Here is a 115,343-nt window from a genome sequence, read left to right as displayed (position 1 = left end):
GTGGACGATGTACTTGGTCTTGTTGCAGGGCCAGGCCACGTCCTTCTGGCCGGCTTCCAGCGGTGCGCCGACGGTGTGGACGCAGGGCACGAAGTCGCCATCGACACCGAGCACGTCATAAACGGCACGGCCCATGCGGGTCATGATCTTCATGTTGACCGCGACGTAGGGGCTGTCGGAGAGTTCGATGCCGATGTGGGCGATGGGAGAACCCAGCGGGCCCATGCTGAAGGGCACGACGTACATGGTGCGGCCCTTCATGCAGCCGTCGAACAGGGGCTGCAGCGTCGCGCGCATCTCGGCTGGGGCCATCCAGTTGTTGGTGGGGCCGGCGTTTTCCTTCTTCTCCGAGCAGATGTAGGTGCGGTCCTCGACGCGCGCCACATCGCTCGGGTCGGACGAGGCGAGGTAGGAATTCGGCCGCTTGACCGGGTTGAGCTTCTTGAAGGTGCCGGCGTCCACCAGTTGCTGGCAGAGGCGGTCGTACTCTTCAGTGCTGCCGTCGCACCAGTAGACGCGCTCGGGTTTGCACAGCGCGGCCATGTCGGCCACCCAGGCGATCAGTTTCGCATTCTTGACATGGGCGGGTGCTTGAATGGTCAGGCCATTCATGACGGGTGCGTTCATCGGAAATCTCCTGGTCTTTGAAAATCGTCTTTTCGAACGGACCTGGGCGCACGTGTGCGCAAAGACCGTTGGAGAAAACGTTTTCTTCCGGAGCCCGGTATCGCATGGGAGGGGGGCGGGGGACAAGACCGGGGGCCACGAGGGAAGCCCGGCCGGGCCTGTGTCAGGCCATGAAGACGGCGATGGATGCCAGCAACAGCATCAGCACGCCACCCACGACCGGGAGGACGAGCGGCATCAGGTGAACGATCGATTCGACGGCGTCGTGTTCGACGACGGCGTCTTGGCCCGGCTGGACGGGGGTTGGCTTGGACATCAGGGATACCTCAGGTTCGCAAAACTGGCGCACATTCTAGGGGCAGGCTCGCGCCCATCATGTCAGGGTCGGCCCCCGGACAGTGTGCGACTTTTGGCCGATAGCCAAGGTGTCTGAAGCCCGGTGACGGGGCATTCCTTTGGGAATCGAATGCGTTTTGCAAGCTACCGTTGCTCTTCAGCCGCGAACCCGGCTGCATGCAGTGCATCGAGCACCGACGCCAGGTGCGTCCGCCCGCGGGTCTGCAGCACCAGTTCCACGTCCACGTTCTGCGCCGCCAGCATGGTGAAGGCGCGCTGGTGGTGGACTTCATCGATGTTAGCGCCCGCTTCCGCCACGGTGGCCGTGATGTGGGCCAGGGAGCCTGGCACGTCGCGCGCGCTGACCCGCACCCGGGCCAGCCGGCCGGCGCGCACCATGCCGCGCTCGATGATGGCGGCCAGCAGCAGCGGGTCGATGTTCCCGCCCGACAGCACCAGGCCCACCCGCTTGCCACGGAAGCGCTCGGGGTGGCGCAACAGGGCGCCGAGACCGGCCGCGCCGGCGCCTTCGACCAGCGTCTTCTCGATTTCCAGCAGCATCAGCACGGCCTGCTCGATGTCGCCCTCGTCGACCAGCAGCAGGTCGTCGACCTGCGCCTGGATGATTTCGCGCGTCAGCACGCCCGGCGTGCCCACCGCGATGCCCTCGGCGATGGTGCTGTTGCCCTGCGGATGCTGCGTGCCCTTGACGGCATTGACCATTGCGGGAAAGCGGGTCGTCTGCACGCCGACGATCTCGATGCCCGGCTTGATGGCCCGCGCCGCGATGGCCATGCCCGCGATGAGCCCGCCGCCGCCGACCGACACCACCAGCGTGTCGAGCTCGGGCACCGCGCCGAGCATCTCGATCGCCACCGTGCCCTGGCCGGCAATGATGGCCTCGTCGTCATAGGGATGCACGAAGGTCAGGCCTTCGCGCTCGGCCAGTTCGAAGGCGTGGGTGCGGGCGGCTTCCAACGTGTCGCCGTGCAGCACCACCTCCGCGCCAAAACCGCGCGTGCGCTCGATCTTCACGCCGGGCGTGAAGCGCGGCATCACGATCAGCGCACGCAGGCCGAGGCGCTGCGCGTGATAGGCCACACCTTGGGCGTGATTGCCGGCCGACATCGCGATCACGCCGCGCACGCCGCTTTCCGATAAATCCACCAGTTTGTTACAGGCCCCGCGCTCCTTGAAGGACGCCGTGAACTGCAAATTCTCGAACTTCAGGAAGACTTGCGCCCCCACGATTTCCGAGAGTGTTCGCGATTCCACGCAGGGGGTGTCGAGCAATTGCCCGCGCAGTCGGGCGGCCGCCTTGGCGATCTGATCAATTTCAACCATGTCGGGAATTGTGGACGGATTCGTAACATCAGGGTTTTTACTGTTCCCATTTCTTCCCGAACCTAAAACTCTGCGTTATGGTCGCGCTGAAGTCGGCTCTTGGAGAAGGGTAGTCCTGCATGGTCAAGCGTTCCGGTGTGGATGAGGTGGCGGCTGCATCGCGCAGCCAGGCCGTGCCTTCGCCTGGACTCAAGGGCGCGCCGGTGCTGGAACTCATGTGTTCGCACTTCGTGCTGACCCTCGCGGCCAAGCAGGGCCCGCGCTTCAATGTGCGGCGCGACCTCAACGGCCTGCTCTCGCTGACCGGGCGGCATCTGGTCTGGCCCGCGGCCGTGCTGCAGCGATTGCGCGAATTCCTCGGGCGGCGGTGTGCGGGCAACGAGATCTGGAAGGGCGTCGAGCTGCTCGACAGCCGCACGCTGCTGGAGCGCCACGGCGTCTGGCGCGGGCCGTATGAAGAAGGCACGCTGTTCTTCTACCTCGACGAATACGCGAAGGACCAGCCGAAGGACCTGCTTTCGGTGCTGTCGGCCACGCGCGACTGGCTCACGCATGCGCTGCGCAAGCAATCGACGCTGGTCGAGAAGAACATCGATGCGCTGGCCGGCCTTCTCCTGTTGAACAAGGCCGAGCGCGCGCTGCTGCTCTACGGCACGCTGGCGCGCTACCAGCGCGACCTGCGATCGCTGCTGGTGGAGTTCAAGGTCAACAACGCACCCGAGGCCTACGCCGCGATTGCGGAAGTCGCGGGCGTCAATGCCAGCGACGTGGGCGAAGCCTTGCGCGCGGGCTCGCGGCTGGAGCGCATCGGCCTGGTCGAGAACCTCATTTCCGAACACAACATCACCGACCTGGCCGACCTGATGAAGGTCAGCGAGAAGCTGCCGCCGGTGCTGATGCGCGAGTACCGCGACCAGAACGAATTGATGGCAGTGTTCACGCGCCCGTCCGCCAAAAGCGCTCTCGGCGTGGACGATTTTTCCTTTGTGTCGGACGAGGCGCAGATGCTCGTCACGCTGCTGCGCGCCGCGGTGACGCGCAAGGAGCCCGGCGTCAACGTGCTGCTTTATGGCCCGCCCGGCACCGGCAAGACCGAATTGGCCAAAGTCGTCGCACAGGCCGCCGGCCTCGAATTGTTCGAGGTCGAATATGCCGACCGCGACGGCAATTCGCTGAGCGGGCGCGACCGCTATCGCTCGCTGCAGATCGCGCAGGTGTTCCTGAAAGGCAGCGCGCAGGCCGCGTTGCTGTTCGATGAAGTCGAGGACGTGTTCCCGCCGATCAGCACCGAGGCGGCGCAATACATGGCGCGCGCCGAGCAGATCTCCGCACCGACTAGCGGCAGCGTCAGCGGCAAGGCCTGGGTCAACCAGATCCTCGAGTCGAATGCCGTGCCGACGCTGTGGGTGACCAACCGCATCGAGCAGATCGATCCGGCCTTCCGGCGCCGCTTCGCGTATCACCTGGAACTCAAGTCGCCGCCGCCCGGCGCGCGCGAGCAACTGGTGCGCAAGACGCTCGAAGGCATCGCCGTGTCCGAAGCCTTTACCGCCAAGCTGGCCGAGCGCAAGGGCCTGACGCCGGCCCAGATCCGCACGGCCGCGCGCTTCGCCGAACTCGCAAAGACCGACGAGATGAGTGTCGAATCGCTGATCGAGCGCCAGCTCAAGAATGCGGACATGGCGCTCGGCACCACCGAATCGGGCCATGGCGAACGCCGCAGCGTCACCACCTACGACCTCGACATGCTCAATGTCGAGACGCGCTTCGAGATCCCGCGCATCGTCGAGGCAGTGAAGGCGCGTGGCCATGGCACGCTGTGCTTCTATGGCGCGCCGGGCACCGGCAAGACCGCGCTGGCCGAGCACATGGCCCGGGCCATCGGCCGGCCGCTGATCATCAAGCAGGCCAGCGACCTGATGAGCAAGTACGTCGGCGAGACCGAGCAGAACATGGCCGCCATGTTCAAGGAAGCCGAGGCCGAGAAGGCCGTGCTTCTGCTTGACGAGGCCGACTCCTTCCTGCAGGACCGGCGCGGCGCGCAGCGAACCTACGAGGTGACGGAAGTCAACGAGATGCTGCAGGGCATGGAGCGCTTCAACGGCGTCTTCGTCTGCACCACCAACCTGCTGGACCGGCTCGACCAGGCCGCGCTGCGGCGCTTCACCTTCAAGATCAGGTTCATGCCGCTGACGGCGGCGCAGCGCGAGCGCATGTTCGTCGTGGAAGCGCTGTGCGGTGATGCGGCGCTCCTGACTGTGGAATTGCGCGCGCGGCTGGCGAAGCTCGACCAGTTGTGCCCTGGTGATTTCGCAGCGGTGAAGCGCCAGACCGACATCCTGGCAACCGAGTTCTCCGCCGCCGAGTTCCTCGATCAACTCGAGGCAGAACATCGGATTAAGCCGGAAGTGCGCGAATCGCGCGGCATGGGCTTCGTCCAATAGCTGCTGAAAAAAATATTTTCAAAATGAAACAGTTTCCGAGGCTGTTGAGCCCGAAAGCTAGTTCTTTTGAATCATTGCAAACTTTAGTTAATTGCTAGGCTGCTTCCCTGTTCTGGGAAGGACCTGGCATATGAAGCGGCAAGTTCGGTGGGGCGCAGTATTCTTGGGTGCGCTCATCTTGTGGGGATGCGGCGGTGGTGGCGGTGGCGGGGGCGGCGGATTGCCGATCGCGGCGCTCGCCACGACACCGACACCAACGGCGACGGGCTCCGAAGAGATCGTGGCGTCGTCCTCGATGGCGGGACGGTGCGCGGCGCCGCGCCAGGGCATCAATCCTGACACCGGCGTGGCCTTCCCCGACGTCCCCGGCACGACCAGCGACGAGAAGCGCTGGCTCCGGGGCTGGACCGACGAGACCTACCTTTGGTACGACGAGGTGCCCCGCGGGCTGGTGGCGGCCAACTATGTGACGCCCATCGACTACTTCGCCGTGCTGAAGACCTCCGCCATCACGCCCTCGGGCCGGCCCAAGGATCGATTCCATTTCACCTACGACACCGCCGCCTATCGCCAACTGGCCAGCACGGGCGAGGCGACCGCGAGCTACGGCATGGAGATGGCGTTCCTGAACGCCGTGCCGCCGCGTGACGTGCGGGTGGCCTTGGCGGATCCCGGCTCGGCGGTCGCTTCGGCCGGCATCGGGCGCGGCGCGAGAGTGCTTGAAGTCGACGGCGTGGATGTCGTCAACGGCAGCGATGTCGCCACGCTCAATGCCGCCTTGCAGCCTGTCGCGGCGGGCGAGCGGCACCTGTTCAAGGTCGCGCGGCCGGATGGCAGCACGGTCACCGCATCGCTTGTCGCGGCCGGCGCGCGCAGCATGCCCACCGTGCGCGCCCGCACGATCGAAGTCGGCGGAAGCAACGTGGGCTATCTTCTTTTCAACGATCACAACGAGGCGGCCGAAGCGCAACTGGTCGCGGCCTTCGACCAGTTCAAGGCCGACGCGGTCAGCGACCTGGTGGTCGACCTGCGCTACAACGGCGGCGGCCTTCTTTCCATCGCCAGCCAACTGGCCTATATGGTGGCCACGCCCGCGGCGACCCAGGACACGGCCTTCGAATTGCTGCAGTTCAATGTGAAGAACCCGTTCAAGCTCTCCGAGGATCAGATCCGCGTGCCCTTCTACGGCACCACGCGCGGCTACTCGACGACACCCGGCCAGCCGCTGCCGCAGTTGGGCCTCTCGCGCGTGACGATGCTGACCGGGCCGGACACCTGCTCGGCCAGCGAGTCGATCATCAACGCGCTACGCGGCGTGGGCGTCAGCGTCAACCTCGTCGGCGGCACCACCTGCGGCAAGCCTTACGGCTACTTTCCGCAGGACAACTGCGGCACCACCTATTTCACGGTCCAGTTCAAGGGCGTGAACCAGCAGGGCTTCGGCGACTACAGCGACGGCTTCGCGCCCCATTGCGCGGTGGCGGACGACTTCACGCGCGACCTCGGCGACCCGGCCGAAGGCCGCCTTGCCGCCGCGCTCACGATGCTGCAAGGCGGCGCTTGCCCAGTCGTGGCAAAGGCGGGCATCCAACTCGAAAAGCCAGGGAACGGCGCCATGCCAACCCTCTGGCGCGCGCCAATTCGCGAAAACCGTGTGATTGACACGCTGAAGAGATAGTCAAAACCGCGTCGACACTGTTAGTCTCTCCGCAAATTTGGGAGGACGAAACAGTGAGGCTGAATATGCGTTGGGGCGCCGGAATCGTCGCCGGCTTGGTGTTGACCGCCTGTGGCGGCGGCGGTGAGGGTCGTGGCGAAGGCATCGGCGATATCGCAACGTTGATGAGGATTCAAGCGCAGGCGGTGGCGTCGATGGGGCAGGAGCCCATCGTCGCGACATCCACGGTGGCCGGCCGATGCGCGACACCGCGCACCGGCACCGACCCTGAAACCGGCGCTCCCTACCGGGACCAGGCCGGCACGCTGGACGACGAAAAGCGCTGGGTTCGCGGGTGGATCGACGAGACCTACCTCTGGTTCGACGAGGTGCCGGGCGGGCTGCTTTCCAGTGCCTATCCCACGCCCGTCGCCTACTTCAACGTGCTGAAGACGCCGAAGAAGACCGTCAACGGGCGCGACAAGGACCGCTTCCACTTCACCGAGGACACGGCTGAATACCGCAACCTGTCGGCCGGCTTGTCGGTCGGCTACGGCATGGAACTGGCCTTTCTGCAACGCACTCCACCCCGCGATGTGCGCGTGGCCTACCTGGAGCCGGGCTCGCCCGCGGACCTGGCCGGCGTCACCCGGGGCATGAAATTGCTGGAGATCGACGGCGCCGACGTGGTGACTGGCAACGACGTGGGCAAGCTCAACGCGGGCCTTGCGCCGGCGGCTGCCAATGAGGCGCACACCTTCAAGGTGGGGCTGCTCGACGGCGGCACACGCACCGTCACGCTCACTTCCGCCAATGTCACGCTGTCGCCGGTGCAGAACGTGAAGACCTTCGACCTTGCGAAGGGCCGCGTCGGCTACTTCCAGTTCAACGACCACAACGAGCCGTCCGAGGCCCAGTTGATCAACGCCGTCAACACGCTCAAAGACGCCGGTGCCAAGGATCTGGTCGTGGACATGCGCTACAACAGTGGCGGCCTGCTGGGGGTGGCGAGCGAACTGGCCTACATGGTGGCCTCGCGCGAAGCCACGGTCGGCAAGACCTTCGAGCGGCTGGAGTTCAACAGCAAGAATCCGTTCAGCCTCACGCCTGCGCAGGCCACCGTCCCCTTCTACGAATACGCGCGGGGCTATTCCGCCCCGACGAACCAGATGCTGCCGCAACTGGGCCTGAACGAAGTGACGGTGCTCACGGGGCCCGACACCTGCTCGGCCAGCGAGTCGGTGGTGAACGGGCTCCGCGGCATTGGCGTGAAGGTCAACCTCATTGGCGGCGCGACCTGCGGCAAGCCCTATGCGTTCGTGCCAGCGGACAACTGCGGGACGACGTACTTTGCGATCCAGTTCCAGGGCGTGAACGCGCAAGGCTTTGGTGACTATGGCGATGGCTTCCAGCCCGACTGCGTCGTGGCCGACGACTTCAGCCACGCGCTGGGCGACCCCGCCGAGGCCCTGCTGGCGACCGCGCTCACCGGCCGATGCATCAACAACGGCGCGCCCAAATCCGAAGCCGCGCGGCAGAAGGCCGACGCGAAGGCCTGGGAGCCGCTGCTGAACCGGTCGCCCTCGCGCGGGAACCGGATCATCACGAACCGGGATATGTAGCGCCGTCGCCACGGCTCGTCTTCACGCGTTGACGGCCAGCCGGGCGGGCCGGCCGGTGCCGGGTCAAAAGGCTGCGCTGACCCTCAGCACGTCGGCACCATAGGCTTCCAGCTTCTTGGCGCCGATGCCGCTGATGCCTTGCAGGTCTTCCAGCGTGCCGGGTGCGCGCTGCGCGATGGCGGCAAGCGTGGCGTCGTGGAAGATGACGTAGGCGGGCAGGTTGTGCTCCCGGGCCACTTCGGCACGCCAGGCCTTGAGTGCGGCGAAGCGCGCCTGGCCGGTGGCGTCGAGCGCGGCGGCCGCGGCAGAGGGCGCGCCGCGCGCGGTCTTCTCGCGCTTGGCCTTGCGTGGGGTGGCCGAGGTCACCGACTCGCGCAAGGACACGCTGGCCTCGCCCTTGAGCACGGCGCGGGAGCCGTCGGTGAGCTTCAGCGTGTTGAAGGCCTCGGCGTCCACCGCCAGCGCGCCGATCGCGATCAGCTGTCGCAGCACGCCGCGCAACTGCGCTTCGCTGAACTCGCTGCCGATGCCGAAGGTGCTGATGCGCTCGTGGCCGAACTGCTTGACCTTCTCGGTCTGCTTGCCGCGCAGGATGTCCATGACGTGGCCGGCGCCGAAGCTGATGCCGCTCTGCTGCTGCACGCGGTAGACCGTGGAGAGCAGCTTGCGCGCGGCATCGGTGCCATCCCAGACTTCCGGTGGCGTGATGCAGTTGTCGCAGTTTCCGCAGGGCTTGCTGTGCTCGCCGAAATAGGCGAGCAGCCGCACGCGCCGGCAATCGCTGGCCTCGGCCAGTGACAGCAGCGCATCGAGCTTGCCGCGCATCACCTGCTTGAAGTCCTCGCCGGCCGGGCTCTCGTCGATCATGCGGCGCTGGTTCACCACGTCCTGCAGGCCGTAGACCATCCAGGCGTCGGCCGGCTCGCCATCGCGGCCGCCGCGGCCGGTCTCCTGGTAGTAGCCCTCGATGTTCTTTGGCATGTCCAGGTGGGCGACGAAGCGCACGTCGGGCTTGTCGATGCCCATGCCGAAGGCGATGGTCGCGACCATCACGATGCCGTCCTCGCGCAGGAAACGGTTCTGATGTTTCTGCCGGACCGAGGCGTCCAGGCCGGCGTGGTAGGGCAGCGCGTTGATGCCGGCGTCCTGCAGCGACAGCGCCACGTCTTCCACGCGCTTGCGCGACTGGCAATAGACCACGCCGGCATCGCCTTCGTGCTCGCGCTCGATGAAGCGCAGCAGTTGCGTGGTCGCGTCCTTCTTCTCGACGATGGTGTAGCGGATGTTGGGACGATCGAAGCTGGAGACGAACTGGCGCGCCTTTTCGAGTTGCAGGCGCTCGACGATGTCGGCGCGCGTGAGCGCATCGGCGGTGGCGGTGAGTGCGATGCGCGGCACGCCGGCATAGCGCTCGTGCAGCACGGTGAGCGCGCGGTATTCGGGGCGGAAGTCGTGGCCCCACTGGCTCACGCAATGCGCCTCGTCGATCGCGAAGAGGCTGAGCTTGTTGCGTGCGGCCAAGCCGTCGAGCAGTTCGAGGAAGCGCGGCGTGGTCACGCGCTCGGGTGCGGCATAGAGCAGGGTGATCTCGGCGCGGGCGAGGCGGCGCTCGACGTCCTGCGTCTCGGACCAGTCGAGCGTGGAGTTGAGGAAGGCGGCGTTCACGCCGGCCTCGTGCAGCGCGCCGACCTGGTCGTGCATCAGCGCGATCAGCGGCGACACGACGATGGCCACGCCCTGCCCGGCACGCTGCCGCGCGATGGCCGGCACCTGGTAGCAGAGCGACTTGCCGCCCCCCGTGGGCATCAGCACCAGCGCGTCGCCGCCGCCGACCACGTGGTCGACGATGGCCTCCTGCGGGCCGCGGAAGGCGGTGTAGCCGAAGACCTCGAGGAGGATCTCCAGCGGGTCGGTGGAGGCGGTGGTGGATGGCAAGGCGGACAAGGTTGCGGCTGGTTCGGTGGCGGCACGCGCCCGCGGCGCGTGTAGCGCTATTGTCTCAGCCTCGCCTCGCGCCGCTCGCGTGCAAGATTCAGCGGATCGCCACCGGATTGATCATCGACTGCACCGCGCCCTGGTACTTGTTCTGTCCGAGCACGAACATGAACTCGTAAGCCTTGTCCTTGGCAAGTTCCGCCGTGTTGATGTTTTCGAGGATGTAGGTGCCGCCCATGGGGATCAGGATCTGGTGCACGCCGAAGATGCCGCCGTCCTTGTCGCCGTCCTTCTCGAACGGGATGACCTCGACCGCCCATGTATCTGCGCCGACCGCGACGACTCCCTTGGAAACCAGGTGTCGCGCGCCTTCGCGACCGATGCCCGGTTCGACAGAACCGAAGCGCTTGGGGTCCTTTTCGATCAGGCTCAGCCAGCCGGTGTGGAAGATCACCACGTCACCCTGCTTGATCTCCACGCCCTGCTTCTTCGCAACGGCGTCGATCTCGGCCACGTTGAAGGCCGTGCCTTCCTTGACCACGTCGACGCCGTAGTGCGCAGCCATGTCGAGCAGCACGCCGCGCGCGACCATCGGGGGAATCTTGTCGGCGCCGAGTTTCTTGAGCCCGCTGATGTTGGCGAACTCGCCCCACTTCAGCCCGTTGTAGTAGCGGTCGCCCACGCCGATGTGGCCCAGTCCGTCCAGTTGGGTGCCGATGCCGGTCCAGCAGTTGAGGATGTCGTCGTTGTAGGTGGTGTGCGTGGGGCCCAGGCCCTCGGCGGAACCCGTCTGGCCTGGCTGCACGATGTAGATCGAGCAGGTGCGCGGGGGAAATGCCGGTGTGGTCGTGCTGACGGTGATGCCGAGCGAATAGACCTTGCCGGTCTTCACGAGCTTCGCGGCATTGAGAGCCACCGCTGGCGTGAGGTAGTTGGCCGCGCCGATCTCGTCGTTTGCGCCGAATTTGCTGGGGTACCAATTGGCCTGCGCCGCTGCGCCAAGGCTCAGGCACAGCGCCGCGGCACCGATCAAGCTTTTTCGAATTCTCTTCATGCGCTTCTCTCCTGTTGATTGATGGAACATCCCTTCACTCCTCGTGAAGCCCTTGGAAGCAGGAACTCAAATTCGTGCGCGCATCAGCCTTTTCATCAGCTTGCCGTTGGCATTGCGCGGCAGGGGCTCGGCGCTCCACGTGAAGCTTTCGGGCACCTTGTAGTCGGCCAGGCGTTCTTCGCAATGGCGGCGCAGCGCGGCCTCGGCAACCGCCACGTCGGCGGGCGGGCTGTTCGGGTAGATGAAGGCATGCACGCGCTCGCCGAGTACCGGGCAGGGCTTGCCGACCACGGCCGCCTCGACCATGCCTGCAAAGCCCATCAGCACGTTCTCGACCTCGACCGAGTAGACCTTGTAGCCGCCACGGTTGAGCATGTCCTTCTTGCGATCGAACACGCGCACGAACCCTTGTGCGTCGATGGAACCGAGGTCGCCGGAATGCCAGAAGCCGGCGGTGAAGGATGCGGCGGTGGCCTCCGGGTTGTTCCAGTAGCCGGGCACGACCATCGGGCCGCCGATCCAGATCTCGCCGGTTTCGCCGGGTGCGACTTCGCGGCCTTCGTCGTCCATCACGCGGACCTCGGCGGCGGGCAGCGGGACGCCGACGGAATCGGCATGGGCGCGCGTGAGGCCGGCGGGGATCATCGTGGTGGGGGAAGTCGTTTCGGTCGCGCCGTAGGTGTTGAGGAGCGTGAGTCCGGGCAGGCGCCCGGCGAGCGCGTCGATGGTTGCCACCGGCATCGGCGCGCCGCCGTAGCCGCCGATGCGCCAGCGCGACAAGTCCTCGCGTGCTAATTCGTCGGAGAGCAGGCACAGCTGGTACATGGCCGGCACCATCAGCGTGTGGGTCACGCGCTCTTGCGCCAACAGTTGCACGAAAGGCTCGGCCTTGAATTCGGGCACGACGATCACGGCGCCGCCCACGCGCCACATCGCCGCGATGATGGCCACCAGCCCGGTGACATGGCTGGCCGGCACTGCCAGCGCCGAGCGGTCTTCGGCTTGCAAACTCATGCAGGCCTGGAAGTGCATCGCGGAATGCACGATGGACAGGTGCGTGAGCAGCGCGCCCTTGGGGAAGCCCGTGGTGCCGGAGGTGTAGAGGATCACGGCCACGTCTGTTTCGACCGTGCTGGCGGGTGCAGGAAGCTCATGGGGCTCGGCGGCCAGCGCGGCGAGTTGCGACACCGTGATGCGCTGCCGCAACTCGGGCACTTCCCCGTTTTCGGGCACACGCTCGGTGAGCGCGTCGTCGTGCACGATGGCCTTCGCGCCGCACTGGTTTGCGATGTAGGCGAGGCCAGGGCATTGTTCGCGGATGCCGACCGGCACGGCGATGGCGCCGATGCGTTGCAGGGCCAGCAGCACGAAGAGGAACTCGGGGCGGTTGCCGACGAGCATCAGCACGCGGTCGCCTTTCGCGATGCCCCTGGCTGCGAACGCACCTGCCAGGCGGTCGCTTGCTTCACCGTTTAGCGCGTAGTTCCAGCGCCGGCCCTCGCAGACGATGGCGTCGTGCTGCGCGCGGGTGGCGCGCGCCTGCTCGAACATGGCGTACAGGCTCTTCGGCCGCTCCGCAAAACAGCGCACGATGCGATCGCCGTACAGCGCCTCGCATCGCATGGGTGGAACGGGAAATTCCTGCCAATGGCTCACGCCGCCGCCCTCATGGCGTTGGCGCCGCGTTCGATGACGACCTCGGCATCGACGATGCGGCGCGAGTGGTTGAGGTCGCTTTGCGCGATGAGCACCGACACCGCGCTGCCTTTCAGTCCGGCGATGACTTCACCGAGCCGCTTCGACAACACGGGAGCCACGCCTTCGAAGGGTTCGTCGAGCAGCAGCAGTCGCGTGCCCACCGCCAACGCACGCGCCAGCGCCACCAGTTTCTGCTGTCCACCCGACAGCAGCAGCGCACGGCGCGAACGCATCTCCTTCAGCTCCGGCAGCACGCTGTAGACCAGCGCCAGCCGCTCCGATTCCACCAGCGACTTGTTGACCCACACCGGCACGAGGATGTTCTCTTCCACCGTGAGTTCCGGCACCAGGCCGCGGTCTTCAGGCATGTAGCCAATGCCGAGCGACGCGCGTGCATGCGCGGGCAGCGCTGCAAGGTCCTGGCCGTCGAACACGATGCGGCCTTGCGATGGCTTCAACGCGCCCATCACCGCGCGCATCAGCGTCGTCTTGCCCGCGCCGTTGCGGCCTACCAGCCCGACCATCTGGCCGTCGCCTACGTCGAGTGACAGGCCGCGCAAGGCTTGCACCGACTGGATCGCCACATGCAGGTTCTCGATGTGCAGCATCGTCGTCTACTCCTGCAGCAGTTCGCCGGTGACGTAGCGGCGCACGTCGTCGGTCGCCAAGGCTTGTCCGGGCGGGCCGTCGGCAATGATGCGGCCGCTGTAGAAGGCGACGACGCGGCTGGCGTAGCGCTCCACGATGTCCATGTCGTGTTCGACGAAGAGGACCGTCATCGCCTCGTGGCCGAGCGCGGCCATGATGGTCTCCATCATCGGGAACTTCTCTTCGGCCGAGACGCCGCTGGTGGGCTCGTCGAGCAGCAGCAGCTTGGGCGCAGCCGTCAGCGCCATCGCGATGTCGAGCAGCTTGCGCACGCCGCCCGGCAACTCGGCGACGCGGCGCTCGCGGTGGTCGGCAAGCCGGAAGCGCTCCAGCAGAACGTCGGCACGGTCGATGGCCTCGCCCCGGTGCGCCGGTTGCCAGAAGCTCAGGCGCTGGTCGTGGCAGGCGTTGGCCACCAGCATGTTGTCGAGCACCGTGAGGTCGCCATAGAGCTGCGGGATCTGGAAGGAGCGCGCCACGCCGAGACGCGTGATCGCGCGCGGCGCCAGCGGCGTGATGTCGCGGCCGTTGAAATGGATGTGGCCTTCGTCGGGCTTCAGGTAGCCGGTGATCATGTTGACGAAGGTGGTCTTGCCGGCGCCGTTGCTGCCGATGAGGCTCACACGCTCGCCGGCCCCGATGGCGATGTCGATGTCGGCCGCGGCGACCACCGCGCCGAAGCGCTTGTTGACGCCGCGGGCTTCAAGCAGTGCGGTCATTTCTTCATCCACAACGAGCCGAGTCCGCGCGGCAGGAAGCGGATCACGAACAACAGGAACAGCCCCAGCGCGAGTTGCCAGGTGTTGGGAAAGTACGCGCTGGAGAACGAACGCACCACCTCCAGCACCGTGCTCGCCAGGAACACCGCCGCCACGCTCTGCCAGCCCGCCAGGATGGCCACGAAGACGAACTCGCCCGAGGTGGTCCAGAAGCTGAAGTTCGGCTCGATGTGCCCCAGCGCCATCACCGCCAGTGCGCCGCCGAGCCCGCCGCAAAAGGCCGCGAGGATGAAGTTGATCGTCATCGACTGCCGCACCGAGCCGCCGAGGTATTCCACGCGCAGTTCGTTCTCGCGCGCGGCCAGCGTCACGAGGCCGCGGGTGCTGTCGAAGTAGATGCGCGCCAGCAGCGCCATCACCGTCGCGATGCCGATGGTGATGACGTACATGATGTAGCCGGTGTGCGCATCCGGCAGCTTCTTGCCGAAGAGCGTGGGCCGCCCGAGGTTGAAGCCGTCGGAGCCGCCCAGTGCGTCCAGCTTCATCAACAGGCCGTAGGTCACCATCGACAAGGCCAGCGTGAGCATCGCGAAGAAGATGCCGCGGTAGCGCGACAGCAGTGGCGCGAAGGGCGCGGCGATCACCACCGCGGCGATGCCGCCGCACAGTGCCAACGCCAGTGCGTCCGTGAAGCCCAGCTTGTTGTAGATGAGCGCTGCCGCGTAGCCGCCTGCAGCAAACAACATGCCTTGCCCGAAGGGGACCACGCCACCGCGCATCAAGCAAACGATGCCCAGGGACACCAGCCCGTTGGCCGCGGCCATGGTCACGAGAAAGGTGAGCCAGCGTGGGCTGAACCAGCCGACGATCGCCAGCGCCGCGAAGGCCAGCAGGCCGAGCAAGGTGACGCGCCCGCGGCTCGCCGGCGCACGTCGGCGCGCGGGGATGGATGGCGTTTCGAGAACGGCGGCCATCGCGTCAGATCTTCCGCGTCTGCGTGCGCTGGAACAGGCCTTCGGGCCGGAACATCAGCACCACCGCCATCACGATGTAGATGGAGAACAGCTCCGCCACCGGCGCCACGTGCACCGCGAAGGACCGCGCCAGCCCCACGATCAACGCGCCGATGGCCGCACCCTCGATGCTCCCCAATCCACCGATGATCACCACCGCAAAGGACACGATGATCACCCCCACCGACACCCCCGGCTGCACCGAGATCATCGGCGCGGTGAACGCCCCGCCCAGCGCCGCCAGGAAGATGCCGACGGTGAACGCCAGCATGTAGACCCGCGACACGTTCACGCCCATGCTCGACGCAATCTCCGCGTTGTGGATCACCGCCAGCATGATCTTGCCCTGCCGCGTGCGGTTGAGTCCCCACCACACGATCCCGCCCACGATCACCGCCAGCGCGACCAGCGCGAAGTCGTACCCCACCCAGCTCTGCACGCCGATGTCGATGTTGCCGAACAGGCCATAGGGCTCCGACACGTAGTACGGATTGGCGCCCCACACCAGCTTGGTCACGTCCTCGAGGATGAGGAACATCGCGTAGGTCACGAGCACCAGCAGCACCTCGTCGCGCCCGTAGAAGAAGCGCAGCAAGCCGCGCTCGGTGAGCGGCGCCAGCACCACGGCCACCGCGATGGCCGCGAGCAGCATGCACACCAGCGACAAGCCCGGCGCCCACTTCATGCTCGCGCCCCAGCCGACGAAGCTCGCCGCCGCATACGCGCCCAGCGCATAGAAGCTGCCATGCGCGATGTTGAGGATCTTGAGCACGCCGAAGACCAGCGTGAGCCCGAGCGCGACGATGAACAGCCATGACGCATAGGTCAGGCCGTCGATCAGGATGGTGAAGGCCGTATGCACTTGGGGTCAGCGCCGCGCGTCAGGGACAGCCCTTGGCACCGGGGAAGCCGGCCTTGATCCACTCCTCCGACTTCATGTTCGGCGGCGGGTTCACGCAGTCCGCCGGAAAGCGCTGGATGTCGTCGAGCATCACCATCTTCTTGGCGGCGTCGTAGCGCGTCTTGCCGATCGCCGTTTCCTGCACGGCCTGGTGACCACCGCCGTTCGCCATGCGGATGCGGCCGGCGGGTGAATCCCATTCGGAATTGCGCAGCGCCTCGGCCAACTGCTCGTGCGTCGGCTTCTTGCCGCCGTTGGCCGCCATCGCCTTCTCGGCCGCGAGCTTCAGGCCCAGCAGCGACTGCGCCATGCGGTACGGCGCCTGCACCGGGTAGACGTTGTAGGCCTTCTGGTAAATCTCCCACCACCAGTCGTTGAGCGCCGACTTGGGCGACATCAGCCCGTACGCCCCGCGTGCACCGAGGATCACGCCATCGGGCATCTTGTCGCCCAGCCCCGGCAGCACGTGGTCGGCGGCCGACAGCACGAATTGCGAACGCTTGAAGAGTCCACGCGGCCCGGCCTGCAGGATGAAGGCCTGCAGATCGCCGCCCCACAGGCTGGAGTGCGTGACGTCGGCTGGCTTGGACATCAACGCCGAGATCTCGGTGCCGTACTGGCCCGCGCCGAACTTGGGCAGCTGGTCTTCACCCATCTTGGCGGCGGGGTAGAGCTTTTCCATCGACCAGATGAAGTCCTTGCGCGAGTCCTGCCCCCACGCATAGTCCTGGTTGATCATGTTGAAGGTGTCGGCCTTCACGTTGCGCGCCTTCATGTAGCGGGCCAGCGCCACGTTGTCCATGGTCGCGTGCGAGGCGGTGCGGAACACGTAGCTGTACTTGTTGTCCTCGAAGATGCGCGGCGTGCCGCAGTCGTAGAGCACGAGGAACTTCTTCATCTCCTCGGCAGCCGGCGCCACGGCGAGGCAGTCGCCCGAGCCCACATAGCCCACCACCGCATCGACCTTCTCGCGGTCGTAGAGGTTGCGCAGTTCCTGCACCTGCTTGGTGGCCCCGCCGTTCTCGTCGACGTACACCGCCTCGATCTTCATGCCGCCGAAGCCGACCTTGTTGTAGGGCGCCGGCGCGGCGCCTTTGTTGAAGGCGTCGACCAGCACCTTGGCGCCGTTGACGGCCGGGATGCCGAAGCTTTCCGCGGCCTGTCCCGACAGGAAGCTGACGATGCCGATCTTGAAGGTCTCCTGCGCCTGTGCACCGAAGGCGCAGAGCGCTGCGCACAAGCCGATGGCGGACATCGCCACCGCGCGATGCGGAACCCGCTTCACACCGCCATCCTGGAATCTCGTCTTCGTCATGCCATGTCTCCTGTCGTTGAAATTGAAGTCACTGCCGTTGCGAATCCGGCGCCGCGATCGGCGTGGCCATGTCCAGCCCTGCCAGCGCGAAGCCCCTCTGAAAATCGACCAGGTGCTTGTGCGTCCACTCGGCCGCGGCGTCGGCGTCGCGTCGCGCGAGCGCATCCACGATGTGGCGGTGCGCGGCCAGGTTGCGCGCCCGGGCCTGCGGCAGGCGCGCGAAGATCTGCAACAGCGTGGGGCTGTAGAGCAGACCGACAGGTTCGCGCGCCAGCATCAGCGCGCGGTTGTGGCTGGCCCGGCCGACAAGGGCGTGGAATTCGACGTCGAGGCGCACCTGGGCGGCATCGTCGGTGGTCTCGGCGGCAGTGTTGAGGTTGTCCTGCAACTGCTGCAGGTCCTGCGGTGTCGCGCGTTGCGCCGCGAGGCGTGCAGCCAGCGGTTCCAGCGACACGGCCAGTTCACACAGTTCCTGGAAGGTGGTCTGCTGCAGCATCAGCAGGCGGGTGGCGCGCGGTGCGAGGTCCTGCACGCCGGGCAGGTAGACGAACAGGCGGCGGCCTTCGCGGCGCTGCAGCAGGCCCTCCTGCTCGACGCGGCGGATGGCCTCGCGCACGGTGGAGCGGTGCACGCCGAAGCGCTCCGACAGATCCTGCTCGGTGGGCAACGCACTGCCGGGCGACAGGCTGCCGTCGAGGATGGCGCGCTCGATCTGCGCCGACACGGCCTTGTAGGCCGGTTCGGCATTCAGTCGATGAAACACGTCCGTGCTTGCGGGAGACTCGATCGCCAACGCGTCCTCCGTATTCGGGCAGGTGGGGCAGGGCGCGATCTTTGTCCGACAAACGGACCGGCGATAGCAGGTTTACCCGGAGGCGGCTGCGACTGGGGGCGCAAGGGGCTTCATGGCAGTCTCCGCCAAGCTATCGCGTGACCCGCGGCGCATGAAGCCAGCGCGAGCCATGCCTGGTCGTGGTCACCCGCGGCCTCACCGGCGCCGAAGCACTCGGGGTGGTTTCGATTTCAGTCGGCGTAGGCGCCTGCAGCCTTGATGACGGGACCAAAGCGCGCCACTTCCGCCTGCACGAACTTCTTGTGCTCGGCCGGCTCGACGCGCTTGTCGGTGACCACCACCGCACCGAGGCCTTCTTCCTTCTTGATGAAGTCCGGATCCTTCAGCGCGACCTTCAGCGCGTCATTGATCTTCTTCAGCACCGGCGCCGGCGTGCCCTTTGGCGCATAGAGGCCGTGCCAGATCGTGACCTGGAAGCCCTTCAGGCCCGACTCGTCCAGCGTCGGGATGTCCTTCAGTGCCGGCGTGGTCAGGCGCTTGAGCGTGGTCACGGCATAGGGATTGACCTTCTTGGCCTCGATCTGGCTGGTGGTGTTGGTGGTCTGGTCGCACAGGATGTCGATCTGGCCGCCGATCAGGTCGGCAATTGCCGGGGCGGTGCCCTTGTACGGCACTGGGGTCATGTCGGCCTTCAGCTCGTTCTGGAACAGCAGCCCGCACAGGTGCGATGCGGAGCCGATGCCGGCATTGCCCAGGTTGACCTTGCCGCCTTGCTTGCCGATCCAGTCGCGCAGTTCCTTGAAGTTCTTGGCTTCCAGCTGCGGCTTGCCGATGACGGTCATGGGCACGTCGTTGATCATGCCCAGGTACTCGAAGTCGGTCTCGTAGTTGTAGGGCAGCTTGCGGTAGAGCACGGGCGTGGTGGCCATGGCCACGTGCGTGAGCAGCAGTGTGTAGCCGTCGGCCTTGGCGCGGGCGGCCTTGGCGTTGCCGATGGTGCTGCCGGCGCCAGCGGTGTTGTCCACGATGATGCTGACGCCGCCGAGCGGCTTGCGCATGGCTTCGGCCATGTCGCGTGCGACGCGGTCGGTGGGGCCACCGGCGGCGAAGGGCACGATGATGGTGATGGGCTTGCCGTCGGGGAAGTTCTGGGCTTGGGCGCTGGCGGCCAGTGCCAGCCATCCCAGCGCAAGGCAGGTCGTTTTCAGTCTGGATGTCATGGGGTCGTCCTGATGTGAAGGTGGTGGGGGCGCCGCTCACTGCGGCCGGGTGCGCGCCGGCACGCGGGTCTCCAGGGCTGCCGGCGTGTACGTCGGGTCGAAGCTGCAGCCAGCGCCAAACCGGGCCTCGTTGGCAGGGCAGGCCGCGGCGATGCCGGCCGGAGTCGGCTTGGTGCCTTGTTCCACCCAGGCCAGCAGCGCGGTCACCAGGGTCGGGTAGGTCGGGCCGCTGATGTAGCTGTGCGTGCCGTTGGTGGTGAAGGTCTGCACCAGGCGATCACCGCTGCCGCCCTGGACCATCACCGACTTGAAATACGCGTCGAGTTCGACGAAGGCGGTGGGGTCGCTGATCCACTTGACCGAGAGCACCGGCACGGGGATCTTGCCGGTCGGGTCGGTGTCGGCGCCGAAGCGCTGGTAGGCCGTGGGGTCGGCGCTGTAGCGCGCGATGCCGGCGTTGAGCGCGGCATCGTCGGCCGAGCCGATGTAGTTCACCCCCATGTTGCCGAAGGGGCTGGCGCCGTTGCCGGTGCGCTTGCTGCTGATGTCCTGGTAGTGGAAGGTGCCCCAGTTGATGTGCGACTGGATCGCGCTGGCCGGGATCTTGATGACGTTCACGATGGTGTCCACGCGCGATTGCTGCTCCGGCGTGCGGTCGGCGGCGGCCTTGTTGAGGGCCAGGCATTCGTTGACGCGGGCGGTGAGGTTGGCCTGCGTCATGGTGGCACCGGCCGGCAGGCCCAGGTTCAGCGGGTACTGGGTCTCGGTCGGGCGCGGATGGTTGTTGCAGAGGTACTGGTAGAGCACGCGCAGGTCGGTGCGGAAGTCGTAGGAGCGCGTGCCGCCGGCCAGCACGCCGCTTGACAGCAGCACGCCGTCGTAGGGTGTCTCGCCGACCGTTTCCGCGGTGAACATCTCGGCGGCCTTGGCGGCCACGCCGGCGCCCCACGACTGCCCGTGCAGGATGGTGCGGGTGGGCTTGCCGACGTACTGGCGGAAGATGCCGCGCAGGCGTTCGGTGTCCTCGGCGGCGGCGCGCACCTCGACGCCGCCCTGGCGGAAGGTGGAGCCGGCCCAGGCATAGCCCGCGTCCACCATGACGGGCCAGCGCGTCAGGTCTTCCGTGGCCCGTTCTGCCGTGGGCGCGTCCAGGCTCGGGCCGCCGTGCGCATGCAGGACGAGCTTGCCGTTCCAGTCGGCCGGCTTGGCGATGAGGTAGTAGGCGCCCTTGGAGTCGACACCGGCGAGGCAACTGGCGGTGGTCGGCACCGCGGCCGGGCAGGGGGTGGGCTGGGGCGCTGTTTCGGTGACCACGGGCGCGGCGGGTGGCGGTGCGGGTGTGGGTGCGGGCGCAGGGGCCTGCGCGCGTGCCAAGGCATTGGCCAGTGCCACTTGTGCGACCGCGTCGCCGTTGCCGTTGGAACCGCCGCCGCAACCGCAGAGCGCCGCGATCGCCGCCAAAGCCAGGGTGGCCGAATGGAAAGGTGCCTTCATGTCTCGATGTCTCCTTGTAGGACAGCGATTGTGGAAAGGGCGACTGAATATTGCAAAGATGTCTAGAATCTCGAGTCCATACGATATGCATATCGAGATTCGTCACCTCCGTTATTTCATGGCCGTGGCGGAGACGGGGCACATCACGCGTGCCGCCGAGGCGCTCGGCATGCAGCAGCCGCCGCTGTCGCAACAGATTCGCGCGCTGGAAACGGAACTCGGCGCACCGCTCTTCCACCGGCATCCGAAGGGCGTCGAGTTGACCGAAGCCGGACGCGTACTGCAGGCAGAGGCGGGGCGTCTGCTGGCGGAGTTCGCGGCGATGCAGGGGCGTTTGCTGGACTTCGTGCAGGGCCGGCGCGGGCGAATTGCCGTGGGTTTCACCACCTCGGCGGCGGCGCATGCCTTCACCCCGGCCTCGCTGCGCCTGTGCCGCAGTCGCCATCCGGACATCCAGGTCGACGTGAGCGAATACAACGCCGCCGAACTCACCGATGCGGTGCGCGACGCGCGGCTCAACTGCGGCTTCCTGCGCGTGCCGGTGGCGCGACCGCCGGGCCTCGCGTTCGAGGAGGTGCTGCAGGAGGAATCGGTGCTCGCCATCCCGATCGACCACCGCCTGGCGTTGGAGGCCGCGGACCTGGCGCGGCCCGTGCGGCTGAAGGAACTGGAGGGCGAGCGCCTGATCCTGGTCCGGCGGCCCGGCGCGCCGGGGCTGTATGCAAACCTGCTGGCGGCTTGCGCGCGCAACAACGTGAACGTGGAGCAGGCGGTGGAGGTGGAGCGGATGATGACCAACCTCAACCTTGTCGCCGCTGGCGTGGGCCTGTCGCTGGTGCCGACGTCGATGCGGGGCGCGCACGCCGGCGCCGTGGTGTACCGGCCGCTGGAAGATGCGGCCAGCCTGCGCTCGCCGCTGACGCTGGTCTACCGCGAGGCCGACTGCGGCGGGCCGACCGGGATCTTCATCGACATGGTGCGCGAACTTGCCGCGGGGCGCCTTGACTGAGCCGGGCGTGGGCGGTCCCGGGGGGCGGTGGTTCTGTCGCCGCCGGGCGCTGGCGCTGGCGCCGCTGGCATGGATGCTGTCGCCGGGCGTTGAACTGCACGCCCGCGAAGCGGGTTCGCCGCCGCAGTACCCTGCGCCACCGGCATGGCCACAGCGGGCCGTGCAGATCCTGGTCGGCTATCCGCCGGGCGGCGTGAGCGACCAGATCGCGCGGGCCCTCGGCGATGTGATGGCCGGGCAACTGGGCGTGCCCTTCGTGGTCGAGAACAAGGCCGGGGCGAGCGGCACGCTGGCGCTGGAACTGCTGATGCGGCGTGAACCCGATGGCTACACCCTCTGCTTCGTCGCGGCCACCGCGATCGCGCTGCAGGCGCGGGCGGCGGCCGGGCGGGCGGACGGGGTGCGATCACCGGTGCCCGTCGCCGGTGTCATGCGCACGCCTGTGCTGATCGTGGGGACGCCCGGCCTGGGAGGCTTGGGAACGGGGGCGACGTTCGGCCGCATGCTGGAGATGGCCCGCGAGCAGCCGGGCGGCATCCGCTGGGCGACGACGGGCGAGGGCACGACCGGGCATGCGGTGCTGGAGCGCGTGCGCCGCGCGAGCGGGGCCGGGATCGTGCACATCCCCTACAAGGGCGGCGGGCAGCAACTCACCGATGCGCTGGCGGGGCACTTCGAGGTGCTGTCCACGAACGTCGCGGCGGCGCAGCTGGCGGACATCGCGGCGGGGCGCTTGACGGCGCTCGCCGTGGGTGCGCCCGGCCGGCTGAAGGTGCTGCCGGACACACCGACGCTGGCCGAGCTGGGTTTCGAAGACGCGAACCTGGATTCGCTGTTCGGCCTGTTCGCGCCGCCCGGCCTGTCGCCGGCGCTGGCGTCCCGGATCAACCGGGCGGTGGCTGCGGCGCTGGCCAACCCCGGCCTGCAGGCGCGGCTGCGCAGGACGAACAACACGCCTTTCGAGGGTGGCGCGGACGACTTCGCCCGGCAGGTGGCGCGCGAGGCGCGAAGGTAGGCGGCCCGCGCGGGCTTTGCTTCGCGGTTGCTGCGCTCCAGGTTGCGCGCGGCCCTCATCGCCGGCAGGCCGCCGCACCTCTGGCACAGCCTTTGCGGTGTGACATGCAACCGGTTGGCAGCAACTTGTATAGACAGCATAATGCTGAAGCTTCATCCGAAACCCGCACCGAAGGCGAATACAGGGTTCGCCCTGTATAGACAAGTTGGTGCATCCGGCCACAATCCGCACACCTTCCAGTCAGATTCCAGGAGTTTTCATGGTCCCCACGGTTTTCAAGCTCGCCACCCTTCTTGCTGCCGGCCTCTGTGCGGCGGGCGCCGCGCAGGCGCAGGGCGCCACCAAGATCGCGCTCGGCATGTCGGGCTGGACGGGCTTTGCGCCGCTCACGCTGGCCGACAAGGCCGGCATCTTCAAGAAGAACGGCCTGGACGTGGAACTCAAGATGATTCCGCAGAAGGACCGCCACCTGGCGCTGGCGTCCGACGCCATCCAGTGCGCCGCAACCACGGTGGAAACGCACGTGGCCTGGAATGCGAACGGCGTGCCGATCGTGCAGATCTTCCAGATGGACAAGTCCTACGGCGCCGACGGCTTGGCCGTGCGCAACGACGTGAAGACCTTTGCCGACCTGAAGGGCAAGGCGATCGGCGTCAGCGCCCCGGGCACCGCGCCGTACTTTGGCCTGGCCTGGATGCTGAACAAGAATGGCATGACGCTGAAGGACGTGAAGCTGGTCTCGCTGGAGCCGCAGCCCGCCGCGACCGCCTTCGTCGCCGGCCAGAACGACGCCGCGATGACCTACGAGCCGTACCTCTCGACGATCCGCGCCAACCCGGACGCCGGCAAGATCCTCGCGACCACGCTGGACTACCCGATGGTGATGGACACGGTGGGTTGCGCGCCGACCTGGCTCAAGGCCAACCCGAAGGCGGCGCAGGCGCTGACGAATTCGTACTTCGAGGCGCTGGAGATGATCAAGGCCGACCCGGCCAAGGCCAACGAGATCATGGGCTCGGCCGTCAAGCAGAGCGGCGAGCAGTTCGCGAAATCGTCGGCCTACCTGCGCTGGCAGGACAAGGCGGCCAACCAGAAGTTCTTTGCGGGTGAACTGACGGCTTTCATGAAGGATGCGGAGAAGATCCTGCTGGAGGCGGGGGTGATTCGCAAGGCGCCGGAGAACCTGCAGGCGACATTCGACGCAAGCTTCATCAAATAAGGAATCCGCGAGTCTTTCTGCTGCGGCCACCGATCTTGGGCGTCAGAAGGTGCGAATCTTTCTACTGCGGCCACCGATCTCGGGTCTGCGGTGTTGGCGTCGGCATGACAAGCGCTTCGCGCAGTTGTCAGCCTCTGCCGCAACTTCGTTGTCACCGCACGAGAGTGCGGTACCGCTCCTCAACCCGACTCGGCGCCCTCGCTACGAAATCTTCACGCCTTCTGCCGCATTCGCCATCGCTGCTGTTCATGACCTGAGTGCGGTCACCGCTCGCGAATCTTCCTCACGTCCATGCAAACCACCACAGCCATGAAGCCAACTGACCAGGCGTCTGCGCCTGCCGTCGCCGCGCGCCGGCGCCGGCCGATCGCGCCGCTGGAGCCCGTGAGCAACCGCGCGCGATGGGTGCTGGGCATCGGCTTCTTCGTGGTGTTCGTCGCGCTGTGGGCCGTGGCCACGCTGGGCGGGTTCGTCAAGCCGACCTTCCTCGCGAGCCCTGTGACGATGGTGAAGGAGGGCTGGCTGCTCTTCGCCGAATACAACTTCATCCACGACATCGGCATGACGGTGTGGCGAGTGTTCGGCGGCTTCGTGCTGGCGGCGATCATCGCGGTGCCGCTGGGTATCGCGATGGGGGCGTGGAAGCCGGTGGAAGCCTTCTTCGAACCCTTCGTGTCCTTCTGCCGCTACCTGCCGGCGTCGGCCTTCATCCCGTTGCTGATCCTGTGGGCGGGCATCGGCGAGACGCAGAAGTTGCTGGTCATCTTCATCGGCTCGGTGTTCCAGATCATCCTGATGGTGGCGGTGATCGTGGGTGGCGCGCGCAAGGACCTCGTGGAAGCGGCGTACACGCTGGGTGCGAACAGCAGCGGGATCGTCAAGCGCGTGCTGATTCCGGGTGCGGCGCCGGGCATCGCGGAGACGCTGCGGCTGGTGCTCGGCTGGGCCTGGACCTATGTGATCGTGGCGGAGCTGATCGGCTCGTCGTCGGGCATCGGGCACATGATCACGGACAGCCAGGCGCTGCTGAACACGGGGCAGATCATCTTCGGGATCATCGTGATCGGGGTGATCGGACTGGTGTCGGACTTTGCGTTCAAGGCGTTGAATCGGCGGCTGTTTGCGTGGAGCACGATATGAGCCAGAACCAACTCTCCATCCAGGGCGTCTCGCGCGTCTTCGAAGGCGCCAAGGGCCAACGCACGCAGGCCCTGCTGCCCATCGACTTCGAGGTCAGGGAGAACGACTTCGTCACCATCCTCGGCCCGTCGGGCTGCGGCAAGTCGACGCTGCTGCGCATCGTCGCCGGCCTCGACTTCCCGACCACCGGCCAGGTGCTGCTCGATGGCGAGCACATCGATGGCCCGGGCGCGGACCGCGGCGTAGTGTTCCAGAGCTACACGCTGTTTCCGTGGCGCACCGTCGCGCAGAACATCCGCTTCGGCCTGCGCGAACGCGGCATGTCCGAGGCCGAGCAGAAGGAGCGCAGCGATTTCTTCATCGCCAAGGTGGGCCTGCGCGGCTTCGAGAATCACTTCCCCAAGCAACTCTCCGGCGGCATGCAGCAACGCACCGCCATTGCGCGCGCTTTGGCCAACGACCCGAAGATGCTGCTGCTCGACGAGCCCTTCGGCGCGCTCGATAACCAGACGCGCGTGCTGATGCAGGAACTGCTGCTCGGCATCTGGGAGTCGGCGCAGAAGACGGTGCTGTTCGTCACGCACGACATCGACGAGGCCATCTTCATGGCCAACCGCGTGGCCGTGTTCAGCGCGCGGCCGGGCCGCATCAAGACGGAGATCGCGGTGGACTTTCCGCATCCGCGGCACTACACGATCAAGACCTCGCCGGAATTCATGGCGATCAAGGCGCGGCTGACGGAAGAGATCCGGGCGGAGTCGATGGCGGCGGAGGCCCATTGAGCACCACCCCTCGCAAGGCCCCCGAGCTCGCGCTCTACGCGCAGGTCAAGGACCACATCTCCCGCAAGATCCAGGACGGCACCTGGCCGGCCGGGCATCGGCTGCCTTCGGAGCATGAGCTGGTCGCGCAGTTTGGCATTTCGCGCATGACGGTCAATCGCGCGCTGCGCGAATTGGTCGAGCAGGGGCGCGTCACGCGCGTGGCCGGTGTCGGCAGCTTCGTGGCGGAACAGAAGCCGCAATCGACGCTGCTGCAGATCGCCAACATCGCCAGCGAGATCCGTGCGCGGGGCCACGACTACGGCTACCAGTTGATCGCGGCCGAGCGCATCGCGGCTTCGACCGACGTGGCAGCGTGGCTCGACGTGCGCGCCGGCGAGTCGGTGTTCCACGCCACCTGCATGCACCTCGAGGATGGCGTGCCGGTGCAACTCGAAGACCGCTACGTCAACCCGCGCGTGGTGCCCGAATTCATGGAGCAGGACCTGGCCACGCTGCCGCCCGGCGAGTACCTGCTGCGCAACGTACCGTTCGACCAGATCGAGCACCTGGTCGATGCCGTGCTGCCGACCGTCGAACAGGCCCTGCGCCTGGCGATGCCGGCCGCCGAACCTTGCCTCCTGCTCACGCGCCGCACATGGACGCGCACCGTGCCGGTGACCGTCGTGCGCTGCCTTCACCCCGCCTCCCGCTACCGGCTCGGCAGCCGCTTCCGCGCGGAAGGCAATCCTTCCCACTGAGGCCTCTTGTCCGCCCTGGATTCCGGCCCGAACCACTTGTATAGACAGGTATGAACATGAACACCGCAAGTTCCCCGACTTCCCCGAACACCCTGACCCTGATGCCGGGTCAGGTCGATCTGGCACTGCTGCGCCGCATCCATGCAGGCGGGCTGAAACTTTCGCTCGACCCTTCCGTGCAGCCCGGCATGCTGGCCGCGCGCGATGCCGTGCAGCACATCGTCGACAACGACGAGGTGGTCTACGGCATCAACACCGGCTTCGGCAAGCTCGCGAGCACGCGCATCGGCAACGACCACCTCGCGGAGTTGCAGCGCAACCTCGTGCTCTCGCACAGCGTTGGCACCGGTACGCCGTTGGACGCTGCTGTCGTACGACTGGTGCTGGCGACCAAGGCGGTGAGCCTGGCGCGCGGGCATTCGGGCGTGCGTCCTGAACTCGTCGAGGCGCTGCTGGCGCTGTTCAACGCGGGTGTCACGCCGAGCATTCCGTGCAAGGGCTCGGTGGGAGCATCGGGCGACCTCGCGCCGCTCGCGCACATGGCCTGCGTGCTGATCGGTGAAGGCGAAGCGATCACGGCGGAAGGCAAGACGGTGAGCGGTGCCGAGGCCATGCGGCTCGTGGGTCTCGATCCCTTCGTGCTCGGACCGAAAGAAGGGCTGGCGCTGCTCAACGGCACGCAGGTGTCGACGGCGCTCGCGCTTGCCGGCCTGTTCGGCGCGGAGAACGTGTTCGCGTCGGCGCTGATGTCCGGTGCGCTGTCTCTCGAAGCGGCGCAAGGTTCGATCAAGCCCTTCGACGCGCGCATCCATGCGGCGCGCGGACAGCCCGGCCAGATCGCGGTGGCTGGCGCCGTCCGCACCTTGCTCGACGGCAGTGAGATCGTTCCCTCGCATCCCGACTGTGGTCGTGTGCAGGACCCGTATTCGATCCGCTGCATTCCTCAGGTGATGGGCGCGTGCCTGGACAACCTGACGCATGCGGCGCGCGTGCTGGTGATCGAAGCGAACGCCGCCTCGGACAACCCGCTGGTCTTCACCGACACCGGCGACGTCATCTCCGGCGGCAACTTCCATGCGGAACCGGTGGCGTTTGCGGCGGACATCATTGCGCTGGCGATCTCGGAGATTGGCGCGATCTCGGAGCGTCGCCTCGCGTTGTTGCTGGACACGGGCCTGTCAGGCCTGCCGCCATTCCTCGTGCACGATGGCGGACTGAACTCCGGCTTCATGATCGCGCAGGTGACGGCCGCCGCGTTGGCATCCGAGAACAAGTCGCTCGCGCATCCGGGCAGCGTCGACAGCCTGCCCACGTCGGCCAATCAGGAGGACCATGTGTCGATGGCGACCTATGCGGCGCGCCGCCTCGGGGACATGGTGAACAACACGGCAGTGGTTGTCGGCATCGAAGCGATGGCTGCTGCGCAAGGCATCGAACTCAAGCGAGGTCTGAAGAGCTCGCCTCTCGTCGAAGCCGAATTCGCGACCATCCGCACCAAGGTCGATTACCTCGAACGCGACCGTTACCTCGCACCCGACATCGAAGCGATGCGCCTGTGGGCCTTGAAGGCCGACATGCCTGCGGTGTTGCTGGACATCTTGCCGAGCACGGCGCACTGACGCGGCGTACGCGCAGCCTGTTCGTGGGCACCCGCGGAACCGGCCTTGCCGGGCGGGGATGGTCAGAAACTCCCGGTGAACTGGTAGCGCGACGCCGGATGCCACAGCGCCGACACCGTCGCGACCTGCCCTTGCGACAAGGTCTTGCGGTGCAGCACCAAGCAGGGTTCCATGGCCGCCATGTGCAATTGCTCGGCCACCTCGGCCGGCGGCAGGCAGGCTTCGATCGAGAAGTGCACGCCTTGCAAAGGCGCCACGCGCATCAGATAGGCATTGGGCGTCTGGCTGGAAAAGTCCTGCGCCATGTAGTCCGCCGCCACGGCCGGGTTCACGTAGCGGTCTTCCAACTGGATCGGCACGTTGTTTTCGAAGTGAATCACCACCGAATGGAACAGCGCCGGATGCCCCTGCAACTCGAACTGGCGTGCCAGCGCCGCATCGGCCTTGCAGCGCTCCAGCCGTTGCAACTCCCCGCGATGCACGTGCCCACGCGCCGCGATCTCCTCCGCGATGTTGCGCAACTGGATCAGCGTCGCCTGGTACTTCTGCTGTGCCACGAAAGTGCCCGAACCCTGCACCCGCACCAGCGTCTGGTCGTCGCTCAACTCGCGCAGCGCCCGGTTCACCGTCATGCGCGACACGCCGAACTGCTTGCCCAGCATCGCCTCGCTGGGAATCGCCTGTCCCTCGACCCATTGCCCCGAATGGATCTGGTGCAGCACATGGTCCTTGATGCGCTGGAACGCGGGCACGCCGGTGTCGGCGTCGGGGGCGGAAGGCGTCGGGAGTGTGTTGTTCATAGGGTTTACCAGAGGATTCAGGGCAGGCAAACGTATTGACGTCTGCAAGAGTAAACCACACAATTGGTATATACAACTTAGACGAAGAAATCGCGAAGTTGTACAGTTTATTAACTGAGCGGAGCCAAGGAAAGCACCACATGCACATCGAAGCGGATTCACCCCTCGGCGGCGTCGAAACCCGGACCATCGACATGGTTCCCGAGACCGAACGCCACGGCTCGCCGCGCAGCCAGTTCACCCTCTGGTTCGGCGCCAACATGCAGATCACCGCCGTGGTCGATGGCGCGCTGGCGATCGTGTTCGGCGCCGAAGCGCTCACGGCCATCATCGGCTTGCTGATCGGCAACGTGATTGGCGGCATCGTGATGGCGCTGCATTCGGCGCAGGGTCCGCGCCTCGGACTGCCGCAGATGATTTCGAGCCGCGTGCAGTTCGGCGTGCGCGGCGCGGCGCTCCCGCTGGTGCTGGTCATCCTGATGTACCTGGGCTTCGCTGCGACAGGCACCGTGCTGTCGGGGCAGGCGATCAACCGCATCTTCGGCGTCAGCTCGCCGGAATTCGGCATCCTCGTGTTCGGCTCGCTCACGGCATTCGTGGCGGTGGTGGGCTACCGGTTGATCCACGTGGTCGGGCGCATCGCGACCGTGGTCGGCATCCTGGGCTTCGGCTACCTGGCGTTCCAGCTGTTCGCGCACCACGACGTCGCCAGCGCCTTCGGCCAGAAGCCTTTCTCGGTGGCGACGCTGCTGCTGACGATCGCGCTGTCCGCCGGGTGGCAGATGACCTTCGCGCCCTACGTGGCCGACTACTCGCGCTATCTGCCGACGCGCACCACGATCGCCTCGACCTTCTGGACGACGTTCTCCGGCAGCGTTATCGGCGCGCAACTGGCCATGACCTTCGGCGTGCTGGTCGCGGCACTCGGCGGCAACTTCCTGAAGAACCAGGTGGGCTTCATGGGCGACCTGGCCGGCGGCCCCGTCATCGCGGCGCTCATCTACATGGTGATCGTCACCGGCAAGCTCACGGTCAATTGCCTCAATGCCTACGGCGGCTTCATGACCATCCTGACGACGGTCAGCGGCTTCAACAACAAGACGCAGATTTCGTCGCGTGCCCGCATGCTGTACATCGTGGGCTTCGTGCTGGTCTCGATGGGCGTCGCGCTGCTGGCCAGTGCCGACTTCCTCAACAACTTCAAGAACTTCGTGCTCCTGCTGCTGGCGGTGTTCGTGCCGTGGAGCGCGGTGAACCTGGTCGACTACTACCTGGTCTCCAAGGAAAAGGTGGACATTCCTGCCCTGTACGACTGCAATGGCCGCTACGGCGCGTACAACCCGGTCGCGCTGGGCTGCTACGTGCTGGGGGTGGTGGTGCAGATTCCGTTCCTCAATCAAGCCATGTACAAGGGGCCGATCGCCACGATGCTGGGCGGCGCCGACCTGTCGTGGATCGTGAGCCTCGTCGTCACCTGCCTCGTGTACTACCCGCTGGCCAAGCGGACCATGAAGGTGCCGGCCACGATGATCTATCCCTCTGACGCGGCATCGCAAGGTGCTCCGACTTCCCGCGCGGCAATGCACGCCGTCGCGCCCGATGCCCGGCAACCCGCCTGACATCGCCACACACGCAATCGTTGCCACATCGACATCCAGACTTCTTCCAAGGACAACACCATGAACGCACCCGACAAGTTCCTCGCCAAGACCGCAGCGCTGAGCGACCCGCGCCATGACCCCACCCGCGTGATCCGCGCACCGCGCGGCAGCGAACTGAGCTGCAAGAGCTGGCTCACCGAAGCCGCCTTCCGCATGCTGCAGAACAACCTCGACCCCGAAGTGGCCGAGCGTCCGCAAGACCTCGTGGTTTACGGCGGCATCGGCCGTGCGGCGCGCGACTGGGAATGCTTCGACCAGATCCTCGCGTCGCTGAAGGAACTCAACGACGACGAGACGCTGCTGATCCAGTCGGGCAAGCCGGTTGGCGTGTTCAAGACGCATGCCAACGCCCCGCGCGTGCTGCTGGCCAATTCCAACCTCGTGCCCAAATGGGCCAACTGGGAGCACTTCAACGAGCTGGACCAGAAGGGCCTGTTCATGTATGGCCAGATGACGGCCGGCAGCTGGATCTACATCGGCAGCCAGGGCATCGTGCAGGGCACCTTCGAGACCTTCGTCGAAGCGGGTCGCCAGCACTACAACAACAGCCTCGCAGGCAAATGGATCCTGACGGCCGGCCTGGGTGGCATGGGCGGCGCGCAACCGTTGGCAGCCACGCTGGCCGGTGCCGTGTCCCTCAACATCGAATGCCAGCAGTCGAGCATCGACTTCCGCCTGCGCACCCGCTATGTCGACAAGCAGGCCCGCGACATCGATCACGCGCTGGAACTCATCGCGCAACACACGGCCGCGAAGGAAGCGGTGTCGATCGCGCTGCTGGGCAATGCCGCGGACATCCTGCCGGAGCTGGTGAAGCGCGCGAAGGCCGGCGGCATCAAGCCCGACCTCGTCACCGACCAGACCTCGGCGCATGACCTCATCAACGGCTACCTGCCCAGCGGCTGGACCGTGCCGCAATGGCAAGCCGCGATGAAGGACCCGTCGCAGCACGCCGCGCTGACCGCCGCAGCCGCCAAGTCCTGCGCCGTGCACGTGCAGGCCATGCTCGACTTCCAGTCCATGGGCATCCCGACTGTCGACTACGGCAACAACATCCGCCAGGTCGCGTTCGACGAAGGCGTGAAGAACGCCTTCGACTTCCCCGGCTTCGTGCCCGCGTACATCCGGCCCCTCTTCTGCGAAGGCAAGGGCCCGTTCCGCTGGGTGGCGTTGTCGGGTGATCCGGAAGACATCTACAAGACTGACCAGAAGATCAAGGAGCTGTTCCCCGAGAACAAGCACACGCACCGCTGGCTCGACATGGCGCGCGAACGTATCAGCTTCCAGGGCCTGCCGGCACGCATCTGCTGGCTCGGCCTGGGCGAGCGCGACAAGGCCGGCCTGGCCTTCAACGAGATGGTGAAGAACGGCGAGCTGAAGGGCCCGATCGTCATCGGTCGCGACCACCTGGACACCGGCTCCGTCGCCAGCCCGAACCGCGAAACGGAAAGCATGAAGGACGGCACCGACGCGGTGAGCGACTGGCCGCTGCTGAATGCGCTGCTCAACACTTCGGGTGGCGCGACGTGGGTGAGCCTGCACCACGGCGGTGGCGTGGGCATGGGCTACTCGCAGCACTCGGGCATGGTGATCGTGGCCGACGGCACCGATGCGGCGGCGGAGCGTCTGGCGCGTGTGCTGGTCAATGACTGTGGGTCGGGTGTGATGCGTCATGCCGATGCGGGCTACGACAAGGCCATCGAGACGGCAAAGAAGCAAGGTCTCAAGCTCCCGATGGTCAAGTGACTCTGCGTCTTTCCTCTCTCCCTCCGGGAGAGGGCAGGGTGAGGGCATGCGGCGGTGGAATATGCCGTGCCCTCGTCCAAGGCTGCGAGCCCTCACCCCAACCCTCTCCCAGTGGGAGAGGGAGTAAAGCCCAATGACCGCGCCGCATCGATTCACCCTCGCCAGCCTGCCCGCCAGCCCGTGGAAGAACGGCGGCGGCACCACGCGCGAGATCGCCTGCTGGCCGCCAGGCGCAGGCATCGAGCATTTCGAATGGCGCGTGAGCATCGCGACGATTGCCGCAAGCGGACCTTTCTCAGTCTTCGCGGGGGTGGATCGCACGATCATGTTGCTGGGGGGCGATGGCGTTCACCTGCAATCGAAAGAGGGCATCGACCATCGCCTCGACACACCGCGCGAGCCCTTCGTGTTCAGCGGTGACGCGGCAATCGATTGCACCTTGCTCGGCGGTGTGTCGAGCGACTTCAATGTCATGAGCCGGCGGGCAACATGCGCCGCCGATGTGCGAGTGATCCGTGGCCCGCAATCGCTCGACGCCGCCCGCGATGGTCTGCTGTTGTGCCTCGTCGGCCAATGGCGAGCGGGTGATGAGACGCTGCAGGAAGACGAAGGCCTGTGGTGGGCGCAGAGCCCTCTCGCATGGGTGCTCGAACCTGTGACGACCAACGCAAGACTCGTGGTGGTGCGCTGGTCGCACCTTTCGAACCAAAGCTGAATCCAATGAACAAACAGTTCGACTCGCTTCCCTCTGCCGACGGCCTGTGGACCTGCCTGCGCGACATGGCCGGCATCGACACTGCGATCGTGGTGGCGCAAGGCGTCATCCGCTGGATCGGCGAACGCGCCGCACTGCCTGCGGACTTCGCAGGCCTGCCAGTCCATGACGGCGGCCATGCCCTCGTCACAGCGGGCCTCGTCGACTGCCACACCCACCTCGTCTACGGCGGCCACCGCGCCAACGAATTCGCGATGCGCCTGGCCGGCGCGACCTACGAAGAAGTCGCCAAGGCCGGCGGCGGCATCGTCTCCAGCGTGCGCGCCACCCGCGAGGCCAGCGAGGACGAACTGTTCGCCAGCGCATCCGTTCGTCTTCGAAGCTTGCTGGCCGAAGGCGTCTGCGCCATCGAGATCAAGTCCGGCTACGGCCTCTCGCTCGAACACGAGCGCAAGCAGTTGCGCGTGGCCCGCCGACTCGGCGAGGCGCATGGTGTGACGGTGCGCACCACATTCCTCGGTGCCCACGCCTTGCCGCCGGAATACGCCGGCCGCAGCAGCGACTACATCGACTTGGTCTGCAACGAGATGCTGCCCGCGCTCGCGCAAGAAGGCCTGGTCGACGCCGTCGACGTGTTCTGCGAACGGATCGCCTTTTCCCTCGAAGAAACCGAGCGCGTCTTCAAGGCCGCGCAGGCGCTGGGCATCCCGGTCAAGCTGCACGCCGAACAACTCTCCGACATGGGCGGCGCCGCGCTCGCGGCGCGCTACGGAGCACTGTCGTGTGACCACATCGAACACCTCTCGCAAGAGGGCATCGACGCGATGCGCAAGTCCGGCACGGTCGCCGTGTTGCTGCCCGGCGCGTACTACACGCTGCGCGACACCAAGCTTCCACCCATCGAGGCCCTGCGCGCCGCTGGCGTGCCGATGGCGGTCTCGACCGATCACAACCCCGGCACCTCGCCCGCGCTGAGCCTGCTGTTGATGGCGAACATGGCGTGCACCCTGTTTCGCCTCACCGTGCCCGAAGCCATCGACGGCATCACCCGCCACGCCGCGCGTGCGCTGGGCCTGCAAGACACGCACGGCGAACTGGCGGTCGGCCGGCCCGCCAACTTCGTGCTGTGGAACCTGCGCGATGCCGCCGAACTGGCCTACTGGTTCGGTCAACGTCCGGTGCGTGCCGTCGTGCGCCAGGGCTGTATTGCCGAGGGCAGCCTGTGACCACACGCCAACTCTTCGCCAAGGACGTCTTGCTGCCAGCGGGCTGGCACGTGAACGTGCTGCTGCAATGGAATGAATCAGGCCAGCTCACGCACGTCCAGTCCGACGCAGATGCGCCGTCCGGCACACCTGTCGCCACGGGCCCCGTCATCCCCGGCATGCCCAACCTGCACTCGCATGCTTTTCAGCGCGCCATCGCGGGCCTCACGGAATTCCGCGGCGAAGCGCAAGACAGCTTCTGGAGCTGGCGCACGCTGATGTACCGCTTCGCCTCGCGCCTCGATCCCGCGCAACTCGAAGCCATCGCGTTGAGCCTGTACGTCGAGATGATCGAAGCGGGTTACACCTCGGTCTGCGAGTTCCACTACGTGCACCACGATGTCGACGGCCGTCCGTATGCCGACGACGCCACGCTCGCGCACGCGTTGCTGCGTGCCGCACAGCGTGCCGGAATCGGCCTGACCTTGCTGCCGGTGCTCTACCAGACCAGTGGCTTCGGCGGCCTGCCACCGAACGATGGACAGAAGCGCTTCATCCGTTCGACCGATTCGATGCTGCGCCTGCTTGAACGGCTCAAGCCCGCATGCGACGAACAGGGCGCGCGCCTTGGCCTCGCCCCGCATTCGCTGCGCGCCGTGCCGCCCGAAGGCCTGCGTGAAGCCCTCGCGGGCCTGAGCGCCATCGACGCTTCTGCGCCCATTCACATCCACATCGCCGAGCAGACGAAGGAGGTCGACGACTGCATCGCCTGGAGCGGCCAGCGCCCCGTCTCCTGGCTGCTCGACCATGCGGAAGTCGATGCCCGCTGGTGCCTCGTCCACGCCACGCACATGGACGCCGACGAATACCGCCGCGCCGCAGCCAGCGGCGCCATCGCCGGCCTCTGCCCCACCACCGAAGCCAACCTCGGCGACGGCATCTTCGACCTGCCGCGATGGCAAGGCGCCTGGGGCCTCGGCTCCGACAGCCACATCTGCGTGAATGCGGCCGAGGAGTTGCTGATGCTCGAATACAGCCAACGGCTGGGCACACGGCAACGCAACGTCGCAGCCACCGCAGCACACCCGCAGGTCGCCACCTCGATGACGCTGGCGGCCGTGCAGGGCGGTGCGCAAGCCTCAGGCCGCGCTGTCGCGGGCCTCGCAGTCGGCCAGCAGGCGGATTTCATCGCGCTCGACGCGAACCATCCCGCGCTCGCCGGACTCAGCGCCGGCGACATGCTGTCCTCACACGTCTTCGCCAGCCACCGCACCAGCGCCATCGACGCCGCATGGGTGGCCGGCGTGCAACGCGTGCAGTCGGGACGGCATATGCTCCACGACAGCGCCGCGGCGGGCTTCGTCGCCGCACGCAGCCAACTGCTATCGAACCACCCATGAGCCTGTTCACGACCACCGAGCCACCGTTCCGCTTCCGCCAGGGCACGCGCCCTTTGCTGATCTCGATGCCGCATGTCGGCACGCATGTCCCGCTGGCACTGGCCAGCCGTTTCACCGCCGAAGCGCGCCACGTGCCCGACACCGACTGGCACCTGGAGCGCCTCTACGACTTCGCCGACGAACTCGGCGCCTCGGTATTGGTCGCCACGCACTCGCGCTACGTCATCGACGTGAACCGCCCACCCGACGACCAGAACCTCTACCCCGGCCAGGACACCACCGGCCTGTGCCCCGTCGACACCTTCGACAAGACGCCGATCTATTCGGCCAGCGACCTGCCCGGCAAGATGGAGATCGCCGCGCGACGCGACGCGATCTGGCGCCCGTACCACACGCAGTTGCAGACCGAGCTGGCCCGCCTCAAGGCCGCGCACGGCACCATCGCGCTGTGGGATGCGCATTCGATCCGTTCCGTGCTGCCGCGCTTCTTCGACGGCAAGCTGCCCGACCTGAACCTCGGTACGGCGAACGGCGCCAGCTGCGATCCGTCATTGGCGCAGACGCTCCAAGGCATCGCGACATCGGCCCCCGGCTTCACCGGCGTACTCAACGGCCGCTTCAAGGGCGGCTACATCACGCGCCAATACGGCGACCCGTCGCGCGGCATCCACGCAGTGCAACTGGAGATGACGCAGTCGAGCTACATGCAGGAGCAATTGCCCTTCGACTACCTGCCGGAAGTGGCTGCGAAGGTGCAGCCGCATGTGCGGCGGATGGTGGAGGCGGTGTTGGGGTTTGTCGAGGGGCGCTGAGCGGCCGCTGCAAGCAGCGGCCAGTCGCCGCACAAAGCCCGCCTCAGTTCTCGCAATTCAGTATTCGGGTCCAAGCAACCAAAGGCCATCGGGTTGTTTGATAAAGGAGTAACCGCGAGTGGAACTTTCGCCGCTTGCATCCGAACTGTAAACAGCGCGAAAGTAGAACGCATTTTTCGCTTTCATGCGCCATCCATCTAGCCTAGTTACCGTCAGGCACTGACCCTTGGGGTGGTATTGCATACCGATGGCCGGCGCCACATGGTTCATGAGATTGGTCCCCGGGTCCGCCAACGAGTTGAGGTACCTGTTGGGCAATTCGCCCCGCGGTGAACAAGACATGATCCTGAGGACCTTCGAAATGTTGGGGGCGGCCTCTCTACGCGCTTCCGCAATACTTTTGTCGCTCATCGGCGCTGTCAAAGTTGCATCAATAGCTGCAAGCTGCGCCTGACTTGGCTGTGGTGAGCCAATCACAGGACCGCTGGATTGTTGAGGATTACTGGTGGAACCAAGCGTCTGATTGCCTTGCTTCACCTGTTGCGCACAGCCGCTCAAAAGCGCGACGGTTGCAAGCGTAGAAATGATTCCAATATTTCGCAAAATTTTCTCCCTGATGGCTTGTTGTGAGGCCGACGCCGCTGTTGGCTGTCTTGCCAAGCCGATTGTTGCGCAACTGATGTGTATCGATCGGTGCGGCTGAATGCCGGGCTGACGCTGCCCCTTTCGGTGTGAGAACTCTTCGACAAATGGACCTTGTTTACGCCGACCAAGGTCGGCTTTCTACAATCGACCCCCATGAAGCCCATCGCCTACACCCGCGCCCAGCAACTGCCCGCCATCCTCGCCCAGCGCATCGCCATCCTCGACGGCGCCATGGGCACGATGATCCAGCGCTTCAAGCTCACCGAGGCGCAGTACCGGGGCGAGCGCTTCAAGGACTTCGAGCGCGACGTGAAGGGCAACAACGAGCTGCTCTCCCTCACCCGCCCCGACGTGATCCGCGACATCCACGAGGGCTACCTCGCGGCCGGTGCCGACCTCATCGAGACCAACACCTTCGGCGCCACCACCATCGCGCAGGAGGACTACAAGATGGCCCACCTGGCACGCGAGATGAACCTCGAATCCGCCAAGCTCGCCCGCGCCGCCTGCGACAAGTTCAGCACGCCCGACAAGCCCCGCTTCGTCGCCGGCGCCCTCGGCCCGACGCCCAAGACCGCCAGCATCAGCCCCGACGTGAACGACCCCGGCGCGCGCAACGTCGACTTCGAATCACTGCGCGCCGCCTACTACGAGCAGACCGAAGCGCTGGTCGAAGGCGGCGCCGACGTGATCCTGGTCGAGACCATCTTCGACACACTCAATGCCAAGGCCGCGCTGTTCGCGGTCGACGAGTACTTCGACAGCTCGGGCCATCGCCTGCCGCTCATCATCAGCGGCACCGTCACCGATGCCTCGGGCCGCATCCTCAGCGGCCAGACCGTCACCGCCTTCTGGCACAGCGTGCGCCATGCGCAGCCGTTGGCCATCGGCCTGAACTGCGCACTCGGCGCGGCGCTGATGCGGCCCTACATCCAGGAGCTGTCGAAGGTCGCGGGCGACACCTTCATCAGCTGCTATCCCAACGCCGGCCTGCCCAATCCGATGAGCGACACCGGCTTCGACGAGACGCCGGCCGACACCTCGCGGCTGCTGCACGACTTCGCGGCCGAAGGGCTGGTCAACATCGTCGGCGGCTGTTGCGGCACCACGCCGGACCACATCGCGGCGATCGGCCGTGCGGTGTCGCCACAGAAGGCACGCGCACTGCACTTCTATCGCGAGCCTGCCGACGCCACGGCCTGAAGGCGCGCCCATCGCGCGTTGTTGTGAAGCAGGCGTAAAGCCGCATTGCTGCGTGTGAGCTTCGTGCACGCAGCCGACAGCCGGAGCGTTGTCGGGTCAAGGCGGGGTGCCGATTGACATTTGTTGATCGACGCCTACCCTGACCGAAAAAGGAACAGCACCCATGAGCTTCACGTTCGGCCAACGCTGGATCGGCATTGGCGCCCTCGCGTTGGCGCTGCCGATGGCGGCATCCGCCCAGCAGGCCTTCACTCGCGGATCGGTCAACCTCCGCGCCGGCCCGTCGTCCCAATACCCATCGATTGCGCGGCTGGCGCCGGGCCAGTCGGTGCAGGTCATGGGATGCACGGGCGGTTATGGCTGGTGCGACATCGTCCTGCCCGACGGCTTGCGCGGCTGGGCCGCGGCGACGCGGCTCGACTACCCCTACGGCGGCGGCTACGTGCCGCTGGCGGGCTACGGCGCGGTGATCGGCGTGCCGATCGTCGCCTTCAGCATCGGCAACTACTGGGGCAACTACTACCGCGACCGGCCCTGGTACAGCGAGCCACGCTGGTGGGGCGGTCGTCCGCCCCCGCCGCCCGTGCCCGGCTGGCGTCCGATGCCGCCTCCGCATGCGGGCTGGCAACCCCGGCCACCGGGGCCGGGCTTCGTGCCGCCGGTGCGTCCTCCCGGTCCGGGCTACGGGCCGCGGCCAGATTACCGTCCGCACCCGGGCCCAGGCTACGGGCCGCCACGCGACCCGGGCTACCGGCCGCCGCACCCGGGACCGGGCGGCGGTGGCGACCACCATCGTCCGCCGGGCCCGCGCCCGCCCGGCCCGGACCGCCCGCATGGCGGCCCGCCGGGGCATGGAGGGGGAGGCCATGGCGGTGGTCATGGTGGCAGTGGCGGCCACCACGGCGGCGGCCACGGGGGTGGCGGGCCAGGCGGCCCGCGCTGACACCACCTCGCGATCAAGCGCAGACAAGGCGGAGCGCCGCAGCCAGCGCGGTAGGAGGGCACGGCAATTTCAACGCCATTCGCTACAGGACGGCACGGCAATTCAACGCAGTTCCGCGTTGGATCGCAAAGTCGGATGCGGGCCACACCGGGGCGCTTGCACTGCCAGTCGCCTGAGCGCACTCGGCGGCGGAACCTCGGCCTTTCAGACCACCGGTGCCGCAGCGTCCTTGCCCGCCTTCTGGATCAGCGCGATGAAGCGCTGCGCCCCCAGCCCAAGCGGCCGTTCGCGCGACCACACCACGTCGACCCACAGGTCCAGCCCGTTCGACAGGTTGTCGAACACGATCTCGACGAGCGCGCCGGTCGCGACATGCGGCTGCGCGAAGGTGCGCGGCAGCCAGCCCCAGCCGAGCCCGGCCGTGATCAGGCTCAGCGCGGCCAGTGCGTTGTCGGTGCGCCAGGTGTGCCTCGCGAAGACGAAGCGCGGGTCGCGCGAGGCCAGGTCGCGGCCTGCCACCACCACCTGCCGCGTGTTGACCAGGTGCTGCTCGCCGAGCCGGCTGCCGGCTGCGACATAGACCGGGTGCGTCGGCGCGATCACCGCGACCAGGACTTCGCTCGCCACCTCCTGGAAGCCTTCGCGCCCGTCGATGCTCGGCCGCTCGAAGACCAGCGCAAGTTGCGCGCGGCCGAGGTGCAGCATCTCCAGCGCGTCGGCCTGCGGCGCGGCCAGCACCTCGACTTCGAGCAAGGGATGTTCCTGCGCCAGCGTCGCCAGCGCCGCGCTCCAGGGCGCGGACAGCAGTTCGGGTGCGATGGCCAGCGTCAGCCGGTTCTCCAGCCCTTGCGTGAGCCCCAGAGCCTGCACCTGCAGCGCCTTGAGTTGCGCCGCAAGCAATCGCGCCTGCGGCTCCAGCGAGCGTGCCGCCTCGGTCGGCTTGGGCTCCCGGCCGCTGCGGTCGAACAGCGGCAAATCAAGTTCGGCTTCCAGTTGGGCGACCGCCATGCTGACCGCCGACGGCACCCGCCCCAGCGCCCGGGCCGCCGCTGAGAACGAGCCCTTGTCGAGCACCGCCAGGAAGACTTCGACGCTCTCGCTGGTGAAGGCCATGATCTATCAATGAAATTGAAAGAAGATGACTTTTTATATCAGAAATACTCCAATAAAGTCGAGCCACTCCAATCAACCAAGCGGCAGTTTCATCATGCAAGGCATCCAGCGCAAAGTCGTCTATTTCAGTCTCTACGAGGGCTTGGCCATCGTGAGCTCGAGCATCGGGCTGAGCTGGATGTCCGGCGAGCACCTGGCCAGTTCCGGGCCGCTGGCGATGTCGATGTCGGCCGTGGCGCTGGCCTGGAACTTCTTCTTCACCCTGGGTTTCGAGCGCTGGGAGTCGCGCCAGACCACGTCCGGGCGCAGCATCAAGCGGCGCGTCGCGCATGCCATTGGCTTCGAAGGCGGCCTGATCGCGTTGCTGGCGCCCTTGGTGGCGTGGTGGCTCGGCGTGTCGCTGTGGGAGGCGTTCGTGATGGACCTGGTGCTGTCGGTCTACTTCCTGGTCTACACCTTCGCGTTCAACTGGGGCTTCGACCGCATCTTCGGCCTGCCGACCTCGGCGCTGGGTCGCCAGGCGCAAACCGCTTAAAATCGCGCGCTCCCAAGGAGCGTTGCAACAACCCTTGCGCCGAGTGCACCGCGTGCACCCCGCGCGCCGGGCTGTCAGGCTTGGGATTCCCCAGGTCTCATTCGCAACGACGCTCACCTGCTGACCCGATTCACACAGGTGAGTGCCATGTCCTCCACAGATCCAGTCCACGTTCCCCCCATGCTGCTGTCCGGCCTCGAGCCGGTGGCCATCGGCGAGGGCTCGCTCTTCGTCAACGTCGGCGAGCGCACCAACGTCACCGGCTCCAAGGCCTTCGCGCGGATGATCCTGAACGGCCAGTACGAGGACGCGCTGGCCGTCGCGCGGCAGCAGGTCGAGAACGGCGCGCAGGTCATCGACATCAACATGGACGAGGCCATGCTCGACAGCAAGGCCGCGATGGTGCGCTTCCTGAACCTGATCGCCAGCGAGCCCGACATCGCGCGCGTGCCGATCATGGTGGACAGCTCAAAGTGGGAAGTGATCGAGGCCGGCCTGCGCTGCATCCAGGGCAAGGGCATCGTCAACTCGATCTCGATGAAGGAGGGCGTGGAGCAGTTCAAGCACCATGCCAAGTTGCTGCGCCGCTATGGCGCCGCTGCCGTCGTGATGGCCTTTGACGAGAAGGGCCAGGCCGATACCTACGAGCGCAAGATCGAGATCTGCGAGCGGGCGTACCGCATCCTCGTGGACGAGATCGACTTCCCGCCCGAAGACATCATCTTCGACCCGAACATCTTCGCGGTGGCCACGGGCATCGAGGAGCACAACAACTACGCGGTCGACTTCATCGAGGCGACGCGCTGGATCAAGCAGAACCTGCCGGGCGCGAAGGTGTCGGGCGGGGTGTCGAACGTGAGCTTCAGCTTCCGCGGCAACGACCCGGTGCGCGAAGCGATCCACACGGTGTTCCTGTACCACGCGATCAAGGCGGGCATGGACATGGGCATCGTCAACGCGGGCATGGTCGGCGTGTACGACGACCTGGAGCCGACGTTGCGCGAGCGCGTGGAGGACGTGATCCTGAATCGTCGGCCCGATGCGGGCGAGCGCCTCGTCGAAGTGGCGGAGACTGCCAAGAGCGGCGCCAAGGACGAGAGCAAGAAGCTCGAATGGCGCGGCACGCCCGAGGCGCCGCAGACTGTCGGCCAAAGGCTCAGCCACGCGCTGGTGCACGGCATCACCGACTTCATCGTCGAGGACACCGAGGAGGCCTACCAGGCGATCGTCGCCAAGGGTGGCCGTCCGCTGCACGTCATCGAAGGCCCGCTGATGGACGGCATGAACATCGTGGGCGACCTGTTCGGCCAGGGCAAGATGTTCCTGCCGCAAGTGGTCAAGTCCGCCCGCGTGATGAAGCAGGCCGTGGCCCACCTCATCCCCTACATCGAGGAAGAAAAGAAGCGCGACGAAGCGGCCGGCCGCGACGTGCGCACCAAGGGCAAGATCATCATCGCCACGGTGAAGGGCGACGTGCACGACATCGGCAAGAACATCGTGACCGTCGTGCTCCAGTGCAACAACTTCGAGGTGGTGAACATGGGCGTGATGGTCCCGTGCCACGAGATCCTGGCGCGGGCCAAGGTCGAGGGCGCGGACATCGTGGGGCTCTCCGGCCTCATCACGCCATCGCTTGAAGAGATGCAATACGTCGCCGGCGAGATGCAGAAGGACGACCACTTCCGCATCAAGAAGATCCCGCTGATGATCGGCGGCGCCACCACCAGTCGCGTGCACACGGCCGTGAAGATCGCGCCGCACTACGAAGGCCCCGTGGTCTACGTGCCCGATGCCTCGCGCAGCGTGAGCGTGGCGCAGTCGCTGCTCAGCGAACAGGCCGACAAGTTCGTCGGCGAACTCAACGCCGACTACGACAAGGTCCGCCACCAGCATGCCAACAAGAAGCAGGTGCCCATGTGGTCCTTGCCCAAGGCGCGTGCCAACAAGACGCCGGTCGACTGGTCCGCGTTCACGCCGACCGTGCCCAAGTTCATCGGCCGCCGCGTGTTCAAGAACTTCGACCTGACCGAATTGGCCAAGTACATCGACTGGGGCCCCTTCTTCCAGACCTGGGACCTGGCCGGGCCCTTCCCCGCGATCCTCAAGGACGAAGTGGTCGGCACCGAGGCCGTGCGCGTCTACGCGGATGCCAAGCGCATGCTGCAACGCCTCATCGAAGGCCGATGGCTGTCGGCGAGCGGCGTGATCGGCTTTTGGCCGGCCAACACGGTGAACGACGACGACATCGTGCTCTACACGGACGAGTCGCGCACCGAAGTCGCGCTGACCTGGTACGGCATGCGCCAGCAGACCGAGAAGCAGATGATCGACGGCGTGATGCGCCCGAGCCGCTGCCTCGCCGACTTCGTCGCGCCCAAGGACAGCGGCATCAAGGACTACGTCGGCATGTTCGCGGTGACCGCCGGCCTGGGTGTCGAGAAGAAGGAGAAGTACTTCATCGACGACCTCGACGATTACTCCGCCATCATGTTGAAGGCGCTGGCCGATCGCCTGGCCGAAGCCTTCGCCGAAGCCATGCACCACCGCGTGCGCACCGACCTCTGGGGCTACGCAAGCGGCGAGGCGCTCAGCAACGACGACATGATCCGCGAGAAGTACCGCGGGATCCGCCCCGCACCCGGCTACCCGGCCTGCCCGGACCACAGCGTCAAGGCGCCGATGTTCGACCTGCTGCAATGCAACGATATCGGCATGAGCGTGACCGAGAGCCTGGCCATGCTGCCGGCGGCCAGCGTGAGCGGCTTTTATCTTGCGCATCCGGACGCGACGTATTTCAATGTCGGCAAGATCGGCCATGACCAGCTGGTGGACCAGGCGCAGCGGCGCCAGGCCAGCGAGGCCGAACTCGAGCGCCTGTTGGCGCCCAATCTCTGACGCCACACAAAACGGGGAGCTGATATCCAGAAGCTGATATTCGCGGCAACGCACTACGCTGCGTTGGCCGTCATCGTCGCGTCCTGCTGGGGCCTGGGCCAGGCCGTCCTGTCACGCGCAGCCGCGCCGGCGCGGCGTGATCGCTGGCTCGAATGGGGCATGGCCACTTCGCTCGGCCTCGGCCTCCTTGTCATGGCGATGCAGGCGCTGGGACTCGTGGGCGCATTGCAACGGGTCCCGGTGTTGTGCCTGCTCGCGGCCGGCGTGATCGCCGCGGCGCTGCAGTTCCCGGGCTGGCGCCGACAGGCCTTTACCGCGCCGCCCGTGCTCACGCTGGTCGACCGCTACGCGCTCGTCGGGCTCGTGCTGGCGCTGCTGCCCACGCTCTCGGCACCCCTCGCACCCCCGGTGACCTACGACGAAATCATGTACCACCTGCCGTACGCGCGGCAGGTCGCGGAAAGCGGGCGCCTGGGTGTGTACGAATGGCTGCGCTATCCCTGGTTTCCGTACAACTACGACCTGCTCTACGCGGCCGTGCTGCAGGTCTACGACGACGTGTTCCCGCACCTCGTGCATGCGCTGGCGGGCTGGCTCTCGGTGCTGGTGATCTACCGGCTCGGCCTCATGTACGCGAACCGGCTCGCGGCCTGCATGGGCGCGGCGATCTGGCTGTTCATGGGCCAATACGACAACGCCTACATCGACATGGCCGTGTCGCTGTTCGTGCTGGTGGCCTTCGTCGCGTTGTGGTGGTGGCGTGATGCGGAGGCGCCGGATCGCGGCGTGCGCTGGCTTGCGATGGCAGCCTTCTTCCTCGGGCTGGCGGCCGGCTCGAAGTACCAGTCGCTCACCTTCCTGCCGGTGGTCGGCCTGATCGTCATCGTGCGCGAGCGGCGACCACAGGTGTGGCTGCTGGCCATCGGCTGCTTCCTGCTGCCCTGCATCTACTGGTACGCGCGCAATGCGGTGATGACGGGCGACCCGTTCAACCCGCTGGGCGCGCACCTCTTCGGCTTCACCAACTGGAACCAGGCCGACTACCAGAACCAGCTTGTCGACGTGCAGGAGAATCATGCGAACCCGCCCAACGGCGTGTTGTGGGCCGTGTTGCTCGCGCCCTTCGGCGAGGTCGTGCGGCGATCGCGGGCCGCGCGTGGCGCCATGCTGTTCTGCGGCTGGTCGCTGCTGGTCTGGGTCGTGACCTCGCGCTATCCGCGCTACCTTGCGCCCGCGCTGCCGCTGATCGCATTGATGGCGGCGGTCGGCTGGCACCAGCTCGGCCTGTGGATTCGAGGCGCCTGGCGCAAGCGCAGCGCCGCAGGGGTGGACGTTGTGAGCGTGCCGGCTTCCCGGCTGGAGATCGGGCTCGGCAAGGCGGCCGGCGTCGTGGCCATCGTGCTGCTCGGCGCGGCCTGCGTGTACCACTCCGCACGCAACATCCGCGAGATCTCGCCGACCGCTGAAAGCCGCGAGGCCTTCTTCCGGCGCCACATCGCCGGATACGACGTGCTGCACTTCCTGCGCCAGCATCCCATCGAAGGCAAGACCTACCAGGTGATGCTCAACGATTCGCTCTACTTCGGGCCGGACCTGATGTATGGCGACGTGTTCGGCCCCTGGCGCTATGCCGACTTCATCATGCTGCCGCCGGACCAACTGGCCCGCAAACTGCGTGCGCAGGATTTCGGCACCATCGTCATCAAGACGGCGCTGGCCCCTTACATTCACACCCAACCCGATTTCGATCGCCACTTCCGCCTGCTCCTCGAAAAGGACGGCGTCAGGGCCTACCGCATCCTTCCCATCGCGCCATGACCGAGCCATTCGCCAGCACACATGAATTGCCAATTGCACTTCGCGTGGCCGCCGTCATCCCTTGCTACAACGAGGCGCTGGCGATCGGCCAGGTGGTGGCCGACTTCCGCGCGCTGCTGCCCGAAGCCGAGATCCACGTCTTCGACAACCACTCCAGCGACGACACGGCTGCCGTCGCCACCGCAGCGGGCGCGCATGTCACGCACGTGGCCCTGCGCGGCAAGGGCAACGTGGCGCGGCGCATGTTCGCGGACGTCGAGGCGGACATCTACGTGATGGTCGACGGCGACGCCACCTACGACATGAGCAACGTGCGGCAGATGGTCGACATGCTGGTGGCTGGCAACCTCGACATGGTCGTGGGCACGCGTGTCGAGGACCCGCAGGAAGGACAGACCTACCGGCGCGGCCATCGCTTTGGCAACCGGCTGCTGACCGGCTCGGTGGCCGGCCTGTTTGGCGGCGGATTCACCGACATGCTCTCGGGCTTTCGTGTGTTCTCGCGCCGCTATGCCAAGTCCTTCCCGGCGCTGGCCAAGGGCTTCGAGATCGAGACCGAACTCACCGTGCATGCGCTGGAGTTGCGCATGCCCTATGCCGAGGTGCCCTGCCGCTACCTGGCGCGACCGGAGGGCTCGGAAAGCAAGCTCTCCACCTACCGCGACGGCTGGCGCATCATGCGCACCATCACGCGGCTGTTCATCAGCGAGCGGCCGCTGGATTTCTTCTCCATCGTGGCCACGTCCCTGTTCCTTCTATCGCTGGTGCTGGTCCAGCCGTTGGTGCTCACCTACCTGGACACGGGTTTGGTGCCGAGGCTGCCGACCGCCGTGCTGGTGACCGGCATCATGCTGGGCGCGATGCTGTCGCTGGTGTGCGGCATCGTCCTGAACACCGTGACCGTGGGGCGGCAGGAGGCCAAGCGGCTGCGCTACCTGGCCATTCCCGGGGTGCTGGCGACCGCGCAAGGCCTGGCCCAAGCCAGGGCGCGGGATGGCCGCCGCCCATGAAGGGTGGCGCGCGCAGCTTCGCGTGGTTCGTTGTCGCGGGCGTGCTGGGGCTGGTGGTGGACATCGTCGTGCTGTACCTGCTGGCGCCGCTGTTCGGCTGGTATGCGGCGCGGGTGCTGTCCTTTCTTTCCGCGGCGACGGCGACGTGGCTGGTGAACCGCAACTACGCCTTCGCCGATGCCGCGCCGCATTCCTCACTGCTGCGCGAGTACTTGAGCTACCTGACCGCGATGCTGGGCGGCGCTGCCGTCAACTACACGGTGTATGTGCTGACCCTGCATTGGCTGGAGGGTGAGTGGGTGGCGGCACTGGGCGTGGCGCTGGGCAGCCTGTCGGGGCTGACGGTGAACTTCCTGTCGGCGCGGTATCTGGTGTTCAAGGCGCACCGGGGGCGCTGAATTTCAGGCCTGGCAGGCGGAAAGCGGGATCGGGAGCGGACCGCCGTACGCAGAGGACGCGAAGGCTGCGCGAAGGTCGCGAAAGGAATACCAAAGTAAGTTTTCTGGTCTTCTCCCTGTGTCTGCTTTCGCGTCCTTCGCGGAACCGTTGGGTCCTTCGCGTACGGCCAAGTCCGCTCCCGCATTCCGGTGAGCGCCTGAGACCACGACCACAACTTCCGCCACCTGCGTCCGGCAGCGTGGGTGCGTGAGGCAAGCGTCTTCAACCTTTTGTCCAACTTCCCCTGCGAGCCCACACAGGCACGCGGCGACCGCTGCAGGCGTGCTGAAGTTTGCGACTCACGGCGCCGGCGGATGCTGCAGTCGTTGCCAGCTGATCACTGGCCAATCGCTTCGGGCCTGGTCGGTTTCGCCGCCGTAGACGACGCTGCCGCCATCCAGCGCATCGGGGAAGGCCGCCGCGAAACCGCGAAGGCCGCGAAAGTAATCGGCGTTGACTGTGGCGCCAGCCTTGATTTCCACGGCGCGGAGCTTTCGTCCCGAGGGAATCAGCAGGTCGACTTCGTTGCCGGTGGCATCGCGGAAGAAGTACATCTCCGCCGACTCGCCCTGGTTGAACCGGGCCTTGAGGGCTTCGATGACCACCAGGTTCTCGAACAGGTTGCCGAACAGCGGGTCGCGCCCCACCTGCTCGGCGTTGCGCAAGCCGAGCAGCCAGCAGGCCAGGCCCACGTCGTGAAAGTACAGCTTGGGGCTCTTCACCAGCCGCTTCGACGTGTTGGTGAACCACGGCGGCAACACGTGCACGATGTAGCTGGTCTGGAGCAAATCAAGCCAGGCCCGGGCGGTGGCGTGCGAAACACCTGCGTCGTTGCCGAGACTCGTCAGGTTCACCAGCTGACCGATGCGCCCGGCGCACAGTCGTACGAAGCGGCCGAAACGCTGCAGGTCATGGACGGCTGTCAACTGGCGAAGGTCGCGCTCCACATACGTCGTGAAGTAATCGCCGAGCGCTTGCGAAGGGTCTAGGCCGCGGTCATGAATGCGCGGATAGAAGCCCGTGAGCATTGTTTGCGTCAGCGAGGGCACTGGATGCAGGCGCGCCACCTCGGCGAGGGAGAACGGCAGCAGGCGCAACACGGCCGTGCGGCCGGCCAGTGACTGACTCACCTGCGACATGAGTTCAAACTGCTGGCTGCCCGTCAGGATGAAACGCCCCGGGATCGGATTGGCATCGACCAATGCCTGAAGGTAGGAAGGTATCTGCGGCGCGCGCTGGATCTCGTCGATGATGGCGCCGCCTTCGATGCCCTTGAGGAAGCCGCGCGGATCTTCTTCGGCGAAACGCCGCGTGTCGGGGTCTTCCAGCGTGACGTAGGGCTTGTCGGGAAAGAGGCTGCGGCAGAGCGTGGTCTTGCCGCTCTGGCGCGGCCCCGTCAGGGTCACGACCGGGTACTGGCGCGCCAGATTGGCGGCAAGGGGGGCGACGTCACGGGAGATCATCGCGGGCATTTTAAGAGGTTCGTGCAAATTGAAGATTTAATCTTGCATTTGCACAGCGAAGTTTTCGCACGCGCCCGGCGTTCAAATGAATGACTTGGGGTTGATGTTGTGACGTGCGACGTACTCATCGATCAAAGCGAGGAGTTCAGGCACGTGGGTAAACATTCGCGGCGCGGCCGCTCGGTGATGATGTCGCGGAAGACCCTGCTCGTCGCGGGGAGAGGCGTCGCGTCGCACCCCCCAACTAACTTCCAATCGATGCAGCAGAGACCGAGCCAGATCGGACGTACACCCCGAGGTACGATGCGCGCCGGTACGAGGTACAGCTTCAATGCCTTGGGCTTACAAGAGGTCGACGATGATTTCCATTGACTCGCCGTTGAGGAGACTGCCCTTGGGATTGGATCAACGCCAGTTCTTGATTCTTGACGGAATCAGGCACGCGGCAGAGATTGCCGGCTTGGCGGACACTCGACTGAGGGAATCCCTCTGGGCAATTGCGCAAACGCATGAGGCGGGCCAAAACCCCGAATTTTCTGGGCAGGTCACCAGCGCCTATCTTGATGCTTGGGCAATCGTCGATGCCATTGATCGACTGCGCTCACTGGCAAAGCTAATGCCTCGCAATTCTGAGGGGACAACTCCCGGCGATCTTCTCGAAGATCTCAAACCTATTCGCGACCTACGAAACGTCTCGGACCACCTCGCGCAGCGGCTTGACTATGTCGTTGCAAAGAATGCGCCGGCACTGGGGAGGTTGTCATGGCTCGCTATGAACAATGATTCCCAAGGCAGTTACTGCGTTTTATTGCCCGGAACATTGCTCAAGACGCACAAGTTTCGTATTCCCGAATTCGGCGGCCTCAAGGTTCGTTTGCCCGTCGGACACATATCGCTCGGTGCCGGTGAGCATGAGTCCTCGCTTTGCGTTGCCTTGGAGAAGGCAAGTGCGGTCGTTGACAGCGTCGAGCGCGGGGTTAGACACGCGATGGAAAAACTGGGCTTGTCGTCGAGCCCGTTTCAGGCGGACGTGATGGTCAGCATGGAGGTGGATTTCGGCGCACATCTTCTGACTCAGGGCACTGGCTAGAAATCCGCCTGCTGTATCACCGCCGAAATCGCCGCAGCAGCCCAGCGGCGGGCCAGACTCACCGGCTCCGCATGGAAGTGCGCGCGCGCCAGCCGCACGGCCTCGACGTCCAGCGCGCCGTCACCCTCGACCAGCACGCGATACAGCGTTTCGCTCGGTCGCAACGCGGCCGGCGGCGCGCCGGGGCTGAGTGCGATGGGCCCGCCGTGGCTCTGCGCCAGCAGCAGGTGCGGCAGCTTCTGCGACGGATGGTTGTCGGCCGCCAGCACGGTGCCTTCCAACGGAACGCCGTTGCCCCCCTGGACATAGATGCTCGCGCGCTGGCCGGCGGACAGGCGCAGGGCGTCCTGTTCGCTCACCATCGCCTCGGCCCGCCAGCGGCGCGAATCGACCAGCCATGCGATCGGCGTCGTGGCGTTGACCCAGCTGCCGGGGCGCAGCGAGGGGTCCACGTCGCGCAGCACGCCATCGTGCTGCGCGACCAGTTGAAGCCGCGCCAGTTCGGCAACGCGCGCATCGCGTTCCGCCCCGTAGCGGCTGGCGAAGCGCTCGGCCACGACCTGTCGCGCGGCGCCGTCGCCGCCTTTGCCGGCCATGGCGCCCCGGGCGGTGCGATCGTAGGCAGCCTCCAGTGCTCGGGCCTTGTCCCGCTCGTTGGCCTGCATCGGCTCGTCGAGCACGGCGATCACCTCGCCGCGGCGAACCATGGCGCCATTGCCAAAGCGCAGTTCGCTCAGTTGCGCCGCGTAGGGCGTGTAGAGCGGCTGCTCGGCCCGCGCACGCAACACGGCGCTGCCCTCGACGGTGGACGACCACGGCACCAGCAGCACCGCCAGCACGGCCAGCACCACGGCGCCGAACACCAGCCGGCGGCGGCGCGGCACCGCCTGCCGGTGCGCCCACCAATGCCTCATCTCGCGCGCGACCGGCCGCACGATGAACACGCCAATCTCCACCAGGAACAGGAAGATGCCCAGCGCCTTGAATACCGCGTGGTAGACCAGCAAGGCGATGCCGAAGAACAGCACCAGCCGGTACACCCAAGTGGCCAGCGCGAAGCCGATCAGAAAGCGCCGGAAGCCTGTTGTCTGCGCCTCAGGCTCGGGTTCGCGCAGGCCCAGCAGCGCGCCGCGCACGAAGCGCCGGGCCCATTGCCCCGCGCGCTCGTGCATGCCGGGATAGTCGAGCAGGTCCGACAGCATGAAGTAGCCGTCGAAGCGCATGAAGGGGCTGGCGTTGACCGCCAGTGTCAGCACCCAGGCGGTGGTGGCCAGGAAGAAGAAGGCGTTGCGCAGCGTGCCGTCCGGCGCCAGCGCCCACAGCAGCGTGCACCAGGCGGCCAGCGCCAATTCGCTGGCGATGCCGGCCGATGCGATCCGGAATCGATGCCGCGAATCCACCAGCTTCCAGCTCTCGCCGGTGTCGGTATAGGGCATGGGCCACAGCACCAGGAAGGCCACCCCCACGTCAGCGCGCCGGCCAGGTTGGCGCGCACCACGTCCCACTGGCGCGAGGCCAGCACCAGGCCGACGACGCCCGCCAGCACCGTCAACGCGACGAAGCCCCAGCTGAAAAGCCAGCCCACCCACGGAAGCATGCGGCGCAGCAGCGGCGCGGGCCGCACCAGCGGAATGCGGATGAACAGGTAGTTGTCCAGCAGCCAGCGCCAGCCGCGGCGCGGTGCCCGGGGCGCCTGGCCGCGCTCGACCAGCAACTGGTGCTGCCGCAGGAACGCGGTGAACGACTCGACATCCTCTGCCTGCGCGGCGAGCGTGGTGTGGGCCGCGATGTCCTGCGCGATGGCGGCCGCACCCTGCAGGTGCCAGCGCTTGAGCATCTCGAACTCCAGCCAGCCGATGCGGAAGAACAGGTTGCGCACCGGATCGGCGACATGCCACGCGGGCGAGCCGTCGCGGTTGGTGCCAGCGGGGTGCAATTGCAGTTCTTGCCGCAGCGCAGGCCACGGTGGGGCCAGGCCGGCAGTGAGTCCCGGTACGGCGCCTTCGGGCGCGCCGTCGACGGCGGCGCCTAGCATCCGCACCACTCCCGGGCGGCGGCGATCGGGCGGCGCAGCAGCAGGTAGCCCAGCACGGTCCAGTCGCCGGCGATGCGGGCTGTGCCGCGCAGGCCGATGCGGGCGTGCGCGTTGTCGTCGCTGGCGGTGACGGTGCCGCGCAGAAGGTAGCTGGCCACGCCAGTCGGCGAGTCGACCACCTGGTAGCTCGCGTAGTCGATCCGGCCGGAGACGGGACTGAGCGGCGCCACGCGCAGGAACAGCGTGACCGGCGCACCCGGCTTGAGGTTGACCGCCTCGGCCACCGGCGCCCAGGCGTGCAGGCCCAGCACGCCTGGATCGGCCAGCAGGCCGACGCGCTCGCCGGTCTGCACCGGACGGCCCGCCCAGTCGTCCGGATCGGAATAGATGAACACGCCGGCTGCGGGGGCCTTGATCTGCAGGCGCTCCATCTCGCGCCCGAGCGACTCGACATCGACCTCGCGCTCCTTGAGCCGGCCTTCCGCCAGGCCGAGCTCGGCCTTGGCCTCCTGCGTCTCGATGGCGCGCTGCGAGGCCTGGTGCAACTCGGTGCGCGCCGTCGCCAGCGCGGCCCGCCCGACCGACAGGCGGTTGTACAGCGTGGTGTCGTCCAGCTCGGCGATGGTCTGGCCGGCGGTGACCGGCGTGTTGGGCTTGACCGTCATCTGGCGGATCACGCCGTCGCGCGGCGAGGCGATGACCTCGGTGCGATTGGAGACGACCTCCGCCGGCACCAGCGCGTACTCGCGCACCGGCACCAGCAGCAGCACGGCCAGGGCGACCAGCAGGCGGCGCGTGAGCTTCGCCCTGGGCAGGGCGGCCAGGCGCGCGCCCAGCGTGGGGCGGCGCCGGGCCATGGCCCACCACGCGTGGCCGAAGACCCCGGCGGCGCGCGCCAGCATGTAGCCGGGCGTACCGGGTCGAAGCTCGGTCGGCCACGGCTCGGCGCGTGCCAGCAGCAGCACCGCACAGAGTTTTTCATCGGGGCCGGCGAGGCCGAGCGCCAGCGCGTGCGCAGGCAACCAGTCGCCCCAGGCATCGCCCAGCGCCATCGGCAGCGCGTCGGCCGACAGCGCCAGCACGCGCGCGCCGGGTGGCAGTGCGGCCAGCGCATCGCGAAAGTGGCGAACCACCTGCACCAGCCACTGCGAATAGGGTGCGTCGGCGTCCACGTCGGCCAGGCCGGAATGGGCGACCACGCGCGCGGGCGTCGCGCCCCGGAGGTCGATCAGCGCGGCCTGCCGATAGGGCACCAGCGCCAGCGTGTCGTTGCAGATCACGAAGGCCAGTTCGGCCAACGTCTTCGCGACATGCGCCTTCGCGACGAGGGAGGGAAATAAGTCCGTGTTCACCACGCTGTCGCGTGACCCACGATGCATGAAGCGAGTGCAGGCAATGCCTGTTCGTGGGCACCCGCGGAACCGGCTTCGCCGGGCCGCTGGGTGCGCCCCCTTGAAGGGGGAGGCGCCGCAGGCGCTTCGGGGGTGGGCTTCATAGCGCGGGCAGCGCCTGGCCGCTCATGCCGGGAAGCACGTTCTCCGTCGCGCCGACGAAGGCCGCCTCGATCTCCACCGTCTGGCTGACCGCATCCGCGCGTCCCGATATGCGCGTGACCTGCAGCGGATATTGCGCGCCTGTCTCGGTCACGGTCGCGTCGAGCCGCGCACCGACCTTGAGCCAGGCCAGCCATGACGAAGGCACGTTCATGCGCGCCTTCAGCGGGCCGGCGCCGACGAGGTCCACCACCGGCGAACCGACGGAGACGCCTTGCCCCACCTTCACATGCACGCGCGCGACGCTGCCGGCAAAGGGCGCGACGAAAACGCACTGCGCCGATTGCGCTTCGAAGACGCGGATCTGGCTGCGTGCGCGGTCGACGTTGGCCGCGGCCAGTTCCACCTCGACCTCGGCGGCCGACTGCAGTCCCTGAAGCTTGATCTTGGCCTCGTGCTGCAGTCGCGCGGAGGTGAGTTCGGCGCGCGCCGCGTCGCGCCGCGCCTGGATCTCGCCGCAATCGAGCGTGGCCATCACCTGCCCTGCGCGCACGGTGTCGCCCAGCCCCACGGGCACCGTGGCGATGCGCCCGGGCGTGACGGAGGACAGGCTGCTCTCGTTGCTCGCGACCACCAGGAAGCGGACCTTGCCCGGCGCGCCCGCCGCCGGCGCGATCGCGGGCGCGATCGCGGGCGCTGTCGCAAGCGCGGGCGCTGTCGCAGGCGAGCGGGCGGGGGCGGAGGAGGAGGCGGGTGCAGGCGCTGCCGCCGTCGCAGGCGCGGAGGCGGCCGGTCGTGCGGCGGGTGTCGTCGTGCCCTGTGCCTGTGCATCGGTCATGAACGTCGCGCAGGCCGCACAGGCCAAGCCCAGCAGGACCCTCGCAGCGCCCTGCATCCAGGGCCTGCGCGTCCGCAACGCAGCCTTCATTTCCCGTTGTCCTCGCTGGCCGCCTTGCGCACATCCGTCAGCACCGACAGCGCCGCCGCCTCGGCGAACGCATTGATGGAGCGCTGCGGCGCATCGCCGGGCAGGAAGCTCACGTAGTCGCGTGACAGCACCGGCTTGTCGCCAGGCCCGGTCAACGCCATGCGCCACTGTGCGCGCGCCGTCGCCTTCGATTCCAGCCGGCCATAGCGCATCGTCAGCAGCAAGGGCGCGCCCGAGGGGAGTACCACGACGTCGTTGCGCGAGATCACGTTCTCGACCGCGCCGCGCACCGCACCGGCATCGATGCCCGCGGCCAGGTCCAGCACGCGCACGCTGACGGCCCGCGACCGCGCCTGCAGCACGGCCGGGATGAGGAAGGCATCGCGCTCGCCTGCCACCAGGCTGGCTTCGATGGCCTTGGCCAGCGTCGGGATGTCGCTGCTCTCGACTTCCTCGGGCAGCAGGTCGATGCCCACCGAGTTCATGATGCGGCCGTAGGCGGCCTGCGTGGAGGCATAGGCGGTGGCGAGCTGGAAGCGCGAGACCAGCGCGCGCGAGTCGGTGCGCAGCGACTCCAGTTCGCTCTCCAGCTTGTTGCTGCTGCCAGCGCGCGAGACGCTCGCCAAGCGCTGGTCCACGCGGCTCGACTCGGCCGCCAGCTCATAGTCCAGCACCGTGAGCTTGTAGCGCTCCACCGACACGCGCACCTGCGTGATGACGGCCATGGTCAGCGCCAGGCGGCGCGCCTGGTCGGTCTCGGCGCGGGCCTCGTTGGTGCTCTTGATGGTCGGGTAGGCCAGCAGGCGCACGAGATTGACCGACAGGTTCACGCCCGCGTCGGCCCAGTTGTTGTTGTAGAGGAACCGGTTCGAATCGTAGGAGGCACCCGCGTAGAGGTTCAGGCTGGGAAACAGCGCGGCGATCTGCTTGCGCGCCTCGTTCACGCCGATACGCGCCCGGTAGTCTTCCTCGGCGAGTTCGGGCCGGTTTTCCAGCGCGAGCTGTTCGAGTTCGCCCACGTTCACCGGCACGGCGGCGATGCGGTTGTCCGGCGTGTCGGCCAGGTCGAAATCGGTGCCGGGCGTCACGCTCATCAGCGCGGCCAGTTCGCGCTTGGCGAATTCCATCTCCTGGCGCTTGACGTTGACCAGCGTCATCGCGTCGAGCAGCGCCCGCTGGTAGGCCAGCGCCTGGCCGGGCGGCAGCACGCCGGCGCGCTCGGCTTCCTGCGACTTGCCGACGGCATCGCGGATGCGCAGCAGCAGCGCGTCCGCCTCGCCGAGCAACAGTTGCGCGCTCACGGCGCGCCAGTAGGCATTGCGCACGTCCTGCACGATGTTGTGAAGGATCTTGCGGCGACGTTCCTCGGCGATGTTGTATTCATCCGCGGCCTGCTTCGCGCGGAAGTAGCCGATGCCGAAGTCCAGCGCATTCCACGACAACGCGGCGCGCGCGGTGCTGTGCTGGCGCTCCTCGGACGTGGAAGCCCGCAAGCTGATCTGGCGGTCCTCGATGCCGATGCTGGTGCCGCCCGAATCGTTGTTGCGCGAGTAGTAGCCGGCGTCGACCACCACGCGCGGCAGCAGGTCGAGGTTGGACACGTCGAGCAGGCCGCGCGACAACGCGCTCTCCATCAGCTTGAGGCGGTAGTCCAGGTTGTACTTGAGCGCACGCGCCAGTGCCGTGGAAAAGGTCACCGGGCCGACCAGCGGCTCCTGCGCACGGTAGATGCGCTCCTGGTCGATGCGGGCGCGCAGGGCGACATCGCGCTCGGAAATCTTCTCCGGCTGGACGAAGCCGCAACCGGCCACGATCAGCGTGGCGGCGGCGTACAGGCCGATGGCCCGCAGGCGCGTGGGACGGGAAGCGGATGGGTGTGGTGTTTGCATTTTTTTATCCACCTGGAAGATCCGTCGGTCAACGATGGTTCGTCACGGCAGCCACCTTGATGGGCTGGGCCTTGTGCGCAAGGGCGGCGGTGCTGATGTCGATCACCGAACCCTGGCGCGCCGCCATCGCGGCCAGTTGCTCGGAGAAGGACAGCGCGCCGCGGGTCGGCAGGGTGCGCGGTGCGGTGTTCGGGGGCTCCGCCGCAACGGCGGCCGGCAAGCCGGCATCGCGCTCGGATGGCGGGCGGATGTCGATGGCATCGGCGGCGGTCTTGCTCGCCACTGCTTCGGCGGTGGTCTCGTCCGCCGCCGCGACCGGCGCTGCCGCGCCAGCCTGTTCCGCCACCGTGCCGGCCACGCCCTGTTCGCCCGTTGCGCCCTGCACGCCCGGCGCAAACGGCTCGAAGGACGAGAAGTCGTTGAACAGGCTTTCCGCGCCGACGACGAGGCCGTTCCCCGTCCCGCGCGCACGGCCCTGGCCTTCGAGCGCCACTTGCTGGGAAAAGGCCACGGCGTCGCGGCTCACGTATTGCAGGTTCGCCGTGTTCTGCACGGCGCGCAGCGACTCGCTCTGGATCTCCGCCCCGAAAGCCAGCCCCTGCCCGTCGCCGATCTGGCCGGACAGGGTCTGGATCAGCGCCGCCGATTCGCGCACCGCCGGCTGCACGTGCAGCGCCGGCACGTAGTCCTGCGTGAGCGTCATCAACGGGTTCTGGTCGTCGTAGAGGAAGTACTGGTCGCCCTTGGGAATGGCAACGGCGCCGCCGCGAACGACGATGGTCAGCGTCGCGGTGCTGCTGTCGCCATCGGAATCGGTGAGCGTGTAGGTGTAGACCTCGGTCAGCGTCTGGTCTTCGTTGAGCTGGACGACGAGCGGGTTGGCGACATCCACCGTGTAGCTGTAGCGGCCGTCGGCGTTGAGCGTGAGGAGCCCATAGAGGCCCCGCAGCGGCACGCCGATCTGGCCGGCCGGGCCACCGGGCTGGGCGCCCACGGACACGCCGCTGATCGGCGTCGCCGAGGCGTCCGCGCCCATCCGGTCGGGCACGTCGCCCGCACCTGCGCCGATCGGGCTGAAGACGTTGCCCGTGACGGTCGCCCGGTTGTCGGGGTCGGAGCCGGGCAAGGTGCTGAGGTCGTCGCGCGCCAGTGGCACGTCGTCGAGCACCTCGATCGACAGCGTGCCGGTGGCGCTGTCGCCGTCGCGGTCGAACACCGTCACGGCGATGTCGTCGACCACCGGGCCGGCCGCGTGCGACTGGTTGCGGTCGAGCGTGTAGCCGTAGACGAGCACGCCGGTGGCGGGGTCGTAGCCGGTCAGCGTGAGGGTGCCGATGCCGGTCGTGATGACCACCGGCGCATTGCCCAGGTTCTGCAACTGGTCGATGGGCACGGTGGTGCCGTTGATGACGATGCGGTCCACGCCGTCCGGCGCGCCGATCACCATGCTGCCGCCGCCGGTCTCGCCGGGATCGGCAGGGTTGCCCAGGCCGCGCTCGTCCACGGTGGCCTGGCCGGGGGCGCCGCCGTTGTTGTCGACGATCTGCAGGCTGACCGGGTCGGTGCTGCCGTCGATGGTGATGACGAGCTGCGCGGTGCTGCTGTCGCCGTCGTTGTCCGTGAGGGTGTAGCGGATGCTGTCCGTGAGCGTCTCGCCCGGCACCAGGCGCTGCACGGCGGGCAGGCTGTTGTCCAGCGTGTAGATGTAGCTGCCGTCGGCCTGGACGACGATGCTGCCGTACTGCGTGGCGAGCACGGTGCCTGGGGCGACCGTCTGGGCGCCGAAGCTGACGCTGGTCACGGGCACGCCGTTGGCCGCGTCGGCGCCGGGCGTGTCGTTGGCCTTGAGGCTTCCGCTGACCGAGGGCGCGCCGTCCTCGGCGATGCGGGCCGTGTCGTCGACGGCCTCGGGCACGTCGTCGACGATGCGCACGACCAGCGTGCCGGTGGCGCGCGTCGCGGCGGCGTCGGCCTGCGTGACGACGAGCGCGATCGGTTCGGTCGCCTCGGTGGCGCCGGGGGCGTTGACCACGGTCTGGGTCAGCGTGTAGTCGTAGTCGATGCGCCCGCCCGTGACGACATCCTGCGTGGTGACGGGCGTGAAGCCGGTGATGGCCAGCACGCCTTCGGGCGTCGGGATGAGGATCGGCGTGTCGGCCGCGCCGAGGAGTTCCGCGAGCGTGATCTCGCGTCCGCCGATCGTTACGCTGCCCAGGCCCAGGGGCGTGAGGATGTCGATCGCGCCGGTGGTGCGCTCGCTGCCGCTGGTGTCGACCAGGCCGCGCTCGCTCACCGTCGCCTGGCCAGTGGTGTCGGGGCCGTTGCCGTCCACCGGCGTGATCGTGGGTTCGCCCTCGGTGTGGCCCTGGATGGTGAGGGTCAGCGTGGCGGTGCTGGTGTCGCCGTCGTGGTCGGTGATGGTGTAGCTCACCGTCTCGGTCAGCGAGTCGCCTGTGTTGAGTGCGTTGACCGTGGGGTTGGTGTTGTCGAGCGTGTAGGTGTAGCTGCCGTCGGCGTTGATGACGATGCTGCCGAACTGGCCTGTGACGGCGGTGCCCGCGGTGGTGCTGGTGTTGCCATTGGCCGAGTAGCTTGTCACCGGGCCTGCCGCGATGGGGCCATCGCCGCCGATGCGGTCGTTGGCGAACACGTTGCCGCCGACGGTGTTGCTGAGCGCGTCCTCGGCGATGGTGTTGCTGTCCGGCCTGGCGTCGGGCGTGTCGTCCTGGATCAGCACGGTCAGCGCGCCAGTCACGGTGCTGCCGTCGCGGTCGGTCACCTTCACGGGGACCACGTCCGTGCGCTCTGCCGGGTCGACGTGGTCCAGCGGCTGGGTCAGCGTGTAGGTGTAAGTGACGGTGCCGGCCGTCACGAGCTCATCGCCATTGGGCGCTGTCGTGGTCGCGGTGGCAGTGAAGCCCGTGATGACGATCTGGCCGTGGTCGGTCTCGATGGTGATCGGGCTGGCAGGGGTGGCGGCCTGCAATTGCGCGAGGGTGATGACAGTGCCGTGGATATCGACGGAGGCGATGCCGTCAGGGGCGGTGATGGCCAGCGATCCGTCGGCGGTTTCGCTGGTGTCGGCGGGATCGTTCAGGCCACGCTCGCTCACCGTGAGCTGGCCGGTGGCGCCGCCGTTGGTGTCGGTCACTGTCAGCGTCGGGTCGTCGTTCGCGCCGCTGATCGTGATGGTCAGCGTGGAGGTGCTGGTGTCACCGTCGTGGTCGGTGAGGGTGTAGCTCACCGTCTCGGTCAGTGTCTCGCCGGGTAGCAATGCCTGCACGCGGGGGTCCGCATTGTTCAGCGTATAGGTGTAGCTGCCATCGGCGTTGATGACGATGCTGCCGAACTGGCCTGTGACAGCGGCGCCCGCGGTGGTGCTGGTGTTGCCGTTGGCTGAGTAGCTTGTCACCGGGCCAGCCACACCAGGACCATCGCCGCCGATGCGGTCGTTGGTGAACACGTTGCCGCCGACGCTGGTGGTGTCCTCAGGGATGGTGTTGGTGTCCGGCCTGGCGTCAGGCGTGTCGTCTCGGATCAGCACGGTCAGCGAGCCGGTCACGGTGCTGCCGTCGCGGTCGGTCACCTTCACGGGCACCACGTCCGTGCGCTCTGCCGGGTCGACGTGGTCCAGCGGCTGGGTCAGCGTGTAGGTGTAAGTGACGGTGCCGGCCGTCACGAGCGTGTCGCCATTGGGCGCCGTCGTGGTCGCGGTGCCGGTGAAGCCCGTGATGACGATCTGGCCGTGGTCGGTCTCGATGGTGATCGGGCTGGCAGGTGTTGCGGCCTGCAACTGCGTGAGCGTGATGACAGTGCCGTGGATGTCGACAGAGGCGATGCCGTCAGGGGCCGTGATGGTCAGCGAGCCGCTGGCGGTTTCACTGGAGTCGGCTGGATCGTCAAGGCCACGCTCGCTCACCGTGAGCTGGCCGGTGGCGCCGCCGTTGGTATCCGTCACTGTCACGGTCGGGTCGTCGTTCGCGCCGTTGATCGTGATGGTCAACGTGGCGGTGCTGGTGTCACTGTCATGGTCGGTGAGGGTGTAGCTGACCGACTCGGTCAGTGTCTCGCCGGGTACCAGCGCCTGCACGCGGGGGTCCGCATTGTTCAGCGTGTACGTATAGCTGCCATCGGCGTTGAGCGCGAGCTGGCCGTAGAGCGTGTCGAAGGCGGTGCCCACGGTCATGTCCGTGCCGTCGAAGGTGACGGCGGTGACCGGCACGCCGGTGGCCGCGTCGACGACATCGGCGCCCTGCGTGTCGTTGGTGCGGACGTTGCCGCTGACGGTGTTGGCGGGCGCGTCCTCGGTGATGGCGTCGGTGTCGTCGACGGCCTCGGGCACGTCGTCCACGATGCGCACGACCAGCGTGCCGCTGCCCGTGCCACCGTCTGCCTCGCTCACGCCGAGGGCAATGGAGTCGGTACTTTCGGTGGCGCCGGGCGCGTTGGTGATCGGCGCCTTGAGCGTGTAGGTATAGCTCAGCGTTGCGCCGGTGACGCTGCCTTGCGCCGGGGTGGCGCTGAAGCCGGTGAGCACCAGCGTGCCCTCCCCGGTGTCGATGGTCACGGTGCCGCCGGCACCGGCCTGGCCCAGGGCCTGCAGTTGCGCCAGCGACAGGCTGGTGCCGCCGACAGTCACGCCCGTCAGGCCGTCGCGTGCATCGATGGCGATGCTGCCGGTCGTCGTCTGCGAGCCCGATCCGTCGACCAGGCCGCGCTCGCTCACCGTCGCCTGGCCGGTGGTGTCGGGGCCGTTGCCGTCGACCGGCGTGATCGTGGGCTCGCCGTCGGTGTGGCCCTGGATGGTGATGGTCAGCGTGGCGGTGCTGGTGTCGCCGTCGTGGTCGGTGAGGGTGTAGCTCACCGTCTCGGTCAGCGAGTCGCCCGTGTTGAGCGCGTTGACGGCGGGGTTGGTGTTGTCCAGCGTGTAGGTGTAGCTGCCGTCGGCGTTGATGGCGATGCTGCCGAACTGGCCGGTGACAGCGGCGCCCACGGTGGCGCTGGTGTTGCCGTTGGCCGAGTAGCTCGTCACCGGGCCCGCCGCGACGGGCCCATCGCCGCCGATGCGGTCGTTGGTGAACACATTGCCGCCGACGCTGGCCACCGTGTCCTCGGCGATGGTGTTGGTGTCCGGCCTGGCGTCAGGCGTGTCGTCCTGGATCAGCACGGTCAGCGCGCCAGTCGCGGTGCTGCCGTCGCGGTCGGTCACCGTCACGGGCACCACGTCCGTGCGCTCTGCCGGGTCGACGTGGTCCAGCGGCCGGGTCAGGGTGTAGCTGTAGTCGACGGTGCCAGCCGTCACGAGCGCATCGCCATTGGGCGCCGTCGTGGTCGTGGTGGCGGTGAAGCCCGTGATGACGATCTGGCCGTGGTCGGTATCGATGGTGATCGGGCTGGCAGGTGTTGCGGCCTGCAACTGCGTGAGCGTGATGACGGTGCCGTGGATATCGACGGAGGCGATGCCGTCAGGGGCCGTGATGGTCAGCGAGCCGCTGGCGGTTTCACTGGAGTCGGCAGGATCGTCAAGGCCACGCTCGCTCACCGTGAGCTGGCCAGTGGCGCCGCCATTGGTGTCGGTCACTGTCAACGTCGGCTCGTCGTCCGCGCCACAGATCTTCACGCACAGCTGCGCCTTGTCGCTCAGCTTGCCGTCGGAAACCGTGTAGGTGAACACGTCCACCACGGTCTCGCCGGGTGCCAGCGCCTGCACGCGCGGGTCCGCATTGTTCAGCGTGTAGGTGTAGGAACCGTCGGCGTCCAGGTGCAGCGTGCCGTACTGGCCGACCAGGTCGGTGCCCACGGTGCCAGCCGTGCCGCTGCCCGCTTCCGGGCCCGTGCGCACCCGCGTCACCGTCAGCACGTCGCTGTCGCGGTCGATATCGGCCACGTCGCCGGGCGCGCCGTTGCGGACCACGTTGCCCGTGATGGCGTCGCCGTCTTCGTGGACGGTGCGCGCATCGTCCCGCGCCTTGGGCGCATCGTTGACCGGCTTGACGGTGACCGTGAAGACCTGGGTGGTGATCAGGTGGTTGCTCGTGCCGTCCTCGTAGCTGGCGGTGCCGCTGTCGGGCTGCGTGAGCGTGACGGGGCGCAGCCCGGTGTTGCCCATGTCGTCGTAGACCACCGTGACCTGGAAGCTGCCGTTCCAGTCGCTCGGGCGGGCCTCGCCGGCCGGGTCGGGCAAAGCGATGGTGAGCGCGTGCAGGCGCGAGTTGATCTGGCTCTCGGTGCCGACGAGGGTGACGGTCGTGGTGTCGATCCCGCTGACCGTTCCGCCCGCGCCGCCGACCGCGCTGAAGGTGAAGCCAGGGGGCAGCGTCACCGTCGCCTGCAGGTTGGCGGCGCCCTCGTCGTCCGGGTCGGCCACGGTGATGTTGCCGCGCGTGCCGTCGAGCACCAGGGTGGCGCTGCGTTCGTTCACCGTCACGGCCGTGACCGTGATGGCGGCCGGGTCGTTGTACTCGGCGGGTTCGTCGACCGGTGTGGGCACGAGGGTCCGGCAGGCAACGGCCACGTTGGCGCAAAGGTCGGGGGGAATCGCCGCGTAGGGCGTCACCTCGGTTGTCGGCACATCCCGCGTGCCGTGGCGGGCCGGGTCCTTGCCGCCGTTGGCAAGGCCGCTGCCGTCCAGTGCCGGGGCGCTGGTGTCCGTGGTGTCGCGCAGCCGGTCGTCCGCGATGACCTCGATCTTGTACGTCGCGTCGCTGTTGGCCAGCGTGCTGTCGAACGCGACCTGCAAGCCTGCCAGGTACGCGTTGACCTGGTCGCGCGTGCCGCGAACGACCAGCGCCGAGCCGACGCCGTCGTAGAGCGAATCCACGGTCGCCCCGGAAGCCTCGGCGGCCGACGAGCCGAGCGTCGCATGCGCATGCGAGACCGCGCCCGTGGCCGGCAGCGGTACGCCGAGCGAATCGGCGAGCCGCACCGTGACCTGCAGGAAATCCGTCTCGCCGGTGGCAATGCCGTGGCCGGTGATGTCGATGTCGTTCACCACGAAACCGGGCACGGCCGTGGTCCCGACGATTTCGATGGCGGCGCTCGGCACGGTGTCGAAGGTGGGCGCATCGTTGACCGGCACCAGCGTGATGGCCACGCACTGCGGGCTGTCCACGACATTGCTCTTGCCATCGCCGCCGAAGCGCGACCCCTGGTCGCTCAAGGTCACCGTCAGCGTCACGTCGCCGTCCTTGCCTGCGCCGTTGACGTCATGGTTGATGTCGTGTGCCGTGACGTAGGTCAGTGATCGCAGCAGCGCCGTGATGTCGATGGCCGTGCCGGTCAGCGTGATCGTGCGCGAACCGTTGCCCGCGATGTCGACGGTCGAACTCGCATCGACGCCGATCGTGCCGGCGTTGCCGCTGTCGGTCAGCGCCAAGGTCACCGTCACCGGCGTGCCGAAGGCCTCCGACTCCGGATCGCTTACGTCGATGTCCAGGTGCTTGCCGATGCGCGTGCCCTGGTCCTCGTACACCGACAGCGTGTCGCATGCGACCACCAGCGTCGCGGGCTCATTGCAGCTCGAGACGCCGATCATGACCCAGGCCGCACTGATGTTGCCGGCCAGCGGGTCGGTCGGCGGCGGCACCGTGGCGCAGCCCCAGTCCAGATCGGTGCCGGGCACGGTGGCGAGCGGGCCGGTGCCGGGGCCGCCGGGCGGCTCGTTCTTCTGGCCGCCATTGGCGCCCGCCTGCGTGCCGTCGGTGCGGGCATCCTGGTCGACCAGGTCGCCGAAGTCATCGCGCAGCCGGTCGTCCGCGATCACTTGCACCAGGAACAGCGCGTCGCGGTCGGAGTCGAAGCCCAGCGTGAGCGCGGCCAGCGCCGCGTTGACCTGCGCGAGCGTGCCCTGGACGGTGAGCCAGGTGTTGTTGCCATCGTGGCCGCCCACGCCGCCAAGCAATCCGCCCACGGCGATGGTGATGCCGGCGTAGCTCGCCAGCGGCGAGGCCGTCTCAGTGTCCAGCAGCCGCACCGTGACCTGCATGAAGTCGGTCTCGCCCTCGCTCAGGCGCAACAGGTCCGGGTCGGACACCGAGAAGAACGGCACGGCGTTGACCTTGTCGGTCAGGAATCGCAGGCCGCTCATCGAGGCGGTGACCACCGGCGCGTCGTTGGCGGGCGGGGTGGTGCGGGGGAGGACGTGGTCGCCGGATGTGCTGGCGCCTTTGTCGGTCGAAGCACCATGGTCCACCGCGACGCGCCGACCCTCCAGTACGGCGCTGCCGTCCGAGGCCCTGGCCAGCAGGTCGGTGCTGTAACCGCGGGCCGACTTGTCGGGGTCGTCGGGGTGGCGAGACTGCGACGCGGACAGCTTGCTGTCGAGCGTCGAATCGTCCCGGCCGAAGCTCGCACCGGGCTCCCAGCCCGTCGCGCCCGTGGTGCGGACGTGGGCGCCGGCCGCGGCGGCCGGAGTCGACGAGGCGGTGGGTGCGTCCCCCTTGGCGGCGTCGGACACCGTGGAACCTGAGGCTTTCGGCAGCGTGTCTTCGGCTGTCGTGCGGGTGCCGGCCACGCTGTCCGGGGGCATCGCCGTGGTCAGGAGGCCGGCGTAGCCCGGGACCGACAGCGCGGCGGTCTCGACCTTGCCGCGCGTGGCTTCGAGCGTCCAGTCGCCGCCGTGCACGGCCGCACCCGTGGCGCCGGTCGACGCCGCGACGTCGGCCCGGGTCAACTGCGCGAGGCGGTCGATGAAGCGGGTATCGCGCGCCGCCACGTCGCTGCCGTACAGGAGGATGTCGCCACCGGCCGTGAGCGCGGCGCCGATGCGCTGCAAGTCCCCCTGCGCCGAGCCGAGGCTGTCGGCAGCCAGCGTCTGGTTGCCCAGCACGATGCCCTCCGACGTGCCGTGGCCCAGGATGTGCAGCGCGCCAATGCCGTGCTTGCCCGCCAGCTCCTCGGCGATCTGCGCGGTGCCCGAACGGTCACTGTCGAGCAGGATGACCTGGCTGCCCGCGGGCAGCGCGGCGGCCAGGCTTTCCCAGTGCGAGACGCTCTTGTCGATGACATAGACCTCGATGGCGGGCGGTGCGACGGCCGATTCGGCGGTCGATGTGGCGGGCGTGCCAGGCGTGCCGGTCGCCGGCACGTCGACCGGCGGCGCTGCCGCAGGCGCCTTCGATTCGGCCGGCTGGGGCGGTGCGCCTTCGGCCGGGCGCGCATGGTGGTCGCGCGGTGTGTCGTGGGGCGCAGCGCTGCGGGCTGCATCGGGTGCGGGGTGGTGTGCCGACTGGCCATCGGCAGCGTGGTGGGAGGCCGCCGCTTCGACGAATGCGGCGCCGTCAAACAATTGCCGAGCTTCCAATGCAAAACGATGGCTGCGAGGACGCAAACGGCGCGTGGGAGCAGGTCGATGATTTGCCACGGTGCCCCTCTTGATGGGTTGAAAGCGCTGCGGAAACCCGTTATGAGAGGCCGAATCATCGAAGTTTACGATTGCCAAATTTGTGTTAATTAGAAACTTTGGCACCAGTCCGGTGCTGAAGAATCCGGGTGATTCGGGTGCCGATTCGCACCGGTGCCGAAGTGCGAAATCCCGGTTTCACCGTAGACGGCAAGACCGTGCGACGCGCCGACGCAACGCAAGGAGCCACGTTGCAGCCACGACTGCGCACAAATGTCAAAGTGTTTCAATTTCGACGTCGGTGCCCCAGCGGCTGCCTACCATTCGCAGGCATGAAAAGCGCACTTCCCTCCATCTCAAAGTGGGCCGGTGGCTTGGCAGGCATCGTCCTGGCAGCTTCGGCCGGTGCTCAGGTCGGCAACGTGCTCACGCCCGATCTCGAGGAAATCGCCAGGAACGGGCAGATCGTCATCGGCGTGCGCGAAGACGCGATGCCATTCGCCTTCGTCGACCAGGACGGGGTGCCCAAGGGCTATTCCGTCGAAATCTGCGATCGCATCGCCGCCAACCTCAAGCGCGTGCTCAATCGACCCAACCTGCGTGTGCGCTACAACACCATGACGGTGACCACGCGCGCCTTGCTGGTGCGCGAGAAGGTCGTCGACATGGAATGCGGTGCCACCTCCATCACGAGCGAGCGCATGAAGGAATTCGCCTTCTCGGTGGGCTTCGGCGTCGACCAGGCCTTGCTGATTTCACTGAAGACCAACCCGGCACAGTCGCTCGAGGACCTGCGCGCCAAGGGGCAGAAGCTGGTCGTGACCTACGACAGCAGCGGGGAGATCTGGCTGCGTTCGCGCAAGGAAGCGGGCCCGCTGGTCGAACCCGTGCGCAATTCCACGCGCGCCTACTTCGCGCTGGTCGACAAGAGCGCCACCGCCTACCTGGGATCGGGCCGCGTGTTCCTGGGCGAAGCCATGCGCCGGGGCGGCAAGCTGGAGGACCTGTACTACACCGAGGTCAAGGGCGCGAGCGACTTCGAGCCGATCGCGGTGATGATGAGACTGGGCCGCCCCGGCCTCAAGCAGGTCGCGGACGACACGATCCTCGCCATGGCCAAGGCCAACGAGTTGGCGCCGCTCTACAGCAAGTGGTTCGAATCGCCCGTTTCCACGCGCGGCCAGAACCTGAAGGTGCCGATCGGTCCGGCATGGCGCGCGATGATCACCAACCCCATCGATCGTCCGATCGACCAGTGATATCGGTGCGCATTGCCCTCGTTCGGGCTGGAATGCGGGATCGGGCGGCCGAACGCAGAAGTCGCAAAGGTTGTTTCGAAGAAGTCGCAGAAGGAAAACCGAAGAGATTTTTCTGGTTTTCTTCTTTTGACTTCTTCGGCGTCCTTCGCGGAACCTTCGCGTCCTCTGCGTCCGGATGTCCGTATTCAGTGAGCGCCTGACACCACGACAGGAATCTCCGTCGCAGGCGGCGTGTTGCGGCTGCGGCCACAGCGCACGATGCCGTCGATCATCACCATTCCGACGCCGGGAATGTCGCCCAGCTGCACGCTCTCCAGCAGGCCCGGCGCGGGTGAATGCTGCGCGCGGTCCATGAAGACGAAATCGGCATCGCGGCCGACTTCGATCAGGCCGCAGTTGAGCTTGCGAATGCGCGCCGTGTTGCCGGTCGCGAAGCAGAACACCAGCTCGGCCGGGATGTTCGCGATCGACGACAGCATCGACACCATGCGCAGGATGCCGAGCGGCTGAACACCGGAGCCTGCCGGCCCGTCGGTGCCCAGGATGACCCGGTGCGGGCACTTCAATTCCAGCGCCGCCTTGGCCGCCGCAATGGCCACCTTCTCGTTGCCGTTGTGCACGATCTCGATGGCGCGCGAGCTCTTCTCGCAGAGCTCGCACACATGCGCCTCCGGCAGCGAGGTATGGCCGCCGTTGATGTGGCCGATGATGTCGGCGTCAGCCTCCAGCACCACGTCCTTGTCGATCAGGCCCGAGCCGGGGATCGACGGGCCGCCCGTGTGGATCGTGCTCTGGATGCCGTACTTGCGCGCCCAGGCCACCATCTCCTTGGCCTCGTAACCAGCCTTCACCGAGCCCAGGCCGACCTCGCCGAGCAGCCCGACGCCCGCCTCGGCCAGTTCCTTGAAGTCGCTCTCGACCATGCCCTTCTCGATCACCGGCGCGCCGGCCAGCACCTTCACGCCACTGGGCCGGAAGTTGTCGAAGGCGCGCTGCGCAGTGATGGCCAGCGCCTTCAGCCCGACGATGTCCTTGGGCCGTCCGGGCAGGTGCACCTCGCCGGCCGAGATCATCGTGGTCACGCCGCCGTTCATCGTCGAATCGATCCAGCCGATCTGGCCCTGGCGCGGCGTCCAGTCGCCGAACACCGGGTGCACGTGGCTGTCGATGAGGCCCGGTGCGACGCAGGTCTTCTTGCAGTCGATGACGGTCCTGGCTCCCTCGACGTCGCAGTCCTTCAGCTTGCCGATGGCAACGATGATTCCGTCGTTCACCACGATGGTGTCGGCATCGAGGATCGGCTTGTCGATGTCGCCGGAGAGCAGCAGCCCGATGTTCTGGATGACGACCTTGCCGGATTTCGCGCCTGCGACTGCTTCTGCCATGGGACTGTCCTCGTGGGTTTGTGAATCTCGTAGTTTTCCAGTGTGCTGTCTCCCCAAGGGCTCGTGGGACAGCAACGCATCGCTATGCCGGCCGTCGCGCGAACAGCGCCCAGATACCCGCGGCGGACAGCAGCGACCCGCCCGCCAGGTTGAAGCGCCGTTGCGCCCGCGGCGACGACAGCAGCCTGCGCGCCGACGCCGCGAACACCGCATACAGGGTGGCGTTGAGCGTGGCCATCGCGACGAAGGTGATCGCCAGCACCCACATCTGCTGCCCCACAGGCCGCGTCGGGCTGATGAACTGCGGCAGGAAGGCGACGAAGAAGATGATGCCCTTCGGATTCAGCGCCGTGACCAGCCAGGTGTTCGCGAACAGCCGCCAGCGAGATTGCGGTGCGGCCGGCGCAGCCAGCTCGGTGGACGAGACGCCCGCGCGCAGCATCTTGATGCCGAGGTACACCAGGTACAGCCCGCCGGCCCACTTGATGATCGTGAACCAGAAGGCCGAGGCCGACAGCAGCGCGCCCAGGCCAAGCAAGGACAGCACCAGCGCCGTCGAATCGCCGAGTGCAACGGCCGCCACCAGCGGCACGTTGGCGCGGCGACCATGCGCCATCGAATAGCTGATGACCGTGAGGATCGTGGGACCGGGAATCACCAGCAACACTGCTGATGCGGCGACGAATGCGAGCCAGAGTTCGATGGGCATGGCGGGTCTCCGGTGAATGCGCCTACGACGCGGGTGAAGTGATGGTGGTCGTCGTGACCGGGGCCGTGCTGTCGGCGCTCACGGTCCGCAACACGGTCTCGACCGCGAAATCTTCCCAGCGCTTGACGGCTTCGGCAGTCTCCAGCGGCTCGCCGAGAAAGGCCGTCAGCGTGTGCCGGTTCGACATGTAGAAGTAGCCCGTCGACGCGATCAGCAGGTACACCTCGCGTGCCGCGACATCGCTGCGAAAGATGCCTTGCGCAATGCCACTGGCCAGCACTTCGCGGATCACCGCGATGGCATGCGAGGAGTATTCGCCCGCCCGCAGCGACTTCGCGATATGGCGCCCCTTGTGCAGGTTCTCGGTGTTCAGCAGCGTGACGAACTCGGGGTTCTTGCGGTAGTAGCCGTGCACGAAGCGGATGACGGCCGTGAGCGTCTCCACCGGCCGCTCGGCATCGAGCTGGATCTCGCTCTCCGCCTCGTCCATCCCACGGTAGATGCCTTCGAGCACCGCGATGAACAAGCCTTCCTTGCTGCCGAAGTAGTAGTAGATCATGCGGTCGTACGACTTGGCCGCCTTCGAGATCTTCTCGACGCTGCCCCCGTCATAGCCGTACTTCGCGAACACCTTGGTGGCAGCCTTCAGGATGGCCTTGCGCGTGGCCTGCGCCGCTGCGTCGCGCACGCCCGTGCCGCGACGCGGTGGGGTGCTGACGGAAGTGCTGGCTTTGGTCATCGTGAATGGAATGCGGGGACCGGACGCAGAGGACGCGAAGGTTTCGCGAAGGACGCAAAAAAGACAAAAAAATCCTGGAAGTCCCTTTGCGACCTTTGCGTAGTTCTTGTCTTCCTTCTGCGTTCGACGGTTCGCTCCCGAGTTTGGCTGTCCGCTCCGTATCCCTTACTTCTCGGCGAACGCGCGCTCCACGACGAAGTCGCCCGGCGTCGAGGTGTTGCCTTCCTTGAAGCCGCGCCTCTCCAGCATGTGCTTCAGGTCGGTCAGCATGCCGGGGCTGCCGCACAGCATCACGCGGTCTTCGGCGACGTTGATCGGGGGCAGGCCGAGGTCGTCGGTCATCTTGTTGCTCTCGATCAACTCGGTGATCCGACCCATGTTGCGGAAGTCCTCGCGCGTCACGGTCGGGTAGTAGAGCAACTGTTGCTTGATCAGGTCGCCGAGGAATTCGTGCTTGGGCAGGTGGTCGACCACGAGATCGTGGTACGCCAGTTCGTCCACCTCGCGCACGCCGTGCACCAGGATGACCTGCTCGAACTTCTCGTAGGTCTCCGGGTCGCGGATCACGCTCATGAACGGTGCCAGGCCGGTGCCGGTGCCCAGCAGGTACAGGCGCTTGGCCGGCAGGCAGTAGTCGATCAGCAGCGTGCCGGTGGGCTTGCGGCCGACGATGATCTTGTCGCCGGGCTGGATGTGCTGCAGCTTCGAGGTGAGCGGGCCTTCCTCGACCTTGATGCTGAGGAACTCCAGGTGCTCCTCGTAGTTGGCGCTGACGATGCTGTAGGCGCGCAGCAGCGGCTTGTTGTTGACGCGCAGGCCGATCATCGTGAAGTGGCCGTTCGAAAACCGCAGCGCCGGGTCGCGCGTGCAGGTGAACGTGAACAGGCGATCGGTCCAGTGATGGACGGAGAGGACGGTTTCTTCGCTGAAGGCACTCATGGCAGGCTTGAGGTTGGTTCGGTAAAAACGCCGTTGCGCGATGGCGTCGCGTTTGCTACATTGGTTTTGATGTAGCGTTCACAACATCAAATTGGAGTGAATGCTACACAAAGGACAAGACGATCACAAGCGCCGCCCATCGGGGTCGATGCAGGTGAAACCAGGCGATTTTCCACGATGACCGAACACACAAAGACCGACGGGCTTCCCGGCATGGACATGCCGGTGATCGGCGCCGGCATTCCCGAGCGAGCGCCCCTGCGCAACGACAAGATGAGCGCCGCCAAGGTCGAGTGCAACGCCTGCCCGGTGCTGTGCCAGATCTCCGAGGGCCGCACCGGCGCCTGCGACCGCTATGCCAACAGGGCCGGCACGCTGGTGCGGGTCGATCCGGTGGTGCTCCTGCGTCGCGCCGTGACCCAGGATTCCACCGCGCTGGTGCCGTTCTCGCGTCCCGCGGCGGAGGCGCAGGACGCAGCGCAAAGTCCCGACTGGAACGGCGACCTGCTGCTGGCCGACGAGGTGTTCGTCACCGGCGTCGGCTCCTCGACCACCTACCCGGACTACAAGCCCGCGCCCTTCATCGTCGGCTCGAAAGCCCGTGGCGTGGACATGGTGACGGTGGTGACCGAAGGCATCTTCAGCTACTGCAGTTTCAAGATCAAGATCGACACCGACCGCTTCCTCGGCGCCGAGCAGGCCAACGTCCGCTACAAGGGCGAGGTGGTGGGCCACGTCACCACCGCCGAATACGGCTCGCAGATGCTGTCCCTCGGCGGCGTGCACCACCTCACCGGCGGCAGCAAGAAAGAAGGCCGCATGACGGTAGAGCTGATGCAATTGCTGGGCAACAAGCAGCCGGTCAACATCACCATCGACGGCGGCGCCAGCCTGGTGGTGCAGGCCGGCAAGGCGCCCATCGTCAACGGCGTGGAAGAACAGCGCATGCGCGTGGGCTGCGGCTCGGCGGCGGTGGGCATCTTCGCGCGGCAGTTCGCGGGCGTGGCCGACGAGGTGGTGGTGGTCGACGACCACATCACCGGCGTGCTGACCGAACACCAGGCCGGTCGCTGCCTGGACATGCCGAAGTCGGGCATCGAGATGCGCGGGCGCAAGTCCACGCCGGGGCGCTACTTCCAGGTGGCGAATCCGGGAGACGGCTGGGGCGGCACCGACATTGCCGACCCGCTGTCGATCATCGAAGGCTGGGAGGCGGGCGTGGCCAAGCCCGGCCTGCGGCTGCTGATGACCTCGACCACCGGCGAGCATGCGCAGTGGTATGTGCTCGACGATGAACTCAAGCCCGTCGAGCAGCCGATGCCCGAGGAGGTGCGCCGCATCGTGCAGCGCATCGGCGAGAACTGCGAGCCCTCGCTGTGCACCGTGCTGTTCCTCGGCGGTGCCGGCGGCAGCCTGCGCGCGGGGGTCAGCGAGAACCCGGTGCTGCTGACCCGTGCCATCAAGAAAGCGCTGGTCAACGTGACCTGCGGCGGCGCGCCGGCCTATGTGTGGCCGGGCGGCGGCATCACGGTGATGGTGGACGTGATGCGCATGCCCGACAACAGCTTCGGCACGGTGCCGACGCCCGCCATCGTCGCGCCAATCGAGTTCAGCATGCGGCTGGATGACTATGCGGCGCTCGGCGGTCACACGGGGCATGTGTTTCCGCTGGAGCAGGCGCTGGCGCGAGGGGCGTGGCAGGACGACGGGGCGCCGCTGTCGCGCCAGTGGCTGGCCATCGATGAGGCCAACCCGTGGCCGCTGGGCCAGCCACCGATGCTGGGATAGGCCGGACATGCGCCCCATCACGGTCCGCCAAGGTGTGTCGTCCGACCTGGGCGCGCTCGCACTGCTGTTCGACCAGTACCGGCAGTTCCAGGGGCAGGGGCCCGATCTCGCCGCGGCCCGGAGATTTCTTCAGGCCCGGCTCGACCGTGGCGAGTCCGTCGTCTTCATCGCGCACGAGGAAGACACGCCCGTCGGATTCGCCCAGCTGTATCCGGGTTTCTCGTCGGTGGCGCTCGCACGCGTCTTCATCCTCAACGATCTCTTTGTTCAGGCCTTCGGGCGGCGCAAGGGTGTCGCCGCGCGCCTGCTGGCGGCGGTCGAGACGTATGCGTGGGCACAGGGCGCAGCGCGCGTGACCCTGAATGTCGACAAGGGCAATGCGCAAGGCCAGGCACTCTACGATGCGCAGGGCTGGAGCCGGGACGCGCAGTTCCAGATGTATCACCGCTACCCGGACAGTTGCCATGCGGCCTGAAGCCATCCAGCGCGAGTGCGGTTGCGATTGCGGGTGCGGGGGCGGCAATGGAATGCCCTCACCATGAGCGCGCAACGTACTGCCCTCGACGGCGGCCGCTGGCACTGGAACCACGGCCCGATCGACATCGTGGCCGAGGCATACGGCGACGCGCCTGCGGTGGCTGCGGCGCACGAGGCCGCGTGGGAGCGCTTTGGCGAGGTGTTGGGCGAGCTGGTCCGCGAACTTCGGTTGCTGCGCCAAGCAGTGGGCGCGGACTGCGCACTGCAAGGGCCTGTAGCGCGTCGCATGTGGAAGGCTTGCGCGCCGTTCCGCCCTGCATTCATCACGCCAATGGCCGCGGTGGCCGGCTCGGTGGCGCAGGAACTGATCGGCTTCTACCAGCGGCCCGGCATCGAGCGCGCGTGGCTCAACAACGGCGGCGATATCGCGCTGCATCTCGCGCCGGGCCAGTCAGCGCGCGTGGGCTTGTTTGCCGACATCTCGCGCTTTGACCTGCGCGACACGGGGCGCATCAACGTCGACGGCAGCTTCGACATCGACGCCGGCATGCCGGTACGCGGCGTCGCTACCAGCGGGTGGCGCGGACGCAGCTTTTCACTGGGCATTGCCGACAGCGTCACCGTGCTGGCCGCCACCGCCTCGCAGGCCGATGCGGCGGCCACCATCATCGCCAACGCGGTCGACGTGCAGGATGCCGGCATCCATCGCCGCCCGGCCAGCGAATGCAAGGACGACAGCGACCTCGGCGACATCCCGGTGACGGTGGGCGTGGACGCGCTGGCGCCCGTGCAGGTGCGCCGCGCACTCGACGCGGGCGCGGCGCGCGCGCAGGCCTTGCGGCACGCCGGCCTGATCCATTCCGCCGTGCTGGTTTGCCAGAACCAGTACCGGCTCGTCGAACCCTTATGCTCCATCGCTGCGGTGCCCCAAGCGGCGCCGGCGATGGCCGTTGGCTCCGTATTTGCTTGATCCCAACCACATGATCGAAATCCGCCGCGTCTTCACCCAGGTCGAGCAGATCCACCATGAGTTCGGCCCACGCGCCGAGACGCCGCTGGTGCGGGGCGCCATCGGCGCCGTGCTGACCAACCCTTTCGCAGGCCGCTACGAGCCCGACATCCTGCCGATGATGACCCTGCTCGATCCGGTGGGCGTCGAGATGGCGCACAAGCTGCTGGCTGCCATGGACGTCGGTGTCGAACAAATCGCGACCTACGGCAAGGGCGCGATCGTCGGCGCGGCTGGCGAGCTGGAGCACGGCGCGCTGTGGCATGTGCCGGGCGGCTATGCGATGCGCGAACTGCTCGGCTGGAAGGGCGACCGTGCGGCCTACCGCGCGGGCAAGGTCGAGGACGAGAAAAAGGGCCAGCCGGGCAACGGGCTGTCCATCGTGCCCTCGACCAAGAAGGTCGGCGCACCCGGCACCACGCTCGATGTGCCGCTCACCAACATCAACGCGAGCTATGTGCGCGGCCAGTTCGATGCCTTCGAGGTGCGGGTGCCGGGCGCGCCGGCGGCCGATGAGATCGTGTTCATCCTGGCGATGACGACCGGCTACCGGGTTCACGCACGCGTGGGCGGGCTGCTCGCCGAGAACATCAGCAAGTGGGATGGGCTGCGTTGAAAGCCGGATGCGGACTTGACGGGACGCAATGGACGCGAAGAAGCGCAAAGGTCGCGAAAGAAGACATTTGAAGCCAAGGAACACATAGACATGCCAGCCAACATTCGCAAGCTCGTCGTTCAGGTGGACGAGACCCGCATCGAGATGGGCCAGGCCATCGATCCGCCGACGCGCCGGGCCGTTGCCATTGCCGTGATCGACAACCCCTATGCCGGTCGCTACTCGGAGAACCTGGACGACCTGATCGCCATCGGCGAGGAACTCGGCGCCCTGCTGGGGCAGAAGTGCGTGAAGGCGCTGGGCATCGAGCCGGGCCAGGCGCAGAGCTACGGCAAGGCGGCGATCGTCGGCGAGGCGGGCGAGCTGGAGCATGCCGCGGCGATCCTGCATCCGAAGCTGGGCGCGCCGCTGCGCGTGGCGGTCGAGAAGGGCGCTGCGCTGGTGCCGTCGGCCAAGAAGCGTGGCACGTTGGGCACGGCCATCGACGTGCCGCTGGGCCACAAGGACGCGGCCTTCGTGCGCAGCCATTTCGATGCGGTCGAAGCACGCGTGTCCGACGCGCCACGCGCCAATGAGATCGTCGTCGCCGTGGCCGTCACCGACAGCGGCCGGCCGCTGCCGCGCATCGGCGGGCTGCAGGTGTCCGAGATCAAGGGCCAGGACGGCTTGCGCTGAGCCGTACCGGATTCAGAGTTTTTTCACTTCCCAAGGAGCTTCGTCATGAACCCCATGCGCCACACCTTCACCGCCGCGGCCCTCGCGGCGTTGACCACCACCGCGTTCGTGCCCGCTCATGCGCAGGGCGTCATCAAGATCGGCGAAGTCAACAGCTACAAGGCGCAGCCGGCCTTCCTCGAGCCCTACAAGAAGGGCATGGAACTGGCCGTCGAGGAGATCAATGCCAAGGGCGGGGTCAACGGCAAGAAGATCGAGCTGATCACGCGCGACGACAACGCCAACCCCGGTGACGCGGTGCGCGTGGCCGAGGAACTGGTGGCGCGCGAGAAGATCGACGTGCTGACCGGCACCTTCCTCTCCAACACCGGCCTGGCCGTGGCCGACTTCGCCAAGCAGAAGAAGTTCTTCTTCCTCGCCGGCGAACCGCTCACCGACAAGATGACTTGGCAAGGCGGCAATGAATACACCTGGCGCCTGCGCCCCGGCACCTACATGCAGGCCGCGATGCTGGTGCCCGAGGCTGCCAAGCTGAAGAAGAAGCGCTGGGCCATCGTGTACCCCAACTACGAATACGGCCAGTCCGCCGTGGCCGCATTCAAGACGCTGCTGAAGGCCGCGCAGCCGGACGTCGAGTTCGTCGCCGAACAGGCGCCGCCGCTCGGCAAGGTCGATGCGGGCGCGGTGGCGCAGGCGCTGGCCGATGCCAAGCCGGATGCGATCTTCAACGTGCTGTTCGGCGCCGACCTGTCGAAGTTCGTGCGCGAAGGCAACACGCGCGGCCTGTTCAAGGACCGCACCGTGGTCAGCGTGCTGACCGGCGAACCTGAATACCTCGACCCGCTGAAGGACGAAACGCCCAATGGCTGGATCGTCACCGGCTACCCCTGGTACGGCATCCAGACGCCGGAACACAAGGCCTTCTTCCTGGCCTACCACGAGAAGTACAAGGACTACCCGCGCCTCGGCTCGGTGGTCGGCTACAGCATGATCAAGTCGGTCGCGGCCGGCATTGCCAAGGCCAAGAGCAGCGAGACGCCGAAGCTGGTCGAAGCCTTCAAGGGCCTGCAGGTGGACACGCCCTTCGGCAAGATCACCTACCGCGCGGAAGACCACCAGTCGACCATGGGCGCCTTCGTCGGCAAGACCAAGAACGACAACGGCAAGGGTGTGATGGTGGACTACGTGTACCTCGACGGTGCCAAGTTCCAGCCGTCTGCTGCCGACATCAAGAAGTCACGCGCAGCGGACTGACCTGCATACGCCGACAGACGCCGCGCCAACACCATAAAAAAGGGGAGTCCTGATGGATCTGTCGTCGTTGCTGTTGCAGTTCCTGACCGGGCTGTCCTCGGCCTCATCGCTGTTCCTCGTGGGTGCGGGGCTGTCGTTGATCTTCGGCGTCACGCGCATCGTCAACTTCGCGCATGGCTCCTTCTTCATGGTCGGCATCTACGTGGCCTACACGCTGGTCGAGAGGCTGGGCGTTGGCCTCGGGTTCTGGCCTGCGCTGGTGATCGCGGCCATTGCGGTCGGCGTACTCGGCGCGCTGATCGAGATGGTGCTGCTGCGTCGCATCTACAAGTCGCCGGAGCTGTTCCAGTTGCTGGCGACCTTCGCGCTGGTGCTGGTCATCAAGGATGCGGTGCTGTACTTCTGGGGGCCTGATGAACTGCTAGGACCGCGCGCGCCGGGGCTCAAGGGCTCGGTCGAGATACTGGGGCGGCAGTTCCCGAGCTATGACCTGTTCCTGATCGTCGTCGGCCCTGTCGTGCTGGGCCTGTTGTGGCTGCTGCTCACGCGCACGCGCTGGGGCACGCTGGTGCGCGCCGCGACGCAGGACCGCGAGATGGTCAGCGCGCTGGGCGTGAACCAGGCCTGGCTGTTCACGGCGGTGTTCGCGTTGGGTGCGCTGCTTGCGGGGCTCGGCGGCGCACTGCAGCTGCCGCGCGAACCGGCCACGCTGGAGATGGACTTGAACACCATCGGCGCGGCCTTCGTGGTGGTGGTGGTCGGTGGCATGGGGTCGATTCCCGGCGCTTACGTGGCGGCGTTGTTGATCTCGGAGATCAAGGCCGTCTGCATCTGGCTCGGTGTGGTGGAGATCCTCGGCTTCACGGTGTCCTTCTCCAAGCTCACGCTGGTGGTCGAGTTCCTGGTGATGGCGGTGGTGCTGGTGTGGCGGCCCTGGGGGCTGTTCGGTCGGCCGCAGGCGCCAAGCCGCTATGTCGGCATGCCGGAAGAGCCGTTGCGCCGTGCGGGCAAGGGTTATGTGTGGATGGTGGCCGCGATCGGCTTCGTGCTGATGGCGATGCCGTTGCTGACGGCCGATTCGCCCTACACGACGGTGCTGCTGATCGACCTGTTGATCGCTGCGCTGTTCGCGGCCAGCCTGCACTTCATCATGGGGCCGGCGGGCATGCATTCGTTCGGGCATGCGGCGTACTTCGGGCTCGGCGCGTATGGGGCTGCGTTGCTGGTGAAGGCGAGTGGACTGCCAATGGAGTTGGCATTGATCGTCGCGCCGCTGGTTGCCGCTGTAGGCGCTTTCATCTTCGGCTGGTTCGCAGTGCGGTTGTCAGGCGTGTACCTCGCCATGCTCACGCTGGCTTTCGCGCAAATCACTTGGGCCATCACCTACCAGTGGGATTCCTTCACCGGCGGCAGCAACGGGCTCACCGGGGTCTGGCCGGCGGCTTGGCTCGCGGACAAGCGCGCTTACTACTGGCTCACGCTGGTGCTGGTCGGCGCGGGGCTTTACCTGCTGCGCCGCGTGCTGTTCTCGCCCTTCGGCTATGCGATGCGCGCCGGGCGCGACTCGGTGCTGCGCGCCGACGCGATCGGCATCGACGTCAAGCGCATGCAATGGACGGCCTTCATCATCGCGGGCGCGGTGGCCGGGCTGGCCGGTTCGCTCTTCGCGTTCTCCAAGGGCAGCATCTCGCCGGAAAGCCTCAGCGTGGGCAAGTCGGTCGATGGCCTGGTGATGGTGCTGCTGGGCGGCATCCAGACGCTGGCCGGGCCGGTGGTGGGCGCCTTCACCTTCAGCTGGCTGCACGACTCGGTCGCGCGCAACACCGACTACTGGCGCGCAATGCTGGGCGGCATCATCCTGCTGCTGGTGCTGCTGTTCCCGCAGGGCATCGCGGGGTACGCCAAGCAACTGGCGGACAAGCTGAGGCGCAAGCCTGAGGCGCCGGTCGCGGCGGAGGTGAAGGCATGAGCGAGCCATTGCTCAAGGTACAGAACCTCGGCAAGTCCTTCGGCGGCGTCAAGGCTGTCGACGGCATCAGCTTCGAACTGCCGGCCGGCGAGCTGCTCGCGCTGATCGGGCCCAATGGCGCGGGCAAGTCGACCACCTTCAACATGGTCAACGGGCAACTCAAGGCCGACCAGGGCTCGATCCTGTTCGACGGGCATGAGCTCGTCGGGCAGAAGCCGCGCGCGATCTGGCGCAGGGGCGTGGGGCGCACTTTTCAGATCGCAGAAACCTTCGCATCGCTGACCGTGGCGGAGAACGTGCAGATGGCGTTGCTGTCGCACGACGGCAGGCTGTATTCGATGTGGCGCCGCGCGTCGGACCACAAGCGTGACGAGGCGCTGGCGCTGCTCGACCAGGTTGGCATGAAGGCACAGGCGGACCGGCCTTGCAGCGAGCTCGCCTATGGCGACGTGAAGCGCGTCGAACTCGCGATCGCGATGGCCAACAGTCCGAAGCTGCTGCTGATGGACGAGCCCACCGCCGGCATGGCGCCGAAGGAACGCAACTCCTTGATGGCGCTGACCAAGGACCTCGTCATCCAGCGCGGCCTGGCCGTGCTGTTCACCGAGCACAGCATGGACGTGGTGTTCGCGTACGCCGACCGCATGATCGTGCTGGCGCGCGGCCGCCTCATCGCGCAAGGCAAGCCGTTGGAGATCCGCGACGATCCGAAGGTGCAGGAGGTGTACTTCGGGACGGGCAAGACCTTCGAGAAGGCGGAGGCCTCATGAGCATCCACGAAACACTGCTCACGGCCAAGTCCTTGTGCGCCTGGTACGGCGCGGCGCAGATCCTCTATGACGTGGACCTCGAGGTGCGGCGTGGCGAGGTAGTCGCGCTCATGGGGCGCAATGGCGCGGGCAAGTCGACCACGCTCAAGGCCATCATTGGCATGCTGCCGAAGCGGCGCGGGGCGGTGAGCTTCCTGGGACACGACATCTCGAAGCGCGAGCCGCATGTGGCTGCAAGACTTGGCCTGGGCTTCGTGCCGGAGGACCGGCGCGTGTTCACCGATCTCACGGTGATGGAGAACCTCGAAGTCGGCAAGCAGCCCGCGCGCACCTGGACCGACGGCACGACGGCGCCGGTGTGGACGCCGGAGCGGCTGTTCAAGCTGTTTCCCAACCTGGGCGAGATGCCGAACCGGCCCGGCGGGCGCATGAGCGGCGGCGAGCAGCAGATGCTCACGGTCGCGCGCACGCTGATGGGCAATCCGTACCTCGTGCTGCTCGACGAGCCCTCCGAAGGCGTGGCCCCGGTGATCGTCGAGCAGATGGCGCACATGATCCTGGAGCTCAAGGCGCAGGGCGTGAGCATCCTGCTGTCGGAACAGAACATGCACTTCGCGGAACTGGTGTCGGACCGGGCCTATGTGCTCGAGAAGGGCCAGATCCGCTACCAGGCGACCATGACCGAACTCGCGGCGAACGATGAGGTGCGCCGCGCCTACCTCAGCGTTTGATATTTCAATCCTCAACCCCTCGCAGGAGCGACACCCATGCAACGCAGAACCATCCTCCACGCCGGCGCCGCACTCGGACTCGTCGCGTTCGCGCCGCAACTCTTCGCCGCCGGCAAGGTCAAGCCCGCGGGCAATTCGGCCTTGATCGTGGTCGACGTGCAGAACTGTTTCCTGGACGGTGGCACGCTCGCGGTCAAGGGTGGCAACGAGGTGATCCCGGTCATCAACAAGCTGGCGCCCGCGTTCGAGAACATCGTCGTCACGCAGGACTGGCACACGGCCGGCCATGCGTCTTTTGCAAGCACCCACTCGGGCAAGAAGCCCTTCGAGACCACGCAACTGAAGTACGGCACGCAGGTGCTCTGGCCCGATCACTGCGTGCTGGGCACCGACGACGCCGGCCTCGCCAAGGACCTGGTGGTGCCGACGGCGCAGCTCATCATCCGCAAGGGCTTCCACAAGGACATGGACAGCTACTCGGCCTTCGAGGAAGCCGACCACAAGACGGCCACGGGCCTCGCAGGCTACCTCAAGGCGCGCCGCATCAAGACAGTGTTCATCACCGGCCTGGCCACCGACTTCTGCGTGGCCTGGACCGCGATGGATGCGCGCAAGGCCGGCTTCGAGGTGTATGTGATCGAGGATGCGACGCGCGGCATCGACTTGAATGGCTCGCTGGCCAAGGCCTGGAAGGACATGACGGCCAAGGGTGTGAAGCGCATCCAATCCACCGACATCGCCTGAAGACACGCCACACATGAGCAGGCTCGCATGGAACGTCAATGGACGCGATGTCGAGCCTGCGGGCATTTCGCGCGAGACCACGCTGCTGCAGTTGCTGCGCAATGACCTTGGGCTCAACGGGCCGAAGTACGGCTGTGGGCTGGGGCAGTGCGGTGCCTGCACGGTGTGGGTGGAAGGGGTTGCGGCGCGGGCTTGCGTGATCCCTGCGCAGGGGGTGGCGGGCCGCGCGATCACCACGCTGGAAGGGCTGGGTTCGCGTGGCGATTGGCATCCGGTGCAGCAGGCCTTTGAAGATGCGCAGGCGGCGCAATGCGGGTATTGCCTGAACGGCATGGTGATGCAGGCTGCGGCCTTGCTGGCGCGCGAGCCGCGGCCGAGTGAGCAGCGCATCCGGGCGGAGTTGTCGGGCAACCTGTGCAGGTGCGGAACGCATGTGGAGATCCTCGACGCGGTAAGGCGAGCGGCCATCCTGATGAGCGCAAAGTCATGAGGGGCGGGCTTCATTCCCTCTCCCCCCGGGAGAGGGCCAGGGTGAGGGCAGCGGCGGTCGAACGCGCACTGCCTTTGCCATCGCCCAGAGCCCTCACCCCAACCCTCTCCCAGAGGGAGAGGGAGCAATGACGCGCCGCGCCGATGCGCCGCGCACGCGCCGCGATTTCCTCGAAGCCGACGGCGCCCTCGTCATCGTTCGCGACACACCGCCGCCACCTGCACCCGCGCCTGGCCAGCCCCCAGGCGTCCCCGGCAACCCGGCAGAAGGCCCTGAAGTCCTGCTCGCCCTGTGGGACGACGGCAGCGCGACCGCGTTGAACGGCCACGTCGACCTCGGCACCGGCCTGCAGACCGCGCTCTCGCAGATCGTCTGCGAAGAACTCGACCTGCCCCTCACGCAACTGCGCATGGTCCTCGGCGACACCGCGCGCGTGCCGAACCAGGGCGCGACCATCGCCAGCGCCTCCATCCAGATCCACGCGGCGCCGCTGCGGCTGGCGGCGGCGCAGGCGCGGGCCTGGCTGATCGCGCAGGCCTCGGAGTGGCTCGGCATCCAGGAGACCGAACTCACGGTGACCGACGGCCGTGTGCATGCCCGCGCCGATGCCACCGTCGGCCGCTCCTTTGCCGAACTGCTGCAAGGCCAGCGCAGCGTGCAGATGCTGGAGGGCGGCATCGGGCTCAAGCATGCGGACGACTACCGGCTGGTTGGCCAATCCGTGCCGCGCGTCGACATCCCGGCCAAGCTGGCGGGCGACACCGTGTTCGTCCACGACATGCGCGTGCCCGGCATGCTGCACGGCCGTGTCGTGCGACCGCCCTATGCGGGCGCGGACCATGGCGACTTCATCGGCAACACGCTGGAGTCGGTCGATGAAGCGTCGATCGCGCACATCCCCGGCATCCGCGCCGTCGTCGTGATCCGCGATTTCGTCGGCATCGTGGCCGAACGCGAGGAGCATGCGGAACAGGCCCTGCGCGAACTGCGTGTGACCTGGAAGCCCTGGCCCGGCTTGCCCTCGCTCGATGACCTTGAAGGCGCCTTGCGAGCCAACCCGTCGACGCAGCGCCTGCTGGTCGACGAAGGCGATGTCGATACGGCTTTGGCCAATGCCACGCAGCCGATGCTGCGCACCTACGTGTGGCCCTACCAGATGCATGCGTCGATCGGGCCGTCCTGCGCGTTGGCGGACTGGCGTGGCGACGCGCGCGGCACGGCGCTGACCGTCTGGGCCGGCACGCAGAACCCGCACGTGCTGCGTGCCGACCTCGCGCGCCTCACCGGCCTGCCCGATGTGGCCATCGACGTGGTGCGCATGGAAGCGGCCGGCTGCTACGGTCGCAACGGTGCCGACGATGTCGCGGCGGATGCGGCGCTGCTCTCGCGCGCTGTCAACGCACCCGTGCGCGTGCAGCTCACACGCGAGCAGGAGCACCTCTGGGAGCCCAAGGGCGCCGCGCAACTGATGCAGGTCAACGGCGGCCTCGCGGCGGACGGCAGCGTGGCCGCCTATGACTTCGAGACCTCCTACCCGTCGAACGGCGCGCCGACGCTCGCGCTGCTGCTGACGCGCACCATCGAGCCGGTGGCGCAGGCCTTCGAGATGGGCGATCGCACCGCACGACCGCCGTACGCCTACGAGAACCTGCGCGTCAAGGTCAACGACATGGCGCCGATCGTGCGCGCCTCGTGGCTGCGCGGCGTGTCGGCGCTGCCGAGTTCGTTTGCGCACGAGTCGTACATCGACGAGTTGGCGACCGCGTCGGGCATCGACCCGGTCGAGTTCCGCCTGCGCCGCCTGCCCGACGAGCGCGCCGCCGAGTTGCTGCGCGCCACGGCGCAACGAGCCGGCTGGCGCATGCGCACCGGCCCGCAGGAGAACGCCGATGGCGGGCTTGGCCAAGGCGGCGACATCCTGTTCGGCCAGGGCGTGGCCTATGCGCGCTACGTCCACAGCAAGTGGCCGGGCTTCGGCGCCGCATGGGCCGCATGGGTGGCCGACGTGGAGGTGAACAAGAAGACTGGCGAGGTGCATGTGCGCCGCGTGGTCGTCGGGCATGACGCGGGGCTGGTGATCAATCCCGCGGGCGTCGAGCACCAGGTCCATGGCAACGTGATCCAGACCACGAGCCGGGCGCTGAAGGAGAAGGTGCAGTTCGCGCCGCAAGAAGGGCCCAACGCCGGCGTGGTGGCGAGCCGTGAGTGGGGCAGCTATCCGATCATCAACTTCCGCGAAGTGCCGGTGATCGACATCGTGCACATGCCGCGTCCGGGCGAGCCTTCTTTGGGTGCGGGCGAGTCCTCTTCGGTGCCGGGGACGGCGGCGATCGCCAATGCGATCTTCGATGCGACCGGCGTGCGTTTTCGTTCGCCGCCGTTCACGCCGGAGGTGGTGCTCGCGGCGCTCCAGCCGCTACCTCCGGCAGAGGACGCGCAGTCACCGGACTTGCTCCCTCGCCCTCTGGGAGAGGGCAGGGGTGAGGGCCAGCAGCGCTCAACGGCCGACGCAGCCGCGCCCCCATCCCAACCTCCGTGCAAGCAGCCAGAGGCTGCAGCGCTTCGGACTGTCCCGTTCCACGCAGGTGGAACGGGAGCCGCAGTCCTCAGCCCCAGCGGGCGAAGAAGCAAGACAGCCTGGGCAACGGCTTTTGTCCTGGGCAGCATCGGCGCGATCACCGGCCTGCTCGGCTGGCGCTCCCCGATTGCCCCCGTCAGCGTCAGTTCCCCCGTCTACACCCAGGACACCATCGAGCGCGGTCGCACACTCGCCGCCATCGGCGATTGCGCCGTCTGCCACACCGCGCCCGGCGGCCAGCCCAATGCCGGCGGTCGCGCCATGGAAACCCCCTTCGGCACCCTCTACACCACCAACCTCACACCCGACCCGCAGACCGGCATCGGCCAGTGGTCCTTCAGCGCCTTCCAGCGCGCGATGCGCGAAGGCATCTCCCGCGACGGCCATCGCCTGTACCCCGCCTTCCCCTACACCGCCTTCGCCAAGACCAGCGACGACGACCTCACCGCGCTCTACGCGTACTTCATGTCGCAGCCCGCAGTGCGCAATGAAACCCCGGCGTCCGAGCTCAAGTTCCCATACAACGTGCGCCCGCTCATGGGCTTCTGGAATGCCACGTTCCACGACCCCGCGCCGTACCAGCCGGTGGCCACGCAAAGCGCCGAGTGGAACCGTGGCGCCTACCTCGTCGAGGGCCTCGGCCACTGCGGCGCCTGCCACACGCCGCGCAACGCGCTGGGCGCGGAGCAGGGCGGCAGCGCGTACTTGTCCGGCGCCATGGTCGACGGCTGGGAAGCGCCCGCCCTCACCGCGCGCTCCTCATCCGCCGTGCCATGGAACGCCGACGCGCTCTACAGCTACCTGCGCAACGGCCACAGCCCGCGGCACGGCATCGCCGGCGGCCCGATGGCCGAGGTGGTGCGCGAACTCACCGCCGTACCGGATGCCGACATCCGCGCCATGGCCACGTACCTCGCCTCCTTCAACCCGACCCTGACCGAGCCCGAAGCCGACGCGAAGGCCAGGCAAGCCATCGACAGCGCCGCCAGCCGCCAAGGCCAGCTCCTCGGCCCCGCACAACGCATGTTCGACAGTGCCTGCGCCAGTTGCCACCACGACGGCAACGGCCCGACCCTGCTCGGCGTCAACACGCCGCTTGCGCTCAACAGCAACCTCACCAGCGCAACGCCCGACAACCTGCTGCGCACCATGCTCGACGGCGTGCGCGAACCCGCCACACGCGACATCGGCTTCATGCCCGCCTTCCGCGATGTGCTCGACGACCGGCAGATTGCCGAACTCGCCGGCTACATGCGCGCCCGCTTCGCGCCGCAGCAACCGGCGTGGACAGACCTCGCGTCGCAGGTCGCCCGCGTGCGCGCCACGCATCCACCGCCGTCGCATACGGTTGCACGTTGAGCAAGCGAAGGCCTGCCGTTGCGCGCCTGCGCACGCTGCCTGGGACTACGATGGGCCGCTCGGCACATCCGTGCTGACAGGAGGTTTCACCATGAACTTCTCGATGCAAGCCGCTGCCAGGGGCCGGCAACTGCTGGTCGCCGGCGCAGCGCTTGGATTCCTGGCGCTCGTGCCATCCAGCGCTTCGGCCGTGGCGTGCGCCAAGGGCGTCTATCGCGCTGGCTGCGCCGGGCCGAACGGCGCCGTCGTAGCCAAGAAGCCTGTGACCACGACATGCGCCAAGGGCGTCTATCGTGCAGGTTGCACCGGGCCGAACGGCACCGCGGTGATTCGCAAGTAGAGGTTTCGCGCGCGCGGGCGGCCGATCAAGGTTTCCACGCGCGAAGCTGCAACCGCAGCGATGCCAGGCATGGGCACTGCGCCGCCCGTTGTGCGTGCGCGGTCCACGCTTGCGTGGTTGAATCGGGGCCCTGCGCAACCAACGCCTCCGGAGACAACCCATGCCCACTGCCACCTTCACCTCCCAGCAAGCCTTGCCGAGCGACGCCGAGCGCGCAACCCTGGTCGGGCGCCTGTGGCAGCCGGACGTCGGCCCGGTGGTGGTGGCGGTGCACCAAGGGCAGCTGCATGACCTGTCTCGCATCGCGCCCACCGTCAGCCAGTTGCTCGAGCTCGACGTGCCTGTCGCCAAGATCCGGGCGGCGCTGAAGGACGGCTCCGCGCCGGCCATCACCGGCCTCGACGCCGTGCTGGCCAACAGCGACGAGACCCTGCGTGACACCGACAAGCCCTGGCTGCTCGCCCCCTGCGACCTGCAAGCCATCAAGGCCAGCGGCGTCACCTTCGTGGCGAGCCTGCTGGAGCGCGTCATCGAGGAGCAGGCACGCGGCGACGCGGCCAAGGCCGAGGCCATCCGCGCCGGCCTGAGCAGCGTGCTCGGTGACAACCTGGCCGGCATCGTGCCTGGCTCGCCGGAGGCCGCGAAGGTCAAGGAAGTGCTGATCAAGCAAGGCGTGTGGTCGCAGTACCTCGAGGTCGGCATCGGCCCCGACGCCGAGATCTTCACCAAGGCGCCCGTGCTGGCGGCCGTCGGCACTGGCGCGGACGTGGGCATCCACGAAGGCTCGGTCTGGAACAACCCCGAGCCCGAGGTGGTGCTGGCCGTCAACAGCCAGGGTCACACGCGCGGTGCGGCGCTGGGCAACGACGTCAACCTGCGCGACTTCGAAGGCCGCAGCGCCTTGCTGCTCGGCAAGGCCAAGGACAACAATGCCTCCTGTGCCATCGGCCCCTTCATCCGCCTGTTTGACGAGCACTTCCACATCGCGGACATCCGCCGCACCACGGTCGGCCTGCAGGTGACCGGGCCGGACGGCTTCGAGATGGAAGGTTCGAGCTCGCTGTCGAAGATCAGCCGCGACCCGCTCAACCTGGTGAGCCAGGCGATCGGCCGGCACCACGACTATCCGGATGGCCTGATGCTGTTCCTCGGCACCATGTTCGCGCCCACGCAGGACCGCCACGGCCCGGGCCAGGGCTTCACGCACATGGTGGGCGACTGGGTGACCGTGTCGGCACCCGAGCTGGGCGCGCTGACGAACCGCGTCGTGCATTCGCAGCAGGCCGAGCGCTGGACCTTCGGGATCGGGGCGTTGATGCGGAACCTGGCGAAGCGCGGGTTGCTGTAGGGCGCGCCTTCACGTGGCTCACCAAGGCTCACGCTTTCTTCAGTAGTTGCCAGGAGACTGAGGCCGTTGAGGTCTAGCCGGAAGGCAGCCGCCGCGCAGGAGCCGTCCTTTGCAAGGGCCTGCTTTCAGCGCACGAATCGATAGAACGAGACACCGATCGCGGCGCCGAGCAACTCGGCCACCACGAAGCCGGTCGCACTGGCAGGGGCGATCCCGGCAAAGCTGTCACTGAACATGCGCCCGAACACCGCCGCAGGGTTGGCAAAAGAGGTGCTGGACGTGAACCAGTAGGCTGCGCCAATGTAGGAGGCCACCAACTGCGCTGCCTTGCCTGCTGGCGCACCCAGGATCACCAGGACCAACCCCGAAGTGGCCACCAGTTCACCGAGCCATTGCCCCCAACCGCTGCGCATCTTCGTACTCCATTGCAAGACGCTCATGTCGAACATGACATTGGCAAGCCAGGCGCCCAGCATCGCGCCGATCAACTGGGCCACGATGTAGGCCGCCAGGCTCGCCGCCGGCAGTTCGCGGCGCAGCGCCATGACGACGCTGACCGCCGGATTGAAGTGCGCACCACTGAGCGGCCCGAAGACTTCGATCAGCACGTACAGCGCGAACACGGTAGCCAGCGTATTGGCCAGCAGTGCGATGGCCACGTTGCCTCCCGCCAGGCGCTCGCCCATGATCCCCGAGCCCAAGACCGCGCACAGCAAGCCGGCCGTGCCCAGCAGCTCGGCGAGCGCCTTGCGCCAGAGATTCATGACTTGCTGGCCAGCTCTCGTGCCTGCGACTGGAACATCAGCTTGTCCACGCTGGCCAGCGGCAGGTTCACCAACAGCTCAAGCCGCCGACGGATGGCGTGCAGCGTCTGGCGAAAGGCTTCCAGCTTCTGCTCGGGCGCCCCCTGCACCTCAGACGGATCGGCGTAGCCCCAGTGCGCCGTGGCCGGTTGCCCGGGCCAATACGGGCAGGCCTCGCCCGCAGCGTTGTCGCACACGGTGATGACGAGGTCCATGTGCGGGGCGTCGGCTTTGCCAAACTCATCCCAGCTCTTGCTGCGCAATCCTTCGATCGAGATGCCCGCCTTGCTCAGCACGTCCAGTGCCATCGGATTGGGTTGCTGATTCGAGCGCGGACTGCTACCGGCCGAGAAGGCGTGAAAACGCCCGCCGCCCATGTGGTTCAAGGCGGCTTCGGCCAGGATGCTGCGCGCCGAGTTGTGCGTACACAGAAACAGGACGTTGATCGGTCGGGTCTCGCTCATGCCGTGCCTCAGCAGCAGGTGCCTTCCGTCTTGACGGGTGCGTTCCCTGGCTTGTCCATTGCGCCTCCTGGCGTACAACACACGGCTTGGCCAGGCGATACCGCGACATCACGAAACGTGGGGATGCTGCCCAACGTCTGGAATTGCTCCCATGCGATGCCCTGCGGGTCGGTGATCCAATGCTTCTCGCTGCGCGCATAACAGCAGGTCGTGGCGCCTTCGTCCAGCAGGGAGCGATCCGCGGCAAGGGCGCGGCCCTTCAAGACGGCCAGCTCTTCTGCATCCTGAGCCTGAAAGCCCAGGTGATCGATACCCGGCACACCGCCGGTGGACAGTGCAAAGTTCACTGGCGGATCAGCCAGCATCCATTTCGCGTAGTCGCTTTCGACGCGCGTCGGCTCAGCCGCGAACAGCCTGGAATAGAAGGCGATGCTCGCCGGCAAGTCCTGCACCTTCAGGTGCACATGGAATCGTTTCATGGGATTTCCTTCAACACGAACAGGGGGTCGCCGCGTCCACGGCACATGCCTCGCCCTGGCAGCAGTTCTCGGTGAGATAGCCCAGGAGCGCATTCATGCGCTCGAACGAGGCCCTATAGATGAGATTGCGGCCTTGCCGCTCCTGGCTGACCAGGCCCGCGTTCATCAGTTCCTTGAGGTGGAAGGACAGCGTTGCGGGCGGAATGCCGGATCCCTCCGCCATGACGCCGGGCGTCATGCCTTGGTGGCCGGCGATCACCAGCGCACGGAATACGCGGAGGCGGGCCCCTTGAGCCAATGCAGCAAGCGATCGGACAACGTCATTTTCTTCCATATTTCCATCATAGTGGAAATATGAATCAATGCAAGGCGATTCGGTTGATCCCGGTGCCTGCGGCGTCCGCTTTCAGCGCTGCATCCAGTGCTGCAAATCCCGGCTTTGGGCCCGTCACTGCCATTCGCAAGACCTGGCTGAGATTCGCCGCATGGCTCAAGCGCTGAACGCTCCTCATCTCCGCCGCGTCCGGTCGCCGACGGTCGCATGGACTTGCGCGATCAGTTCGCTGCGCATGCGTTGGAGGCGCCACGTCCGCGCCCCCGCCGCGCCCGCGTTGCCGACGGCAGTTCCCCGAAGTGCTGCCGATACTCCGAAGCAAATCGCGACGGATGCCAGAACCCCCATCGCGCCGCGATATCCCCAACGGTCGCATGTGCTTGCGCGATCAATTCGCTGCGCACGCGGTTGAGCCGCATCACACGCAGGTAGGTCACGGGGCTCAACCGCAGTGTCTCCTCGAAGGCGTACTGCAGCGCACGGCGAGAGGCGCCCGTGGCCGCGCAGAGTTCGGGCACGGTGATCGGCTCGTCGACGTGGGCGCGCATGTACTCGCGCGCGCTGTGGAGGATGCGTCGGCGCGTCGCCGCGCTGGGCCGCACCGATGCCGAGCGCAGGCCGGGTGCGATGCAGTCGAGGGCCGCTTCGGTCAAGGTCTGCGCGAGCGAATGCTGCACGGCAGGTTGTTGCATCAGCGCGGGCTGCTGCCGCGCCATCGACAAGGCAGATGCGATCAGGGCTTTCAATCCGTCGCGGACCGGCGGCGGCATGTCGACCGCGCGGGGGCCAAGGCGTGAAGGCATCCCATCGTCGTCGCCATGAAGTTGCGCGGCCATGCGCCGCAGGTGCGCGGTGTCGATCGACACGCCCGAGATGCACATGCCCGCGCCCGCGATCAATTCGAACGCATGGTCCGACGAGACCGTGAGCAGGCGCTCCCCTTCGATCGCATGCCCGCAGAACCAGCCCGCCTCCGCGGCCGGCTGAACCAGGCCGAGCGTGTGCGTGCCGGCACGCGCGCTGCCGCACTGGAGCACCGCGCGATTGGCCGATTCATGGAAGAGCTGCACCGGGCCCACGCGCAGTTCCTCGGTACGGCCTTCGAAGTGGCCGGGAGAGAGCTGTTCGTACTGCTGGTCCCAGGCGCTCACGCTCGTCGCGTGCTCGTCGGCATCGCGCGTCGTCCGGGTGGCGAAAGAAACGTCATTCATCCGTTGCCCATGGTCCGGAATTTGCATCAACCGCGGGGAAACCATGAATTTGAATTGATTCATACCTAAATATCATTCCACATCACACGCCACCGTCCAAGAGCAACACGATGACGCACGCAACTTCCGTCACGGCGCCTACTGAAGTGGACCCCCGCAAGTGGGCCGCCGACGTCCGGCGCAATTTCTTTCCACTGGAACTCACGGTGGACCGCAGCCAGGCTTTCCAGGCGGCTGTGCTGCTTGGCAACTTCTCGCGCTGCAAGGTCGCGCAGGTGCGGGCCAGCGCGCATTCGGCCTCGATGAGTGGCGAGGATTGCCGGCACCTCGACGGCCGGCGCTACATCAAGGTGCTGTGGCAGGAGCGCGGCCACGGACAGCTGGACATGGGCCCGCGCGCCGTCGACCTGCCGGCGGGCCACTGGACGGTCTACGAGGCCAGCCGCTCCTATGCGCTGCGCATGGAGGGCGACACCACCTTCACCGCGATGGTTTGCGACACCGGCGGCCACGACGGCCTGGCCGCGCTGGCGCAGCGCGTCGCCGGTCGCGCAATGCCCACCGAGGGCGGCGCGGCGGTGGCGCTGGCCGCGCTGGTCGCGATGCGCGCGGAGGGCGGCCGCGTGGCGCCGCAGAGCCAGGGCGGCGTGGCCGACTTCGTCACCTCCTTGCTGAACCAGGAAATCCAGTACCTCGACAGCGGCAACGGCGCGGCCCGCAAGCGCGCGCAGGATGCGCTGCTGCGCGAGGCGCAGGACTATGTGCGCAAGAACCTCGACCGCCACGACCTCTCGCCCGACCAGATCGCCGGGGCCATCCACGTGTCGCGCCGCACGCTGTATCACGCGTTCGAACTGGCGGGCGAAACGCCGCAGGCAATGGTGCAGCGCCTGCGGTTGGAGCGCTGCCGCGATGTGCTTTCGCATGCGGGCGGACAGGGGCCGAGCATCACGCAACTGGCGCTGGAAGTCGGCTTCTCCGATCCGGCGTACTTCACGCGGGTGTTCAGGCAGCGCTTTGGCAGCACGCCGTCGAAGTACCGCGCACAAGCCCTCGCGCACTGAGCTTCAACGCGCAGTCTGCACGCGAGTCCCATAGGGCGTGCACGCCAGTGCAAGTGGCGGCGCATCGATCTTCCTAAGCTTCGGAAACGCAGGGGCCGGGCATCTACCGGCCTCGTACAACGCTCAATCCAAGACAGGAGACTTCGTGTCCGCCACCGCAGCCTATTCCACCCAGCACTTCATCGCCGGCCAGAAGCGTGACGCTTCCAACGGCGCCCGCTTCGACAAGTTCGAGCCCGCCAGCGGCCAGGTGCTCGCGCGCGTCGCGGCCGGCACGACCAGCGACGTCGATGCCGCCGTCGCCGCCGCACGCGCACAGTTCGATGGTGGCGCCTGGAGCAAGCTGCCCGGCGCGCAACGCGGCAAGTTGCTGAACAAGCTGGCCGACCTGCTGGAGCGCGACGCGGAGAAGATGGTCGAGGTGCTGGCCCGCGAGCAAGGCCGACCGCTGATGGAAATGCGCATGCTCGACTTGCCCGTGTCGATCGACACGCTGCGCTACTTCGCCGGCTGGGCCGACAAGCTCGAAGGCCGCCAGATCCCGACCGGCGGCTTCATGGGCCGCCCGACCCTCAACTACACCGTGCGCGAAGCGGTCGGCGTGGCCGCGTTGATCGTGCCGTGGAACGCGCCGCTGATGATCGCTTGCTGGAAGCTCGCGCCCGCGTTGGCCGCAGGCTGCACCGTGGTGCTCAAGCCTTCGGAAGATGCACCATTGGCGGTCGCCGCGCTCGTGGAACTGGCGCATGAAGCGGGCTTTCCGGACGGCGTGGTCAACCTCGTGCACGGCATCGGCGCCAGCGTCGGCAGTGCGCTGGTCAACCATCCCGGCGTGGACAAGGTCAGCTTCACCGGCAGCACCGAAGTCGGCCGCAGCATCGCGCGCGAAGCGGGTCCGAAGTTCAAGCGCCTCACGCTGGAACTCGGCGGCAAGGCGCCGCAGATCGTGCTGGAAGACGCGGACATCGGGAAGGCCATCGGCGGCGTGGCGATGGGCCTGTTCGTCGACCAGGGCCAGACCTGCGCGGCCGGCACGCGCGTGCTGGTGCATCGCTCGCGCTATGAGGAGTTCGTCGGCGCGATCGGTGGCGCGGCGCGTTCGATCCAGCTCGGCTGTCCCTTCGACGCGACGACGCAGATGGGCGCGCTGATCAGCGCCAAGCACCAGGCCCGCGTGAAGGCCCACATCGACAACGCGGTTCGCCAGGGTGCGCGCATGGTGGCCGGCGAAGAGGCGCTGCCGGAGAACGGCTTCTTCGTGCGCCCGACGATCTTTGCGGACGTGAATCCGTCGATGGCGATTGCACGCGACGAGGTGTTCGGCCCGGTCGGCACGATCATGCCCTTCGATACCGAGGAAGAAGCGATCGCCATGGCGAACGACACGGTCTATGGGTTGTCGGCTTCGCTGTGGACGCAGAACGTGGCCAAGGCGCACCAGATCGCGGGGCGGTTGCGCGTCGGTGCTGTGGCTGTCAACGGCTGGAGCCCGCTCGATGCGCGCCTGCCCTGGGGTGGGCGCGGCGACAGCGGCATCGGCCGCGACCTGTCGCAGAGCGCGCTGGATGGGTTCCTGGAAGAGAAGGTCGTGACTGTCGTGATGTGACGATGCGGGTCGCCTGACCAGCGGGCGACCCGTTCCGTGCGAAGCCGTCAAAGCGGAATGCGCGCGGCGCCGTCGAACTGCCGCATCAGTTCCGCCACTTGTGCCGTGCCGAGGCCCCCGTCGACCAGCGAAGCGTAGACCTGCCTGGCCGCCGTGGTCAGCGGCAGCGCCAGGCCGGCCGAGCGCGCGAGCGCCTGCACACCGTCCACGTCCTTCAGCACGAGGCTGAGGGCGCCGGTCGGCGGATAGTGGCGCGCCGCCATCTGCGGCGCGAACTCCTGCAAGATGTTGCTGTCGGCCCGGCCGCCGCGCAGGGCATCAGCCAACCTGCCGGCATCGACGCCGCCCATCTCGGCCAGGCGCACGGCTTCGGCCATGGCCTGGAAGCCCAGCGCGCACAGCACCTGGTTGACGAGCTTGGTGGTCTGGCCAGCGCCGCTGGGTCCCATGTGCGTGTAGTTGGCGCAAAGGTCCTGCATCAGCGCATGGGCATGGGCCACGGCGTCCGCGTCACCGCCCGCCATGACTGTGAGCTGGCCCTTCGCGGCCTTGGCCGCGCCGCCCGAGAGCGGCGCATCGACCCACGCGACTTTGCAGCGTCCGCGCAGTTCCTGTGCAAGCTGGCGCGTGGAAGCCGGGTCGATCGAGGACATGTCGATCAGCACGGCAGGCGGCGCGATGACCTCGGCCACGCCGCCCCCACCGAACACCACGCTGCGCACGATGTCGGCCGAATTCACGCAGGTGATGACGAAATCGCAACCGCGCGCTGCATCGGCCGGCGAGGCAGCGGCGCGGGCGCCCTGGTCGACCAGCGGGCGCAGCTTTTCAAGGCTGCGCGTGTGCAGGCTCAGTTGGTGGCCGCAATCGATGAAGCGCTGCGCAATGGCGGTGCCCATCATGCCGACGCCGATGACGGCGACACGGAAAGTCTGTCGATGAATTTCAGTGGAAGCCATCGCCGCGTGCCGCCTTTGGTCGATCCTAGTGACCGGCGCCTTGCAAAGGAATTGCACCTTGGGGCAATTGGCGGTGCGCCCAGTCGCAATGGGCGTTTGGGACAGGCTGCGGGTCGGGCGATGGCCACGCGCGTCGCATGCGCGCAGCCTCGGATGCCTCATTCCGGCTCAATCCCCGCAGCCCGAATGAAGCGACCCCAGGTGGCCGCTTCGCAAGTCTGATACGCCACCATCTCCTGAGGCGTCGAGGTTCTGACGGCCGTGCCGCTCGGGGCGGTGTGGGTGGTGGTACCGCACAACAGCAGCGTGTAGCCGTCCGGAGGCGCAGGGGCCACGCTCTGCACGGCGAGAAGCCCGGCGGCGCCTGTCTTGTTCTCCACCAGGCGCAACGCGCGCCGGCCTGAACTATTTCTCCGGATTCGCCGCGGCGCGCGCTGCATCCAGGTGCAGCTTGGCCCGCTCGGCCAGCGCCATCTCGCCGGGCGTGCCGGGCGCGAAAGGCCCCACCGGCAGCGGTCGTCCATGCGAATCGACCGAGACGAACACAATCAGGCATTCCGTGGTCTTGGTCAGGATGCCGCCCTTCATGTCCCCGCTGCGCACCTCCACCGAGATGTTCATGCTGGTCGTGCCCGTGTAGGCCAACCGCGCCTCCACTTCGACCAGGTCGCCAATCATGATGGGATGGTGGAAGCGGATGCCGCCGATGAAGGCCGTCACGCAATAGCGCTTGGCCCAGCTCGTGGCGCAGGCGTAGCCCGCTTCGTCGATCCACTTCATGACCGTGCCGCCATGGACCTTGCCGCCGAAATTGACGGTGTTGGGTTCGGCGAGAAAACGAAGCGTGATGGAAGACATGGAACCCTTTGCGTACGGCCAACGGTGGCGATGTTCCGGATTATCCAGAGGACACGCCGGCACGCTACTTCAACGCGCGCGCATTTCCGCCAGATGCGGCCTCATACGCGCAACTTGGCGGTCGCAAAAGGCCCAGCTTGCGCTATTTCTTGTCCGCCAACACGCATTCCGCTCGTCAGAACTGACGCGGCGCTGCAACAAGACGCGTCCTACAGATCCGATTGTTGCGCACTTGCAACGCGATAACTGCCTCAAACGTGACCAAAAATGCGTACTTTCGGCGCACTTTTATCGCTTGTAACCCCAATTTGTTTCTGAAACCCGGAAATGTGCCTGAAGCGGAACCAATGCCTCCGAGTGAAGGACCGCACCTTTATGAACGGATTGTGAATATGTAACTAACAATCGTTGCTGCAATGCAGCATACAGAAAACGTTTGCAAGAGAAGTTGCCTGGCCAGGGGGTGCTATGTACCAATAAGTAGTTACAAAGTAAGGCAATCGACTAAAACGTAATGAAGACGACAACACTTCCAGCTCTGCTTGTCCTGTCCAGCTTGGCCGCCTGTGGCGGCGGAAGCAGTGGCGGCGGCACCTCAATCCTGCCCAGCACCCTCGGCGCCATCGAAAAACCGACCGTCGCGGCTGCCGAGGAAAGCACCACCTCCAGCGTCGTTGCGCAGGATGCCAAGTCCAGCAGCACCCGCGAGAAGACCATCACCGCGCCCTTGGCACGGGAAGGCGAGCTCTTCAGCAAGACCGTGACGGCACGGGTGCGCTTTGGCAGCGGCAGCAATTGGCGCGAGCTCACCATTCCCGCCCACACCCCCGTGACCTGTGGCGCCGCCGCCTTTGGCGAGCCAGGCGCTGCGGCGCCCCGGATCTGCGAGACGATCGAAGAGGTGCCGACGGTGGAGACGGGAAAGATCATCACGCCGCTGGCCAACGAAGGACAACTCTTCAAGTTGTCCGTGGACACGCCGGTGCGTTTCGGCAGTGGCAACAACTGGCGCGAGATCCTCATGCCCGCCAATGTCTCGATCAATTGCCATGTCAACATCTTTGGTGACCCTGGCGTTCCGGCGCCCAGGGTCTGCGTGACGGCAGTCGATGGGGTGGCGCCTGCCCCGGCAGCACCGGCCCCAGCGCCGGCGCCGGCGACATCGCCGAAGGTCATTACCTCGCCCTTGGCCAAGGAAGGCCAGATGTTCCACAAGGAGGAGCCAACCCGCGTGCGCTTCGGCAGTGGCAACAACTGGCGCGAGGTGACCCTTGCCGCCAACCAGGTCGTGACCTGCGGCACCGGCGTGTTCGGAGACCCCGGTGTTCCCGCGCCCCGCGTGTGCGAGACGATCGTCAATGTCCCTGCGGTGGAAACCGGAAAGATCATCACGCCGCTCGTCAACGAAGGGCAGCTCTTCCAGTTGCCCAAGGCGACCCTCGTGCGTTTCGGCAGCGGCAACAACTGGCGCGAGATCGAGATGCCCGCCAACCTGTCGATCAATTGCCATGTCAACATCTTCGGCAATCCTGGTGTTGCGGCTCCCAGGACTTGCGTGACGGTCGTCGACGGCGTGGCGCCAGCGCCGGCCCCGGCCCCAGTGGCACCCGCACCTGCCGCCCCGGCGCCCTCACCCGCACCCGCACCGGCTGCTCCAGCCCCGGCGCCCTCAGGTTCGGGCCAGGCCGTGTCCGGCGACGTCGTGGACGCTTCCGGGAAGGTCGTCTCGTCGGCCTACAAGGCAGTGGCTGCGGCCATGAGCGGCCCGACCGGGATTACCTACCGCTACGGCTCGAATGCTGCGTCGTACGGCGCCAGCGGGGGTAGCCAGTTGTATGGCCCGCGCCCGAACAACCTGACGCCCAACTACCCGTACATGGCGGCAGCGTACCAAAACGTCTGGCAGGTCGGAACGCGCGGATCCAACCCTGGCCTGTACTCCAGCAACCAGGCCAACGTGACCTTCGTTGCAGATAACCCGGCCAACGTGGGCATCACCGACTTCCAGACCACCAATCACATCCTGGGCACCTTCGCCCAATTGCCGCAGCTGAGCTGGACCCTCTACGGCGGTGGCCTGGACAGCATCAACGTGAAGGCCTACAAGGCCGAAGGCATCGTGAACGGCGAGCCGATCGCGGTCGCCCGTTGCGGTGGCCGCGCAGGCGGCTGCATCTCCGGCGTGGCGGCGTTCCAGAACGGCGTGATCGCCTCCGTGGGCAACAACACCGCGCTCAACAGGGCGTCCGTCAAGCTGCCGGCCAACAAGGTGCCGACAGGCATCGCCATGACCAACGGCAGCGAGTTCGCGCTGGTCACGGTGTGGGACACCGACGCGCTCAAGGGCCAGGTGGCGGTGGTGTCGCTGGCCGGCCTGTGCGACAACTGCAACCCGTACAACCGCAACGCCAACGGCAACTACAAGGCCTGGTATGAATGGTGGGGAGGTTGGATGGGCGTGTATCCGGGGCTGCCGAGCATGGGCAACATCGCCTTCATGAAGATCCTGGGCTATGTCGACCTGGTCGCGCCGGATGGCTCCGCCATGAATGCGCCCACCGAGATTGCCGTGACCACTGGGCTGGACCCGTTCAACTCGATGGTGGGAGGCGTTGGCTTCATGGGCTATACCTATCCCTTGACCAACCAGGGCAACCGGCAGGCCTTCCTGGATGGCGGCCTCAACTACAAATACGCCAAGGGCGGCATGGCCGTGGTGATCTCCAAGTCGGAAAAGAAGGCCGCCTTCATCGACCTGAAGCCCCTGTTCAGCTACGCCAACAGCGTCTACTTCGGCGGCGACATCGGCACCTTCAACGCCCGCATGGCCAGCCTGGGCCAGGCCGACAACCAATGGCCGTACACCTTTGCCAACCAACCGCAGCAGAAGCCGACCACGGTCAGCATGCTTGCACTGGCCGACAAGCCGACCGCAGTCCGGACCACCGTCTGGGGCCCGAACCAGCGGGCCTGGATCGCGACGCACGACGGCATGTTGCGCGTCTACAGCCTGGGCAACTATGCGTCGGGCGAGAACGTGTCGACGGGCACGCCTGCTTCGATTGCGGAAATCAAGTCTTACGCGATCAATGTCGGCCGCAATCCGACATCGCTGGCCTGGTCGAAGGGCGAACCGGATATTCCCACGACCTACGCCGATCCCAACATGCAAGTGCTGGTGAATTCGCGCGGCGATCGCAAGATCTCGTGGGTTCGCTTCAGCGGCAATGGCACCAGCAGCATCCCGCGCACGTTCCAGGACCCGCGGATGGCGGACCCGATCGCGATCGAGGAGGCGGACAACTTCGCGAACTGGGCCCACGTGGTGACGGTCGCCGACTATGACGGCAGGGCGGTTCACAACTTCCGCTATGGCCCGGTCACGTTCATCGACGGGAGTGCCTGCAACGGCGGCTGCCAAGTGGTCGCGACCAACGGGACCCGGGTGGAATATGGCGGCAAGATGGACTTGCCAGGCCGGCCGTTCCAGGTCAGTGGCGCCAACGTGCCCTGACAAGAACCTGTCCAACTGCCCCGAAGACCCGCCTTGTGCGGGTCTTTTTTTTTGCGCTTGGCATGTGCCGGTTGGTGTGGGAGGGGTCCGGCCTTCGTTGACCGGACCTATCCCGATTGGCGCAATGGTTCCGCCACATGAGGTTCGTCCGATCGGCTCGAGGTCATGAGCCGCCGCTCTTATAACGCGCATGACGCATTCTGTTGGGTCAATCCAACGTCTATAGGCTCTCAACGTGTGAGAAAAGTGGATCACTTGTCCTCAATTCACGTATCTGAGCACCTGGCTTGTAACAGTGGCTCCGTGTCGTACCCTAGGAAGATCAACACGTTCATGGGACTCCGGCGTTCCATCCAGACTTTTTTCTTACAAGTTTGATGGCCGCGGCCGCGGGTCGTCCAGACGAAAACATTTGCAAGCGAAGTTGCTTTGCCAGAAATGCTATGTACAAATAAGTAGTTACAGGGAACGTAAATAAGTAAAAGCGTAATGAAGAAGTTAGCGACACTCGCGCTCGTCCTGTCCACCTTGACCGCGTGCGGTGGTGGATCCAGCGGCAGCCTCCCCTCATCTTCTGCCAGCACGATCGGCATCGGTGCACAGTCTTCTTACTCGGAAGCTGCCACCACCTCTGGTTCCAGCGCCAACGCCAAGGACAGGACCCGCCAGAAGACGACCACCGGGCCCTTGGTCAGGGAAGGCGAGCCCTTCGTTCTTTCCACGACATCCCAAGTGCGCTTTGGCAGCGGCAGCAACTGGCGCGAACGAACCATATTCGCGCAAGACCTCGTGACTTGCGACGTCGCTACCTTCGGCGACCCTGGCGTTCCGGCGCCCCGCGTCTGCGAAACCTTGGCCGAGCTGCCGGAGGTGGAGCCGGGGAAGACCCTCTCGCACTTGGCCAACGAAGGGGAATTCTTCAAGTTGACGGCGGCAACGCCGGTGCGTTTTGGCCGGGCTGACAAATGGCGCGAGATTGTCATGCCTGCTGGCATCGCGGTGAATTGCCACGCCTCTATTTTTGGCGACCCGGGTATTGCGGCGCCCAGGGAGTGCGTGTCGGTGGTCGATTCGGGGGCAACCCCCTCGCCGGGGACGGGGAAGACCATCACCGCGCCCCTGGAAAGGGAGGGTCAGATCTTCACCGTCTTCGAGACACGCCGCGTGCGATTTGGCAGCGGCAGCAACTGGCGCGAGGCGACCATTCCCGCCCACAAGGTCGTGACTTGCAGCGTCGCCACCTTTGGTGATCCTGGCGCTGCGGCCCCCCGAGTCTGCGAGACAGTGACCGAGGTGCCGGCAGTGGAAGCGGGGAAGACCATCACGCACCTTGTCAACGAAGGTCAGTTCTTCAATTTGCCAGTGGCGACGACGGTGCGCTTTGGCAGTGGCAACCATTGGCGCGAGTTCGTCATGCCGGCCAACCTCACGGTGAGCTGCCATGTCGATATCTTTGGTGGCCCGGGCGTCCCGGCTCCCCGGGTCTGCGTCACGGTCGTGGACGGGACGCCGCCTGCGCCGGGAACGGAGACCGGGAAGACCATCACTGCGCCCCTGGAAACGGAAGGCCGTATCTTCTCTTTGCAAGTTTCCACTCGGGTGCGGTTCGGCAGCGGCGGCAACTGGCGCGAGGCAACGATTGCCGCTCACAGCGTCGTGACTTGCGGCGTCGCCACCTTTGGCGACCCTGGCGTGCCGGCGCCCCGAGTCTGCGAGACGGTGGCCCAGGTGCCGGCGGTGGAGCCGGGGAAGACCATCTCGCGCCTGGTCAACGAAGGGGAATTCTTCAAGTTGACGGAGGCGACGGCGGTGCGCTTTGGCAGCGGCAACTACTGGCGCCAGGTCGTCATGCCCGCCGACACCCTGGTGAAGTGCCAAGTCAACTTCTTTGGCGAACCTGGTGTTCCGGCACCCCGGGAGTGCGTCACGGTGGTCGATTCGGGGACGACGTCGCCGACGGCAGGGAAGACAATCACTTCGCCGTTCATCGCAGAGGGCCTGCCCTTTGTCTTGCCCGAGTCGAGCCGCGTGCGATTTGGCCGCGGCAGCAACTGGACCGAGAGGAACGTTCCCTCCCACCGCCTCGTGACTTGCGATCTCGCGACCTTTGGCGACCCCGGCGTTCCGGCGCCGCGCGTCTGCGAGAAGGTGGCCGAGGTGCCAGCGGTGGAATGGGCAAAGATCCTGTCGCCTTTGGCAAACGAAGGTGAGTTCTTCAATTTGACGACCGCGACGGCTGTACGCTTTGGCAGCGGCAACTACTGGCGCGAGATCGTCATGCCCGCCAACACCTTGGTGAAGTGCCACGTCGCCATCTTTGGTGACCCTGGCGTTGCGGCGCCTCGGGCGTGCATCACGGCGGTGGCTGACCCGAATGCAAAGGCTCCCGACCCCTCGCTTTCTGATTCGGGAGGCAATCTGCCTGAGGACGTGGTGGATGCTTCCGGCAATATCGTTGCGTCCGACTACACCCGCATGGCAGCAGTGATGAGCAAGCCGGCCGGCATGAAGTACCGCTACGGTACGAATTCCGCGTCGTATGGCGCCAGTGGCGGCGTTCAGCTGTATGGGCCGCGTCCGGACAACCTGACGCCTGACTACAAGCCCATGCATGCAAACCATCAGAATCTCTGGCAGATTGGCATTCGCACTGTGGAGCCAGGGCTGTACTCCAGCAACCAGGCCAATGTGACCTTCGTGGCCGACAGCGCGGACAACGTGGGCATCGCCGACTTCCAGACTTCCAACCATATTCTTGGCACCTTCGCCCAGTTGCCGCAACTCAGCTGGACCCGCTATGGCGGCGGCATCGACAGCTTCAATGTGGTGGACTACAAGTTCGAGGGCATTGTCAGCGGTGATCCGATCGCGGTCGCGCGTTGCGGTGGTCGCGCAGGCGGCTGCATCTCCGGCGTGGCGGCATTCCAGAACGGCGTGATCGCCACCGTGGGCAACAACACGGCGATCAACAAGGCGTCGGTCAAGCTGCCAGCCAACAAGGTGCCTACTGGCATCGCCATGACCAATGGCAGCGAGTTCGCGCTGGTCACGGTGTGGGACACCGACGCCCTCAAGGGCCAGGTGGCAGTGGTGGCGCTGGCCGGCCTGTGCGACAACTGCAGCGCGTCCGATCGCAACGCCAACGGCACCCACAGCGCCTGGTATGAATGGTGGCAGGAGTGGATGGGCGTGTATCCGGGGCTGCCGAACATGGGCAACATTGCCTTCATGAAGATCCTGGGCTACGTCGACCTGGTCGCACCGGATGGCTCCGCGATGAAAGCACCGACCGAGATCGCAGTGACCACCGGCCACGATCCGTTCGACTCGATGATCGGCGGCATTGGCTTCATGGGCCACTCCCTTCCCTTGACCAGCCAGGCCAACCGGCAGGCCTTCCTGAACGGCGAACATTCCCACAGGTACGCCAAGGGCGGGATGGCGGTGGTGATCTCCAAGTCGGAGAAGAAGGCGGCCTTCATCGACCTGAAGCCCTTGTTCACCCAGCTCAACAGCGCCTACTTTGGTGGCGACCTCGGCACCTTCAACGCGCGCATGGCCAGCCTCGGCCAAGGCGACAACCAATGGCCGTACACCTTCGCCAGCCAGTCGCTGCAGAGGCCGACCGTGGTGAAGATGATTTCGTTGCCTGACAAGCCCACCGCCGTCAAGACCACCGTGTGGGGCCCGAACCAGCGGGCGTGGATCGCCACGCAAGAAGGCACCTTGCGCGTCTACAGCCTCGGCAACTACGCGCCAGGCCGTACGGCGATGCCAACGACGGCCTCCTCGATCGCCGAATTGCCGCAGTTCGCGATCGCCGTCGGGCGCAATCCGACATCGCTGGCGTGGTCCAAGGGCGAGCCGGATGACCTTGACTTTGCCAACGTCCACAATCAATACGCCGATCCCAACAAGCAGGTGATCGTGAATTCGCGGGGTGATCGCAAGGTCTCATGGGTGCGCTTCGGCGCCAATGGCAGCAGCATCGTGCGCGTGTTGCAGGACCCGCGCATGCAGGATCCGATCGCCATCGAAGATGCGGACAACTTCGCCAATTGGGGCTTTGTGCTGACCGTCGCAGACCATGACGGCAGGGCGGTCCACAACTTCCGCTATGGCCCGGTGACCTTCTCCGATCCGGGCTCCGCGTGCCAGATGGCCAGAGGTGGATGTCCGGTGGTGGCGACGGGGTCGACCAAGATCGAGTACGGCGGCAAGTTGGCCTTGCCGGGCAAGCCGTTCCAGGTGAGCGGCTCCAACGTGCCCTGAGGCCAGGCTGCCAATCTGAAAGACCCGCGGCGCGGGTCTTTTTTCCTGGCCGCCAACCGGCACGATGCAGTCACGGCAAACCGTTCCGTGTTTCAGGCCGGATCCGTCATGATCGAACACGCGAAGAAGTCGACTTGCCGCGCGAGGCGCCCAGTTGACGCACCGACGTCCTTCGATCTTGCGCAGGTGCGAAGAACGACGTGAGATCATGCCGCCCATGTCAATTTCCCGTCGAAACCTCCTGCTTGCGGCGACTGCCGCGCCCCTCACCAGCCATGCCCAAAGCGGCACATGGCCGACCCGGCCGGTGCATCTTGTCGTCGGCTTTCCGGGCGGCTCCACGCCCGACATCGCGGCGCGCGTGCTGGCCGAACCGCGGGCGCATGCGCTGGGCCAGCCGGTCATCGTGGACAACAAGCCGGGCGCCTCCGGCAACATCGCGGCCGACTTCGTGGCCAAGTCGACGGACGACCACACGCTGGGCATCGTGATCAACGGCAACCTGACCTCGTCGAAGCTTCTCTACCCGAGCCTGCCTTACGACCCGGAGCGCGACTTCACTGCCTTGTCGCTGCTGGTCACTGCCCCGCTGGTTCTGGTGGCCTTGCCCAATCTGCCTTCGGGCGCCGCGTTCTTCGATGCGGCCCGGACTGCGGGTGACAAGTGGAACTACGGCTCGGTCGGCATCGGCTCGGTCGGGCACCTCGGCATGGAACTGCTCAAGACGCGCGTGCGTGGACTGGCGCCGGTGCACGTGCCGTTCCAGGGCAATCCGCAGGTGGTCACCGCGATGCTGGGCGGGCAGGTCCAGATGGCGCTGATTCCACCCGGGATTGCGATGCCGCAGGTGCGCGCCGGCAAGCTCAAGGCCATCGGCCTGACCAGCGGTCGCAGTCCGCTCGTGCCCGATGTGGCGCCACTGGCCAATGAAGGCGTGCGCGACTTCGACCTGGAAGTGTGGGCTGCGCTGCTCGGGCCGGCGAGCCTGTCGAAGGCGGAGCAGCAACGCATCGCGCGCGAACTCGGCCCGATCATGAAGTCTGCCGAGGTGCGGCAGAAGCTGTTCGAGCAGGGCTGGCAGGCCGTGGGCACCTCGGCCGACGGCATGCGCGCTCGCGTCAGGAAAGAGGCGGCCATCATGGCGAGCATCATCAACGCCAAGGGCATCAAGCTTGAATAGTGGGGGCGCCATGCTGACGGAACCGGCGCGCAGCTTGCCGGTGTTCGGCGAGTACGACGTGGTTGTGATCGGGGGCGGTCCGGCCGGCTTGGCCGCGAGCGCCAGCGCGGCGCGTCACGGTGCGCGCACGCTGGTGGTGGAGCGCTACGGTTTCCTGGGCGGCATGGGCACTGCCGGCGGCGTGACCAACTTCGCCGGTCTCTACGGGCGGCGCGGCGGCGAGATGACGCAGGTGGTCCACGGCGTGGTCGACGAACTGCTGGCGCGCATCGATGCGCTCGGCGGCCTCAACAAGCCGCAGGATGGCATGCAGGGCCGCATCCGCGTGCGCTCCTACGATGTGTCGGCCTACAAGTGCGCGGCGGACCAGTTGTTGCTGGCGGCCGGCGTGGACGTGCTGTTCCACGCATGGGCCGCGGCTGTGCTGATGATGGACGCGGCGGAAGGTGCGAAGCGCATCGATGCCTTGGTGGTCGAGACCAAGTCGGGTCGGCAGGCCATTCGGGCCACGACGTTCATCGACTGCTCAGGCGACGCCGACGTGGCCGCCTTTGCCGGCGTGCCCTTCGAGGTAGGCGACGGGCAGGGCAGCAGCCTGTTTCCGACCACGATGTTCCGCATCGGCCATGTCGATCCGCAGCCCGCGCTCGCGGCCATCGGCGAGTTCAAGGCCATCAACGACCTCATGGAAGCCGCCCTGCGCGACGAGCCCGGCCGCTACAAGTTTCCGCGCGAGGGCGCCATCGTGCGCCCGCAGATGAACCCGACGGAATGGCGGGCCAACGTCACGCAGATCTGCAACGCGGAGGGCCGTGCGATGAGCGGTGTGGACGCGCGGCAGCTCAGCGCCGGTGAGACCGAGGGCCGGCGCCAGATCGTCGAGTACTTCCGCTTCATGCGCGGCAAGGTGCCTGGCTTTGCAGAGGCACAGATCGTCGACATCGCGCCGCAGGTCGGCATCCGCGAGACCCGGCGCATCGAGGGTGCCTATGCGCTGACCGGCGAGGACATCCTGTCGTCGGCCCGCTTCGACGACGCGATCGGCATCAACGCCTGGCCGATGGAATTGCACCGCGACGGCCGCATCGACTGGGGCTTTCCGCGCGATGCCGACAACGCCTGCAACGACCTGCCCTGGCGCATGCTGGTGCCCGCCAAGGTCGACAACCTGCTGGTGGCCGGCCGTTGTGCGTCGATGACGCACGAAGGTCAATCGGCTGCGCGGGCCAGCGGTGGCTGCTTCGTGATGGGGCAGGCCGCGGGGACCGCAGCGGCCCTGGCACGCGGTGCGGCGATGCGATCGGTCGACGTGGCGGCGTTGCAAGGGGCGCTGCAGGCGGATGGCGTGATTCTTTCGAAGGGGTAGTCAGCCCTCATGTCCGGCTCCATGCGTCGTTCCATTCTGGTGACCTCGCTCCTCGCGGGCACGCCGTTGCTCGCGTTGTCACAGAGCGGCTCGATTTCCATTCGTGCCAACGCGTCCAGTGCCTCCGATATCCAAGCCATCTCGAAAGTGCTTCAGGCTCGCGCGGATGAACTCCGGACCGCCTGGTTTGGATCGACCTCCGCGAAGGTCGAGGGCAACGTCGTGGTCTTGTCTTTCTCCGGCTGGGCGCCAAGGCCGAAGCTCGTCGAAGCCATTGCGGTATCCAGTCGAAGCCTGCGACTCGTCGTTGAGCCCTCAGCGACAGACGTCCTGCTGACAGAGGCGGATGTCGCCGATGCCCAGCCGGGAATGGGGAAGGAGCCTGAACTTGCCATTCGACTCAACGACTCAGGCGTGGCGAAGCTGCGCGCCCGTGGGAACGCACTCCTCGGGAGGGTCGTTTCCATCTACTGGGATGATCGACTGGTGTCTCGACCGAAGGTCAACGCAACCCTCGTACGGGACATTTCCATCACTGTGCCGAGCGCGGATGACGCCATGCTCATGGCGATCGTCTTGCGGTCCGGCCCCTTGCCCAAGGGCACTTCGCTGACCTTGGTCCGGTGACCCGCGGGGCTAGGCTCCACGCGATGACTCCCCCGTTCCTTCGTCCCCTGAACTCGCTTCGATGGATGGCATGCGGCTCGCAGTGCACGACAGCGCGCTGCCACCAAGGCGACCCTTCGCCCTCGTCCGCTCGCGCGATGCCGGCAAAATCAACCGCATGAGCCCCACCGCCGCCCACGCCGACCGCATCGTCAACGACCTCGTCACGCTGCTGCGGCTCGAGCAGCTCGGGCCTGACCGCTTTCGGGGCGCCAGCGAGGACATCGGCACGCGCAACGTGTTCGGCGGACAGGTGCTGGGCCAGTCCGTGATGGCGGCCTGCCGCACCGTCGATCTCGAGCGGCCGATCCATTCGCTGCATGCCTACTTCCTGCTGCCTGGCGACAAGCGCGAAGCCATCGACTACGAGGTCGATCGGGTGCGCGACGGCCGCAGCTTTGCCACGCGGCGCGTGTCGGCCTGGCAGAAGGGCCGCGTCATCTTCACGATGATGGCTTCGTTCCAGGCGCCGGAAGTGGGCGCCTTCGAGCACCAGCACCCCATGCCGCCGGCGCCCTCGCCGGACACGCTGGTGAGCGACGCCGCGTTGCGCCGCGCGCTGGGTGACCGCCTGCCTTCGACCATCGCCCGCGCCAAGTTCGACGCGGAGCGGCCCATCGAATACCGCACCGTCGACCCGACCGATCCGCTCGAACCCGAACCGCGCTCGTCCGACTACCAGCTCTGGCTGCGCTCGCTCAGCAAGCTCCCGGACGACCCGGTGCTGCATTGCGCGCTGCTGGCCTACGCGTCCGACCACGGCCTGCTGCGCGCCGCGCTGCTGCCGCATGGCCTGAGCTTCATGCAGCCCAACCTGATGGCTGCGAGCCTGGACCATGCGATGTGGTTCCACCGCGATTTCCGCCTCGACGACTGGCTGCTGTATGCGATCGATTCGCCCAACGGCGTGGGCTCGCGCGGGCTGTGCCGCGGCCAGATCTTTTCGCGTGACGGGCGGCTGGTGGCGTCGGTGGCGCAGGAGGGCGTCGTGCGCGTCCTCGATGACAGCGCGGGCTGATCAGCCCAGTTCGAAAGAGGTCACGCCGAAGACGCGTTCGATCTCGCAAGCCGGCGTCGCGCCGGCATACATGCGCGCCGTCTCGAACACGCGCTGCATGCCCAGCGAAGTGGCCAGCGTGGCCGCCTCTGCATTGCGCAGCGGCACGTCGAGGAACACCGTGTCGCCCACCGGCACGCTGCGGCACAGCGCTAGGTAGAGCGACTTGGCCACGTCGCGGCTGTCGGCCACGAGCGGGCCGATCTTGTGGCCTTCGCGGCAGCGGCGGATCATCCCCCAGCCGGCCAGGCGCTTGCGCTCCATCCAGGCCAGGCCGGTGGCGTCGGGCATGCCGATCCAGGCGCGCAGGAATTCGTCGCGCGCGGCCGGGAACACGCGGCGGTCGTCGCCGCGGATCAGCTTGAAGTCGACGCTGGACAGCGGCACGATCTGCCCCGCCACGGCCTGCCCCGCGGGACGTGCCACGCCGGCGAAGCGCGCGTTGTTCCAGGCCAGCGTGAAGCCGCTGCGTCGGTAGTTGTCCTGCTGCGCCGGCACGCCGTCCAGGCCGATCACGCGCCCTTCCAGCCGCGCCATCCCCGCCTGCCACAGCTTCAGCCCGAAGCCCTTGCCGCGCCACGGCGGAGCCACCACGTAGAAGCCGATGAAGCCGAAATGCGCCTCGTAGCGCACCGCGGCGATGCAGCCGACGGGCTTGCCCTCGTGCTCGCCGATCAGGAAGCCCTCCGGGTCGGCCGCATGAAAGCAGACGCCGTCGTGCAGGCCCGGATTCCAGCCCTCCAGCGCGGCGAAGTCGATGGCCAGGCGCATTTCATTCGGGCGCAAGGTGCGGATGTGCAGGTCCATGGACCCGATTGGACGACAAACACGGGGCCATGTCTGCGTTCTGGCTTGCGCTGCATCAACCCCGGAACGGATTCGAGGTCGCGAACCAGAGCCCGATGCCGGTGGCGATGATGAAGGCGCCATCGGTCACGCCCGCGATCAGGAAGAACTTGGTCTGCAGCGTGTCGACCAGTTCCGGCTGCCGCGCGGTGCCTTCGAGGAACTTCGAGCCGACGATGCCGATGCCGATGCAGGAGCCGAAGGCGGCGATGCCGATGAGCAGCGAGACGCCGAGGGGGAGGATGTCGAAGCCGTTCATGGCTGGAGTTCCTTTGTGGGAGTTGTGAGTCGTGGCTTCACTGTCGCGGCGTGGCGTCGTGGCGTCGATGACGCTGCAGGTCATGTCGGGAGAGTTGGTCAGCGCCTCCCTGGCGGTGTAAGGTCGCGCCACCGCTTGGATACTTCTTGCAATGAATTCAATGCTGCCGACCCATTCGCTCCCAACGCGCCGGATGTTCTCTGCGCGCCTTGCGCTCAGCGCTGCCGCGCTCGGTTGCGTCGCCAGCGGCTGGGCGCGGGGGCCTACAGCGCCTCCCGCAACGCCCACGATCGAATTCATCTACGAAGGCGCGCTGGGCACCGATGCGATCGGCATGACGCTGGTGCCGGTCAAGGGTGCAGAGGGCCAGCTGACGGGGCACTACTTCCTCGGCAAGGCGCTCGCGGACATCCCGTTGACCGGCAGCCAGCAAGCCGGGCGCCTGCTGCTTCTGGAGGCGGGCGGCGGCGTGTTCGACCTGGAGCTTGTCGGCGCGGGCAACGGCAGCGGCCCGCCACCGGAACTGGGCAACAGCATCGGCGCGACCGGGACGTGGACGCAGGGTAAGCGTCGGCTCGACGTGACCTTGGGCAATACCGGCAAGCGCGAAAGCAGCGCCCGCCGATACGAGAAGGTGACCAGCGAGACCGACGCGGCCTTCGAGGCGCGCGTGCAGGACTTCCACAAGGCCGTGCTGGCCAGCGAGCGCGCCGAGGCCGCGCGCTTCGTCGACTATCCGCTGAAGGTCAAGCAGGGCGGCAAGACGCGCCAGATCGCGACCGCCGAGCAACTGGTCGCAGGATGGGACCAGGTCTTCACCAAGCCCTTCATCGAGGCGCTGAAGGTCGCGCTGCCGCATGACATGTACGTCGCGAACGGGCAGGCGATGATGGGGAGCGGGGTGATCTGGTTTGGGGCGAAGGGGGCGGCGGTGATCAACTTGCCTTAGAGGGCATCGATTGGGCGAAGCGATGGCGGACTATTCCGCTCCCTGGCTTGGCCTCAAAGTCCCCGGGCTGCCCTGAGGCTCTCGCGGAGTGCCTGCTCCAGGGCCATGGTGGGCAGTTGGCCGCGCAGGCCGATCGCGACGAGGGTGTTGTCGGTTGCGTCGTCGGGATGGGGCATCGTGGCAGGCCACGCGCGCAGGGAGCCGTGGCGGCCTGCGAACTGAAGCACGGCCCATGCGTTTGCATCGGTGCGCACCACACCCTTGAGGCGCATCACGCCCGGGGGCATGGCGCGCAGCAGTGATCGCAGCGCATCGGCGCGGAACACGCCGGGCGCGGAGAAGGACCAGGTATCGAACTGCGCGCCGTGGTCGGGTGCGTGATCGTGGCTGTGGTCATGGTCGGTGTGCGTGCAGCCGGCGGCGCAATGCGGTCCGTGCGCTGTGTCGCGCGTCGCATGCGATAGCGCACCTCCCAGCAGTGCCACAGGCACCTCGCCGAAACGCGTTTCGAAGCGGGGTGTGTCGGGGAGGTGCTTGTCGAACCACGCGCGCACGGCGGCCAACGTTTCAGCATCCGCGCGGTCGCACTGGTTCAGCACCAGCAGGTCGGCGGCGCGAAGCTGGCGGTCCACGGTGTCGGCGAGCAAGGGGTCGGCGACTTGCGCGAGCACGCTCGTCACGTCGACCAGCACGATCACGCCATCGAGTGCGAGCGCAGGATCGGCGAGGCTCACCTGCGCGATGCGCCACGGGTCCGATACGCCGCTGGCCTCGATCACGATGGCGTCAGGCTTCGGCTTGCTGTCGATGACGCGGATCAGCGCATCGGTGAGGTCGCCGCCGATCTGGCAGCAGATGCAGCCATTGGCCAGGCTGATCATGTCGGCACCGCGTGCACTGACCAGCGATGCATCGATGTTGATGGCGCCGAAGTCGTTGACCAGCACGGCCTGGCGTCGGCCGTCATTGGCTTGCAGCATGCGGTTGAGCAGCGTGGTCTTGCCGCTGCCGAGGAAGCCGCCGATCACCGTCAGCGGGATGCGGCCGGCGTGGAAGCTGTCGGTCATGTCGCCCGCGGCAACGGCACCACGCGACCGCCGATGACAGTGCCCAGCACCGGCACATCCTTGAGCTTCTCCGGCGCCACTGCGAGCGGGTCTTCGCCGAGCACGCAGAAGTCGGCGTACTTGCCGATCTCGATGGAACCGATCAAGTGATCCATCGACAGCGTGAAGGCCGCGCCCATGGTGATGGCATGCAGCGCATCGGGCACGGAGATGCATTCCGCCTCGCCGAGCTTATGGCCGGTGGAGGTCAGGCGGTTGACCGCGCACCAGGCGGTGAACAAGGGCGCGAGCGGCGTGATCGGCGCGTCGGAGTGAATGGCCAGCGGCACGCCGTGGGCGAGCGCGGTGGCGCAGGCGTCCATGCGCAGCGCGCGGTCGGGGCCCATGGTGAGCTCTCGGTGCGCATCGCCCCAGTAGTAGATGTGGTTGGCGAACAGGTTCACGCACATGCCCAGCCGCGCCATGCGCGCGAACTGCGCGGCGTCGGCCATCTGGCAGTGCTGCAAGGTGTGGCGATGGTCGGCGCGCGGGTGGGCTTCGAGCGCGGCCTCGATCGCGTCGAGTGCGAGTTCGGTGGCTTCGTCGCCGTTGGTGTGGATGTGCAGCTGGAAGCCGGCGGCGTGGAAGCCGGCGATGGCGGCCTTGAGTTGGGCGGGCGGCTGGATCCAGATGCCGTTCGGTGCGCCGTTGAAATAGCCGGGCCAGCGCACGCGCGCGGTGAAGCCCTGGATGCTTCCGTCCACCACGATCTTGACCAGGCCGTAGTGCAGCTTGTCGTTGCCGCCGTTGGCTTGCCGGTCGCGGATACGCGCCGCGCCGGCATCCACGCTCAGCGCCTCCATCATGCTCAGGAAGGCCGGCACGATGCGCACGGGGAAGTCGGGCTCCGAGGTGACTTCGGCCAAGCCGGCGGCGTTGTAGTCGGAGAGATCATTGACCAGGTCGGTAGCGGTAGTCACGCCGACGTGCTGCGCCATCTGACCGAACAGGCGCAGGCTCTGCGGATCGGCACCCGCGATGCGGAAGATGTTGCCGGTGAGCCGCGACACCGGAAACATCGCGGCGAACTCCTGCAACTCGCCGCTGGGCTCGCCGTCCTCGTAGCGGGCGATGCCTTCGATGTCGGTGTCGCGCGTGATGCCGGACTGCACGAGGGCCGGCGTGTTGACGTTCATCAGGTGCTGGCTCGCATGCAGGATGACGACGGGGCGCGTGGTCGAGACCTGGTCGAGGTGGCGCGTGGTCATGCGCTCCTTGCCGAAGAAGATCGGGTCGAAGCCCCAGGCCAGCAGCGGCTTGGCGGGGTCTTGCATGGTGGCCTCGATGGCGCGCAGGCGTTCGATCACGGACTCGAAATCCGTGCAGCCGGTCCAGACCTTGCCATCGGGCGCGGTGCGGGCGTGGAAGCCGACGAAGGGGAATTGCCAAAGACCGCCGGCCATCAGGTGCGAGTGGCCTTCGACGAGGCCGGGCATCAGCACCTTGTCCTCGAAGCGCGTGTCGAGCGTGAACGTGCCCCAGGCCTGCATGCGCGCGAGGTCGCCCACCGCGAGCACCTGGCCGTCGCGCACGGCGACGTGCGTGGCCTCGGGTTGCATCGGGTTCATCGTGAGGATCTTGCGGGCCTGGAAGACGGTGATGTCGGTCATCTGTTGAGCAGTGATTGGAATGAGGATCACGCGGCCATGGCCGGCGACGACAGCGATTCTGGCGAAGGGAGCGAAAGCGGCGCGACTGGCTTGCCGTCGACCATCTCCACGCGGCGGCATCGCACCCAGTGGCCGGGTTGCACTTCCGTGAGCGGCGGGAGCGCCTCGGCGCATTGCGGCTCAGCCACGGGGCAGCGGCCGGCAAAGCGACAACCCTTTGGCGGATTGATCGGACTCGGCGGATCGCCGGTGAGCTTGATGCGTTGCGCCGCACGTGCACGCCCGCCGCTCACCGTAGGCACGGCCGACATCAGGGCCACGCTGTAGGGATGCAACGGGTTCGCGAAGAAGGCCTTGCGCGGCCCGCGCTCGACGATCTGGCCGAGGTACATCACGGCGATGTCATCGCAGATGTGCTCGACGACGGCCATGTCGTGCGAGATGAAGAGGTAGGTCAGGCCCAGTTCGCGTTGCAGGCGGGCCAGCAGGTTGAGGATCTGCGCGCGGATCGCGATGTCGAGTGCCGACACGGGTTCGTCGCAGACCACGAGTTCGGGGTTGGTGGCGAGTGCGCGCGCGATGTTGATGCGCTGGCGTTGGCCGCCGGAGAACTGGTGCGGGAACAGGTGCTGCTGCTCGGGCCGCAGGCCGACGGCGGTGAAGAGTTCGGCCACGCGGGCCGTGCGTTCTGCCGGTGTGCCGACATTCATGAGGTCCAGCGGCGCACGCACCGCGGCGCCGGCGCGCTCCCGTGGGTTGAGCGAGGAGAAGGGGTCCTGGAAGATGATCTGCAAGCGGCTGCGCGCGCGGCGCAGCTCTTCGCCCTTCAGCGCGCCGAGGTCGGTGTCGCCGAGCTGGATACGTCCGGCCGTGACCGGCGACAGCCGCATCACCGCGAGCGCCGTCGTGGTCTTGCCCGAGCCCGATTCGCCGACGATGGCCAGCGTGGTGCCGCGCTTCACGGTGAACGACACGCCGTCGACCGCCTTCACCACTTCGGGCTTGGAGAACATGCCGGACTTGGCGCGGGGGAAGTGGACCTTCAGATCGTCGACGGACAGCAGTGTTTCGGACGCATCACTCATTGGGCAATCTCCGTGCTGCGCGTTGCGGTGCGAGCGCCTGCGTGCAAGGGGCGGTGCTCAAGCTGCTACCTCTTCCTGCGCATGCAGCCAGCAGGCCGCGCCATGCGTCGCACCATCGTCCATCGCGAACATCGGCGGCACCTCCTGCGCGCAGCGTGGCTTGGCATAGGGGCAGCGCTCGCGGAAGGCGCAGCCGCTGCCCAGCTCCCAGATCGACGGGACCATGCCATCGATCTCGGCAAGCTCGATGCGGTCGTTGTCGGTGACCGCAAAGGCGCTGCTTCCGAGTTCGGGCAGGCAGGCGATCAGGCCGTGCGTGTAGGGATGGCCGGGGTTGCCGAGCACTTCGGCGGTGGTGCCTTGCTCGATGACGCGGCCGGCGTACATCACCATCACGCGATCGGCCATCTCGGCGACGGCGCCCATGTCGTGCGTGATGAGCAGGATGGCCGTGCCCTTGTCGCGTTGGAGGTCGCGCAGCAGGTCGAAGATCTGCGCCTGCACGGTGACGTCGAGCGCGGTGGTGGGCTCGTCGGCGATGAGGATGTCGGGCCGGCAGGCGAGCGCCATCGCGATCATCACGCGCTGGCGCATGCCGCCGGAGAGCTGGTGCGGGTACTCGTCGACGCGGCGCTCGGGCGCGGGGATGCCGACCTGTTGCAGCATTTCGATGGCCCTCGCGCGCGCGGCTGCCGCATCCAGGCCCGCATGCAGCCGCAGCGATTCGCCGATCTGGTCGCCCACGGTGAGCACCGGGTTGAGCGAGGTCATCGGTTCCTGGAAGATCATCGAGATGCGGTTGCCTCGCACCTCGCGCATGCGCTCCAGGCTGACCTTGACCAGGTCTTCGCCGCCGAACAGGATGCTGCCGCTGCTGATACGGCCGGGTGGCGAGGGGATCAGCCGCAGCAGCGCCAGCGCGGTCATGCTCTTGCCGCAGCCGGACTCGCCGACCACGCAGAGGGTCTCGCCTCCGTGGATCTCGAAGTCGACGCCGTTGAGGACCATGGCGTTGCCGCGGCGCGTCTTGAATTCGACGCGCAGGTCTTTGACTTGAAGCAGAGGTTGCGTCGTCATGTCAGCGCTCGCGAAGCTTGGGGTTGAGGGCATCGTTGAGCCCGTCGCCGATGAGGCTCACCGCCAGCACCGTGATGAAGATCGCCGCGCCCGGAAACGCCACGGCCCACCAGCATGACAGCACGTACTGACGGCTCGAACCGATCATCAATCCCCAGCTCATCTGGTTCGGATCGCCGAGGCCCAGGAAGGAAAGGCCGGCTTCAAAGAGGATTGCCGCGCCGACTGCCAGCGTGGCCGACACGATCAGCGGCGGCAGCGCGTTCGGCAGGATCACCTTCCAGATGATGCGGCGGTCCCGCGCCCCGATCGCATGCTCGGCGCGCACGAATTCGAGGTCGCGGTACTTCATGAACTCGGCCCGCGTGAGGCGCGCGGTGCCGGTCCAGCTCACGATGCCGATGGCCAGTGTGACCGTCACGAGCGAAGGCGAGAACAGCGTGACCACGACCATCGCGAACAGCAGCGCCGGCAGCACCTGGAAGAACTCGGTGACGCGCATCAGCGCCGCATCGACACGGCCGCGGTAGTAGCCCGCCATCGCGCCGAGCGTGATGCCGATCAGCACCGACAGCAATGCAGCGACCGCGCCCACCAGCAGCGTCGCGCGGCCACCGTAGATCAGCGTGGTCAGCACATCGCGGCCGAGGTAGTCGCTGCCGAGGATCGCGTCTTCCGAGAAGGGCGGCGTGAGCGGCGCGGTGCGGATCTCGAAGGGATCGGCCGGGTACACCCATGGGCCCACAATGGACACCGCGAGCACGATGAACAACATCACCATGCCGGCGATGGCGGAAGGGTTGCGCATGAACATGCGCAGCGCTTCGGCGGCTGGGTGCTCGACCTTCGGCAGCGGTTTGGCGGTGGTTGCGGCAACGCTGTTCATTGCTGCCCCCACGCTCGGCACTTCGTGTCCTCGCTGCCCCCCGAGGGGGCGCGAGCTTGCTTGGGGCGGCCCGGCGCGGCGCTCATGACGCCTTGATCCGCGGATCGATCAACCGGTACGCCACGTCCGTCAACAGGTTCATCACGATCACCACGATCGACGAGAACAGCAACACGCCCAGGATCGTCGGATAGTCCCGCCGCAGCACCGCCTCGAACGCAAGCCGCCCCAGCCCCGGCCAATTGAACACCGTCTCGACGAGGATCGCCCCCGCCATCACATTGCCGAACTGCAATCCCAGCACCGTCACCACCGGCAGCAGCGCATTGCGCAGCGCATGCTTGTAGAGCACCACGCGATCGGCCAGTCCCTTCGCACGCGCGGTGCGGATGAAGTCCGAGCCCAGCACGTCCAGCATCGACGAGCGCGCGAGCCGGCTGTACTGCGCGAGGTAGACCAGCGCCAGCGTCAGCGTCGGCAGCACCAGGTGGTGTGCCACGTCGACGATGTCCCCGATGCCGCCACCGCTCGAGTCCAGCGCCCGCATGCCCGACACCGGCATGATCGGCAACACCGAGGCGAACAGGATCACCAGCATGATCCCCATCCAGAACACCGGCGCCGCAAAGCCCACCATGCTCAGCACCGTGATGAACTGCGACAGCACGCCATTCGGCTTGCGCGCCGACAGCACGCCCAGGGCCGTGCCGATGACGAAAGCCGACAGCACCGCGCTCAGCACCAGCAGCAAGGTGGCTGGCACGCGCTCGCCGATCATCTGCGTCACCGGCAGGTTGAAGAAGTACGAGTAGCCGAGGTCACCCGTCACCACGCGCCCGACGTACACGCCCAGTTGCACATACAGCGGCTTGTCCAGCCCGTACTGCTTGCGCAGGTCGGCCATCATCTCCTCGCTCATGCCGCCGCTCGCGCCCGCGATCGTCTCCACCGGGTCGCCCGGTGCGGCATGCACCAGCACGAAGTTCAGCACC

91 protein-coding genes and 1 riboswitch (2 of these 92 cut by a window edge) are annotated in these 115,343 nt (G+C 66.9%); of the genes, 48 read left to right on the top strand and 43 right to left on the bottom strand.

The features are described 5' to 3' along the window. From WKW82_RS00705 to WKW82_RS00695, 3 genes are all read right to left on the bottom strand, one after another. Nucleotides 1-627: the 5' portion of a phosphoenolpyruvate carboxykinase (GTP) gene (locus tag WKW82_RS00705; RefSeq protein ID WP_340340336.1), read on the bottom strand. It extends 1,224 nt beyond the left edge of the window; only the first 627 of its 1,851 coding nucleotides appear in the window; the start codon lies at nt 625-627; the stop codon falls past the left edge of the window. A gap of 163 nt (nt 628-790) precedes the next feature. Continuing rightward, a complete protein-coding gene (locus WKW82_RS00700; protein ID WP_340340335.1) occupies nt 791-943 on the bottom strand; it encodes a hypothetical protein in 153 nt (50 codons plus the stop codon). Nucleotides 944-1,107: 164 nt separating this feature from the next. Next, nucleotides 1,108-2,307 carry a threonine ammonia-lyase gene (locus WKW82_RS00695; RefSeq protein WP_340340334.1) on the bottom strand — a complete coding sequence of 400 codons (1,200 nt, stop codon included), beginning with the start codon at nt 2,305-2,307 and terminating at the stop codon, nt 1,108-1,110. 119 nt (nt 2,308-2,426) lie between these two features. On the opposite strand from WKW82_RS00695, the gene WKW82_RS00690 reads away from it, so the two are divergent. From WKW82_RS00690 to WKW82_RS00680, 3 genes are all read left to right on the top strand, one after another. Then, nucleotides 2,427-4,751 (top strand): ATP-binding protein, encoded by a 2,325-nt coding sequence (locus WKW82_RS00690; RefSeq protein ID WP_340340333.1) that lies wholly within the window; start codon nt 2,427-2,429, stop codon nt 4,749-4,751. 163 nt (nt 4,752-4,914) lie between these two features. Then, nucleotides 4,915-6,429 carry a S41 family peptidase gene (locus WKW82_RS00685; protein WP_340340332.1) on the top strand — a complete coding sequence of 505 codons (1,515 nt, stop codon included), beginning with the start codon at nt 4,915-4,917 and terminating at the stop codon, nt 6,427-6,429. Between the two features lie 53 nt (nt 6,430-6,482). Continuing rightward, nucleotides 6,483-8,030, top strand: a complete 1,548-nt coding sequence (locus WKW82_RS00680) for a S41 family peptidase (RefSeq protein ID WP_340340331.1) — start codon at nt 6,483-6,485, stop codon at nt 8,028-8,030. Between the two features lie 63 nt (nt 8,031-8,093). On the opposite strand, the gene recQ is transcribed toward WKW82_RS00680, so the two are convergent. The 11 genes from recQ to WKW82_RS00625 all read right to left on the bottom strand — a co-directional run bounded on the left by recQ (nt 8,094) and on the right by WKW82_RS00625 (nt 20,820). Next, nucleotides 8,094-9,974, bottom strand: a complete 1,881-nt coding sequence (recQ, locus tag WKW82_RS00675; RefSeq protein WP_340340330.1) for a DNA helicase RecQ — start codon at nt 9,972-9,974, stop codon at nt 8,094-8,096. An 88-nt stretch (nt 9,975-10,062) separates the two neighbouring features. Next, nucleotides 10,063-11,019 (bottom strand): cyclase family protein, encoded by a 957-nt coding sequence (locus tag WKW82_RS00670; RefSeq protein WP_340340329.1) that lies wholly within the window; start codon nt 11,017-11,019, stop codon nt 10,063-10,065. Nucleotides 11,020-11,085: 66 nt separating this feature from the next. Then, complete coding sequence (locus WKW82_RS00665; RefSeq protein WP_340340328.1) at nt 11,086-12,642, bottom strand: class I adenylate-forming enzyme family protein; 1,557 nt, start codon at nt 12,640-12,642, stop codon at nt 11,086-11,088. A 29-nt stretch (nt 12,643-12,671) separates the two neighbouring features. Then, nucleotides 12,672-13,325, bottom strand: a complete 654-nt coding sequence (locus tag WKW82_RS00660) for an ABC transporter ATP-binding protein (protein WP_340340327.1) — start codon at nt 13,323-13,325, stop codon at nt 12,672-12,674. 6 nt (nt 13,326-13,331) lie between these two features. Beyond that, entirely contained in the window at nt 13,332-14,084 is a 753-nt protein-coding gene (locus WKW82_RS00655) for an ABC transporter ATP-binding protein (RefSeq protein ID WP_340340326.1), read from the bottom strand. After that, the gene (locus tag WKW82_RS00650; protein WP_340340325.1) at nt 14,081-15,058 is read right to left on the bottom strand and encodes a branched-chain amino acid ABC transporter permease; all 978 of its coding nucleotides are present in this window, start codon (nt 15,056-15,058) and stop codon (nt 14,081-14,083) included. The genes WKW82_RS00655 and WKW82_RS00650 overlap by 4 nt, the downstream gene beginning before the upstream one ends. Nucleotides 15,059-15,062: 4 nt before the next feature. Continuing rightward, nucleotides 15,063-15,959, bottom strand: a complete 897-nt coding sequence (locus WKW82_RS00645) for a branched-chain amino acid ABC transporter permease (RefSeq protein WP_340340324.1) — start codon at nt 15,957-15,959, stop codon at nt 15,063-15,065. Nucleotides 15,960-15,978: 19 nt separating this feature from the next. After that, complete coding sequence (locus tag WKW82_RS00640) at nt 15,979-17,313, bottom strand: ABC transporter substrate-binding protein (RefSeq protein WP_340340323.1); 1,335 nt, start codon at nt 17,311-17,313, stop codon at nt 15,979-15,981. A gap of 28 nt (nt 17,314-17,341) precedes the next feature. Continuing rightward, nucleotides 17,342-18,076 (bottom strand): FadR/GntR family transcriptional regulator, encoded by a 735-nt coding sequence (locus WKW82_RS00635; RefSeq protein ID WP_340340322.1) that lies wholly within the window; start codon nt 18,074-18,076, stop codon nt 17,342-17,344. 260 nt (nt 18,077-18,336) lie between these two features. Continuing rightward, the gene (locus WKW82_RS00630) at nt 18,337-19,326 is read right to left on the bottom strand and encodes a tripartite tricarboxylate transporter substrate-binding protein (protein WP_340340321.1); all 990 of its coding nucleotides are present in this window, start codon (nt 19,324-19,326) and stop codon (nt 18,337-18,339) included. Between the two features lie 36 nt (nt 19,327-19,362). After that, the gene (locus WKW82_RS00625) at nt 19,363-20,820 is read right to left on the bottom strand and encodes a hypothetical protein (RefSeq protein WP_340340320.1); all 1,458 of its coding nucleotides are present in this window, start codon (nt 20,818-20,820) and stop codon (nt 19,363-19,365) included. A gap of 91 nt (nt 20,821-20,911) precedes the next feature. On the opposite strand from WKW82_RS00625, the gene WKW82_RS00620 reads away from it, so the two are divergent. The 7 genes from WKW82_RS00620 (at nt 20,912) to hutH (ending at nt 28,344) form a co-directional block, all read left to right on the top strand. Then, entirely contained in the window at nt 20,912-21,829 is a 918-nt protein-coding gene (locus WKW82_RS00620; protein WP_422823397.1) for a LysR family transcriptional regulator, read from the top strand. Beyond that, nucleotides 21,822-22,844, top strand: coding sequence for a tripartite tricarboxylate transporter substrate binding protein (locus tag WKW82_RS00615; protein WP_340340318.1), 1,023 nt, complete (start codon nt 21,822-21,824; stop codon nt 22,842-22,844). Before WKW82_RS00620 ends, WKW82_RS00615 begins: the two co-directional genes overlap by 8 nt. Before the next feature lie 259 nt (nt 22,845-23,103). After that, nucleotides 23,104-24,063 (top strand): ABC transporter substrate-binding protein, encoded by a 960-nt coding sequence (locus WKW82_RS00610; RefSeq protein WP_340340317.1) that lies wholly within the window; start codon nt 23,104-23,106, stop codon nt 24,061-24,063. Nucleotides 24,064-24,372: 309 nt separating this feature from the next. Next, the gene (locus WKW82_RS00605; protein ID WP_422823383.1) at nt 24,373-25,203 is read left to right on the top strand and encodes an ABC transporter permease; all 831 of its coding nucleotides are present in this window, start codon (nt 24,373-24,375) and stop codon (nt 25,201-25,203) included. Then, complete coding sequence (locus WKW82_RS00600; RefSeq protein ID WP_340340315.1) at nt 25,200-25,985, top strand: ABC transporter ATP-binding protein; 786 nt, start codon at nt 25,200-25,202, stop codon at nt 25,983-25,985. The genes WKW82_RS00605 and WKW82_RS00600 overlap by 4 nt, the downstream gene beginning before the upstream one ends. After that, complete coding sequence (hutC, locus tag WKW82_RS00595; protein ID WP_340340314.1) at nt 25,982-26,725, top strand: histidine utilization repressor; 744 nt, start codon at nt 25,982-25,984, stop codon at nt 26,723-26,725. Before WKW82_RS00600 ends, hutC (WKW82_RS00595) begins: the two co-directional genes overlap by 4 nt. 56 nt (nt 26,726-26,781) lie before the next feature. Then, nucleotides 26,782-28,344 (top strand): histidine ammonia-lyase, encoded by a 1,563-nt coding sequence (gene hutH / locus WKW82_RS00590; RefSeq protein WP_340340313.1) that lies wholly within the window; start codon nt 26,782-26,784, stop codon nt 28,342-28,344. A 62-nt stretch (nt 28,345-28,406) separates the two neighbouring features. On the opposite strand, the gene hutC (WKW82_RS00585) is transcribed toward hutH, so the two are convergent. Continuing rightward, nucleotides 28,407-29,144, bottom strand: coding sequence for a histidine utilization repressor (gene hutC, locus WKW82_RS00585; protein WP_340340312.1), 738 nt, complete (start codon nt 29,142-29,144; stop codon nt 28,407-28,409). Between the two features lie 140 nt (nt 29,145-29,284). Between hutC (WKW82_RS00585) and WKW82_RS00580 the strand changes: the two genes are divergently transcribed. The 6 genes from WKW82_RS00580 (at nt 29,285) to hutG (ending at nt 36,683) form a co-directional block, all read left to right on the top strand. After that, a complete protein-coding gene (locus WKW82_RS00580) occupies nt 29,285-30,763 on the top strand; it encodes a purine-cytosine permease family protein (protein ID WP_340340311.1) in 1,479 nt (492 codons plus the stop codon). 60 nt (nt 30,764-30,823) lie between these two features. Beyond that, complete coding sequence (hutU, locus tag WKW82_RS00575; protein ID WP_340340310.1) at nt 30,824-32,551, top strand: urocanate hydratase; 1,728 nt, start codon at nt 30,824-30,826, stop codon at nt 32,549-32,551. 133 nt (nt 32,552-32,684) lie between these two features. After that, the gene (locus WKW82_RS00570; RefSeq protein ID WP_340340309.1) at nt 32,685-33,266 is read left to right on the top strand and encodes a HutD/Ves family protein; all 582 of its coding nucleotides are present in this window, start codon (nt 32,685-32,687) and stop codon (nt 33,264-33,266) included. A 5-nt stretch (nt 33,267-33,271) separates the two neighbouring features. Beyond that, nucleotides 33,272-34,492 (top strand): imidazolonepropionase, encoded by a 1,221-nt coding sequence (hutI, locus tag WKW82_RS00565; protein WP_340340308.1) that lies wholly within the window; start codon nt 33,272-33,274, stop codon nt 34,490-34,492. Beyond that, nucleotides 34,489-35,871, top strand: coding sequence for a formimidoylglutamate deiminase (locus WKW82_RS00560; RefSeq protein WP_340340307.1), 1,383 nt, complete (start codon nt 34,489-34,491; stop codon nt 35,869-35,871). The genes hutI and WKW82_RS00560 overlap by 4 nt, the downstream gene beginning before the upstream one ends. Continuing rightward, nucleotides 35,868-36,683 (top strand): N-formylglutamate deformylase, encoded by an 816-nt coding sequence (gene hutG, locus WKW82_RS00555; protein WP_340340306.1) that lies wholly within the window; start codon nt 35,868-35,870, stop codon nt 36,681-36,683. Before WKW82_RS00560 ends, hutG begins: the two co-directional genes overlap by 4 nt. A 57-nt stretch (nt 36,684-36,740) precedes the next feature. On the opposite strand, the gene WKW82_RS00550 is transcribed toward hutG, so the two are convergent. Next, a complete protein-coding gene (locus WKW82_RS00550) occupies nt 36,741-37,343 on the bottom strand; it encodes a hypothetical protein (protein ID WP_340340305.1) in 603 nt (200 codons plus the stop codon). A gap of 138 nt (nt 37,344-37,481) precedes the next feature. Between WKW82_RS00550 and WKW82_RS00545 the strand changes: the two genes are divergently transcribed. After that, complete coding sequence (locus WKW82_RS00545; RefSeq protein ID WP_340340304.1) at nt 37,482-38,531, top strand: homocysteine S-methyltransferase family protein; 1,050 nt, start codon at nt 37,482-37,484, stop codon at nt 38,529-38,531. 163 nt (nt 38,532-38,694) lie between these two features. Continuing rightward, a complete protein-coding gene (locus tag WKW82_RS00540; RefSeq protein WP_340340303.1) occupies nt 38,695-39,474 on the top strand; it encodes an SH3 domain-containing protein in 780 nt (259 codons plus the stop codon). A gap of 204 nt (nt 39,475-39,678) precedes the next feature. On the opposite strand, the gene WKW82_RS00535 is transcribed toward WKW82_RS00540, so the two are convergent. Beyond that, nucleotides 39,679-40,587 carry a LysR family transcriptional regulator gene (locus tag WKW82_RS00535; protein ID WP_340340302.1) on the bottom strand — a complete coding sequence of 303 codons (909 nt, stop codon included), beginning with the start codon at nt 40,585-40,587 and terminating at the stop codon, nt 39,679-39,681. Nucleotides 40,588-40,681: 94 nt separating this feature from the next. Between WKW82_RS00535 and WKW82_RS00530 the strand changes: the two genes are divergently transcribed. From WKW82_RS00530 to WKW82_RS00510, 5 genes are all read left to right on the top strand, one after another. After that, complete coding sequence (locus WKW82_RS00530; RefSeq protein WP_340340301.1) at nt 40,682-41,122, top strand: PACE efflux transporter; 441 nt, start codon at nt 40,682-40,684, stop codon at nt 41,120-41,122. A gap of 8 nt (nt 41,123-41,130) precedes the next feature. After that, a riboswitch (S-adenosyl-L-homocysteine riboswitch) is annotated at nt 41,131-41,244 on the top strand. Nucleotides 41,245-41,269: 25 nt separating this feature from the next. Further along, on the top strand, nt 41,270-44,017 hold the full coding sequence (gene metH / locus WKW82_RS00525; protein ID WP_340340300.1) for a methionine synthase: 2,748 nt from the start codon (nt 41,270-41,272) through the stop codon (nt 44,015-44,017). 63 nt (nt 44,018-44,080) lie between these two features. Then, nucleotides 44,081-45,835 (top strand): ArnT family glycosyltransferase, encoded by a 1,755-nt coding sequence (locus WKW82_RS00520; protein ID WP_340340299.1) that lies wholly within the window; start codon nt 44,081-44,083, stop codon nt 45,833-45,835. Beyond that, on the top strand, nt 45,832-46,845 hold the full coding sequence (locus WKW82_RS00515) for a glycosyltransferase family 2 protein (RefSeq protein WP_340340298.1): 1,014 nt from the start codon (nt 45,832-45,834) through the stop codon (nt 46,843-46,845). The genes WKW82_RS00520 and WKW82_RS00515 overlap by 4 nt, the downstream gene beginning before the upstream one ends. Then, nucleotides 46,842-47,243 (top strand): GtrA family protein, encoded by a 402-nt coding sequence (locus WKW82_RS00510; protein WP_340340297.1) that lies wholly within the window; start codon nt 46,842-46,844, stop codon nt 47,241-47,243. Before WKW82_RS00515 ends, WKW82_RS00510 begins: the two co-directional genes overlap by 4 nt. A 339-nt stretch (nt 47,244-47,582) precedes the next feature. On the opposite strand, the gene WKW82_RS00505 is transcribed toward WKW82_RS00510, so the two are convergent. After that, nucleotides 47,583-48,746, bottom strand: coding sequence for an ATP-binding protein (locus tag WKW82_RS00505; protein WP_340340296.1), 1,164 nt, complete (start codon nt 48,744-48,746; stop codon nt 47,583-47,585). A 358-nt stretch (nt 48,747-49,104) separates the two neighbouring features. Here WKW82_RS00505 and WKW82_RS00500 point away from each other — a divergent pair, with 358 nt between their 5' ends. Next, a complete protein-coding gene (locus WKW82_RS00500; protein WP_340340295.1) occupies nt 49,105-49,836 on the top strand; it encodes a hypothetical protein in 732 nt (243 codons plus the stop codon). On the opposite strand, the gene WKW82_RS40845 is transcribed toward WKW82_RS00500, so the two are convergent. The 5 genes from WKW82_RS40845 to WKW82_RS00470 all read right to left on the bottom strand — a co-directional run bounded on the left by WKW82_RS40845 (nt 49,833) and on the right by WKW82_RS00470 (nt 65,467). Next, nucleotides 49,833-51,272: an efflux RND transporter periplasmic adaptor subunit gene (locus WKW82_RS40845; protein WP_479694178.1), complete on the bottom strand. Its 1,440-nt coding sequence runs from the start codon at nt 51,270-51,272 to the stop codon at nt 49,833-49,835. The genes WKW82_RS00500 and WKW82_RS40845 overlap by 4 nt on opposite strands. A gap of 592 nt (nt 51,273-51,864) precedes the next feature. Next, nucleotides 51,865-53,223, bottom strand: coding sequence for an efflux RND transporter periplasmic adaptor subunit (locus WKW82_RS00485; protein WP_340340293.1), 1,359 nt, complete (start codon nt 53,221-53,223; stop codon nt 51,865-51,867). 139 nt (nt 53,224-53,362) lie between these two features. Continuing rightward, complete coding sequence (locus WKW82_RS00480) at nt 53,363-54,292, bottom strand: efflux RND transporter periplasmic adaptor subunit (RefSeq protein ID WP_340340292.1); 930 nt, start codon at nt 54,290-54,292, stop codon at nt 53,363-53,365. Next, nucleotides 54,289-56,181 (bottom strand): TolC family protein, encoded by a 1,893-nt coding sequence (locus WKW82_RS00475; protein ID WP_340340291.1) that lies wholly within the window; start codon nt 56,179-56,181, stop codon nt 54,289-54,291. Before WKW82_RS00475 ends, WKW82_RS00480 begins: the two co-directional genes overlap by 4 nt. A 28-nt stretch (nt 56,182-56,209) precedes the next feature. Next, nucleotides 56,210-65,467, bottom strand: coding sequence for a VCBS domain-containing protein (locus WKW82_RS00470; RefSeq protein WP_340340290.1), 9,258 nt, complete (start codon nt 65,465-65,467; stop codon nt 56,210-56,212). A 386-nt stretch (nt 65,468-65,853) separates the two neighbouring features. Between WKW82_RS00470 and WKW82_RS00465 the strand changes: the two genes are divergently transcribed. After that, the gene (locus WKW82_RS00465) at nt 65,854-66,780 is read left to right on the top strand and encodes a transporter substrate-binding domain-containing protein (RefSeq protein ID WP_340340289.1); all 927 of its coding nucleotides are present in this window, start codon (nt 65,854-65,856) and stop codon (nt 66,778-66,780) included. A gap of 185 nt (nt 66,781-66,965) precedes the next feature. Here the strand turns inward: WKW82_RS00465 and WKW82_RS00460 are convergent, their stop codons facing one another. The 4 genes from WKW82_RS00460 to WKW82_RS00445 form a co-directional block, all read right to left on the bottom strand. After that, the gene (locus WKW82_RS00460; RefSeq protein WP_340340288.1) at nt 66,966-68,165 is read right to left on the bottom strand and encodes an amidohydrolase family protein; all 1,200 of its coding nucleotides are present in this window, start codon (nt 68,163-68,165) and stop codon (nt 66,966-66,968) included. Between the two features lie 82 nt (nt 68,166-68,247). Further along, nucleotides 68,248-68,874: a LysE family translocator gene (locus tag WKW82_RS00455; protein WP_340340287.1), complete on the bottom strand. Its 627-nt coding sequence runs from the start codon at nt 68,872-68,874 to the stop codon at nt 68,248-68,250. A gap of 22 nt (nt 68,875-68,896) precedes the next feature. Then, nucleotides 68,897-69,613 carry a TetR/AcrR family transcriptional regulator gene (locus WKW82_RS00450; RefSeq protein ID WP_340340286.1) on the bottom strand — a complete coding sequence of 239 codons (717 nt, stop codon included), beginning with the start codon at nt 69,611-69,613 and terminating at the stop codon, nt 68,897-68,899. Nucleotides 69,614-69,778: 165 nt separating this feature from the next. After that, nucleotides 69,779-70,552, bottom strand: coding sequence for a ferredoxin--NADP reductase (locus WKW82_RS00445; RefSeq protein ID WP_340340285.1), 774 nt, complete (start codon nt 70,550-70,552; stop codon nt 69,779-69,781). A gap of 177 nt (nt 70,553-70,729) precedes the next feature. Between WKW82_RS00445 and WKW82_RS00440 the strand changes: the two genes are divergently transcribed. The 14 genes from WKW82_RS00440 to WKW82_RS00375 all read left to right on the top strand — a co-directional run bounded on the left by WKW82_RS00440 (nt 70,730) and on the right by WKW82_RS00375 (nt 86,700). Further along, a complete protein-coding gene (locus WKW82_RS00440; protein ID WP_340340284.1) occupies nt 70,730-72,340 on the top strand; it encodes a 6-hydroxynicotinate reductase in 1,611 nt (536 codons plus the stop codon). Nucleotides 72,341-72,347: 7 nt separating this feature from the next. After that, nucleotides 72,348-72,815, top strand: coding sequence for a GNAT family N-acetyltransferase (locus WKW82_RS00435; RefSeq protein ID WP_340340283.1), 468 nt, complete (start codon nt 72,348-72,350; stop codon nt 72,813-72,815). A 63-nt stretch (nt 72,816-72,878) separates the two neighbouring features. Further along, nucleotides 72,879-73,787 (top strand): UPF0280 family protein, encoded by a 909-nt coding sequence (locus WKW82_RS00430; RefSeq protein ID WP_340340282.1) that lies wholly within the window; start codon nt 72,879-72,881, stop codon nt 73,785-73,787. A 10-nt stretch (nt 73,788-73,797) separates the two neighbouring features. After that, on the top strand, nt 73,798-74,442 hold the full coding sequence (locus WKW82_RS00425) for an amino acid synthesis family protein (protein ID WP_340340281.1): 645 nt from the start codon (nt 73,798-73,800) through the stop codon (nt 74,440-74,442). Nucleotides 74,443-74,532: 90 nt separating this feature from the next. After that, nucleotides 74,533-75,117 carry an amino acid synthesis family protein gene (locus WKW82_RS00420; protein ID WP_340340280.1) on the top strand — a complete coding sequence of 195 codons (585 nt, stop codon included), beginning with the start codon at nt 74,533-74,535 and terminating at the stop codon, nt 75,115-75,117. 45 nt (nt 75,118-75,162) lie between these two features. After that, nucleotides 75,163-76,371 carry an ABC transporter substrate-binding protein gene (locus tag WKW82_RS00415; RefSeq protein ID WP_340340279.1) on the top strand — a complete coding sequence of 403 codons (1,209 nt, stop codon included), beginning with the start codon at nt 75,163-75,165 and terminating at the stop codon, nt 76,369-76,371. A 52-nt stretch (nt 76,372-76,423) separates the two neighbouring features. Continuing rightward, on the top strand, nt 76,424-78,340 hold the full coding sequence (locus WKW82_RS00410) for an ABC transporter permease (protein ID WP_340340278.1): 1,917 nt from the start codon (nt 76,424-76,426) through the stop codon (nt 78,338-78,340). Beyond that, nucleotides 78,337-79,110 carry an ABC transporter ATP-binding protein gene (locus WKW82_RS00405; RefSeq protein ID WP_340340277.1) on the top strand — a complete coding sequence of 258 codons (774 nt, stop codon included), beginning with the start codon at nt 78,337-78,339 and terminating at the stop codon, nt 79,108-79,110. Before WKW82_RS00410 ends, WKW82_RS00405 begins: the two co-directional genes overlap by 4 nt. Then, complete coding sequence (locus tag WKW82_RS00400) at nt 79,107-79,841, top strand: ABC transporter ATP-binding protein (protein ID WP_340340276.1); 735 nt, start codon at nt 79,107-79,109, stop codon at nt 79,839-79,841. The genes WKW82_RS00405 and WKW82_RS00400 overlap by 4 nt, the downstream gene beginning before the upstream one ends. 36 nt (nt 79,842-79,877) lie before the next feature. Next, nucleotides 79,878-80,585: a bifunctional nicotinamidase/pyrazinamidase gene (pncA, locus tag WKW82_RS00395; protein WP_340340275.1), complete on the top strand. Its 708-nt coding sequence runs from the start codon at nt 79,878-79,880 to the stop codon at nt 80,583-80,585. Between the two features lie 13 nt (nt 80,586-80,598). After that, nucleotides 80,599-81,075 (top strand): (2Fe-2S)-binding protein, encoded by a 477-nt coding sequence (locus tag WKW82_RS00390; protein WP_340340274.1) that lies wholly within the window; start codon nt 80,599-80,601, stop codon nt 81,073-81,075. Between the two features lie 127 nt (nt 81,076-81,202). Then, nucleotides 81,203-85,012 carry a molybdopterin cofactor-binding domain-containing protein gene (locus WKW82_RS00385; RefSeq protein WP_340340273.1) on the top strand — a complete coding sequence of 1,270 codons (3,810 nt, stop codon included), beginning with the start codon at nt 81,203-81,205 and terminating at the stop codon, nt 85,010-85,012. Nucleotides 85,013-85,103: 91 nt separating this feature from the next. Continuing rightward, nucleotides 85,104-85,352 (top strand): hypothetical protein, encoded by a 249-nt coding sequence (locus tag WKW82_RS00380; protein WP_340340272.1) that lies wholly within the window; start codon nt 85,104-85,106, stop codon nt 85,350-85,352. A gap of 160 nt (nt 85,353-85,512) precedes the next feature. Then, complete coding sequence (locus WKW82_RS00375) at nt 85,513-86,700, top strand: fumarylacetoacetate hydrolase family protein (protein WP_340340271.1); 1,188 nt, start codon at nt 85,513-85,515, stop codon at nt 86,698-86,700. Nucleotides 86,701-86,825: 125 nt separating this feature from the next. Here WKW82_RS00375 and WKW82_RS00370 read toward each other — a convergent pair whose 3' ends face one another. The 5 genes from WKW82_RS00370 to WKW82_RS00350 form a co-directional block, all read right to left on the bottom strand. After that, a complete protein-coding gene (locus WKW82_RS00370; RefSeq protein ID WP_340340270.1) occupies nt 86,826-87,464 on the bottom strand; it encodes an aquaporin in 639 nt (212 codons plus the stop codon). Then, a complete protein-coding gene (locus WKW82_RS00365; RefSeq protein ID WP_340340269.1) occupies nt 87,461-87,967 on the bottom strand; it encodes an arsenate reductase ArsC in 507 nt (168 codons plus the stop codon). The genes WKW82_RS00370 and WKW82_RS00365 overlap by 4 nt, the downstream gene beginning before the upstream one ends. 8 nt (nt 87,968-87,975) lie before the next feature. Next, nucleotides 87,976-88,446 (bottom strand): ArsI/CadI family heavy metal resistance metalloenzyme, encoded by a 471-nt coding sequence (locus WKW82_RS00360; RefSeq protein WP_340340268.1) that lies wholly within the window; start codon nt 88,444-88,446, stop codon nt 87,976-87,978. Nucleotides 88,447-88,456: 10 nt separating this feature from the next. Continuing rightward, nucleotides 88,457-88,780 (bottom strand): ArsR/SmtB family transcription factor, encoded by a 324-nt coding sequence (locus tag WKW82_RS00355; protein WP_340340267.1) that lies wholly within the window; start codon nt 88,778-88,780, stop codon nt 88,457-88,459. Nucleotides 88,781-89,001: 221 nt separating this feature from the next. Then, nucleotides 89,002-89,991: a helix-turn-helix domain-containing protein gene (locus WKW82_RS00350; protein WP_340340266.1), complete on the bottom strand. Its 990-nt coding sequence runs from the start codon at nt 89,989-89,991 to the stop codon at nt 89,002-89,004. A 110-nt stretch (nt 89,992-90,101) separates the two neighbouring features. Between WKW82_RS00350 and WKW82_RS00345 the strand changes: the two genes are divergently transcribed. Together WKW82_RS00345 and WKW82_RS00340 are read left to right on the top strand one after the other, a co-directional pair. Next, nucleotides 90,102-91,055 (top strand): AraC family transcriptional regulator, encoded by a 954-nt coding sequence (locus WKW82_RS00345; RefSeq protein WP_340340265.1) that lies wholly within the window; start codon nt 90,102-90,104, stop codon nt 91,053-91,055. Between the two features lie 145 nt (nt 91,056-91,200). Next, nucleotides 91,201-92,661, top strand: a complete 1,461-nt coding sequence (locus WKW82_RS00340) for an aldehyde dehydrogenase family protein (protein WP_340340264.1) — start codon at nt 91,201-91,203, stop codon at nt 92,659-92,661. Between the two features lie 47 nt (nt 92,662-92,708). Here the strand turns inward: WKW82_RS00340 and WKW82_RS00335 are convergent, their stop codons facing one another. The 3 genes from WKW82_RS00335 to WKW82_RS00325 form a co-directional block, all read right to left on the bottom strand. Continuing rightward, nucleotides 92,709-93,620 carry an NAD(P)-dependent oxidoreductase gene (locus WKW82_RS00335; RefSeq protein WP_340340263.1) on the bottom strand — a complete coding sequence of 304 codons (912 nt, stop codon included), beginning with the start codon at nt 93,618-93,620 and terminating at the stop codon, nt 92,709-92,711. 158 nt (nt 93,621-93,778) lie between these two features. After that, nucleotides 93,779-94,060: a tripartite tricarboxylate transporter substrate-binding protein gene (locus WKW82_RS00330; protein WP_340340262.1), complete on the bottom strand. Its 282-nt coding sequence runs from the start codon at nt 94,058-94,060 to the stop codon at nt 93,779-93,781. After that, on the bottom strand, nt 94,026-94,478 hold the full coding sequence (locus WKW82_RS00325) for an acyl-CoA thioesterase (RefSeq protein WP_340340261.1): 453 nt from the start codon (nt 94,476-94,478) through the stop codon (nt 94,026-94,028). Before WKW82_RS00325 ends, WKW82_RS00330 begins: the two co-directional genes overlap by 35 nt. 514 nt (nt 94,479-94,992) lie before the next feature. Here WKW82_RS00325 and WKW82_RS00320 point away from each other — a divergent pair. The 6 genes from WKW82_RS00320 (at nt 94,993) to WKW82_RS00295 (ending at nt 106,494) form a co-directional block, all read left to right on the top strand. Next, nucleotides 94,993-97,992, top strand: coding sequence for a hypothetical protein (locus WKW82_RS00320; RefSeq protein ID WP_340340260.1), 3,000 nt, complete (start codon nt 94,993-94,995; stop codon nt 97,990-97,992). A 489-nt stretch (nt 97,993-98,481) separates the two neighbouring features. Next, on the top strand, nt 98,482-102,264 hold the full coding sequence (locus WKW82_RS00315; RefSeq protein WP_340340259.1) for a hypothetical protein: 3,783 nt from the start codon (nt 98,482-98,484) through the stop codon (nt 102,262-102,264). A gap of 208 nt (nt 102,265-102,472) precedes the next feature. Further along, nucleotides 102,473-103,444 (top strand): Bug family tripartite tricarboxylate transporter substrate binding protein, encoded by a 972-nt coding sequence (locus tag WKW82_RS00310; RefSeq protein ID WP_422823382.1) that lies wholly within the window; start codon nt 102,473-102,475, stop codon nt 103,442-103,444. A gap of 10 nt (nt 103,445-103,454) precedes the next feature. Further along, complete coding sequence (locus WKW82_RS00305) at nt 103,455-104,810, top strand: FAD-dependent oxidoreductase (protein ID WP_340340257.1); 1,356 nt, start codon at nt 103,455-103,457, stop codon at nt 104,808-104,810. A 9-nt stretch (nt 104,811-104,819) separates the two neighbouring features. After that, on the top strand, nt 104,820-105,437 hold the full coding sequence (locus WKW82_RS00300) for a SecDF P1 head subdomain-containing protein (protein WP_340340256.1): 618 nt from the start codon (nt 104,820-104,822) through the stop codon (nt 105,435-105,437). 157 nt (nt 105,438-105,594) lie between these two features. After that, on the top strand, nt 105,595-106,494 hold the full coding sequence (locus WKW82_RS00295) for an acyl-CoA thioesterase (protein ID WP_340340255.1): 900 nt from the start codon (nt 105,595-105,597) through the stop codon (nt 106,492-106,494). On the opposite strand, the gene WKW82_RS00290 is transcribed toward WKW82_RS00295, so the two are convergent. Further along, a complete protein-coding gene (locus tag WKW82_RS00290) occupies nt 106,495-107,340 on the bottom strand; it encodes a GNAT family N-acetyltransferase (protein ID WP_340340254.1) in 846 nt (281 codons plus the stop codon). Between the two features lie 55 nt (nt 107,341-107,395). Beyond that, a complete protein-coding gene (atpE, locus tag WKW82_RS00285) occupies nt 107,396-107,638 on the bottom strand; it encodes a F0F1 ATP synthase subunit C (RefSeq protein WP_340340253.1) in 243 nt (80 codons plus the stop codon). A gap of 151 nt (nt 107,639-107,789) precedes the next feature. On the opposite strand from atpE, the gene WKW82_RS00280 reads away from it, so the two are divergent. Beyond that, the gene (locus WKW82_RS00280; RefSeq protein ID WP_340340252.1) at nt 107,790-108,587 is read left to right on the top strand and encodes a hypothetical protein; all 798 of its coding nucleotides are present in this window, start codon (nt 107,790-107,792) and stop codon (nt 108,585-108,587) included. Nucleotides 108,588-108,640: 53 nt separating this feature from the next. Here the strand turns inward: WKW82_RS00280 and WKW82_RS00275 are convergent, their stop codons facing one another. From WKW82_RS00275 to WKW82_RS00250, 6 genes are all read right to left on the bottom strand, one after another. Then, nucleotides 108,641-109,654, bottom strand: a complete 1,014-nt coding sequence (locus WKW82_RS00275; RefSeq protein ID WP_340340251.1) for a CobW family GTP-binding protein — start codon at nt 109,652-109,654, stop codon at nt 108,641-108,643. Then, the gene (locus WKW82_RS00270) at nt 109,651-111,303 is read right to left on the bottom strand and encodes an amidohydrolase (protein WP_340340250.1); all 1,653 of its coding nucleotides are present in this window, start codon (nt 111,301-111,303) and stop codon (nt 109,651-109,653) included. The genes WKW82_RS00275 and WKW82_RS00270 overlap by 4 nt, the downstream gene beginning before the upstream one ends. A gap of 26 nt (nt 111,304-111,329) precedes the next feature. Then, nucleotides 111,330-112,388, bottom strand: coding sequence for an ABC transporter ATP-binding protein (locus WKW82_RS00265; protein ID WP_340340249.1), 1,059 nt, complete (start codon nt 112,386-112,388; stop codon nt 111,330-111,332). Between the two features lie 57 nt (nt 112,389-112,445). Beyond that, on the bottom strand, nt 112,446-113,465 hold the full coding sequence (locus tag WKW82_RS00260) for an ABC transporter ATP-binding protein (protein WP_340340248.1): 1,020 nt from the start codon (nt 113,463-113,465) through the stop codon (nt 112,446-112,448). A gap of 1 nt (nt 113,466) precedes the next feature. Then, a complete protein-coding gene (locus WKW82_RS00255) occupies nt 113,467-114,351 on the bottom strand; it encodes an ABC transporter permease (protein ID WP_340340247.1) in 885 nt (294 codons plus the stop codon). Between the two features lie 82 nt (nt 114,352-114,433). Then, nucleotides 114,434-115,343 carry the 3' portion of an ABC transporter permease gene (locus WKW82_RS00250; RefSeq protein ID WP_340340246.1) on the bottom strand. 65 nt of this gene lie beyond the right edge of the window, so only the last 910 of its 975 coding nucleotides appear in the window; its start codon lies beyond the right edge, outside the window; its stop codon occupies nt 114,434-114,436.

Source organism: Variovorax rhizosphaerae, from assembly GCF_037889975.1.
Classification (GTDB): domain Bacteria; phylum Pseudomonadota; class Gammaproteobacteria; order Burkholderiales; family Burkholderiaceae_C; genus Variovorax; species Variovorax rhizosphaerae.
The sequence above is the reverse complement of the archived record's forward strand: the minus strand, read 5'-3'. Positions and strand labels throughout refer to the sequence as shown.

Excerpts from the sequence above, each read along its gene's own strand:
- WKW82_RS00310 (WP_422823382.1), top strand. The coding sequence starts at position 102,473 with ATGCCGCCCATGTCAATTTCCCGTCGAAACCTCCTGCTTGCGGCGACT.
- WKW82_RS00545 (WP_340340304.1), top strand. The coding sequence starts at position 37,482 with ATGAAGCCCATCGCCTACACCCGCGCCCAGCAACTGCCCGCCATCCTC.
- WKW82_RS00460 (WP_340340288.1), bottom strand. The coding sequence starts at position 68,165 with ATGGCAGAAGCAGTCGCAGGCGCGAAATCCGGCAAGGTCGTCATCCAG.
- WKW82_RS00375 (WP_340340271.1), top strand. The coding sequence starts at position 85,513 with ATGCCCACTGCCACCTTCACCTCCCAGCAAGCCTTGCCGAGCGACGCC.
- WKW82_RS00450 (WP_340340286.1), bottom strand. The coding sequence starts at position 69,613 with ATGACCAAAGCCAGCACTTCCGTCAGCACCCCACCGCGTCGCGGCACG.
- WKW82_RS00535 (WP_340340302.1), bottom strand. The coding sequence starts at position 40,587 with ATGGCCTTCACCAGCGAGAGCGTCGAAGTCTTCCTGGCGGTGCTCGAC.
- WKW82_RS00530 (WP_340340301.1), top strand. The coding sequence starts at position 40,682 with ATGCAAGGCATCCAGCGCAAAGTCGTCTATTTCAGTCTCTACGAGGGC.
- WKW82_RS00610 (WP_340340317.1), top strand. The coding sequence starts at position 23,104 with ATGGTCCCCACGGTTTTCAAGCTCGCCACCCTTCTTGCTGCCGGCCTC.
- WKW82_RS00275 (WP_340340251.1), bottom strand. The coding sequence starts at position 109,654 with ATGACCGACAGCTTCCACGCCGGCCGCATCCCGCTGACGGTGATCGGC.
- atpE (WP_340340253.1), bottom strand. The coding sequence starts at position 107,638 with ATGAACGGCTTCGACATCCTCCCCCTCGGCGTCTCGCTGCTCATCGGC.
- hutH (WP_340340313.1), top strand. The coding sequence starts at position 26,782 with ATGAACACCGCAAGTTCCCCGACTTCCCCGAACACCCTGACCCTGATG.
- WKW82_RS00505 (WP_340340296.1), bottom strand. The coding sequence starts at position 48,746 with ATGATCTCCCGTGACGTCGCCCCCCTTGCCGCCAATCTGGCGCGCCAG.
- hutC (WP_340340312.1), bottom strand. The coding sequence starts at position 29,144 with ATGAACAACACACTCCCGACGCCTTCCGCCCCCGACGCCGACACCGGC.
- WKW82_RS00625 (WP_340340320.1), bottom strand. The coding sequence starts at position 20,820 with ATGAAGGCACCTTTCCATTCGGCCACCCTGGCTTTGGCGGCGATCGCG.
- WKW82_RS40845 (WP_479694178.1), bottom strand. The coding sequence starts at position 51,272 with ATGCCCTATACCGACACCGGCGAGAGCTGGAAGCTGGTGGATTCGCGG.
- WKW82_RS00540 (WP_340340303.1), top strand. The coding sequence starts at position 38,695 with ATGAGCTTCACGTTCGGCCAACGCTGGATCGGCATTGGCGCCCTCGCG.
- WKW82_RS00665 (WP_340340328.1), bottom strand. The coding sequence starts at position 12,642 with ATGCGATGCGAGGCGCTGTACGGCGATCGCATCGTGCGCTGTTTTGCG.
- WKW82_RS00420 (WP_340340280.1), top strand. The coding sequence starts at position 74,533 with ATGCCAGCCAACATTCGCAAGCTCGTCGTTCAGGTGGACGAGACCCGC.
- WKW82_RS00640 (WP_340340323.1), bottom strand. The coding sequence starts at position 17,313 with ATGACGAAGACGAGATTCCAGGATGGCGGTGTGAAGCGGGTTCCGCAT.
- WKW82_RS00515 (WP_340340298.1), top strand. The coding sequence starts at position 45,832 with ATGACCGAGCCATTCGCCAGCACACATGAATTGCCAATTGCACTTCGC.
- WKW82_RS00605 (WP_422823383.1), top strand. The coding sequence starts at position 24,373 with ATGAAGCCAACTGACCAGGCGTCTGCGCCTGCCGTCGCCGCGCGCCGG.
- WKW82_RS00320 (WP_340340260.1), top strand. The coding sequence starts at position 94,993 with ATGAAGACGACAACACTTCCAGCTCTGCTTGTCCTGTCCAGCTTGGCC.
- WKW82_RS00280 (WP_340340252.1), top strand. The coding sequence starts at position 107,790 with ATGAATTCAATGCTGCCGACCCATTCGCTCCCAACGCGCCGGATGTTC.
- WKW82_RS00290 (WP_340340254.1), bottom strand. The coding sequence starts at position 107,340 with ATGGACCTGCACATCCGCACCTTGCGCCCGAATGAAATGCGCCTGGCC.
- WKW82_RS00270 (WP_340340250.1), bottom strand. The coding sequence starts at position 111,303 with ATGACCGACATCACCGTCTTCCAGGCCCGCAAGATCCTCACGATGAAC.
- WKW82_RS00650 (WP_340340325.1), bottom strand. The coding sequence starts at position 15,058 with ATGGCCGCCGTTCTCGAAACGCCATCCATCCCCGCGCGCCGACGTGCG.
- WKW82_RS00265 (WP_340340249.1), bottom strand. The coding sequence starts at position 112,388 with ATGAGTGATGCGTCCGAAACACTGCTGTCCGTCGACGATCTGAAGGTC.
- WKW82_RS00440 (WP_340340284.1), top strand. The coding sequence starts at position 70,730 with ATGACCGAACACACAAAGACCGACGGGCTTCCCGGCATGGACATGCCG.
- WKW82_RS00695 (WP_340340334.1), bottom strand. The coding sequence starts at position 2,307 with ATGGTTGAAATTGATCAGATCGCCAAGGCGGCCGCCCGACTGCGCGGG.
- WKW82_RS00415 (WP_340340279.1), top strand. The coding sequence starts at position 75,163 with ATGAACCCCATGCGCCACACCTTCACCGCCGCGGCCCTCGCGGCGTTG.
- WKW82_RS00325 (WP_340340261.1), bottom strand. The coding sequence starts at position 94,478 with ATGTCTTCCATCACGCTTCGTTTTCTCGCCGAACCCAACACCGTCAAT.
- WKW82_RS00355 (WP_340340267.1), bottom strand. The coding sequence starts at position 88,780 with ATGGAAGAAAATGACGTTGTCCGATCGCTTGCTGCATTGGCTCAAGGG.
- WKW82_RS00260 (WP_340340248.1), bottom strand. The coding sequence starts at position 113,465 with ATGACGACGCAACCTCTGCTTCAAGTCAAAGACCTGCGCGTCGAATTC.
- WKW82_RS00580 (WP_340340311.1), top strand. The coding sequence starts at position 29,285 with ATGCACATCGAAGCGGATTCACCCCTCGGCGGCGTCGAAACCCGGACC.
- WKW82_RS00600 (WP_340340315.1), top strand. The coding sequence starts at position 25,200 with ATGAGCCAGAACCAACTCTCCATCCAGGGCGTCTCGCGCGTCTTCGAA.
- WKW82_RS00430 (WP_340340282.1), top strand. The coding sequence starts at position 72,879 with ATGAGCGCGCAACGTACTGCCCTCGACGGCGGCCGCTGGCACTGGAAC.
- WKW82_RS00360 (WP_340340268.1), bottom strand. The coding sequence starts at position 88,446 with ATGAAACGATTCCATGTGCACCTGAAGGTGCAGGACTTGCCGGCGAGC.
- WKW82_RS00475 (WP_340340291.1), bottom strand. The coding sequence starts at position 56,181 with ATGCAAACACCACACCCATCCGCTTCCCGTCCCACGCGCCTGCGGGCC.
- WKW82_RS00305 (WP_340340257.1), top strand. The coding sequence starts at position 103,455 with ATGCTGACGGAACCGGCGCGCAGCTTGCCGGTGTTCGGCGAGTACGAC.
- WKW82_RS00630 (WP_340340321.1), bottom strand. The coding sequence starts at position 19,326 with ATGACATCCAGACTGAAAACGACCTGCCTTGCGCTGGGATGGCTGGCA.
- WKW82_RS00335 (WP_340340263.1), bottom strand. The coding sequence starts at position 93,620 with ATGGCTTCCACTGAAATTCATCGACAGACTTTCCGTGTCGCCGTCATC.
- WKW82_RS00425 (WP_340340281.1), top strand. The coding sequence starts at position 73,798 with ATGATCGAAATCCGCCGCGTCTTCACCCAGGTCGAGCAGATCCACCAT.
- WKW82_RS00315 (WP_340340259.1), top strand. The coding sequence starts at position 98,482 with ATGAAGAAGTTAGCGACACTCGCGCTCGTCCTGTCCACCTTGACCGCG.
- WKW82_RS00480 (WP_340340292.1), bottom strand. The coding sequence starts at position 54,292 with ATGAAGGCTGCGTTGCGGACGCGCAGGCCCTGGATGCAGGGCGCTGCG.
- WKW82_RS00295 (WP_340340255.1), top strand. The coding sequence starts at position 105,595 with ATGAGCCCCACCGCCGCCCACGCCGACCGCATCGTCAACGACCTCGTC.
- hutI (WP_340340308.1), top strand. The coding sequence starts at position 33,272 with ATGAACAAACAGTTCGACTCGCTTCCCTCTGCCGACGGCCTGTGGACC.
- WKW82_RS00350 (WP_340340266.1), bottom strand. The coding sequence starts at position 89,991 with ATGAATGACGTTTCTTTCGCCACCCGGACGACGCGCGATGCCGACGAG.
- WKW82_RS00660 (WP_340340327.1), bottom strand. The coding sequence starts at position 13,325 with ATGCTGCACATCGAGAACCTGCATGTGGCGATCCAGTCGGTGCAAGCC.
- pncA (WP_340340275.1), top strand. The coding sequence starts at position 79,878 with ATGCAACGCAGAACCATCCTCCACGCCGGCGCCGCACTCGGACTCGTC.
- WKW82_RS00500 (WP_340340295.1), top strand. The coding sequence starts at position 49,105 with ATGATTTCCATTGACTCGCCGTTGAGGAGACTGCCCTTGGGATTGGAT.
- WKW82_RS00510 (WP_340340297.1), top strand. The coding sequence starts at position 46,842 with ATGAAGGGTGGCGCGCGCAGCTTCGCGTGGTTCGTTGTCGCGGGCGTG.
- WKW82_RS00435 (WP_340340283.1), top strand. The coding sequence starts at position 72,348 with ATGCGCCCCATCACGGTCCGCCAAGGTGTGTCGTCCGACCTGGGCGCG.
- WKW82_RS00390 (WP_340340274.1), top strand. The coding sequence starts at position 80,599 with ATGAGCAGGCTCGCATGGAACGTCAATGGACGCGATGTCGAGCCTGCG.
- WKW82_RS00365 (WP_340340269.1), bottom strand. The coding sequence starts at position 87,967 with ATGAGCGAGACCCGACCGATCAACGTCCTGTTTCTGTGTACGCACAAC.
- WKW82_RS00690 (WP_340340333.1), top strand. The coding sequence starts at position 2,427 with ATGGTCAAGCGTTCCGGTGTGGATGAGGTGGCGGCTGCATCGCGCAGC.
- WKW82_RS00300 (WP_340340256.1), top strand. The coding sequence starts at position 104,820 with ATGTCCGGCTCCATGCGTCGTTCCATTCTGGTGACCTCGCTCCTCGCG.
- WKW82_RS00345 (WP_340340265.1), top strand. The coding sequence starts at position 90,102 with ATGACGCACGCAACTTCCGTCACGGCGCCTACTGAAGTGGACCCCCGC.
- hutU (WP_340340310.1), top strand. The coding sequence starts at position 30,824 with ATGAACGCACCCGACAAGTTCCTCGCCAAGACCGCAGCGCTGAGCGAC.
- WKW82_RS00465 (WP_340340289.1), top strand. The coding sequence starts at position 65,854 with ATGAAAAGCGCACTTCCCTCCATCTCAAAGTGGGCCGGTGGCTTGGCA.
- WKW82_RS00370 (WP_340340270.1), bottom strand. The coding sequence starts at position 87,464 with ATGAATCTCTGGCGCAAGGCGCTCGCCGAGCTGCTGGGCACGGCCGGC.
- WKW82_RS00255 (WP_340340247.1), bottom strand. The coding sequence starts at position 114,351 with ATGAACAGCGTTGCCGCAACCACCGCCAAACCGCTGCCGAAGGTCGAG.
- WKW82_RS00655 (WP_340340326.1), bottom strand. The coding sequence starts at position 14,084 with ATGACCGCACTGCTTGAAGCCCGCGGCGTCAACAAGCGCTTCGGCGCG.
- WKW82_RS00670 (WP_340340329.1), bottom strand. The coding sequence starts at position 11,019 with ATGAAGAGAATTCGAAAAAGCTTGATCGGTGCCGCGGCGCTGTGCCTG.
- WKW82_RS00400 (WP_340340276.1), top strand. The coding sequence starts at position 79,107 with ATGAGCATCCACGAAACACTGCTCACGGCCAAGTCCTTGTGCGCCTGG.
- hutG (WP_340340306.1), top strand. The coding sequence starts at position 35,868 with ATGAGCCTGTTCACGACCACCGAGCCACCGTTCCGCTTCCGCCAGGGC.
- WKW82_RS00405 (WP_340340277.1), top strand. The coding sequence starts at position 78,337 with ATGAGCGAGCCATTGCTCAAGGTACAGAACCTCGGCAAGTCCTTCGGC.
- WKW82_RS00570 (WP_340340309.1), top strand. The coding sequence starts at position 32,685 with ATGACCGCGCCGCATCGATTCACCCTCGCCAGCCTGCCCGCCAGCCCG.
- WKW82_RS00410 (WP_340340278.1), top strand. The coding sequence starts at position 76,424 with ATGGATCTGTCGTCGTTGCTGTTGCAGTTCCTGACCGGGCTGTCCTCG.
- WKW82_RS00445 (WP_340340285.1), bottom strand. The coding sequence starts at position 70,552 with ATGAGTGCCTTCAGCGAAGAAACCGTCCTCTCCGTCCATCACTGGACC.
- WKW82_RS00385 (WP_340340273.1), top strand. The coding sequence starts at position 81,203 with ATGACGCGCCGCGCCGATGCGCCGCGCACGCGCCGCGATTTCCTCGAA.
- WKW82_RS00455 (WP_340340287.1), bottom strand. The coding sequence starts at position 68,874 with ATGCCCATCGAACTCTGGCTCGCATTCGTCGCCGCATCAGCAGTGTTG.
- WKW82_RS00700 (WP_340340335.1), bottom strand. The coding sequence starts at position 943 with ATGTCCAAGCCAACCCCCGTCCAGCCGGGCCAAGACGCCGTCGTCGAA.
- metH (WP_340340300.1), top strand. The coding sequence starts at position 41,270 with ATGTCCTCCACAGATCCAGTCCACGTTCCCCCCATGCTGCTGTCCGGC.
- WKW82_RS00330 (WP_340340262.1), bottom strand. The coding sequence starts at position 94,060 with ATGCAGCGCGCGCCGCGGCGAATCCGGAGAAATAGTTCAGGCCGGCGC.
- WKW82_RS00380 (WP_340340272.1), top strand. The coding sequence starts at position 85,104 with ATGAACTTCTCGATGCAAGCCGCTGCCAGGGGCCGGCAACTGCTGGTC.